The organism is Colwellia sp. BRX8-7, assembly GCF_014077275.1.
Classification (GTDB): Bacteria; Pseudomonadota; Gammaproteobacteria; order Enterobacterales; family Alteromonadaceae; genus Colwellia_A.
In genome coordinates this window covers 346,028-461,370 of record NZ_JACGVP010000001.1, presented here as the reverse complement: position 1 = coordinate 461,370, position 115,343 = coordinate 346,028, and the positions used below count along the sequence as shown (strand labels likewise).

The 115,343-nt window shown below is 38.3% G+C and carries 105 protein-coding genes, 1 tRNA gene, 2 pseudogenes and 1 riboswitch (1 of these 109 cut by a window edge); of the genes and pseudogenes, 60 read left to right on the top strand and 48 right to left on the bottom strand.

Going from position 1 to position 115,343, the window contains the following annotated elements; genetic code table 11:
• From thrB to moeA, 10 genes are all read right to left on the bottom strand, one after another.
• Positions 1–603 carry the 5' portion of a homoserine kinase gene (thrB, locus tag H4J57_RS02005; protein ID WP_259366768.1) on the bottom strand. 363 nt of this gene lie to the left of the window's left edge, so only the first 603 of its 966 coding nucleotides appear in the window; the start codon lies at positions 601–603; its stop codon lies off the left edge, out of view.
• On the bottom strand, positions 585–3,041 hold the full coding sequence (gene thrA, locus H4J57_RS02000; protein ID WP_182241777.1) for a bifunctional aspartate kinase/homoserine dehydrogenase I: 2,457 nt from the start codon (positions 3,039–3,041) through the stop codon (positions 585–587). The genes thrB and thrA overlap by 19 nt, the downstream gene beginning before the upstream one ends.
• A gap of 323 nt (positions 3,042–3,364) precedes the next feature.
• On the bottom strand, positions 3,365–4,312 hold the full coding sequence (locus H4J57_RS01995; RefSeq protein ID WP_182241776.1) for a sensor domain-containing diguanylate cyclase: 948 nt from the start codon (positions 4,310–4,312) through the stop codon (positions 3,365–3,367).
• Positions 4,313–4,921, bottom strand: a complete 609-nt coding sequence (locus H4J57_RS01990; RefSeq protein WP_070374833.1) for a chemotaxis protein — start codon at positions 4,919–4,921, stop codon at positions 4,313–4,315.
• A complete protein-coding gene (locus tag H4J57_RS01985) occupies positions 4,918–5,283 on the bottom strand; it encodes a response regulator (RefSeq protein ID WP_070374832.1) in 366 nt (121 codons plus the stop codon). The genes H4J57_RS01990 and H4J57_RS01985 overlap by 4 nt, the downstream gene beginning before the upstream one ends.
• A 527-nt stretch (positions 5,284–5,810) precedes the next feature.
• A complete protein-coding gene (locus H4J57_RS01980; protein WP_182241775.1) occupies positions 5,811–6,524 on the bottom strand; it encodes a M48 family metallopeptidase in 714 nt (237 codons plus the stop codon).
• Positions 6,525–6,579: 55 nt separating this feature from the next.
• Positions 6,580–6,945 carry a YebG family protein gene (locus H4J57_RS01975; RefSeq protein ID WP_182241774.1) on the bottom strand — a complete coding sequence of 122 codons (366 nt, stop codon included), beginning with the start codon at positions 6,943–6,945 and terminating at the stop codon, positions 6,580–6,582.
• A 176-nt stretch (positions 6,946–7,121) separates the two neighbouring features.
• The gene (gene dbpA / locus H4J57_RS01970; RefSeq protein ID WP_182241773.1) at positions 7,122–8,537 is read right to left on the bottom strand and encodes an ATP-dependent RNA helicase DbpA; all 1,416 of its coding nucleotides are present in this window, start codon (positions 8,535–8,537) and stop codon (positions 7,122–7,124) included.
• Positions 8,538–8,558: 21 nt separating this feature from the next.
• Positions 8,559–9,257 carry an alpha/beta fold hydrolase gene (locus H4J57_RS01965; protein WP_182241772.1) on the bottom strand — a complete coding sequence of 233 codons (699 nt, stop codon included), beginning with the start codon at positions 9,255–9,257 and terminating at the stop codon, positions 8,559–8,561.
• Positions 9,258–9,292: 35 nt separating this feature from the next.
• Entirely contained in the window at positions 9,293–10,528 is a 1,236-nt protein-coding gene (moeA, locus tag H4J57_RS01960; RefSeq protein WP_182241817.1) for a molybdopterin molybdotransferase MoeA, read from the bottom strand.
• Between the two features lie 229 nt (positions 10,529–10,757).
• A riboswitch (molybdenum cofactor riboswitch) is annotated at positions 10,758–10,908 on the top strand.
• Here moeA and moaA point away from each other — a divergent pair.
• The 10 genes from moaA (at position 10,895) to H4J57_RS01910 (ending at position 17,764) form a co-directional block, all read left to right on the top strand.
• Entirely contained in the window at positions 10,895–11,866 is a 972-nt protein-coding gene (gene moaA, locus H4J57_RS01955) for a GTP 3',8-cyclase MoaA (RefSeq protein WP_182213234.1), read from the top strand. It overlaps the preceding riboswitch by 14 nt.
• Before the next feature lies 1 nt (position 11,867).
• On the top strand, positions 11,868–12,521 hold the full coding sequence (locus tag H4J57_RS01950; RefSeq protein WP_182241771.1) for a molybdenum cofactor guanylyltransferase: 654 nt from the start codon (positions 11,868–11,870) through the stop codon (positions 12,519–12,521).
• Positions 12,522–12,578: 57 nt separating this feature from the next.
• Complete coding sequence (moaB, locus tag H4J57_RS01945) at positions 12,579–13,121, top strand: molybdenum cofactor biosynthesis protein B (RefSeq protein ID WP_182176323.1); 543 nt, start codon at positions 12,579–12,581, stop codon at positions 13,119–13,121.
• Positions 13,121–13,660, top strand: a complete 540-nt coding sequence (moaC, locus tag H4J57_RS01940) for a cyclic pyranopterin monophosphate synthase MoaC (RefSeq protein WP_070374824.1) — start codon at positions 13,121–13,123, stop codon at positions 13,658–13,660. The genes moaB and moaC overlap by 1 nt, the downstream gene beginning before the upstream one ends.
• Positions 13,661–13,663: 3 nt before the next feature.
• Positions 13,664–13,912 (top strand): molybdopterin converting factor subunit 1, encoded by a 249-nt coding sequence (gene moaD, locus H4J57_RS01935; protein WP_182241770.1) that lies wholly within the window; start codon positions 13,664–13,666, stop codon positions 13,910–13,912.
• A gap of 10 nt (positions 13,913–13,922) precedes the next feature.
• Positions 13,923–14,399 carry a molybdopterin synthase catalytic subunit MoaE gene (gene moaE / locus H4J57_RS01930; protein WP_070374822.1) on the top strand — a complete coding sequence of 159 codons (477 nt, stop codon included), beginning with the start codon at positions 13,923–13,925 and terminating at the stop codon, positions 14,397–14,399.
• A 56-nt stretch (positions 14,400–14,455) separates the two neighbouring features.
• Positions 14,456–15,208 carry a molybdate ABC transporter substrate-binding protein gene (gene modA / locus H4J57_RS01925; RefSeq protein WP_182241769.1) on the top strand — a complete coding sequence of 251 codons (753 nt, stop codon included), beginning with the start codon at positions 14,456–14,458 and terminating at the stop codon, positions 15,206–15,208.
• Positions 15,201–15,902, top strand: coding sequence for a molybdate ABC transporter permease subunit (gene modB, locus H4J57_RS01920; RefSeq protein ID WP_070374821.1), 702 nt, complete (start codon positions 15,201–15,203; stop codon positions 15,900–15,902). The genes modA and modB overlap by 8 nt, the downstream gene beginning before the upstream one ends.
• Positions 15,902–16,990 (top strand): molybdenum ABC transporter ATP-binding protein, encoded by a 1,089-nt coding sequence (modC, locus tag H4J57_RS01915; RefSeq protein WP_182241768.1) that lies wholly within the window; start codon positions 15,902–15,904, stop codon positions 16,988–16,990. The genes modB and modC overlap by 1 nt, the downstream gene beginning before the upstream one ends.
• A 24-nt stretch (positions 16,991–17,014) precedes the next feature.
• Complete coding sequence (locus H4J57_RS01910) at positions 17,015–17,764, top strand: HesA/MoeB/ThiF family protein (RefSeq protein ID WP_182241767.1); 750 nt, start codon at positions 17,015–17,017, stop codon at positions 17,762–17,764.
• 71 nt (positions 17,765–17,835) lie between these two features.
• On the opposite strand, the gene H4J57_RS01905 is transcribed toward H4J57_RS01910, so the two are convergent.
• Positions 17,836–19,656: a DUF885 family protein gene (locus H4J57_RS01905; protein ID WP_182241766.1), complete on the bottom strand. Its 1,821-nt coding sequence runs from the start codon at positions 19,654–19,656 to the stop codon at positions 17,836–17,838.
• A gap of 298 nt (positions 19,657–19,954) precedes the next feature.
• Here H4J57_RS01905 and H4J57_RS01900 point away from each other — a divergent pair, with 298 nt between their 5' ends.
• A complete protein-coding gene (locus H4J57_RS01900) occupies positions 19,955–21,526 on the top strand; it encodes an aminotransferase class V-fold PLP-dependent enzyme (RefSeq protein WP_182241765.1) in 1,572 nt (523 codons plus the stop codon).
• Positions 21,527–21,560: 34 nt separating this feature from the next.
• Here H4J57_RS01900 and H4J57_RS01895 read toward each other — a convergent pair whose 3' ends face one another.
• Positions 21,561–22,166, bottom strand: coding sequence for a GNAT family N-acetyltransferase (locus H4J57_RS01895; RefSeq protein WP_083277934.1), 606 nt, complete (start codon positions 22,164–22,166; stop codon positions 21,561–21,563).
• Between the two features lie 108 nt (positions 22,167–22,274).
• Here H4J57_RS01895 and H4J57_RS01890 point away from each other — a divergent pair, with 108 nt between their 5' ends.
• A complete protein-coding gene (locus tag H4J57_RS01890; RefSeq protein WP_182241764.1) occupies positions 22,275–23,645 on the top strand; it encodes an FAD-binding oxidoreductase in 1,371 nt (456 codons plus the stop codon).
• A gap of 101 nt (positions 23,646–23,746) precedes the next feature.
• Positions 23,747–24,541 (top strand): ABC transporter substrate-binding protein, encoded by a 795-nt coding sequence (locus H4J57_RS01885; RefSeq protein WP_182241763.1) that lies wholly within the window; start codon positions 23,747–23,749, stop codon positions 24,539–24,541.
• Positions 24,542–24,720: 179 nt separating this feature from the next.
• On the opposite strand, the gene tnpA is transcribed toward H4J57_RS01885, so the two are convergent.
• On the bottom strand, positions 24,721–25,116 hold the full coding sequence (gene tnpA, locus H4J57_RS01880) for an IS200/IS605 family transposase (protein ID WP_182241762.1): 396 nt from the start codon (positions 25,114–25,116) through the stop codon (positions 24,721–24,723).
• Positions 25,117–25,153: 37 nt separating this feature from the next.
• Between tnpA and H4J57_RS01875 the strand changes: the two genes are divergently transcribed.
• Positions 25,154–26,380, top strand: a complete 1,227-nt coding sequence (locus tag H4J57_RS01875) for an RNA-guided endonuclease TnpB family protein (protein WP_182241761.1) — start codon at positions 25,154–25,156, stop codon at positions 26,378–26,380.
• A 324-nt stretch (positions 26,381–26,704) separates the two neighbouring features.
• On the opposite strand, the gene H4J57_RS01870 is transcribed toward H4J57_RS01875, so the two are convergent.
• Positions 26,705–27,622 carry a hydrogen peroxide-inducible genes activator gene (locus H4J57_RS01870; protein WP_182213253.1) on the bottom strand — a complete coding sequence of 306 codons (918 nt, stop codon included), beginning with the start codon at positions 27,620–27,622 and terminating at the stop codon, positions 26,705–26,707.
• Positions 27,623–27,932: 310 nt separating this feature from the next.
• On the opposite strand from H4J57_RS01870, the gene ahpC reads away from it, so the two are divergent.
• Entirely contained in the window at positions 27,933–28,496 is a 564-nt protein-coding gene (gene ahpC, locus H4J57_RS01865) for an alkyl hydroperoxide reductase subunit C (RefSeq protein WP_070374813.1), read from the top strand.
• Between the two features lie 124 nt (positions 28,497–28,620).
• On the top strand, positions 28,621–30,186 hold the full coding sequence (gene ahpF / locus H4J57_RS01860) for an alkyl hydroperoxide reductase subunit F (RefSeq protein WP_182241760.1): 1,566 nt from the start codon (positions 28,621–28,623) through the stop codon (positions 30,184–30,186).
• A 79-nt stretch (positions 30,187–30,265) separates the two neighbouring features.
• Here the strand turns inward: ahpF and H4J57_RS01855 are convergent, their stop codons facing one another.
• The 3 genes from H4J57_RS01855 to H4J57_RS01845 form a co-directional block, all read right to left on the bottom strand.
• Complete coding sequence (locus H4J57_RS01855) at positions 30,266–31,210, bottom strand: D-2-hydroxyacid dehydrogenase (RefSeq protein ID WP_182241759.1); 945 nt, start codon at positions 31,208–31,210, stop codon at positions 30,266–30,268.
• 132 nt (positions 31,211–31,342) lie between these two features.
• Positions 31,343–32,545, bottom strand: a complete 1,203-nt coding sequence (locus H4J57_RS01850; RefSeq protein WP_182241758.1) for an NnrS family protein — start codon at positions 32,543–32,545, stop codon at positions 31,343–31,345.
• 184 nt (positions 32,546–32,729) lie between these two features.
• Positions 32,730–32,975 (bottom strand): DUF2164 domain-containing protein, encoded by a 246-nt coding sequence (locus H4J57_RS01845; RefSeq protein ID WP_182213260.1) that lies wholly within the window; start codon positions 32,973–32,975, stop codon positions 32,730–32,732.
• Positions 32,976–33,272: 297 nt separating this feature from the next.
• Between H4J57_RS01845 and iscX the strand changes: the two genes are divergently transcribed.
• The 13 genes from iscX to H4J57_RS01780 all read left to right on the top strand — a co-directional run bounded on the left by iscX (position 33,273) and on the right by H4J57_RS01780 (position 46,839).
• On the top strand, positions 33,273–33,473 hold the full coding sequence (gene iscX, locus H4J57_RS01840; protein ID WP_070374809.1) for a Fe-S cluster assembly protein IscX: 201 nt from the start codon (positions 33,273–33,275) through the stop codon (positions 33,471–33,473).
• A 143-nt stretch (positions 33,474–33,616) separates the two neighbouring features.
• Positions 33,617–35,326: an NAD-dependent malic enzyme gene (locus H4J57_RS01835; RefSeq protein ID WP_182241757.1), complete on the top strand. Its 1,710-nt coding sequence runs from the start codon at positions 33,617–33,619 to the stop codon at positions 35,324–35,326.
• A gap of 77 nt (positions 35,327–35,403) precedes the next feature.
• Positions 35,404–35,568 carry an invasion associated locus B family protein gene (locus H4J57_RS20240; protein WP_182229949.1) on the top strand — a complete coding sequence of 55 codons (165 nt, stop codon included), beginning with the start codon at positions 35,404–35,406 and terminating at the stop codon, positions 35,566–35,568.
• A gap of 84 nt (positions 35,569–35,652) precedes the next feature.
• The gene (gene ndk, locus H4J57_RS01825; RefSeq protein ID WP_070374808.1) at positions 35,653–36,084 is read left to right on the top strand and encodes a nucleoside-diphosphate kinase; all 432 of its coding nucleotides are present in this window, start codon (positions 35,653–35,655) and stop codon (positions 36,082–36,084) included.
• Between the two features lie 339 nt (positions 36,085–36,423).
• Entirely contained in the window at positions 36,424–37,596 is a 1,173-nt protein-coding gene (locus H4J57_RS01820; protein WP_070374807.1) for a bifunctional tRNA (adenosine(37)-C2)-methyltransferase TrmG/ribosomal RNA large subunit methyltransferase RlmN, read from the top strand.
• 122 nt (positions 37,597–37,718) lie between these two features.
• Complete coding sequence (pilW, locus tag H4J57_RS01815; protein ID WP_182241756.1) at positions 37,719–38,942, top strand: type IV pilus biogenesis/stability protein PilW; 1,224 nt, start codon at positions 37,719–37,721, stop codon at positions 38,940–38,942.
• Positions 38,939–39,937, top strand: a complete 999-nt coding sequence (locus tag H4J57_RS01810; RefSeq protein ID WP_182241755.1) for a RodZ domain-containing protein — start codon at positions 38,939–38,941, stop codon at positions 39,935–39,937. The genes pilW and H4J57_RS01810 overlap by 4 nt, the downstream gene beginning before the upstream one ends.
• Before the next feature lie 68 nt (positions 39,938–40,005).
• Complete coding sequence (gene ispG, locus H4J57_RS01805) at positions 40,006–41,124, top strand: flavodoxin-dependent (E)-4-hydroxy-3-methylbut-2-enyl-diphosphate synthase (protein ID WP_070374804.1); 1,119 nt, start codon at positions 40,006–40,008, stop codon at positions 41,122–41,124.
• 184 nt (positions 41,125–41,308) lie between these two features.
• Positions 41,309–42,583 carry a histidine--tRNA ligase gene (gene hisS / locus H4J57_RS01800; protein ID WP_182213268.1) on the top strand — a complete coding sequence of 425 codons (1,275 nt, stop codon included), beginning with the start codon at positions 41,309–41,311 and terminating at the stop codon, positions 42,581–42,583.
• A gap of 9 nt (positions 42,584–42,592) precedes the next feature.
• Positions 42,593–43,231 (top strand): tetratricopeptide repeat protein, encoded by a 639-nt coding sequence (locus tag H4J57_RS01795; RefSeq protein ID WP_182221153.1) that lies wholly within the window; start codon positions 42,593–42,595, stop codon positions 43,229–43,231.
• A gap of 17 nt (positions 43,232–43,248) precedes the next feature.
• Positions 43,249–44,454, top strand: coding sequence for an outer membrane protein assembly factor BamB (gene bamB / locus H4J57_RS01790; protein WP_182213272.1), 1,206 nt, complete (start codon positions 43,249–43,251; stop codon positions 44,452–44,454).
• A gap of 133 nt (positions 44,455–44,587) precedes the next feature.
• Positions 44,588–46,048, top strand: a complete 1,461-nt coding sequence (der, locus tag H4J57_RS01785) for a ribosome biogenesis GTPase Der (RefSeq protein WP_182213273.1) — start codon at positions 44,588–44,590, stop codon at positions 46,046–46,048.
• A gap of 107 nt (positions 46,049–46,155) precedes the next feature.
• Positions 46,156–46,839, top strand: coding sequence for a PilZ domain-containing protein (locus H4J57_RS01780; RefSeq protein ID WP_182241754.1), 684 nt, complete (start codon positions 46,156–46,158; stop codon positions 46,837–46,839).
• Here H4J57_RS01780 and xseA read toward each other — a convergent pair.
• Entirely contained in the window at positions 46,836–48,179 is a 1,344-nt protein-coding gene (gene xseA, locus H4J57_RS01775) for an exodeoxyribonuclease VII large subunit (RefSeq protein ID WP_182241753.1), read from the bottom strand. The genes H4J57_RS01780 and xseA overlap by 4 nt on opposite strands.
• Before the next feature lie 440 nt (positions 48,180–48,619).
• Between xseA and guaB the strand changes: the two genes are divergently transcribed.
• Both guaB and guaA read left to right on the top strand, forming a co-directional pair.
• Positions 48,620–50,092, top strand: a complete 1,473-nt coding sequence (gene guaB / locus H4J57_RS01770; protein ID WP_182213278.1) for an IMP dehydrogenase — start codon at positions 48,620–48,622, stop codon at positions 50,090–50,092.
• A 349-nt stretch (positions 50,093–50,441) separates the two neighbouring features.
• On the top strand, positions 50,442–52,019 hold the full coding sequence (gene guaA, locus H4J57_RS01765) for a glutamine-hydrolyzing GMP synthase (RefSeq protein ID WP_182241752.1): 1,578 nt from the start codon (positions 50,442–50,444) through the stop codon (positions 52,017–52,019).
• 197 nt (positions 52,020–52,216) lie between these two features.
• Here the strand turns inward: guaA and H4J57_RS01760 are convergent, their stop codons facing one another.
• The 6 genes from H4J57_RS01760 to tkt all read right to left on the bottom strand — a co-directional run bounded on the left by H4J57_RS01760 (position 52,217) and on the right by tkt (position 59,766).
• Positions 52,217–53,002 (bottom strand): YdiY family protein, encoded by a 786-nt coding sequence (locus H4J57_RS01760; RefSeq protein ID WP_182241751.1) that lies wholly within the window; start codon positions 53,000–53,002, stop codon positions 52,217–52,219.
• Positions 52,992–53,822 (bottom strand): mechanosensitive ion channel family protein, encoded by an 831-nt coding sequence (locus H4J57_RS01755; RefSeq protein ID WP_182241750.1) that lies wholly within the window; start codon positions 53,820–53,822, stop codon positions 52,992–52,994. The genes H4J57_RS01760 and H4J57_RS01755 overlap by 11 nt, the downstream gene beginning before the upstream one ends.
• A gap of 125 nt (positions 53,823–53,947) precedes the next feature.
• Positions 53,948–55,012, bottom strand: a complete 1,065-nt coding sequence (gene fba, locus H4J57_RS01750; RefSeq protein ID WP_182241749.1) for a class II fructose-bisphosphate aldolase — start codon at positions 55,010–55,012, stop codon at positions 53,948–53,950.
• A 394-nt stretch (positions 55,013–55,406) separates the two neighbouring features.
• On the bottom strand, positions 55,407–56,585 hold the full coding sequence (locus H4J57_RS01745; RefSeq protein WP_182241748.1) for a phosphoglycerate kinase: 1,179 nt from the start codon (positions 56,583–56,585) through the stop codon (positions 55,407–55,409).
• 52 nt (positions 56,586–56,637) lie between these two features.
• Positions 56,638–57,663 (bottom strand): erythrose-4-phosphate dehydrogenase, encoded by a 1,026-nt coding sequence (gene epd / locus H4J57_RS01740; protein ID WP_182241816.1) that lies wholly within the window; start codon positions 57,661–57,663, stop codon positions 56,638–56,640.
• A gap of 114 nt (positions 57,664–57,777) precedes the next feature.
• Positions 57,778–59,766, bottom strand: a complete 1,989-nt coding sequence (tkt, locus tag H4J57_RS01735; RefSeq protein WP_182221148.1) for a transketolase — start codon at positions 59,764–59,766, stop codon at positions 57,778–57,780.
• A 312-nt stretch (positions 59,767–60,078) separates the two neighbouring features.
• Here tkt and H4J57_RS01730 point away from each other — a divergent pair, with 312 nt between their 5' ends.
• Positions 60,079–60,219 (top strand): hypothetical protein, encoded by a 141-nt coding sequence (locus H4J57_RS01730; RefSeq protein WP_182213288.1) that lies wholly within the window; start codon positions 60,079–60,081, stop codon positions 60,217–60,219.
• 228 nt (positions 60,220–60,447) lie between these two features.
• Here H4J57_RS01730 and H4J57_RS01725 read toward each other — a convergent pair whose 3' ends face one another.
• The 3 genes from H4J57_RS01725 to H4J57_RS01715 form a co-directional block, all read right to left on the bottom strand.
• Entirely contained in the window at positions 60,448–60,831 is a 384-nt protein-coding gene (locus H4J57_RS01725) for a hypothetical protein (RefSeq protein WP_070374790.1), read from the bottom strand.
• 750 nt (positions 60,832–61,581) lie between these two features.
• Positions 61,582–62,196: a hypothetical protein gene (locus H4J57_RS01720; RefSeq protein WP_182241747.1), complete on the bottom strand. Its 615-nt coding sequence runs from the start codon at positions 62,194–62,196 to the stop codon at positions 61,582–61,584.
• A gap of 19 nt (positions 62,197–62,215) precedes the next feature.
• Positions 62,216–62,458, bottom strand: coding sequence for a hypothetical protein (locus H4J57_RS01715; protein WP_182241746.1), 243 nt, complete (start codon positions 62,456–62,458; stop codon positions 62,216–62,218).
• A gap of 371 nt (positions 62,459–62,829) precedes the next feature.
• Between H4J57_RS01715 and H4J57_RS01710 the strand changes: the two genes are divergently transcribed.
• Complete coding sequence (locus tag H4J57_RS01710; RefSeq protein WP_259366766.1) at positions 62,830–63,417, top strand: PEP-CTERM sorting domain-containing protein; 588 nt, start codon at positions 62,830–62,832, stop codon at positions 63,415–63,417.
• A 54-nt stretch (positions 63,418–63,471) separates the two neighbouring features.
• Here H4J57_RS01710 and H4J57_RS01705 read toward each other — a convergent pair whose 3' ends face one another.
• The 8 genes from H4J57_RS01705 to H4J57_RS01670 all read right to left on the bottom strand — a co-directional run bounded on the left by H4J57_RS01705 (position 63,472) and on the right by H4J57_RS01670 (position 69,082).
• Complete coding sequence (locus tag H4J57_RS01705) at positions 63,472–63,846, bottom strand: inovirus-type Gp2 protein (protein WP_310733691.1); 375 nt, start codon at positions 63,844–63,846, stop codon at positions 63,472–63,474.
• A gap of 300 nt (positions 63,847–64,146) precedes the next feature.
• Entirely contained in the window at positions 64,147–64,857 is a 711-nt protein-coding gene (locus H4J57_RS19910; protein ID WP_259366765.1) for a PEP-CTERM sorting domain-containing protein, read from the bottom strand.
• A gap of 215 nt (positions 64,858–65,072) precedes the next feature.
• Positions 65,073–65,645 (bottom strand): inovirus-type Gp2 protein, encoded by a 573-nt coding sequence (locus H4J57_RS01695; protein WP_182241744.1) that lies wholly within the window; start codon positions 65,643–65,645, stop codon positions 65,073–65,075.
• A gap of 301 nt (positions 65,646–65,946) precedes the next feature.
• Positions 65,947–66,381, bottom strand: coding sequence for a hypothetical protein (locus tag H4J57_RS01690; RefSeq protein ID WP_259366764.1), 435 nt, complete (start codon positions 66,379–66,381; stop codon positions 65,947–65,949).
• A gap of 8 nt (positions 66,382–66,389) precedes the next feature.
• Positions 66,390–66,641, bottom strand: a complete 252-nt coding sequence (locus H4J57_RS01685) for an AlpA family transcriptional regulator (RefSeq protein WP_182241743.1) — start codon at positions 66,639–66,641, stop codon at positions 66,390–66,392.
• 73 nt (positions 66,642–66,714) lie between these two features.
• Complete coding sequence (locus tag H4J57_RS01680) at positions 66,715–67,599, bottom strand: hypothetical protein (protein ID WP_182241742.1); 885 nt, start codon at positions 67,597–67,599, stop codon at positions 66,715–66,717.
• Between the two features lies 1 nt (position 67,600).
• On the bottom strand, positions 67,601–68,839 hold the full coding sequence (locus H4J57_RS01675; protein ID WP_182241741.1) for an integrase domain-containing protein: 1,239 nt from the start codon (positions 68,837–68,839) through the stop codon (positions 67,601–67,603).
• A gap of 166 nt (positions 68,840–69,005) precedes the next feature.
• Positions 69,006–69,082 (bottom strand) — tRNA-Arg (locus tag H4J57_RS01670).
• Positions 69,083–69,265: 183 nt separating this feature from the next.
• Here H4J57_RS01670 and H4J57_RS01665 point away from each other — a divergent pair.
• The 22 genes and pseudogenes from H4J57_RS01665 to lpxC all read left to right on the top strand — a co-directional run bounded on the left by H4J57_RS01665 (position 69,266) and on the right by lpxC (position 95,093).
• Entirely contained in the window at positions 69,266–71,173 is a 1,908-nt protein-coding gene (locus H4J57_RS01665) for a diguanylate cyclase (protein ID WP_182241740.1), read from the top strand.
• Positions 71,173–72,474, top strand: coding sequence for a GGDEF domain-containing protein (locus H4J57_RS01660; protein ID WP_182241739.1), 1,302 nt, complete (start codon positions 71,173–71,175; stop codon positions 72,472–72,474). Before H4J57_RS01665 ends, H4J57_RS01660 begins: the two co-directional genes overlap by 1 nt.
• Positions 72,475–72,673: 199 nt before the next feature.
• Positions 72,674–74,983, top strand: a complete 2,310-nt coding sequence (gene parC, locus H4J57_RS01655) for a DNA topoisomerase IV subunit A (protein WP_182241738.1) — start codon at positions 72,674–72,676, stop codon at positions 74,981–74,983.
• A 91-nt stretch (positions 74,984–75,074) separates the two neighbouring features.
• Positions 75,075–75,566 carry a YcxB family protein gene (locus H4J57_RS01650; RefSeq protein WP_182229967.1) on the top strand — a complete coding sequence of 164 codons (492 nt, stop codon included), beginning with the start codon at positions 75,075–75,077 and terminating at the stop codon, positions 75,564–75,566.
• Between the two features lie 78 nt (positions 75,567–75,644).
• The gene (locus H4J57_RS19905; protein WP_259366763.1) at positions 75,645–75,884 is read left to right on the top strand and encodes a sulfite exporter TauE/SafE family protein; all 240 of its coding nucleotides are present in this window, start codon (positions 75,645–75,647) and stop codon (positions 75,882–75,884) included.
• A gap of 21 nt (positions 75,885–75,905) precedes the next feature.
• A pseudogene (locus H4J57_RS01645) lies at positions 75,906–76,442 on the top strand (sulfite exporter TauE/SafE family protein); the annotation flags it as partial.
• Between the two features lie 256 nt (positions 76,443–76,698).
• Positions 76,699–77,157 carry a division/cell wall cluster transcriptional repressor MraZ gene (mraZ, locus tag H4J57_RS01640; protein ID WP_070374782.1) on the top strand — a complete coding sequence of 153 codons (459 nt, stop codon included), beginning with the start codon at positions 76,699–76,701 and terminating at the stop codon, positions 77,155–77,157.
• Between the two features lie 82 nt (positions 77,158–77,239).
• Positions 77,240–78,181 carry a 16S rRNA (cytosine(1402)-N(4))-methyltransferase RsmH gene (rsmH, locus tag H4J57_RS01635; RefSeq protein WP_070377051.1) on the top strand — a complete coding sequence of 314 codons (942 nt, stop codon included), beginning with the start codon at positions 77,240–77,242 and terminating at the stop codon, positions 78,179–78,181.
• Positions 78,182–78,197: 16 nt separating this feature from the next.
• A complete protein-coding gene (gene ftsL / locus H4J57_RS01630; RefSeq protein ID WP_182213312.1) occupies positions 78,198–78,512 on the top strand; it encodes a cell division protein FtsL in 315 nt (104 codons plus the stop codon).
• Positions 78,509–80,287, top strand: coding sequence for a penicillin-binding protein 2 (locus H4J57_RS01625; RefSeq protein WP_182213314.1), 1,779 nt, complete (start codon positions 78,509–78,511; stop codon positions 80,285–80,287). Before ftsL ends, H4J57_RS01625 begins: the two co-directional genes overlap by 4 nt.
• Complete coding sequence (locus H4J57_RS01620; RefSeq protein ID WP_182241737.1) at positions 80,280–81,863, top strand: UDP-N-acetylmuramoyl-L-alanyl-D-glutamate--2,6-diaminopimelate ligase; 1,584 nt, start codon at positions 80,280–80,282, stop codon at positions 81,861–81,863. The genes H4J57_RS01625 and H4J57_RS01620 overlap by 8 nt, the downstream gene beginning before the upstream one ends.
• The gene (gene murF, locus H4J57_RS01615) at positions 81,860–83,272 is read left to right on the top strand and encodes a UDP-N-acetylmuramoyl-tripeptide--D-alanyl-D-alanine ligase (RefSeq protein WP_182241736.1); all 1,413 of its coding nucleotides are present in this window, start codon (positions 81,860–81,862) and stop codon (positions 83,270–83,272) included. Before H4J57_RS01620 ends, murF begins: the two co-directional genes overlap by 4 nt.
• Complete coding sequence (gene mraY / locus H4J57_RS01610; RefSeq protein WP_182213320.1) at positions 83,266–84,348, top strand: phospho-N-acetylmuramoyl-pentapeptide-transferase; 1,083 nt, start codon at positions 83,266–83,268, stop codon at positions 84,346–84,348. The genes murF and mraY overlap by 7 nt, the downstream gene beginning before the upstream one ends.
• Positions 84,349–84,410: 62 nt before the next feature.
• Positions 84,411–85,832, top strand: coding sequence for a UDP-N-acetylmuramoyl-L-alanine--D-glutamate ligase (gene murD / locus H4J57_RS01605; protein ID WP_182241735.1), 1,422 nt, complete (start codon positions 84,411–84,413; stop codon positions 85,830–85,832).
• Positions 85,833–85,873: 41 nt separating this feature from the next.
• Positions 85,874–87,124 carry a cell division protein FtsW gene (gene ftsW, locus H4J57_RS01600; protein ID WP_259366772.1) on the top strand — a complete coding sequence of 417 codons (1,251 nt, stop codon included), beginning with the start codon at positions 85,874–85,876 and terminating at the stop codon, positions 87,122–87,124.
• Positions 87,111–88,217 carry an undecaprenyldiphospho-muramoylpentapeptide beta-N-acetylglucosaminyltransferase gene (gene murG, locus H4J57_RS01595; protein ID WP_070374775.1) on the top strand — a complete coding sequence of 369 codons (1,107 nt, stop codon included), beginning with the start codon at positions 87,111–87,113 and terminating at the stop codon, positions 88,215–88,217. The genes ftsW and murG overlap by 14 nt, the downstream gene beginning before the upstream one ends.
• 11 nt (positions 88,218–88,228) lie before the next feature.
• Positions 88,229–89,689 (top strand): UDP-N-acetylmuramate--L-alanine ligase, encoded by a 1,461-nt coding sequence (gene murC, locus H4J57_RS01590; RefSeq protein ID WP_182241734.1) that lies wholly within the window; start codon positions 88,229–88,231, stop codon positions 89,687–89,689.
• Complete coding sequence (locus H4J57_RS01585) at positions 89,686–90,627, top strand: D-alanine--D-alanine ligase (protein ID WP_070374774.1); 942 nt, start codon at positions 89,686–89,688, stop codon at positions 90,625–90,627. The genes murC and H4J57_RS01585 overlap by 4 nt, the downstream gene beginning before the upstream one ends.
• On the top strand, positions 90,627–91,418 hold the full coding sequence (locus tag H4J57_RS01580) for a cell division protein FtsQ/DivIB (RefSeq protein ID WP_259366762.1): 792 nt from the start codon (positions 90,627–90,629) through the stop codon (positions 91,416–91,418). The genes H4J57_RS01585 and H4J57_RS01580 overlap by 1 nt, the downstream gene beginning before the upstream one ends.
• Before the next feature lie 5 nt (positions 91,419–91,423).
• Complete coding sequence (gene ftsA, locus H4J57_RS01575; protein ID WP_070374773.1) at positions 91,424–92,659, top strand: cell division protein FtsA; 1,236 nt, start codon at positions 91,424–91,426, stop codon at positions 92,657–92,659.
• Positions 92,660–92,792: 133 nt separating this feature from the next.
• Positions 92,793–93,950: a cell division protein FtsZ gene (gene ftsZ, locus H4J57_RS01570; protein ID WP_070374772.1), complete on the top strand. Its 1,158-nt coding sequence runs from the start codon at positions 92,793–92,795 to the stop codon at positions 93,948–93,950.
• A 225-nt stretch (positions 93,951–94,175) separates the two neighbouring features.
• Positions 94,176–95,093 carry a UDP-3-O-acyl-N-acetylglucosamine deacetylase gene (lpxC, locus tag H4J57_RS01565; RefSeq protein WP_070374771.1) on the top strand — a complete coding sequence of 306 codons (918 nt, stop codon included), beginning with the start codon at positions 94,176–94,178 and terminating at the stop codon, positions 95,091–95,093.
• A 96-nt stretch (positions 95,094–95,189) separates the two neighbouring features.
• On the opposite strand, the gene H4J57_RS01560 is transcribed toward lpxC, so the two are convergent.
• Positions 95,190–95,660 carry a DUF721 domain-containing protein gene (locus tag H4J57_RS01560; RefSeq protein WP_070374770.1) on the bottom strand — a complete coding sequence of 157 codons (471 nt, stop codon included), beginning with the start codon at positions 95,658–95,660 and terminating at the stop codon, positions 95,190–95,192.
• A gap of 80 nt (positions 95,661–95,740) precedes the next feature.
• Here H4J57_RS01560 and H4J57_RS01555 point away from each other — a divergent pair, with 80 nt between their 5' ends.
• From H4J57_RS01555 to mutT, 3 genes are all read left to right on the top strand, one after another.
• Complete coding sequence (locus H4J57_RS01555) at positions 95,741–96,592, top strand: M23 family metallopeptidase (RefSeq protein WP_259366761.1); 852 nt, start codon at positions 95,741–95,743, stop codon at positions 96,590–96,592.
• A gap of 78 nt (positions 96,593–96,670) precedes the next feature.
• A complete protein-coding gene (gene secA, locus H4J57_RS01550) occupies positions 96,671–99,370 on the top strand; it encodes a preprotein translocase subunit SecA (protein WP_182202586.1) in 2,700 nt (899 codons plus the stop codon).
• A 286-nt stretch (positions 99,371–99,656) separates the two neighbouring features.
• Positions 99,657–100,049 carry an 8-oxo-dGTP diphosphatase MutT gene (mutT, locus tag H4J57_RS01545; RefSeq protein WP_182221129.1) on the top strand — a complete coding sequence of 131 codons (393 nt, stop codon included), beginning with the start codon at positions 99,657–99,659 and terminating at the stop codon, positions 100,047–100,049.
• 2 nt (positions 100,050–100,051) lie between these two features.
• Here mutT and yacG read toward each other — a convergent pair whose 3' ends face one another.
• From yacG to H4J57_RS01500, 9 genes are all read right to left on the bottom strand, one after another.
• Complete coding sequence (gene yacG / locus H4J57_RS01540; protein ID WP_070374766.1) at positions 100,052–100,288, bottom strand: DNA gyrase inhibitor YacG; 237 nt, start codon at positions 100,286–100,288, stop codon at positions 100,052–100,054.
• A gap of 112 nt (positions 100,289–100,400) precedes the next feature.
• A complete protein-coding gene (zapD, locus tag H4J57_RS01535; RefSeq protein WP_182213328.1) occupies positions 100,401–101,147 on the bottom strand; it encodes a cell division protein ZapD in 747 nt (248 codons plus the stop codon).
• A gap of 107 nt (positions 101,148–101,254) precedes the next feature.
• On the bottom strand, positions 101,255–101,869 hold the full coding sequence (coaE, locus tag H4J57_RS01530) for a dephospho-CoA kinase (protein ID WP_220470248.1): 615 nt from the start codon (positions 101,867–101,869) through the stop codon (positions 101,255–101,257).
• Positions 101,870–101,879: 10 nt separating this feature from the next.
• On the bottom strand, positions 101,880–102,761 hold the full coding sequence (locus H4J57_RS01525; RefSeq protein WP_259366316.1) for an A24 family peptidase: 882 nt from the start codon (positions 102,759–102,761) through the stop codon (positions 101,880–101,882).
• A 74-nt stretch (positions 102,762–102,835) separates the two neighbouring features.
• Entirely contained in the window at positions 102,836–104,086 is a 1,251-nt protein-coding gene (locus H4J57_RS01520) for a type II secretion system F family protein (RefSeq protein ID WP_182221127.1), read from the bottom strand.
• A gap of 84 nt (positions 104,087–104,170) precedes the next feature.
• Entirely contained in the window at positions 104,171–105,874 is a 1,704-nt protein-coding gene (gene pilB / locus H4J57_RS01515) for a type IV-A pilus assembly ATPase PilB (RefSeq protein WP_182221126.1), read from the bottom strand.
• 179 nt (positions 105,875–106,053) lie between these two features.
• The gene (locus H4J57_RS20235; RefSeq protein WP_182241731.1) at positions 106,054–106,500 is read right to left on the bottom strand and encodes a prepilin-type N-terminal cleavage/methylation domain-containing protein; all 447 of its coding nucleotides are present in this window, start codon (positions 106,498–106,500) and stop codon (positions 106,054–106,056) included.
• A 160-nt stretch (positions 106,501–106,660) separates the two neighbouring features.
• On the bottom strand, positions 106,661–107,539 hold the full coding sequence (gene nadC / locus H4J57_RS01505) for a carboxylating nicotinate-nucleotide diphosphorylase (protein ID WP_409049403.1): 879 nt from the start codon (positions 107,537–107,539) through the stop codon (positions 106,661–106,663).
• An 89-nt stretch (positions 107,540–107,628) separates the two neighbouring features.
• Positions 107,629–108,147 carry a TIGR02281 family clan AA aspartic protease gene (locus tag H4J57_RS01500; protein ID WP_182221124.1) on the bottom strand — a complete coding sequence of 173 codons (519 nt, stop codon included), beginning with the start codon at positions 108,145–108,147 and terminating at the stop codon, positions 107,629–107,631.
• A 42-nt stretch (positions 108,148–108,189) separates the two neighbouring features.
• Between H4J57_RS01500 and ampD the strand changes: the two genes are divergently transcribed.
• Positions 108,190–108,783: a 1,6-anhydro-N-acetylmuramyl-L-alanine amidase AmpD gene (ampD, locus tag H4J57_RS01495; protein WP_259366760.1), complete on the top strand. Its 594-nt coding sequence runs from the start codon at positions 108,190–108,192 to the stop codon at positions 108,781–108,783.
• Between the two features lie 113 nt (positions 108,784–108,896).
• Positions 108,897–109,820: a beta-lactamase regulator AmpE gene (ampE, locus tag H4J57_RS01490; RefSeq protein ID WP_182241729.1), complete on the top strand. Its 924-nt coding sequence runs from the start codon at positions 108,897–108,899 to the stop codon at positions 109,818–109,820.
• A gap of 269 nt (positions 109,821–110,089) precedes the next feature.
• Here ampE and H4J57_RS01485 read toward each other — a convergent pair whose 3' ends face one another.
• The 3 genes and pseudogenes from H4J57_RS01485 to H4J57_RS01480 form a co-directional block, all read right to left on the bottom strand.
• Positions 110,090–112,810, bottom strand: coding sequence for a TonB-dependent siderophore receptor (locus H4J57_RS01485; RefSeq protein ID WP_182241728.1), 2,721 nt, complete (start codon positions 112,808–112,810; stop codon positions 110,090–110,092).
• Between the two features lie 204 nt (positions 112,811–113,014).
• Positions 113,015–113,188, bottom strand: a pseudogene (locus H4J57_RS19895) (IS3 family transposase); the annotation flags it as partial.
• A gap of 171 nt (positions 113,189–113,359) precedes the next feature.
• Positions 113,360–115,276: a DNA topoisomerase III gene (locus H4J57_RS01480; protein ID WP_182241727.1), complete on the bottom strand. Its 1,917-nt coding sequence runs from the start codon at positions 115,274–115,276 to the stop codon at positions 113,360–113,362.
• Positions 115,277–115,343: the final 67 nt, after the last annotated feature.

Below are 115,343 nucleotides of genomic sequence, written 5' to 3'. Positions count from 1 at the left end.
AACATCGCGCGCAGCTTTTGTTGAGACATTAATACCTGGGTAAGCCATTACGTAGTAGCAATGATCAAATAGGGGCAAACTCTGGCTAATAAGCTGTTTGTCCGGCACCATTAATTGCAAACCACCTAAATAACATGGTGCGACATTGTCGTAATGCAAACTGCCACTTATTTTTGCCTCCATTTGACCCATCATAAATAACAGTGTTTTTTCATCAAAATATTGCTGATAGAATTCATTGAGTGCGACTAGAGCTGCGACTACAGAACAAGCACTTGAGCCCAAACCACTGCCAACCGGCATCTTTTTATCTAGTGTTAGTTGTACATTTTTAACCGCTTGTTGCGCTTTTTCAAGTGCTAGGTTGTATAGCTCTAGACAATGCCAAACAATATTGTCTGTGGCCTTACCCGGTAGTTTATTGGCAAATTCACCAATCACAATCAGCTTATTCTCTGTGGCTGACTCTATAGTAACTACATCACCTAATAAAGTACCATCAATGGGCTTAACCGCTAGACCTAAAACATCAAAGCCAACGTTTAGGTTGCCTATTGATGCGGGAGCAAAAACAGATATGGTCATTAGTGCTGTTGCTCCCATGCTAATGTTCTTAATAGATCACCAAACACACCAGCGGCGGTAACTGCAGCACCTGCGCCATAACCGCGTAATACAAACGGTAGTGGTTGGTAATAACGGCTATGTATTGCCAACGCATTTTCACCATCTTTAACACTATAAAGTGGATGATCATTGGCAACAGCTTCAATGGCAACTTTACATTTTCCATCAACTATATTGCCGATATAACGTAAAACTTTACCTTCAGCTTTTGCGACTTTTACTCGTTGAGAAAATTCATCATCTATTTTCGCTAAGTTCTTCATAAATTCACTGACATCACCACTCGCATCAAAGTTTGCAGGTAACACTGATTCTATAGAGATATCTGATAACTCAAGCGGTATTCCTGCTTCACGCGCCATGATTAACAATTTACGCGCTACGTCCATACCGCTTAAATCGTCACGAGGGTCAGGCTCGGTAAAGCCATTTTCTTTTGCGATAGCGGTGGCTTGAGAAACGGTCATACCTTCTTCTAGTTTTCCAAACATATAGGAAAGTGAACCAGACAATATCCCTTCAAAACGTACTAATTCATCACCCGCTTTTAGCAAGCTTTGTAAGGTATCAATTACGGGTAAGCCAGCACCAACTGTTGTTTCATATAAGAAACGACGGTTAGACTTCTGTGCTGCACTGCGCAACGCTTGATAGTATTGCCAAGAGTCAGTATTGGCTTTTTTATTTGGCGTTACAATATTAAAACCCTCTTCAAGGTACTCTACATAGCTCATCGCTAAAGACTCACTAGATGTTGAGTCGACTAACACCGGATTAATCAGATGATTCTCGCGGACAAAAGCCTTGATGTTTTCAACATTTACTGGAACAGCGTCACTTTTCATTTCTGCTTGCCAGTTATCTAAATCAATACCTTCAGTATTAAAAACCATACCTTTACTGTTAGCAATACCATACACCTTTAAAGAAATATTTTGCTTTTTAAGCTTAGGTTGTTGACGAGCAATTTGCGCAAGAAGCTCGCTACCAACGACACCACAGCCAACAAGGAATACATCAATAGTGGGTTTGTGGGTGAAGAAATTTTGATGACTGACTTTCATTGCATCAGTACATTTACGTTTTTCTACCACAACAGAAATACTACGCTCTGACGAATCTTGGGCAATAGCGATGACATTGACACGCGCTTGGGCTAATGAACTGAAAAACTTAGCAGCAACTCCTTGTTGATGATGCATACCGTCACCAACTAAAGAAATAATCGATAATTCATGTTGTAACTTCAACGGTTCAAGTAAACCATTGAGTAACTCTAGTTCGAACTCTTGTTGTAAGCTTAGTTCGGCTAATTCAGCATCACTGGTGTGAATACAAAAACTGATACAGTATTCGCTGGAAGACTGGCTAATTAAGACTAAAGAAATTTTTTCTTGACTCATAGTGGCAAATACACGACTGGCCATGCCAACCATGCCTTTCATGCCGGGTCCTGATACATTGACCATGGTTAAATCATCAAGATTAGATATCGCTTTAACTTTTTTGGTTTGATCATCCTCGTTAGATATTAAGGTTCCTGGCGCAGCAGGATTACCGGTATTTTTAATCAAACAAGGAATATGAAATTGAGCAATGGGGCCAATCGTTTTAGGGTGTAGCACGCTAGCACCAAAATATGAAAGCTCCATCGCTTCTTGATACGACAAGTAATCAAGTAATTTTGCTTCCTTTATTAGGCGAGGATCTGCGTTAAACACACCATCAACATCCGTCCATATTTCACAACACTCAGCTTGAGCACAAACCGCGAGAACAGCGGCAGAGTAATCAGAACCATTGCGGCCAAGCGTTGTTACTTGCCCTTGTTTGTTAACACCGATGAAACCCGGCATTAAGGCAACTTTATTGAGATTGTTGTAATGGTTTTCGAAGTTTTCTTTTGATAAGACTAAATCAGCGACTGCATTAAGAGACGCATCATTGGTGATTAAAAATTTTTCTGGTTCAATAACAGACGTTTTAATACTTTGTGCGTTCAACACTGATTCGAGCAAGGCAACACTTAAACGCTCACCTATGCTGATAATTATAGCGCGGATATGATCCGGGCAATAAGACAACATAGTCGCACCTTGTAGATAACGTGAAAGCTTATGCTCCCAGTTTATAAGGACTTGCTCTGCATGTAATGGGCTGAATTTTGGTAAGCTGGCACCAAGATCATCAATAATGGTTATAATAGCTTTTCTGAAGTGTTCTAAATCACTCTGTAATTTTATTTCATCACTAATATTCTCTGCCATAGCCACTAAATGGTTGGTTACGCCTTGTGGGGCGGAAACAACGACGGCAACGGCAGAATCGTTACTTTTGTCAGCTATAATTTTGGCAACTTGCACAAAACGTTCTGCTGACCCTAGAGATGAACCGCCAAACTTTAATACACGCATTTTACTTCCTTTTTATTGTAAATTCTTTGCGAGCCAAAGAACTTGCAATGATTAAAACCTTAAAACAAAAAAAAGCCCGGAACCTAAGGGGTCACGGGCTTTTATTTATGTGTTTTTTACACGTCAGCCGATGACAACCATCCCATTGAGGGTGGTAGTGATAATAATAATGGTAATACGACGGACAAATGTTTTCATGGTTATAAAATGCCTGAGCAGTGTTTTACTGTCAATAGTTATTTATGAATAAAAAGTTATATTTTATTCATAAATAAGCAGTAAGAGGGTTTTATTTGGATAATAAAGCGAATATATTCAGTTTTTTAGGCTGAAATAGTCTCTTTTGCAGCGCAAACTATGTTTCTTCCAGAAGCCTTAGCGTCATATAAGGCAAGGTCTGTATGGGATATTAAGTCTTCATAACGGGTGTCTGCTTCGGTGATGACTGCAACACCAACACTGGCAGTAACATTTATTTCGATTTCTTGAAAGTTAATGATATTTTTACTGATCGCAACACGGATCCGCTCAGCAACATCTAAAGCGCCAATAATATCGGTATTAGGCAGAATAATTGCAAACTCTTCACCGCCATAGCGACCGAATAAGTCACCTAAGCGCAGTAGTTCACTGATCACTTTAGCGGTTTCAATTAATACTATGTCGCCACCTAAATGTCCGTAAGTATCATTAAGTAATTTGAAATGATCTAAATCGAACATAATAAGCGCTAAACCATGCTGATAACGACGTGCGCGCGAAAATTCTTTTTCGAGACACTCTTCCCAATGCTTGCGGTTAAAGACTTGTGTTAAGCCATCGATACGATTGGCCTGTGCAAGCTCTTCAAGTGTTTTGTTTAGCTTACTTTGGTAATGGCATACATCGGTAACATCTTCGATAAGAATACAAACGTGTTCGTTAGCCTCTTTATTTTCAAGCGGCAAAAAGGTACAGTTTTGAGCCATAAAGTGACTGTCTGTCGTCATAGGGCGGGTATGAGGCAATTCAAATAGGTGATGTCTTTGTTCCCATGAGCAAAAAGACTGGGTTTTTAGTTGAAAGACACTTTCAATTTTTCTTTTGAACCACTTTTCTGGCAGCTCGGGAAAGACAATAAAAATATCTTGTCCGATAACATTTTCAGGCTTTTTGTTAGCATGAATTTGTAAATACCGATTCCAAAATACGATATTGTATTGACTATCTATGATGAGAATACCGGTATTTAATTTGTTGGCAATATCAGGACAAATATCATCAGCAAGCATTTAGAACTCTTCCAAAATTCTGTCAATAACTGTTTTTATATTAATAATTGCTGACTCAGGAATAAACAAAACCATATCGCAATTAAATGAATAATCAGTAACTTGATAAGTTATTTTAACTTTTAAAGCTAAGTCCCAATTAAATGATTGTTGGGCAAGATGATCGGATATTGCACTTTGTGAACCCGCTAATAAACGCGGCGCACTGTAAGACATTTGATTATCTATTTGTTTAGCAAAAACATTTAAGAAGGTGGTGGTTAAAATAGAGCTTAAGTCGATAATTTGTTCTTCAACAGATAATTCATCAGGCTCATAGCCCAGTAAATCTGCAAGTCGATCAGAATCTTTTGGCTTGTACATAAGCAGTGCTTCACCGCGAATGCCTTCGTAACCAAAGAAGCCTTGACTTACTACTGCAGCAGAGTTTTCATCACTGTTTAACGAGTTAAGTAGGCTTAGCGTACTGACTTGTTCAATACTAGGTACTTTTAAATAAACAAAGGTATTTAAGTATCGGGCAAGTTGATCACTTGCTTGACCCATAGCAACATTAATTATTTCTTGTAAACAATCTTGCTGATCTTCATTTAAGTTGAGGTCGCTCATAAAAAACCATGATTTCTTAGGTTAGTGTTAAGGACTTCTAATTCAACTGGTTTACGTAAAAAAGCTTTTGCACCGAGTTCAAGGACTTTACTTTGCATTTCTGGTTGTATATCAGCTGATATAACAAAAATTGCCGGTGTAATGTTTTCATCTTTTAAGGTTTGGAGTACACCTAAGCCATCTAGAACAGGCATGGTAAGGTCTAGAAATAGAATGTCAAATACTTGACTGCGTAAAAGTTCAACAGCTTCTTGACCATTTTTTGCTAATTGTGCATTAGCTGATAGTTGCTCTGGTAAGCTACGTAAAACTTGTTTACGGGCCATATTAGAGTCATCACAAACAAGAACTGAAAAGCTCATGTAATGGGTAATCCTTTATTTTTTTTATTTTATGGCGCTAATCTACCTTAAATAAGTGGTACTGTTAATTAATAAAGTACAAAAATGCTGATTTTTTATGCTTTTAATGAAGATCTCTCTAATAATTGCACAATATAACAACAAGCTAATAATAATACGGGCAAAAATTAGTGATAACTTTCCCTTGATACTTTTATTTTTTAACCTAATTAGAAGGTGATTATTAGGTTAATTAACACGATAGACATTATTGTCGAAAGGGTATAAATCGCAATAGCTTTCCAGCTGTATGTTTTGAATTTCATCATTTATCTCTTCATCTATTGATTATAACAATGGCTAATAAATTGTCATATCCTGTGAATTTAAATTAGTATTCAAATACTAAGCGATATTCGTGCCACAATACAATGTAAGTTGAAGAAATTGTTGATAATTTTATTAGTCTAATACGGAGTTGATTTTATCTTCTTTATAAAAAGATTTATTTGTTCGCTCATTTATCCCCTACGAGGATACTATGACTATTAAAGAGTCGGCCATTGTAATTGGTTTTGGTGGGATTTTAACCACGTTTTAGCTGAAGCGTAGTTAGGGTAGTTAAGCGCAACTAATTGCCAAAAATTAGTTGAATGATTCATGTGCCTAAGATGACAAAGCTCGTGAACTATTACATAATCGATAATCCATTTAGGCGTCATGGCTAATAAAGAACTGAAACTCAGTTCACTTCTACTATTACAGCTGCCCCATCTAGACTTATATAATCTGACTTTAAACGATTTGGGTAAAACACCAATTTTTTCCGCATAATGAGATAAGTTTTCATCAATATAAGCATAAGTTTGCTGCTTTAACCAAGCTTCAAGTTGTTGCTTTACATATTTATCTTGGTTTTTTATATCATCAGCTACTTTGATTTTTAATTTACTAGCAAGAGTCGCTATGATGATATCTTGATGAAGCGTTATTTCTGGAAATAGACCATAATGAATATCAAGTGTTTTAAGTTCGCCATTAATAAGCAATTGGCTATCTTTTTGATAATGATTATTTTGAGTGGCAGGTTGTGCGTTTTGCTCGGCAATTTTTCTGTGCAGCCAAAGGCTTTTTGATTTAACAATGTTCGCTATATCATCTTCAGAAACATATTTTGGCGCACGGATTATAATTTTTCCGTGCTTAACTTGTAAGCCAACCGTTTTTCTTTTAACGCTACGAATGAGCTGATATGACAACATAATTCAATATTATCTAGTGTTAAGTAAAGATAAATTCAAACCAGTACTGCGCACTTTATTTACTTGTGCTCGCTTTAGCCTTACGTGGCGCTTTTACTTTTGCTGTTGCTTCAATTTCTGGCGACGAGTCAGTGCTATTTGCTGTTTCAACTGGTGCTGTAACGTTCTTTTTAGCAGCAGTCTCTGGCTTAGCTTTCTTAGCTTGCAAAGCAACAAGCACATCTTCACGATTCTTAGCTAGATAAATACAGAGTTCTTCACGCACTTTTTCATCAATATTAAAGCTGCTGGCTTCAAACATCTCGGCTAAGCTGTCAGCCATATCAAGCATTTTGTCATACTCGTCTGCTGCTTTTTTATCCATGAATGTTTCTACCTCCACACCTTGTCTAATGACGACAAATCGACTTTCAACTGCCATTTTTTTTCCCTTATAGGATCAATATTACGCTTGATGGTTTTATCATATACGATTTAAAACCGCTTATACAATCAAAATTAACTGTACAAAACAACAGTATCATACGAGGTTTTCATTAAAATACAATCATTTTATAAAACCTCGTTATTGATAAATACTGTTTTAACCGATAGTAACTATAGTAATCTCACTCTAAATTTACGACCTTTTAACTTGCCATCACTGAGTTTTTTAAAGGCTTGCTTGGCAAACTTTCGACTTACAGCTACATAAGCCCAGTTATCTGATAATTGAATTTTTCCCACTTCGCTAGCTGAAATAGTTTTATCGCCAGTTAGAGCGCCAAGGATATCGCCCGCACGTACTTTTTGCTTTTTACCGCCATCTATTTGTATTGTTGCCATTTTCGGAGAATACACCGAGGCGTTTAATACACTAGCGTCTGGCAGTAATTCACCTTCGATAGTTCGGTCAAGGTAATCTTCTAATAAACCTATTTTGTAGCTTTCTTTTTCACTGAAAAAAGAACAAGCAATACCTGTGCTACCCGCTCGGCCTGTGCGGCCAATACGGTGTACATGAATTTCGCTATCACGAGCGATATGATAATTAAATACCGCATCTAGCGCATCAATGTCTAAACCACGCGCGGCAACATCGGTGGCGACTAAAATTGAAATACTCTTATTGGCAAAGCGAACTAATACTTCGGTACGATCTCTTTGCTCTAAATCGCCATGTAAATCTTGAACATTAAAACCGTAATTACGTAGTTCATTGACAACAATTTGTACGTCTTTTTTGGTGTTACAAAAAACGATGCTTGATTCGGGTTGATGCTTTAATAACAATAAGCGGATACCGTCGATACGCTCGCTGTCATTCTCTACCTTATAAAAATGCTGTGATATGGTGCTTTCTTCGTGATTCCCCTCAACGGTTACCTTGGTCGGTGATTGCATTATTTTTTTAGCAATATCGGCAATTTCTGCCGGGTAAGTTGCACTAAATAATAAGGTTTGTCGTTGTTGAGGAATTTGGCTAATAATAAAGTCAACGGAGGCTTGGAAGCCCATTTCTAGCATACGGTCGGCTTCATCGAGCACTAGCATATTCACATCGTCTAATTTCAATGTGCCTTTACCTAAATGATCTTCAATTCTTCCTGGCGTGCCAACAATGATATGAGCACCATGCTCTAAAGAACCGACTTGCGGGCCAAAAGGCATACCGCCACAAAGGGTCAATATTTTTATGTTATGGATGGCACGGGCCAATTTACGAATTTCTTTCGCAACTTGGTCGGCTAATTCACGTGTTGGACAAAGGATCAGTGTTTGAATACGAAAACGTTTTACGTCTAGTTTTTCTAAAACACCTAAGCCAAAGGCAGCGGTTTTACCAGAGCCTGTTTTACCTTGGGCAATAACGTCACCACCGGCAATAATAGTTGGCAAGCTTTGGGCTTGAATGTCGGTCATCTGTTGATAACCCATAGACTCTAAATTTTGAATTAACTCAGGTTTGAGTTGTAAGGTGGAAAAACTAAGCTGGCTCAACGGGAATTCCTTGGCATAAAAATAATACGCCATTTTACCTTGTTTAAATGCTTATTACTCGATAAAAAAACGAATCATATTGCCAGCACACTTTTCTGGTTGTTCAAGCGGTAACATATGGCCGGTGTCGGCAAGTGTTATTAAAGAAATCAGCGGCGATTGCGTTAAAATAGCGGTAATGCGCGTTAACTTAACCAGCGAGTCATTATCACCAATTAAGAACTGAATCGGGATGGCAAGCGTAGGAAGTTTTACTAATAAATTCTCGCGTTGGGTGGTCACTGTTAATTGATGGATAAGTGTATCCTTACCCAACTCAATATCCATTGCTCGAATACAGTTAATGATGCCTTGATTGTTGTGTTTGCTTGCATGCAGCAGGGCAGTTATACGTTTGCTGGTGATGCCTGAGTAACCATGCAATTTAACATAAGCAATCGTGCGGCTGCGCTCTTTTAATTGAGCGGGTGGCAACAAATAAGACATATTAGAAATAAGCAGTAGTTTGTTAATTTTATTAGGATATTTCAGCGCAAAAGCCGACGCGATATATCCCCCTAAAGAAAAACCCGCTAAATTTATTTTTCCTAATGGGAATTTTTGTTCAAGCGCAGTGATTATTTTATCAATACTATTTTCCATGGGGATGGCAATGTGGATAAGCTCCACATTTTCAGGTAAGTAAGTGATGCAAGCCTGCCACAGACGTTGATCGCACATGGTACCCGGTAGGCAATATATTTTAATCGTCATATTGTGTGTTCATAACAAGCTAAAAATAGATAATGCTACTGAATAACATCATCAAATAGTTGCACGTTAACCATTTCATTAGCGGGAACGTTGCCTTGGTTTGCCGGTAAAACAATATAACAGTTGGCCGTCGACATGCTGGTTAAAATTCCTGAGCCTTGACTACCTGTACTGGTAACTATCATCTCGCCTTGGTGATTGGTTGACAATATCGCCCGTTGAAAGTCCATGCGTCCGGCGCGTTTATTTAATTGGGTGGCTGTTTTTACTTTTAATAGCGGTAACTTTTTAGCTTGAGCATGCTGTAATTTTAATAATGCGGGTACTGCCAATTGATGTGCGGTGACCAAGGCTGAAACAGGGTTGCCGGGTAAGCCAAAAAAGTAACTATTAGGTAATTTTCCAAAAGCAAAAGGCTTACCGGGTTTCATGGCTATTTTCCAAAAACCAATTTCGCCTAATTGTTCAAGTATCAACTTAGTATAATCGGCGTCACCTACAGAAACACCTCCTGAGGAAATTACAACATCGGCTTGCTGATCGGCTTGTTCAAATGCAGTGCGTATTGCTTGTTCATCGTCAGCGATAATACCAAAATTAATCACCGTAACATTCAGTTTAGTCAACATCGCAATTAATGCATGGCTATTACTTTCATAAATATCACCGTCATTAAGGACTTCGCCCGGAGATTTTAATTCATCGCCGGTTGCTAATACAGCAACAGTAATTTTACGATAGACTTCTACTGTTGGTACACCTAAAGATGCCAGTACACCAATATCTATCGCCGAAAGTTTTTTACCTCGGCTAAAAACGGATTGGTCTATTGCGATATCTTCACCGGTAAAGCGAATGTTATCGTTAAATTCTCGGTTTTCTAGGAATGTAATGCCGGTATCTTTTGCTTGGCAGTTCTCTTGCATTTCAACGGTATCACAACAACTTGGTAATTTTGCACCTGTCATTATACGAATACATTCACCGATTTTACATTCACCTTGAAAAGGCGCGCCAGCCATTGACCGGCCAATCATAGTTAATGTATCGGTCGTTTGTAAACTTGCCCATTTAAAGGCATAACCGTCCATAGCTGAATTATGATGAGGAGGAACATTTAATGGGCTCGAAATGTTGCGAGCTAGCACACGATTTAAACCCAATGCCAAAGAAACCGACTCAGTTTTATCGATCGGCGTAATCGCCGACAACATTTTTTCCATCGCTTGTTCGAAAGGTAATAATCCAGGAGCAGAACAACAATCAACCATAAGTAACTCTTCTTTTATATTTATTTTTACACGGCAAATTAGCACCGCCTGCTTGTTATTCCCATTCGCGTCTATTGCAATTTACTTAACGGCATAGGAATACGTTATTATGACGTAAATTTGCTCATCAATAATACGTGTAAAGTGATGACTTTTTGATGCAAATCAAAATTACTTATCGTCTAGCCGTATTTTAATAGTGAAATAGTTTACTATACTTGTATTCATTAAATGAATTATTCGCCGAGCTTTTCTAGCTAAATCTTTTTTTAGAATGCTATTTAAGCCGTGGTTAATAGTAATTTTGCTATAACCACCAGGGTTAACAGGGAAACTTGTTAGCCTCCCTACATTTGGAAAGGTGAGATGTTAACAGACAACTTCGGTCGCAAGTTTTATTACTTGCGCCTCTCTATTACTGACGTTTGCAACTTCCGTTGCACCTATTGCTTGCCTGATGGTTATTCATGCGACCATGATCGTGATTTTCTATCCTTTGACGAAATTAAGCGTGTTGCTAACGCTTTTGCTCAAATGGGTACAGAGAAAATCCGTATTACCGGTGGCGAACCTTCATTGCGTAAAGACTTACCTGAAATTATTGCTGCTTGTAAGCAAACGCCCGGTATTAAAAAAGTCGCGATAACCACTAATGGTTATAAATTACCTGAACATCTGCAAGGCTGGCTAGATGCCGGAATTGACGCGATTAATATCAGTATTGATAGTCTTGACCCGCGCATGTTCCATTCAATCACCGGTCATAATAAGTTACCCCATATTTTAAAAGGCATAGATATGGCGTTGGCAGATGGTCGTGCAACAATTAAAATTAATACCGTATTAATGCGCGAATACAATGGTCACGACATTAAAACCTTTCTTGATTGGCTGAAAGTGACTCCGGTGACTTTGCGCTTTATTGAATTAATGCAAACGGGTGATAACCAAGAATTTTTTGATGCACAACATGTACAAGGTGCACGTATTAAGCAAAATTTAATATTAGATGGTTGGTTACCTGTAGTTAACGATAAAGCAGCAGGCCCAGCACAAGAGTTTTATCATCCTGATTATCAAGGTAAAATCGGTTTAATTATGCCGTACAGTAAAGACTTTTGTAATACTTGTAATCGTTTGCGGGTAAGTTCATTAGGTAAATTACATTTATGCTTATTTACCGAAGAAGGTTTACCGTTAAAAGAGTATTTACAGCAAGATGATATTGAGCCATTGAAAGCACAGATTCGCGCGATGATGACCGATAAAAAAGCCACACATTTTCTGCAAGATAAACTCACCGGTGCCACCAAAAACCTTGCGATGTTGGGTGGCTAAGATGAATGCAGCTTTGTTTAATCAAGGATGTCTAGGCGTAGTGCTAGCGGGTGGGAAATCTTCTCGTATGGGTAGCAATAAAGCTTTGTTAATGCGTAATAAAACTGCAGTAAATGGCAAAGAAAATATGCTCAGTTTTAGTAAGAACTTGCTGAAAAATATTGGTATAAATAGCATTGTCGTCAGTGGAAACATTGATGGGGCTGATGTTAACAGCGAAAATTTTGTTACTGACCAATTTGCAGAACTTGGCCCAATGGGGGGTATTTACAGTGTTATTAAAAAATACCAACCTAAATCATTATTGATATTACCGGTTGATTTACCTTTAATGACCAAGGAAACACTTGCGCAGTTAAAAATAAAAGGTGAGTTAGCTCAAAAAGCCTGCTTTTTTTCTGATCATTTTTTACCACTTTATTTACCTAACAATGCTTTTGTTGAGCAATTCTTTACCACGCATTTTCTTCAGTATTTGCAAGGTAATAAAGGTGCGTTAAGCGAAAAAAATAACCCTAAGAAAAATGGTCCTTCTATTCGTTCGATGTTTGCACAAGTGCCACATCAAGTTTTAGCTGTAAAGTCACCACAGTGTTTATTTAATACCAATACACCGCAAGAATGGCAACAAGCGCAGCAACGCTTTTCTGTGTGAATTTTTGCGTTTTTTATTTAACAATCAACAGAAAACTAATAAAATTTAGGAAAAATCATGAGCTCTTTACATAGCGGTAACGCTTTTATTCCCTTATCAATTGCGGTATTAACTGTTTCTGATACCCGTGATGAATCAAATGACACATCAGGGCAAGTACTTGTTGAACGCTTAACTGAAGCGGGTCATAAACTTGCCGATAAAGTGATTGTTAAAGATGATGTTTATCAACTACGCGCCATTGTTTCAAAATGGATTGCTGACGATAATGTCCAAGCTATAATTTCGACTGGCGGCACCGGATTTACTGCTCGTGATAATACTCCTGAAGCCTTAATGCCTTTATTTGATAAAAATGTCGAAGGTTTTGGTGAAGTTTTCCGGGCTATTTCGCTTGATGAAATTGGCACGTCGACAATTCAGTCGCGAGCGTTTGGCGGCATTGCTAATAGCACAGTTATTTTATGTGTACCGGGCTCAACTAATGCTTGTCGTACTGCTTGGGATAAACTCATTAGAGAGCAACTTGATGCGAGCCATCGCCCTTGTAATTTTGTACCTCATTTAAAAATGGCAGAAGTTTGTGAGACGCGCGACTAATGACTACTTTAGCAAATAATAACCATGTTAGCGCCTTAAGCCATGTCAACAAACGTGGTGAAGCAAATATGGTCGATGTCACCGATAAAGCGCTGACGTCAAGGTCTGCGACGGCCGAAGGTTATATCCAAATGTCGGCACATACCTTGTCGTTAATTACCCAAGGTGATAATAAAAAGGGTGATGTATTTTCTGTTGCTCGCATTGCAGGTATTCAAGCGGCAAAAAAATGTAGTGATTTAATTCCTCTTTGTCATCCGTTGATGTTAACTAAAGTAAATGTTGATTTCACCATCGATGAAGAACGTAGCCAAGTGCATGTGACAAGTTTATGCAAACTAACCGGACAAACGGGTGTCGAAATGGAAGCCTTAACAGCGGTTGCTGTTGCGTGTTTAACATTATTTGATATGTGTAAAGCCGCTGACCCTTTAATGGAAATTCACGGTATTCGTGTAATGACTAAGGAAGGGGGTAAATCAGGCTCTTGGCAAGCAAAAGCAGAGCAAGCTTTAGAAGATTCAAAGAATAAAGGATAAGCTATGATCAAAGTAATATTTTTTGCCGCGTTGCGAGAACAGCTCGGCTCTGAGGGTACTGAAATAAGTGCTGACCTTGCTACTACCGTTGCTGAAGTTAAAGTCGCGTTAGGTGAAAAAAATAATGATTGGCAACATTACCTCACCAATAATTCATTACTTTGTGCGGTTAATCATCAAATGGTTAATAATGATTTTTTGGTGAAAGCAGGAGACGAAGTGGCTTTCTTTCCACCCGTCACTGGAGGATAAAATAGTTAATATGGCGAGTCTCAATAATAAGTATCCAGAGATCAGTATTCAAACCGAAGACTTTGATCACGGTGTTGAAGTTAATCTGTTAGAGAATGATAATGTTGAAGATGGTGCCGTTGTTACCTTCAGCGGTCGAGTGCGCAATAATAACTTGGGTTTGAAAGTTAAAGGATTATTCCTTGAGCACTACCCTGATATGACTGAAAAGCTATTAGCTGAAATCATTGATACGGCAAAAAAACGCTGGGATATTGGCCGTGTAAAAGTCATTCACCGAATCGGCCAGTTAGCCATAGGTGAACAAATTGTTTTTGTTGGTGTGACTAGTAAACATCGTCAAGATGCATTTGCTGCTAATGAATTTATTATGGATTTTTTAAAAGTGGCCGCGCCATTTTGGAAAAAAGAACTCACTGAACTTGGTGAAACCTGGTTAGCAGCGAAAGCCAGTGATAAAGAAAAAGCACAGGCGTGGAGTAAATAGCTTTGGGATTAATGCTGGCGAGTATATCTACTCGTTTTTTATTGATAGCGCTACTTATGTTACCGATAACTTTAGTTGCGGCTAAAGACACGGCAAGTGAGAATGAAGCACCCTTGCGCATTGCCGTTGCTTCGAATTTTGCACCGACATTAAAACAGTTACTAGCTCGCTTTAATTCAAATCAAAAACAATTTTTATCACCAATTCTTATCGCGGCATCCAGTGGTACTTTATTTCTACAAATTGAACATGGCGCTACTTTTGATGTGTTTTTATCTGCTGACAGTGAACGACCACAATTATTATCAACAAGCGGCTTAGCGGTGAGTGGAAGTCTGCAAACCTATGCTTTTGGGCAGCTAGCTCTCTGGTCTGCAAAGGGTAATATTGACAGCGATCTCTTGGTAGCCCTTAATAATAATAAACATCGTCTTGCCATTGCTAACCCCAGGATTGCGCCCTACGGTAAGGCTGCTAAGCAAGTATTAGAAAATTTACAACGTTGGGATGATTATAAAGACCGATTAATTCAAGGAATTAATATTGGCCAAACGTTTCAGCAAACACGTTCGCAAGCGGTAAACTTAGGCATTGTCAGTAATAGTCAATTAGTGCTCAATAATTTTAAGGGAGTATTGATCCCCTCACATTTACATCAACCAATAAAACAGCAATTAGTTATTTTAAAGCACAGTAAAAAAATAGCCCAAGCCGAACGTTTTGTTACCTTGTTGATGAGTAAGCAAGCTCAACAGTTTATTACTGAATCAGGTTATGCATCGTCGAATGAGATCAATGCCAATGAGTAATACCCACCCAGATATGCTGGCGCTGATCACTACATTAAAAATGGCGGGCTTAACCACGGTTATTTTAATGTTAATTGGCACGCCACTCGCTTGGTATCTCGCTAAAATGCAAAGCCGATCGAAAGTTTTTATTGAAGCATTAGTGGCTTTACCTTTAGTACTACCACCGACAGTACTGGGATTTTATTTATTATTGTTGTTTTCTCCGCAATACCTTCCAGGACAAATTTGGCAACAGGCAACCGGTCAACAACTAGCGTTTAGCTTTTCTGCTATTGTTATTGGCTCTGTTTTATACTCTTTACCCTTTGTTGTGCAACCATTACAAAAGGCATTTGAGCAATTGGGCGATGACTTATTAGAAGCAGCAGCTATGCTTGGTGCTAGCGCTTTTGATCGATTTTTTACTGTTGTTATGCCAATGACTAAAGCCAGTTTTATTACCGCAGCCAGTTTAGGTTTTGCTCATACGGTTGGTGAATTTGGTGTGGTCTTAATGATTGGTGGTAATATTCCAGGTGAAACCCGTGTGCTGTCAATTGCCTTGTTCGATCATGTTGAAGCGTTCGATTATGCACAAGCACACCTTATTTCAATAAGTTTAGTTATCTCATCGCTTGTTCTATTATCTTTAATTTATTTACTGAATCGGCCTGCTAAAAATAAACGAGTTAAATCAAAGAGGTTTAATTAATGGCTGAGCTAGCACTAAATTTCACCGTTGAGCATGACGAGTTTTCATTAACAATTGATGACAAAATATCTTTAACCGGTATCACGGGGATTTTTGGTCATTCTGGCTCTGGAAAATCAACCTTATTGAAAGTGATCGCCGGATTAGAACAACAAGCACATGGCAAGGTATTACTTGATGATGAATACTTATTTAATAGCGAGGCAAAAACGTTTGTTGCGCCACATCAACGTCGCATAGGTTTAGTTTTTCAAAATAGTCGCTTGTTTCCTCATTTAAATGTCGAAGAAAACCTACGTTTTGGGCAAAAGCGACATAAGAATTGTCGGTTAAGTTTTGCAGAAATAGTTGAACTCACCCAGCTTGAAAGCTTGCTCGATAAAGCGGTTACTCAACTCTCTGGGGGCGAGCAACAGCGTGTTGCATTAGCGCGTGCCATATTAGCTGAGCCAAGATTGTTATTACTTGATGAGCCCTTGAGTGCACTTGACGATAAAAATAAAATTATCTTGTTAGCTTTACTCGACAGGGTCAAGAGACAGCTTGATTTACCAATGTTATATGTCAGCCATTCTTTAGATGAGCTTCAACAACTGGCCGATAAGCTATTGGTTATTTCTTCAGGAAAAGTGAGTCATCATGGTGATATTCACCACGTTATTCATCAACTAACCACCAATAACGAAATATTGCATCAAACCAGCTTATCATTGATGGTGAAAGAGCATTTACCCGAATACGGCTTAACAAGTTTACGTTTAGGCGAGCAACAAATATTTATTGCTTGTGACAGCCCATCAGACAAAAAGAAAAAAGTGCGCTGCATTATTGCCGCTAGTGATATTAGCATTACTTTACATGAACCTATCGAAAGCTCTATTGTTAATCACTTACATGGCGAAATAACAGCAATTAGTCATATCATATCGTCTGATGGCGCTAATGCTCAAATGCTAATAACGGTTAATTGCTCAGCACAACCCTTTTTTGTCACCATTACGACTTGGTCGGCTAAGCGCTTATCGTTAATGCTGGGTCAAAGTATATTTATTCAATTTAAAGCGAATGCAGTACGTTCACTGCATTAACTTTCTTTAGGAACTATTTAGCTGATGTTATCTCAACACGAACAACTACGTTACAGCCGTCAAATTATGCTCAATAAAATAGGTGAGCAAGGGCAGTTAGCCCTGCGTGAAGCCAAAGTACTAATCGTTGGTGTTGGTGGGCTAGGTAATCCGGCCAGTTTATATTTAGCGGCCGCCGGAGTAGGAACTTTATTTATCGCCGACGGTGATAAGGTTGAGATGACCAATTTACAGCGACAGATATTATTCACTGAAAATGATATCGGTAATAATAAAGCTGATGTTGGTGCTGAGAAATTGCAACAGCATAACAGTGACATTACTATTGAAGTAGTTGATGAGATGCTTGATGAAGAATTAGCAAACTATTACATTGAACAGGTCGATGTGGTCCTTGATTGCACCGACAATATCACCACACGTTATTTATTAAATAAAATATGTGTTGAGCAAAAAACACCATTAATCGTTGGGGCGGCTACGGGGTTTGACGGTCAGCAATTAGTCATTGATCCTCGAAATCCAGCAAGTGCTTGCTATCAGTGCTTATTTCCTGAAAGTGAAAAAGCGCCGACCCAAAATTGTCAAACCCTTGGTATTATCGGTCCGGTATTAGCGATTATAGCCGGTATGCAATCGTTACAGGCCATTAAATTATTAACAGGCAACACCATACATATTAATCAGTTAAATCTCTTTGATGGTTTATCAAATCAATGGCAACAATTTACCCTAAATAAACAGACCGATTGTCCTGTTTGTCGAACGAGTTAGATTATTCATGCTCATTAACGACACTGAGTTAAATGAACTAACTCAGTGTCGCTTCATGTGGCTATGAGTGTCTACTCACTTGCGATGCTTTTTTTCTTATCTTCTGCTGCGATTGTTAGTAACGTTGTGGCAATATAGGCGTTAATTTGGTCTTCAAGTACGTTTAGAGGGACGGAACCATTTTTCAAAATTTGATGATGAAATTCGCGAACATCAAAATTTTGTCCCAATTCAGCTGCTGTTTTTTTACGTAGATTTCTGATGGTTATCTCACCAATTTTGTAAGATAACGCTTGTCCAGGCCATGATATATAACGATCAATTTCTGTTTTCACATTGTGTGATGAAAGTGCGGTGTTATCGGTCATAAAGTTTATGGCACGCGCTCTTGACCAGTCCATAACATGCATGCCGGTATCAACAACAAGACGGGCTGCCCGCCACATTTCATAGGTCAGGCGACCAAAATTACTGTAGTGATTTTGGTATATGCCGGCTTCAATACCTAACCATTCAGCATACAAGCCCCAACCTTCACCAAAAGCTGAAATATAGGCATTTCTTCGGTATGAAGGTAGGTTATCTAATTCGCCATTTAATGATATTTGCAGATGATGCCCAGGGACACCCTCATGTAAGGTTAAAGCGGGTAATACATAAAGTGGACGTTTGTCTAACGCGTAGGTATTAACCCAATAATAACCGGGCTGAGTATCATTTTGCGCACGAATGTAGCGCCCAGTAGTATACTTAGGTGCGATGCTGTCTGGTACTGGTGCAACGCCATAAGGTGTGCGGGGTAAATGCTTAAAGAGTGCGGGTAATTTAGCATCCATTTGTTTGGCAATATACGCAGCTTCTTTAAGTAACGCTAACGGCGTTTTTGCATAAAACTGTTCATCAGTTCGTAAGAAATTGGTGAACTCAGAAAAAGTCCCTTTAAAACCAGTTTTTACAATGATCTCAGCCATTTCTTGACGAATACGTTTTACTTCACTCAAACCTAAGGTATGAATTTGCTCAGGTGTCATATCTGTTGTGGTGTAGTGTTTAACTCTATTGCGATAAAATTCATTACCGTTAGCTGTCGCCGAAACGCCAATAGTTTTACGGGCATTTGGAAAATACTCTTTGGTAAAAAATTGATAGTAGTGCTGATAAGCAGGAATAACTTTAGTTTTTAATAGCGCAATAAGCTGGCTTTTTTTATCAGAAAGCACGTCAGGTGCAATTAAATTTGACGCTGTGCTAAAAGGCTTAAGAAATTCAGAATTTTCAGCATGCTCAGGAATAAAGGCGAGTATTGACTGTTCATAGCCGATTAATACCGCTTGAGGTTGAGTGATCCCTGTCGATAATCCCTGCTGCATCCAATAAATGTTTTGATCAAAATATAGCGGAAGCGCCGATAATTTATTCAAATAGAAGTCGATATCTTTTTCTTTATTAAATGCTGTATTGTTGATGAAAAAACTTAAATTAGAGTGAAAGCCTGATTCAGCATTGAATGGCATGTAATGAGCTTTAAAATAATACTCAGCAATACTATTATCAAGTTGGGCTTTAATAATTGCATAATTAATTTTATTATCGTCTGATAGTGACGTTTGATTTATCTTTTCAAATGCTGCCGCGATAGTGAGACGTTGTTGGTATTTTTTTTCCAACATTTCTGGTGATAAATCAGGCCAATAGCTTTCTTCGTTTAGTGCTGCACTTTTTTGATAAATACCTTTACTGGCACGATGATCTAACAGTGCTTTAACCGTACTATCAAATTTTTCGTTAGCGGTGGTCTGTGACGAGTTTTTGCTATTCATGGTGAGTTGACAAGCGCTAAGTGAAACAAGAATAGCGGGCAAGACCAGAAACTTACACAAAGAAAAATTCATATTTTATTAAATTCCTACGGTTATAAACAGCTAATAAAGTAACGTAATTTTATCCAAGTAAATAGTATTGTACGACGAATTGTTCTTCTTATCCGATCAAGCACCTGACAAGTACAGCATTTGCGCGAAACTGAGTTTTCGTTATCTTAACGAAAAGCAGTTGAGTTTAGTGTATTTTTCTATAAATTGCTTTTATATGAATTTATTTTGCGTATTGGTTGTTTTAATTGGTTTTTGATTGCTCATTAGTGCGGTTTTGTTAGAATTATTTATCGAAACAACGTACGAGCCGTCAATCATGTCACTTGAAAATCACTTTCTTCCTTTTAGAAATAATATCATTGGTCAATCATTAAGCCATGAAATCAATGGTAAGCAATTAGATATTGTTTATGCTGATTGGACTGCAAGTGGTCGACTTTATGCGCCAATTGAACATTATATCAGCCATACCTTAGGACCTTTTGTCGCTAATACCCATACCGAAACTAATTTAACCGGGTGTGCGATGACGAATGCATATCACGATGCGCAAAAAATAATAAAACGCCATGTAAATGCCTGCGATAATGACGTATTAATCACGGCAGAAGCAGGAATGACCGGTGTTATTAATAAGTTTCAACGTATTCTAGGTCTACGTATTCCTGAGCGTATGCAAGAGCAAGTGAAGTTTGATGATTGTGATAAACCCGTTGTTTTCATTACCCATATGGAACACCATTCAAACCAAACTACTTGGTATGAGTGTGATATCACGTTAGAGATTATTGACCCTGACAGCCATGGTTTACCATCGCTTGAACATCTACAATTATTGTTAGAAAAGTACCAAGCTAGAAAAGTAAAAATAGGCTCGTTTTCTGCTTGTTCCAATGTCACTGGCATTAAAACCCCTTATCACTTGTTAGCAGAAAAAATGCACGAACACGGCGGCTTATGTTTTGTTGATTTTGCTTGTTCAGCACCTTATGTTGATATTGATATGCATCCAACAAACTCCAAGCAAAGTTTAGACGCCATTTATTTCTCTCCTCATAAATTTCTTGGTGGGCCTGGCAGTTCGGGAGTGCTTATCTTCAATAAAGCGCTCTATAAAAACAGAGTACCCGATCACCCCGGAGGTGGAACAGTAACTTGGACCAACCCATGGGGAGAGCACAGCTTTTTCAATAATATTGAAATGCGTGAAGATGGCGGAACTCCTGGATTTTTACAGTGTATTCGTACTGCCTTAGCGATAAAAGTAAAGAACGCTATGGGCGTTAACAACATCACCGCCCGTGAAAAAGAAATTACTGATTATGTAATGACTGAATTAGCCAAAAATGACAACGTAGTGATGCTAGAAAAGAATGTTAAAGACCGTTTAGCTATTGTTTCTTTTTACATACCTAATGTTCATTATAATTTAGTGGTACGATTGCTCAACGATAAGTTTGGTGTTCAAACGCGTGGTGGTTGTTCATGTGCGGGCACTTATGGTCATATATTATTGAATGTTGATCATGATACGTCTAACAAAATCACTGAAAAAATTAATAGGGGTGATTATGCTGAAAAACCTGGTTGGATACGTGCGTCATTTCATCCTACGACCTCTGATAAAGAAGTCAGGTATATTGTTGAAGCGATTAATCAAGTCACTGAAAATATTGTTGAATGGGCGAAAGAATACCGTTTTAACCCTGCTACAGGAGACTTTGAACATAAAAACTCTGCGGTTGAATATCCAAGTCTCAATAACTTTAATGCCTTAGTGCTACCCGATGTTGCAAGGATAGACACTCAATGTCAGGGGGATCTAGTACAAAATCACGTGGCTGAAATTAAAACACCAGCTTCATTATTTAAAAAAATATTTGGCTAGTTACTGAATGTCATCCGAATGAGTGGTGTAATGATTATTTTTCAAAGTGAATGATCATTTCCGCAGCCACACAATGACATTCGTCTGGGCATTCTGGGCATTCATAGCCTTGCTTACTGAGTTCATTCCAGCGTTCTGGATGTTCTTTAATTAACACGCCACCACATTTAGTGAAATATTTTACTGCGCTATTACCGGGGCTTTGTTTCCATAAATGACTAACACCCGCATTTGCACCTTGTTTAATTGCTGCTTGTGTTGATAATTTGAGTAGCTGACTGCCAACACCGTAACCACGATAATTCTCATCAACGGTATTACATTTGAAATAACAAACTTTTTCGCTGGGTTGTTGCCATAATTCAGGGCTGCACCAAGCATCAATTTCCCATTGATTAATCGCGTAAGTTAAGCGAAAACCTATCAGTACGTTATCTAGATAAGCGACAAAGTTTGCATTGATTTCGCTACTATCAGCTATTTTTAATATACCTTTTCTATACCAGACGCCCATGTTTGAGTCGTCAATATAACCAGCACCATGAACAGCTGTGCCTAAGGCAATTATTGCTGAAAAATCGCTGGGTAACATTTCACGATATAAGACTTGAGACTTTACTGAATTAAACTGTTTTTTCATTTTTTATATTTGTTTAAATAAAGTGATTTTTAGAAAATTGATCTTAGCAAATTTCCTATAAATACGGTAAAGTTTCTGTGGTTTTCTTTCTTAAAGTAGTTTTGAAAAATGTACGATCCTTTACACGATAAATCTCCTGGTTGTGGTGCCCCATACCCTAAAAGTTACTGGGCTGAAAATGCAGATATTGAAACAAATGCCCCAGCAAGTGACGGACAAATCAATCAAGACGTAGATGTTGATGTTGCTATTATAGGCGCTGGTTATACCGGGCTTTCTTGTGCGCTATATTTAGCGCGTGAACATGGTATTAAGGCGCATGTGTTAGAGGCAAATCAAACGGCTTGGGGTTGTAGTGGGAGAAATGCTGGCTTTATTCTCAAGTCTTCAGGACGTAAGTCTTATAGCGATATGGCGCAAAAATGGGGTGAAGAAGTGATGCGCGGCATTTATGATGAAATGTGCGCTGGCGTTGAAACGGTAAAATCACTGATCGCTGAAGGTATTGACTGCGACGTACAAACGCGTGGTTTTTTAAAAGTAGCGCATAAGCCGAGCAAATTAGCTGAGCTTATTAGCCAAGCAAAACTGCAACAAAAAACCTTTGCAGGTATTAAAAATAGTGATGTGGAGATTTTAACGAGAAACGAAGTTCGTCAACAATACATGGACGATAAAAATGCTTATGGCGCGATTCGCTATCAAGACGGTTTTGGTTTAAATCCGTTGAAACTGGCCTGGGGCTATCAGCGATTAGCACGTGAAGCCGGCGCTAAAGTTCATACCAGCTCTCCAGTGTTAGATATTTTAGATGAAGGGCACCAACAAAAATTGATAACACCTCAAGGTGTTGTTACGGCTAAAAAGATTGTTATTGCTACCAACGGATATACACCTAAAGGGTTTCATTCATTAACAACCGATCGAACGTTGCCGGTACTTTCACAAATTATTGTCACCGAACCTTTGTCAGAGCAGCAGTTAGCCGATTGTAACTTTTTAACGTCGAATGTAGTGATGGATACAAGAGCGCTAAAATACTATTACAGAAAGCTGCCCGACAACCGCATTCTATTTGGTGGGCGTGGCGCAATAACGGGCAAGTCTGCTGATGATCCTTATTACGCACAGCGTTTGTTGACAGTGTTAAAAACAAGTTTTCCACCGTTAGCTAAGTTAAACTACCAGTATGCTTGGTCAGGTTGGATCTGTATGTCGCTAGACGACTTACCTCATATTTATCAAAACCCTAAGAAAAATGTTTTTTATAGCATGGGTTACTGTGGCTCTGGCGTGTCATTTTCGGTGCAAGCAGGTAAGCGGTTGGCTGAAAAAGTCGCTGAAAAAGCTATTGATCCTAAAATAGAAAACTTGCCTCTTTATAATTGTCAGTTACCAAAATTTCCGTTTGCACCATTGCGACGAGTTGGCCAATGGGGATATTTTCATTATGGAAAGATTAAAGATGAGTGGCTCTAGCCATTTTTCTTTGCAAGGTACTCAACTATAATAACGGGTAGTTAGCCAATATTTATAATCCAGTCGCTGGAAACACAAAAAGAAACCGTATACTTTTACTTATGATGATACTTAAAAAACTACTATTTTTCTTTTACCTTTTTCCGTTCTTTATTTTAGCCGACAACCGTCTAAAGACAGACGGTAATCATCTAGGTAAAGCTAGAGTTACGCTGAAAGTCGCTATAGAGGAAATAGGTTATTCTCCCTATAATTATAAAGAAAATGGAGAAATAAAAGGTTTTACTATTGATGTTCTCGATTATATTAAAGCAAACTCAAAATATGATTTTGAGTTTGTCACTTTACCTTGGCCAAGAGCACTTTATCTCGTTGCAGAAGGTAAAGTTGATCTGATACTTACATTATTTAAAAATAAAAAGCGTGCAAAAACATATCACTTTATTGAACCCTCTTACGGTTATGAGATTAATCAATTATTTACGCTTGCCGATAATAATTTTCAATATAATGGGGGATTAAAGCAATTATTACCTTATTCAATTGGAACCAAAAGAGAGTTTTCCTATGGAAAAGCTTTTGATAGCGCTAACTATATCACCAAATTACCAGCATTAACTGAAGAAGTATTATTAAAGCTGTTACTGACCAGGCGCATCGATATGGCTATATCTAATCCATATGTTTTTAATCAATTGATTAAAAAAAATAATGTTATCTCTAAAGTTCAGGCGATGGAGCCTTATGTTGCGAAAACGCCAGTCTACCTAGGATTAACCAAAGCTAGGGCGGATTCGAAAGAAATAAAAGAAACACTAGGACAACTCATCAAAAAATTTAAAGCAGCACCTTATTATCAAGTCCTTTTAAATAAATACCAACTCAATTTTAAATAACATACGTTAATTCGGTGAAGTGGCTTACTGGCACAGTAATGTCATGCCGCTAATATATTTCTAACTGATTTATAATGTTTTTTACTCAATATTGGTGTACAAGGGCTAGTTTTTATCGAACCTGTCGAGAAAACCCCGTGATCCGAGCGAAGCGAAAGTCGCGGGGATGAATCGATAAACTATCCTTGTTCTTTAATGTATTTGCGAATTGTATCAGCGGAAGCATTGCCGACAGAACAAACAAAATATCCATCAGACCAGAAAGTATTCTCAATCCAAAACTGCTTTTTCAGGCTTGGATACCTCTTCCAAATCAACTTATTTGTCTGCTGCTTAATCCTTCTAACATGTTGCCCAATGGCATATCTTGGAGAAATCATCAGAAGTATATGGATGTGATTCTTGTCTACTTCAATCTCCTCAACTGAAAAGTCAGAACTATCTGATATGTCTAAAACAGCCTGCTTTACAAACTCTCCCATATCGCCAAAAAGTAGTTGCTTTCGATATTTAACCACGAGAATTAAATGCAGAGCAATTAGGTGCTTACAATGTGAATTCGTTTGATATTCCACTTGACAATCTCGGCTTGTACAGTAGTCTATACAGTATATGAAAAAGACGCTCAGATACAATTATCGGCTCAAGCCGACGGCAGAACAAGAAGTCAAACTCGTTGAGTTTGGAGCATACGCCCGTGGCGTATGGAACTTGTTGCTATCTGAAAATATGCGTCGATATCGGTACGATAAAACATTTCTTTTTTACAATGAAATGGCATCGCTGATAAAAGATTTAAAAATGTTCGATGAATTCTCATGGCTCAAAGATTTTGACTCTGCGGCTTCACAACAAGTGGCTCGTGACCTTGAAACAGCACTAAAGAATTCATTCAATAAAGGCAGGCTTCAAAAGTTTCCGACTTTCAAGGTCAGCTTTAAGCAGAAGAAACTTCACGATGATAGCTACCGCTCGGTCAATACCAATGCAAATATAAGACTGGAAAATAACGGCATCACTATTCCAAAAATTGGTACGGTTAAAATTGCACTTCATCGTAAACTTAAAAGTAAAATCAAGTCAGCAACCTTCAAGATGAGGCACGGGAAGTGGTACGTTTCACTGACTCAAAAAGTCGAGTGCAAGAGTAAAAAGCAAGTGCTATCAACACTTGTGGGCTATGACATCAACAGCCAATATACGGTTGTCGGCTCAAATGGTCTGTACGTTGAAAACCCGAAAGTTTTTAAGAAGTCATCAACGAAATTAAAACAAATTCAAGTCCAGTTGAGCCGTCGTAAGAAAGGTTCGAATCGCTGGCACAAAACAAAATCACGTTTAAACAAAATTCACGGGAAAATCTCTAGCCAACGCCTAGCGTTCGCTCACGAAGTATCATGCTCGATAGCCAAGAGTAGCGATATTATCGTGTTTGAGGATTTAAACGTGAAAGGAATGCAGCAATTTAATGGCCAGATGGTGAATGATAATGTGATGGGAATGATCACTGAATTAACCAGGTATAAGGCTGAATTAAATGGAGTTGTTTACCATGAAATTGGTCGGTTTGTGAAATCTTCCGGCATTTGCTATGGATGTAAGTATGAGCATAAATTCGATTTGAGTGTGCGAGAATTTTCCTGTGAGAGCTGTGGATTAGTACAGTGCAGAGATTTAGCAGCAGCTAAATCTGTTGCAGACACAGGCGAAAAAGAGTTAATAGCTAATGGGATATTAGCTAGGGCGTTGCCCAAATTTCAGCAGAAATCACCTTCTAAAATGAAAGTCTTTGAGCAATCAAAGTTTGGTGTGGGATCTGAGAAAAAAGAAGCAGCCTAGTTATCAAAAGCTAGATTGCAGAAGCCCCGTGATCAGAGCGAAACGAAGTCGCGGGGTAGTTCACAAACACTTACTAGCGCCCAACCTTATTCATGCTTTTAATTCTTCTGCGTCTGACAATACTGATCGCCATAGTAATTATTTGAGTAGTTACAATTAACCACAGCTTTTTTATCTGTTGGTGTATTAAAAATTGTCTTGATATTATTAATAATATTTTTCATCTTAGTTACCTGATTTATTTTCGATAAAACGATTGTCACCTAACATTATCATTCAGTAAATTTCATAAAATTAAATATATCATTCTATAAAATGAAACGATTATTTAAGATAATGATCACTGCACTTTTCAGTAAGTTGTGCGGTAAAAATATTTTTGAGGATAGTCAGCTCATCGGTCCTTACATAATTAGGTCTAATGATTAACGCGATTGTTCTGTGTGGCCCCGGTTCATTTAAATGAATAGCCCGAAGTTCAGATTCGTTATAAGTCAATTGATCTAAGGCCATTTGTGGTACGAGCGTTGTTCCTAGTTTACCGGCAACCATTTGGATCAGTGTATGCAAACTAGCAGAGCCAAAATCAGCGCTTTGTTTTGGGTTTTGTAATTGACAAGCTGCTAGTGCATGTTCCTTTAGGCAATGGCCATCTTTTAACAACATTAGTTTTTCTGTCGCTAACTCTTCACTGGTAATTTCTTGGGTTTTCTGTGGACATTCATCCTTATGGCAGACTAAATAGAAGTCTTCTTGCCAAAAACTGAAACTCATTAAACCCTCTATAGGATAGGGTAACGCCAATATAGCTGCATCAATCGCTCCGGTTCGCACCATATCAACTAAGGTATGTGATTGTTCTTCTAGTATCTTCAATTTGAAATTTGGATATTGATGCCTAACTTCGGGCAACACCTTAGGCAAAAGGTATGGACCTATAGTTGGGATGACACCTATCGACATCGAACTAGAAAAAGGTTGATTGTCGCTTTTCGCAATTTGCAATAATTCATCTAGTTCTAGTTTTACTTGGCGAGCCTTATTAAGGATCAGCTGCCCCTTTTGAGTGACTAAGACTTGTTTGTTATTGCGCTCAAATATCATCATTCCCAACTGCTTTTCAAGCTCATTAATGGCCGTACTTAGCGCTGATTGAGAAACATTACATGCCTCTGCAGCTTTTTTAAAGTGTAAAGTCTTTTCGATAGCGAGTGCGTAATGAAGCTGTTTTATTGAAATCATATTTATAACGATAATTTATATTGAACATAGATATCATCCTAATCGAATTTATTGAATTAGTCATCTTGTTCGCAGGTAACTTATTTTGATATTGATATTCTCGATGGATAACGTGAAATCGACGGTCGCATAATCTCTTGTTTAGTTATCATAATAAATATTTAGTAATTCTGTTTTTTAGAATATTAAAATCTATTTAATCAAATTTATTTATCGTTCAACAGAATCTACTATACCCACATCGAAAGCAAACATGCTTTTAAAACAAAACCATTTAACTAAACATTTTTAAATAACAGAGGTAATACCCATGGCTCAAATAGGCAAAACTATCCCAGAATTTAAAGCTCAAGCATTTCATAACGATGAGTTTGTTGAAGTAACATCTGAGAGTACTAAAGGCAAATGGTCAATCTTTTTGTTCTACCCTGCAGATTTTACATTCGTTTGTCCAACTGAATTAGAAGACATGGCAAACCAGTATGAAGAGTTGCAAGGTCTTGGTGTTGAAGTTTACTCGGTATCAACAGATACACATTTTTCACATAAAGCATGGCACGATTCTTCAGAAGCGATTGGTAAAATTAAATTTCCGATGATTGGTGACCAAACTGGCACAATTACTCGTGGTTTTGATGTGATGATTGAAGAAGATCATATGGCACACCGCGGAACATTTTTAGTCGACCCAGATGGTGTTATTCAAGTTGCCCATATTCATGCGGGTGGTATCGGTCGAAGTGCAAAAGATATGGTGCGTAATGTAAAAGCTGCACAATATGTGCGTGAAAATGACGGTGAAGTATGTCCAGCAGCTTGGGAACAAGGTGAAGCAACCTTAACACCAAGTTTAGACTTAGTTGGTAAAATCTAAGACAGCAGTCTCGTTATGGGTGGAAGTCGTTATTCTGGTTAACCAGACTTCTTCCACCTTATTTCAACCAACAAAATGACAGCTCTTATGTCAAATTCAACAAGATAAATAATGAGGTAGCCCCATGTTAAGTGAAGATATTTTAAATGCAGTAAAAGCTTATACCCAAAATATGACCAACAAAGTATCACTAGTTTTACAGACGGGTGAACATCAAAAACGCAATGAATTAAAAGAATTTTTAACACAGTTAACATCAGTATCAGACAATCTACTACTTGTTGAACGCGATGATGGTTTACGCAGCCCTATTACGTTCTACTTAGAAATTGACGGTAACAATAATGGCATCCACTTTTCTGGTATTCCCAGTGGACATGAATTTAATTCGTTGATATTAGCTATTTTACAGTCATCTGGTACCGAACTGAAATTAGACAGCACCTTGACTAAAATGGTGCAAAAAATCAAAGAAGATTTGCACTTTGAAGTATTTATTTCCTTAAGTTGCCATAACTGTCCTGATGTTGTGCAATCGTTGAATCAGTTTGCCTTATTAAACGAAGGTATCAGCAGTGAAATGATTGATGGTGGCTTATTTAAGAACTTAATAGACGAACGTAATATTCAAGGTGTACCTAGTGTTTACCTTAATGGCGAATTATTTGCGAATGGAAAAATAGACACAGGTCAATTAGTCGATAAACTTATCGAACGTTTCCCTTATATTGTCGGTGGCGATGACAACGAGCAGTTACCGTTACAAGATATTACCGTTATAGGCGCAGGTCCTGCCGGTGTTGCTGCTGCTATTTATGCCGCTCGTAAAGGTTTGAAAGTGACTATTATTGCTGACCGTTTTGGTGGTCAGGTCAAAGATACCGTAGGTATTGAGAACTTAATTTCAGTCTCTAAAACGACCGGCACACAACTAACGGGTAATATGCAAGCGCACTTAAATGATTACGAGATCACGACAAGAGAGTTTGTACGTGTTGAAAAAATAGATAAAGGTGAGTCTGAGAGCAAAGTACCGAAAAAGCTACATCTTTCTAGCGGCGAAGTTATCGAATCTAAAACGGTGATCATTGCTACTGGGGCTAAATGGCGTGAACTTGGTATACCAGGAGAAAAAGAAAATATTGGTTCTGGTGTCGCTTATTGTCCGCATTGTGATGGCCCATTTTTCAAAGGTAAAGATGTTGCTGTGGTTGGTGGTGGTAACTCAGGAATAGAAGCGGCATTAGATTTAGCAAGTATGGTTAATCATGTTACCGTCTTCGAATTCTTACCTGGCTTGAAAGCAGATAAAATATTGGTAGAAAAAGCAGAAGCGCATAAAAAGATCACCATCATTAAAAATGTTGCTACTAAAGAAGTGATTGCTGAAGGTGGTAAAGTTGTTGCTCTGGCTTATGAAGATAGAGCAACAGGGGAGATGAAGCAACAAAGCTTGTCGGGAATATTTATCCAAATAGGCTTATTACCCAACAGTGATTTTTTACAGGGTGTTGTTGAATGTACTAAATATGGCGAGGTCATCATTGACGAAAAATGTCAGACCTCTGAGCCGGGTATATTTGCTGCTGGAGATGTTTCTACCGTGCCTTATAAGCAAATTGTGATTGCGATGGGTGAGGGTTCAAAAGCATCCTTATCAGCATTCGATTATCTTATTAGAGAAAGTTAATCAACATCAACCACACATCTGAACTTATAGTATAGCTATTCGTTTAGATGTGTCTTATCAAAAGCCGTATAAATAAACCTTATACGGCTTTATAGTTTTTAATATTTAAAGCGACTAAATCAATTAATCGCTGCTGCGACTCGATACTGGCCCAAGCAATATGGGCAGTTATCGACAAGTTATCGATTTCTTTTTTTATTAAAGCACTAATTAACGGGTGACTCACTGTTGGCGGCTCATGTTCTAATACATCGAGCACGGCGTGAGATATGATTTTATTCTTTAATGCCTGCAGTAAATCTGTACTATTAACCAGTACACCTCGCGCCGTGTTAATCAGTAACGCCGAGGGTTTCATAAGCGCTAAAGTTTCACTATTTATTAAGTTTATCGTCTCCTCGGTTTGTGGGCAGTGTAAGCTGATAACATCGGCTTTATTTAATACTTCAGTAAAGCTATGACGGTTTTCTCTTATTTTTATCGCATTAGGACGTTCAGCAATCATGACGTGCATATCAAAAGCTTGAGCAATTTTCGCTACCGCTTTACCTAAGTTGCCAAAACCAATGATGCCGATGGTTTTTCCTGCTAATTCTTGACTTCCTTTGCCATGAAAACAAAAAGTAGCACTGTTTTGCCAATGTCCTTGTTGAGTATTGATGTTGTGGTGTGCGGTATTACTGAAATATTCAAGCATTTGCGCAAAGACATATTGACTGACTGAGGCTTGTGAGTAACCACTGACGTTTTTAACCGCAATGTTAAGTGCTTTAGCAGCAACTAGGTCAACATTATTCATACCTGTTGCGGCAATGCACACTAATTTTAGTTGGGGTAATTGCTCGAGTATATTTTTAGATAACAACACTTTGTTGGTGATAATAATCTCAGCCGTTTTACAACGTTCAATAATTTGACTGTCAGTGGTGGTGGCATAACAGCTTAATGTACTGACCTCAGACTTTATACGGGTCAAAGAAATGCTGGCACTAAAGGTTTGTTGATCTAAAAAAACGGTTTGCATAGCGAGTAGTCAAAAAGAAATTATGTTATTAGCTTAATAGAAATCAAGATAAAAAAAAACGGCAATCAGCGTATATTTCTGTTTACCGTTTTATCATGTGATATTTATTTTATGGCATGAGTGTTACTTAGTTTAACCAGGACGACCATCTTCTCGTGCTTTTAGCAACATTGGCCCGTAGTAAAAAGTAAAGAGTCCAAAAGCAACCAACCAGAAAAAACCACTTATATCGACAAAGAGTAAAGTTTTTTCTGGTACTAACCAAGGCCCAAATACCCGAACCATAGCCGAGAGGGTAATAGATGCAAAAGCGACCGACATCATTTTAGGTGGGGTTAATGGTCGACCAGAATGCCCTAAAGAAACACGAGAAATCATTGCTAAAATAATCCCCCCCATGCCACCAATGGTTAATAGATGCCAAACATGATTACTGGGGATTTCATCAATAATGTAGCTAAATCCTAATAAGATAAGACCAAACCAAATAAATTTAATGGCGAAATGTAATGACCATAAAAGTGGTACGCCCAGTGTTATCCAAGGTCGCCATCTCAACCAACGAATTAACTGAAATAAACCAGCAAAAATTAAGATAATGCCAAAAAACATCGGCACAAAACCCACCAATGGATGTAACAACAACATCAGCATAGCAAGCAGTAAACTGCCATTAGCAAGTTTATCAAGTAAAGGAGCAGGGGTTGTTTTTGTGGTTTGTGTTCCATTAGCGGTGAACATTGGCACAACACGTCCAGACATAACGGACATTAAAAATACCACTAATAAAACACCGGCATAACCTGAGTAGCTCAACGAAAAACTTTGTGGGTAAAGGGTTGCTAAGTGCATTTCTCCATTGGCGATGGTAAACATCACCAATAGTGGTACAAAAAATAAATTTCGATACTGCTTTATCGCTAATATAGGTTTGGCGAGTGTATAAGCGATAGCTAATAAGAAACTTAAATCTATCAAAGCGCTTAATGTTGCCCCTAATAAGTCGGGCATTAACATGACCACTCGGCCTAATAACCATAGAAAGAATAAAGCGGCGAGGGGTTTGCCTTTAACACTGGCAATACCTGTCCAATTTTGCACTGCGGTGAGTAAAAAACCAACAATGATGGCACTGCCGAAACCAAAAATCATTTCATGAATATGCCACCAATAGCCACCACCGTAAGGTGAAAAGCTAATGGTCCCTTTATAGATTAACAACCATAAAGTAATGGCAATTAAACTAAAAACAGCGCCACCTAAAAAAAAGGGTCGGAAGCCTAAGCGAAATATTGGCAGAATTTTCTGCTCTTCATTTAAATCAGTAATTTGCATTATAGTTTGTATTTCAAATAATCAGTAAAGCCATATTAGCGTATTTATCAGAATAATCGTTGTGATAAATCAACTCTTATTATAATTGCCGCTTGATAATACAATTTAAAATTAATCTTGCAGATAAAGGGTAGAGAATATTGCTAAGGCTCAAGTTAATTTATCTATTTTTGCTCAGTGGTCATTAGTTGGCTGGTTTTTCTAATTGATACATTTCATCAGAAATATAATCAAGTTTTTCTGTTAATAATTGCTGGGCATCATAAATACCTTGATTATAATAATGATTGCCCATTTCCTTAGTAAAAAAATCAAGCAAAAAGTCAGCGTCAAACTGAGCGAGCTCTTGATCAAGTTCGCTTGCAAAATAATGCTGTAGTTTTTGAACCAGTAACTCTTTTTGTGCGGATGAAAACTTAATTTCACTCATATTATTCTCTGCTCTTTTAATGAAAATTCTTGACGAGATTATAACCATAATATTTCAATCAATTCTATCTTAAGGGATTATATTTCCTGCTGAAGTAGCGCCTTTGATGTATCATAGGTATATACTTATGACCAAGCGTTAAGGTGGGTGGTTTAAGTGAAAGAGACATTGAAAAAATGGTGGCAAACTGATTGTCAATTTTGCCTTAAATACCGAAGAATGTTTATTTGGTTAATTATCATGATTACAATAGATGCATTGTGGTTTAATCTTTTATTTTAAAAGTTGGAGTTATATATGGGATATCGTTGGACAGACTCATTAGAGTTAGCATTAGACTTAATGGAAGAGCATCCGGATGCTGATCCACTTAAATTACATTTTCCAGAATTGATGCAATGGGTGATAGCCCTCGATAATTTTGATGATGATCCTAAGCATTGTGGTGAAAGAGTGCTTGAGGCCATTCAATTAGCGTGGATTTCTGAAGTCGATTAGCGGCAGATAAATTTAAGGGTGATTTTTAGTCTTGTTTAGGTAATTGATTGTTTTATAAACCTCATCTGGCTTATACTACCGCATATATCACTACCATGAATTTTGACTATTCATCAACCATATGGTCTACATCAAAAATTATTATGACAATAAATATTAAACGTCCGTTATATATCCACTATGCTGGTCCAAGTCTTTTAGAAACCCCCCTATTAAATAAAGGTAGCGCTTTTGACGAAGAGGAGCGCACTAATTTTAACTTAATGGGCTTATTGCCGCCCCGTTATGAAACAATAGACGAGCAAGTTGAACGTGCTTTTATGCAATATAATAAGTTTCGAACCAACTTAAATAAGCATATTTATTTACGTACAATTCATGATAACAACGAAACTTTATTTTTCAGGCTCGTTCAGGCGCACTTAGCTGAGATGATGCCGATTATTTATACGCCGACAGTAGGTGATGCCTGTGAGCAATTTTCAGATATTTATCGTAGCTCGCGTGGATTATTTATTTCTTATGAAGATAGACATCACATGGATGATATTCTTCGTAATGCGACAAAAAATAAAATAAAAGTCATTGTTGTTACCGATGGCGAGCGTATTCTTGGTCTGGGTGACCAAGGCATAGGTGGAATGGGTATTCCGATCGGCAAGCTTTCACTTTATACCGCTTGTGGCGGCATTAGCCCCGCGTATACTTTACCGGTAATGCTTGATGTTGGTACCAATAACGAAAAGTTATTGAATGACCCTATGTATATGGGGCGTCGTCATAAACGTATTAATCAAGAAGAATACAACGAGTTCGTTGACATGTTTATTCAAGCAGTGAAACGTCGTTGGCCACATGTATTATTGCAATTTGAAGATTTTGCTCAACCCAATGCCACACCATTACTTAATAAGTATCGTGATGAAATTTGTTGTTTCAATGATGATATTCAAGGAACCGCCTCAGTAACTGTCGGTACTTTACTAGCAGCATGCCGCATTAAAGGGCGTAAGCTTGCTAAAGAAACCACATTATCACAGCAAAAAGTTGTCTTTGTTGGCAGTGGCTCTGCCGGTTGCGGTATTGCCGAACAAATTATTGCGCAAATGGTCAGTGAAGGTATTTCTGCAAAACAAGCACGCAGTCAAATTTTTATGGTCGACCGTTTTGGTTTATTAACCGATGGTATGGCTGATTTACGAGACTTTCAGCAAAAACTGGTGCAATCACCTAGTACAATTTCTACGTGGGCTGTTTCAGGGCGATACGCGACATTATTAGAAGTGATGAATAATGCTCAGCCAGATATTTTAATCGGCGTGTCAGGTGTGCCGGGTTTATTTACCGAACCTGTGATTAGAGCAATGAAATCACACTGTCCAATGCCGATTATTTTCCCGCTTAGTAATCCTATTAAACAAGTAGAAGCTACGCCAACACAAGTCATTAATTGGACGCAAGGCGAGGTCATTGTTGCAACCGGCAGTCCATTTAAACCCGTTGAATATCAAGGTAAAACTTTTCCTATCGTGCAATGTAATAATAGTTATATTTTTCCTGGTTTAGGTTTGGGTATTGTTTCAGCCAATATTAACCGTGTTACCGATGAAATGTTAATGGTTGCCAGCGAAACTCTTGCTAAAGCTTCACCATTAGCCAACACCGGGCTGGGTGAACTCTTACCTCCACTCACTGAGATTGCCAGTTTAAGTCGAAAAATAGCCTTTGCTGTCGCGAAAGTAGCTTTTGATCAAAACTTAGCTTTACGCATCGATGATGAAAGTTTACTCGCAAAAATAGAACAGAACTTTTGGCAACCAGAATATCGACAGTATCGTCGAAGCAGTGTGTAGTTAGTATTTTGTTACTCATATAAAAAAACTGACTCAATGTCAGTTTTTTTATATCTGCTTATTTTACACCTTAAAGTATGATTAAAATCGATGATGTTTTACTCAAGGAGATGAAAAACGCTAAGGTCGGTATGATCGCTTTTGCTTTAGAGAGTAAAAAGCAACTTACGTTACCCATATCTCTAGAAGGATTCGAGGCTGGGTTCAAGACATTAAAATCAAAAAGAGTACTAAGTGAATAATATTAGTTTTTTTGTTCAAATTCGTCTATAATCGCGCCAAAATTTATACACCTATTTTATCTAAAATATATATAAGGGCTTATCATGGCTATCGAACGTACTTTTTCTATCGTAAAACCAGACGCAGTTGCTAAAAACTTCATTGGTCAAATTTATAACCGTTTTGAAACTGCTGGTTTAAAAATTGTTGCTTCTAAAATGATTCACTTAAGCCAAGAAAAAGCTGAAGGCTTTTACGCTGAACATAGCGAACGTCCTTTCTTTGGCGCTTTAGTTTCATTCATGACTTCTGGTCCGGTTATGGTTCAAGTTTTAGAAGGCGAAAACGCTGTTCTTAAAAACCGTGAAATCATGGGTGCTACTAACCCAGCTGAAGCACTTGCTGGTACTATCCGTGCTGATCTTGCTGATAGCATCGACGAAAATGCTGCTCACGGTTCTGACGCTTTAGAATCTGCTGCACGTGAAATTGCTTACTTCTTCTCAGATGACGAAATTTGCCCACGCACTCGTTAATCTGATATTAAACGTTGTTAATGGCGAAACTTCTGTAAGAAAAGTGCTCACTTACTAACGTAAGCTCCGCGCTATCCTTTTTGAATTTTCATCATTAACTTAGTTTAATCTAGAAATAGAATATTAAAGGGTTTTACTGTTTCCAGTAAAATCCTTTTGTTATTTTTAGAGTTATAATAAACCTTAAGTTTTTTAATTTACTAACCCTTTGTTTTACATAAAGAGAAATTTAATTAAAAACGTTAAGGTTTGATATAATTTGATCTGTAAATTGTCATGTTTTGTATGAAAGCTGTACAATTGTTTTTTGTAATTTTGTTGTTTGAGAAGTAGTGAATCATGAGTGAAGTGACTGAAGTTGTAAGCCCGACCGTATCTGCGGTAAAGAAGAAAGTAAATCTATTAAACTTGGACCATCAAGGGATGCGTGAATACTTTGCTTCAATTGGCGAAAAGCCATTTCGTGCCGATCAAATGATGAAATGGATATATCATTTTGGTTACTCTGATTTTGAATTAATGACTAATTTGAACAAAAAATTACGTGAAAAATTACAACGTGAAACAGAAATTAGCGCACCAGAAATATCTGAAAAGCAAGTATCAACTGACGGCACGATAAAATACTCTTTACGCCTCGAAGGTGGTCAAGAAGTTGAAACAGTGTGGATCCCTGAAAACGATCGCGCAACATTATGTGTATCCTCGCAAGTCGGTTGTGCACTTGAATGTACGTTTTGTGCCACGGCGCAACAAGGCTTTAATCGCAATTTGTCTATGAGCGAAATTATTGGTCAAGTATGGCGTGTTGCTAATGATATTGGCGCGACACGTATCGCTGGAAAACGTCCCATTACCAATATTGTTATGATGGGAATGGGCGAGCCGCTTTTAAATATGAAAAATTTAATTCCAGCGCTTGATACTATGTTAAATGATTTAGGCTACGGCCTCTCAAAACGTCGAGTAACAGTGAGTACTTCTGGTGTAGTACCGGCGCTTGATATGTTAAAAGAAAAAATAGATTGTGCATTAGCTATTTCAATTCACGCGGGTAACAACGAGCTTCGTGATGTATTGGTCCCAATAAACAAAAAGTATCCTTTAGAAGAGTTTATTGCGGCAGCTGGACGTTATATTGATGGTTCAAAAGCTAACAAGCAGGCAACGATTGAATATGTGATGTTAGATCATGTTAATGACAGTACTGACCAAGCACATGAACTTGCTATCGCTTTGAAAGATTTACCGAGTAAAATCAATCTGATCCCGTTTAATCCTTACCCTGGATCGCCTTATAAACGTTCAAGTAATTCACGTATTGACCGTTTTGATAAAGTACTGCAGTCATATGGTTTAACCGTTATTACTCGCCGTACCCGTGGTGATGATATTGATGCAGCTTGTGGCCAATTAGCCGGTGATGTTTTTGATAGAACAAAGCGAACAGCAATGAACTCTTCAAAAAATGACGAGTCTAAAGCCCAAGAGATTTCAGTTAAACTGGTCTAACACTTTATTCTCGAGGTATTTATACCCGTTCGACAGCATGCTAGTTCAACAAGCATCTTGAAGTAGATCGGGTATAGGTATAATCTGTAATTATTACATTACGATAAGTGACATTCTGCCATATGATTAAATTTCTGCCGCGGTTATTTATAACGAGCGTTATCGCTTTGTTAATTGTCCTTTCTGGGTGTGTAACACAAAATTATGAGAACGACAGTACAATACCTGTAGTAGAAAGTGACTCAAGTAATAATGAAATGGCGATGACTCGAATTTCATTAGGCCTTGGCTATTTAAAAATGGGAAATACTAGCCAAGCGAAATTAAACTTGGAGAAAGCAAAGCGCTTTTCACCGAACTTATCCCAAGTTTATACGGCCTTTGCTCATTATTATGATGTGGTTGGCGAATCACAGCTTGCTACCAATGCTTATGAACAAGCGTTATCAATCGATGAAAAAAATCCAGATACCTTAAATAATTATGGGGTTTTTCTTTGTCGACATGAAAAGTATGCTGACGCTGAAAAATACACTTTAAAAGCGATAGCAATCCCAACGTACTTAATGGTCTCGCAAAGCTACGAAAACCTGGCGCTTTGTCAACTAAAAGCCGGTGAATTTGTTAAGGCTGAAAAATACTTTACAAAATCTATTCAGCATAGTCCTAATCGTGCATCAGCTTTATTACAAATGGTTCGCTTACAGTACGCTATTGGCGATTATAAATCCGCGCAACGTTATTTGAAACGTTATGAAAAAGCAACTCGTCGCTTTAGTCCTGAAGCACTTTCATTGGCTTATAAGGTTTTTGAAAAGCAGCACAATTATCGTACAGCTAAAAATTATGCCAGTATGTTGGTAAAAATGTTCCCAACTTCTTACCAAGCTAAGCAATATATTTTAAATGCGCTTGAGCATACTGAAGCGGATGACTTAGCAAAGATTTATCAAGCATCGATATTAACAACTAGTGACGCTTTACCACCGAAACGTGTCGTTGTTTTGTCACCGAATAAGCCCCAAAAAAAACGGCTAAAACAGCAGACTAAAAAAGCAACAGTTGCTAAAGGTACTGACGTAGAGGCGATGAGTATCAAGGATACCCAAGAACAGTTAAAGGCTAACCTTGAAACAAAAATACATGTTATTGTCAAAGGTGACAGTTTATTTAGCCTCTCAAAAAAATACAATATTCATATGAAGACACTAGAGCGCTGGAATAATATTACTCGTAGCGATATTTTAAAGCTAGGCCAAACGCTCTATGTTTATTTACCAGAGCATACTGATACTATGCCAACCAACAATGCTACTAATAAAGTTGAACAAGAGAAAACCCAATGACCCATGTTGAAACGCCTAATAATATCAAAAAGGCACAAGCTACTACATCATCAGAACCCTTGCATAACAGTTCCGAAGACGACCTCTCTGACGATAGTAAAATCATTGGGCCGGGACAAATTCTTAGTGATGCTAGAAAAAAAGCAGGCTTAACTCAGCAAGAGGTTGCGAGTAAACTCAATTTTCGTCTTACTTTAGTTAATGAGATAGAAAGTGAGCTGTTTAATAGTAATTTGCCGGAAACTTATAATCGCGGCTATTTACGTAGCTATGCAAAATTAGTTAATGTTTCTCAAGATGATGTATTGGTAAGCTATGAACAATTAAATATAGCTAAAGCACAAGTTTCTAAACTACAAAGTTTTTCTAAAGGCACGGAAAAGTTAGCAGAAAGCAATCGTATTATGTGGATAAGCTATATCATTTTAGCCATTCTCATTGGTTCTACTATGATGTGGTGGTTGCAAAATAATAAAGAACAAGCTCAAACGTTGGCTGAAGATATTGAGATAAATACTCAAAGTGCTGACGATGTTAACGAAAATAAAACGAGTGATCTTTCGACAGTTAACATTGATAACGTGACTAAAACTATTACTGAGGCACCTTTAGCTACTGCCGTGTTAGAACAGCAAAGTAGTGATATTGCACCCGCAGCGGTTAATGTAGAAAATAGTCAAGTGAGCGAAGCTGACATCATTGCAGTTGAAAATACCCCAATAGCAGAGGAAGTATTGACTGAAGTGCCTTTAACTGAAGTCATTTTTACTTTTTCTGGTGACTGTTGGGTAAATATTTCAGATTCAACAGGTGAGCGCATTGCTTGGGGTGTGAAAAAATTGGGTTACGTTATGACAATATCTGGGCAAGCACCTTTTGATGTTACCCTAGGAAGACCTGAATTAGTGGCAATAAACTTTGCCGATGAAGTCATTGATATGAGTCAGTTTAACAGTGGTAATATCGCTAAATTTACTTTGCCTGTTACCAATTAGTCATTAGCATTTTGTATAAATAACGTTTGTTGCGCTTAAGTAACAAACCACCAAAGTTGTGAATTATTATGTTTAAAGAATCTCCAATCATCCGCCGTAAATCTCGTCAAATAATGGTGGGTAATGTTCCTGTTGGTGGCGATGCACCGATAACTGTGCAGTCAATGACCAATACGTTGACGACTGATGTGGCAGCAACCGTTGCACAAATTAAAGCATTAGAAGGTGTGGGTGCTGATATTGTTCGGGTGAGCGTACCGACGATGGATGCCGCCGAAGCCTTTCGCGAAATTAAAAAACTAGTGAAAGTTCCACTGGTTGCTGATATCCATTTTGATTATCGCATCGCCTTAAAAGTTGCTGAGTATGGCGCAGATTGTTTACGTATTAATCCTGGTAATATCGGCCGCGAAGACCGAGTGCGTAGTGTTGTTGAATGTGCTCGTGACTTAAATATTCCTATTCGTATTGGTGTAAATGGTGGTTCATTAGAAAAGGATATCCAAGAAAAATATACTGAACCAACGCCAGAAGCACTTTTTGAATCGGCAATGCGTCATGTTGATATTCTAGATAGGCTTAATTTCGATCAGTTTAAGGTTAGTGTTAAAGCCTCAGATGTATTTCTTGCGGTCGAATCTTACCGTTTATTAGCAAAACAGATTGATAACCCACTTCACCTTGGTATTACCGAAGCAGGTGGCTTGCGCTCTGGCTCAGTAAAGTCTTCTGTAGGTTTAGGCTTGTTATTAGCTGAAGGAATTGGCGACACGTTACGCATTTCTTTGGCAGCAGATCCCATAGAAGAAATTAAAGTCGGTTTTGATATTTTAAAGTCACTAAAATTACGTAGTCGAGGTATCAATCTTATTGCTTGTCCAAGCTGTTCTCGCCAAGAGTTTGATGTTATCGCCACCGTTAATGCGTTAGAACAACGTATTGAAGATATATTAACGCCAATGGATGTTTCTATTATTGGTTGTATTGTTAATGGTCCGGGTGAAGCGATTATTTCTGATTTGGGCTTAACGGGTAGTAGCCGAAAAAGTGGTTATTATTTAGATGGCATCCGCCAAAAAGACCGCTTTGATAATAATAACTTAGTAGACCAGCTCGAAGAGCGAATTCGTGCTAAAGCGAAACTTCTTGATGCGGCTTACAAAATAAAATTTAAAGAAATAGAGTAATAAAATAACTTTAAAAAGAGCGAAACGTTATAGCGGTGACAGCTCAGTTGAAACCTGCATTTTGAGGTATCACAGCTGTACTATTTACGTTTCGTCTCAAACTGCCTATAATGCGCGCTGCACTTAATTTTTCCCGTTTTATATAAATATCTATTTTATACAATAGATGAAAGAGAGCCTTACTTTGAGCAAAACATTACAAGCCGTCAGAGGGATGAACGACTGTTTACCCACTGAAACTCCTATTTGGCAAATGGTTGAATCAGTTTTACGCCGAGTTGCTAGTAGCTATGGTTTTGCTGAAATACGTATGCCGATTGTCGAGTCTACTGGACTTTTTAAACGATCTATTGGTGAAGTTACTGATATCGTTGAAAAAGAGATGTACACTTTTGATGACCGTAACGGTGATAGCTTAACATTGCGACCAGAAGGTACAGCATCTTGTGTGCGTGCAGGCAATCAGCATGGTTTATTATATAACCAAGAACAACGTTTATGGTACATGGGGCCGATGTTTAGGCATGAACGCCCACAAAAAGGTCGTTATCGTCAGTTCCACCAATTCGGCTTAGAAGCCTTTGGAATTGGAACACCTGACATAGACGCAGAAATTATTATGCTAACTTCTCGTCTTTGGCGGGAACTTGGCATCAATGAGTTTGTCACACTAGAGCTAAACTCGTTAGGTTCAAATGAAGAGCGTGCAAATTATCGCGATGCTTTAGTTGTTTTCTTAACAGAAAAAGAAGATCAGCTTGATGAAGACTCTAAACGCAGAATGCATACCAATCCATTACGCGTTTTAGACAGTAAAAATAAAGATGTACAAGCCGCTTTAGTGGGCGCACCAAAATTAAGTGATTATTTTGATGATGAATCTAAAGCTCACTTTGCGGGTGTTTGTCAGCGTTTAGATGCTGCGGGTATTAACTATGTGATTAATGACCGCTTAGTTCGCGGTTTAGATTATTACAATCGTACGGTATTTGAATGGGTGACTGACAGCTTAGGCGCACAAGGTACTATTTGTGCGGGTGGTCGTTATGATGGCTTAGTCGAACAACTTGGTGGCAAAGCAACACCAGCATTTGGTTTTGCCTTAGGCATTGAACGCTTGGTACTCATGTTAACGAGCTTAGAAAAAGCTAACAATATTCGTGCACAAGTTGATGTTTATGTTATTGGTTTAGGTGAGGGGGTTGATATTCAAGCAGCGCTACTCAGTGAACAATGGCGTGACCAGGTTAAAGATATTCGCATACAAAACCACTGCGGTGGTGGTAATATGAAAAAACAAATGAAACGGGCAGATAAATCGAGTGCGCAAGTAGCAATTATCATCGGTGAAGATGAACTTGCTGAGCAAAGCGTGACGATAAAATATTTGCGTGGACAACAAGAACAACAGAAGGTGTCGCTTGAACAAGTGCCAGCTTTATTAAACAGTTTAATTTAAGGTGAAGTAGTGGACGTTTATCAAACAGAAGAACAACAAGTCGAAGCCATCAAAGGTTTTTGGAAAGAAAATGGTACTGCAGTTATTGCCGGTTTAGTTTTAGGTTTTGCTGGTTTTATTGGCTTTAACGTATATAAAGATACCCAACTTGAGAATGAAGTTTTAACGTCTGATGCTTATCAAACAGTGATGGAAAGTGCTGGTGTAGACGGAAAGGCTTTTTCAGCAAGTGCAAGTAAATTTATTGCTGAAAATAAAGACTCTAGCTACGCTTCATTAACGGCGCTTGCGCTAGCAAAAGAAGCGGCTACTCATAAAGATTGGCCACAAGTTGCTATTCACTTGGCAAGTGCTATTGAAAGCTCTACCAATCAAGGTATTAAAGCTATCGCAAGTGTTCGATTAGCGCGTGTGCAAATTCAACTTGAGCAATACACTGAAGCATTGGCAACCCTATCGGTTACACTGCCAGAGTCATTTAAAAGTGCGATTGAAGAAACTAAAGGCGATGCATATTTCAAGCAAGGTAAAGTAGAACTTGCTCGTAATGCTTATCAAGCAGCACTTGACGTTGAAGGTCAAACAAATAATGGTGCCTTACAAATGAAATTAAATGATTTAGCCCAATTATCATCGATTGCTAAATAAAGAGGCTAATCATTCATATGTTAAAAAAATTACGCTTTAATAGAAAGTTATTAGTGATAGCGCTAGTGTCCTTAGGGCTTGTCGCTTGTTCTTCAACTGACGAAGAAGATGAAGCGACTAAAGTTGCTGAATTAACAGAAATCAAACAAGCTTTTGATGCTGATGTGCTCTGGGAAACCAGTGTCGGTAATGGTGTTAGCGATTATTTTTCACGTATTAAACCTAATGTTGCTTACGGCAAACTTTACAGTGCTAGTCGTTACGGTGATGTTGTTGCTTTGGAACTAGAAAATGGTGAAGAAATTTGGTCAACAGATTTAAGTGATGTAAAAGGCGAACGCGGCTTTTTTGAACGTCGACAATCTGCTTTATTAAATGGCGGCCCGATTTTAGGTATTCAAAAAGTCTTTATTGGCAGTGAAAATGGCGAAGTATTCGCATTAGATGCTGATACAGGTAAGCTTGATTGGCAAGGAAAAGTAAAAGGCGAAGTTATTGCAGCTCCCGCCATTGATGCTGGTATTTTAGTTGTCAATACTGCTTCAGGTGTCATCAAGGCTTTTAACGCTTCGAACGGTCAAGATGAATGGCAAATCGAACAAGAAGTACCAGCATTAACGTTACGTGGTGTTAGTTCGCCAGCGATTTCTTCTGGTGGTGTGATGGTTGGTTCCGCTAATGGAACCATGAGCGTCTATATTCTTGAAACTGGTCAACAAGGTTGGACAGTAGAAGTTGGTGAAGCCGGTGGCTCGACACAATTAGAGCGAGTCATAGATGTTGACTCTGCGCCACTTATTTATGGCGATAAAGTTTATAGTATTTCTGTAAAGGGTAATTTGACCGCTATAGATTTACGTACCGGTCGGATGATTTGGGAACGTCAGTATTCGTCATATCATGATATGGCTATTAGTGGTAACAGCCTATTTTTAACTGATATTAAAGGCCATATTTATGCGGTTGACCGTTTAAACGGTTTTGAAAAGTGGAGCCAACTTGCACTGACTAATCGTGGTGTTACCGGTCCTGCTATTATTGGTGATTATATTGTTGTTGGCGACTTTGAAGGCTATCTTCATTTTATCGACCAAACAACAGGTGACATCGTTGCACGTCATGAAGTTGACAGCAGCGGTTTAAATATAGCACCCACTGTACACGAAAATATTATTTACGCACAATCACGTAATGGTGATTTGCAAGCGATAAAAATTCCATAAGTCTTTTTATCAGCTAGAATTAAACGGCTCCATTGCAGAATGCATTGGAGCCGTTGTTTGTTATTAAATAGAGTAAAAGTTTTGCATTTTGCATGACGTTGTTTACTCTACAAATGAATTTATAGAGGTAAACATGCTTCCAGTTGTTGCACTTGTCGGACGTCCTAATGTTGGCAAATCGACGTTATTTAACCGATTAACCCGAAGCCGAGATGCTCTCGTAGCAGATTATCCTGGCTTAACGCGTGACCGTCAATATGGTCAAGCGAAAGTAGAAGATCACCCATTTATTGTTATTGATACCGGCGGTATTAATGGTAATGAACAAGGTATTGACGCATTAATGGCCGAACAGTCATTAATGGCGATAGCAGAAGCCGATGCTGTTTTATTTATGGTTGATGCTCGTGATGGTTTAACATCAGCGGATATCGGTATCGCTGACTACCTTCGTAAACAAAATAAGAAAATATTTTTGGTTGCGAATAAAGTTGATGGTATTGATGCTGATTCTGCCGTTGCTGAATTTTATGAATTATCACTGGGTGATACCGTTCATAAAATTGCCGCCGCGCATGGTCGTGGTGTTACACAATTATTAACACTGGCATTAACACCTCATATAGAAGCACTTGGTGAAGCACGTGAAAATGATGAGTTTGATGGTTCACAAGAATTTTCAGCTAAAACTGATGAAGAAAAAATTGCTGAAGCACCGTTTGAAAATGATAAAATCAAACTTGCTATCATTGGTAAGCCTAATGTGGGTAAGTCAACACTGACTAACCGTATCTTAGGTGAAGACCGCGTTGTTGTTTTTGATGCCCCAGGTACCACTCGCGATAGTGTCTATATCCCGATGGAACATGATGGCCGTGAATATACATTAATTGATACTGCAGGTATTCGTCGTCGTAAAAACGTGACTGATGTCGTAGAAAAGTATTCTGTTATTAAAACACTACGTGCCATAGAAGATGCCAATGTTTGTTTGTTAATTATTGATGCTCGTGAAGGTATTACCGATCAAGATTTAAGTTTACTGGGCTTTATTTTAGAAGCAGGTCGTTCTTTGGTACTTGCGGTTAATAAATGGGATGGTTTAGAAGAGCATGTTAAAGATCGTATTAAAACCGAATTAGATCGTCGTTTAGGTTTTATTGATTTTGCACGTATCCACTTTATCTCTGCTTTACACGGTACCGGTGTTGGCCATTTATATGAGTCAGTTGAAGAAGCTTTCATTTCAGCAACTAAACGTATATCTACCTCAATGGTTACCAAAATATTAGATATGGCCACGTTTGATCATCAACCACCGATGAGTCAAGGACGCCGCATTAAGCTTAAATATGCGCATGCCGGTGGTTATAATCCACCTATCATTGTTATTCATGGTAATTTAGCCAAAAAGCTTCCTGTTTCATATAAACGCTATTTAATGAATTATTACCGTAAATCATTAAAAATAATGGGTACGCCGATTAGAATTGAGTTTAGAGAAACAAGTAACCCGTTTGCTGGCAAGAAAAAGTTAACTTATACCGAGCAAAAGAAAATGGCCAGAGCTACTGAAGGTTATAAGAAAGACTAAAAACTTACGTTTTTTTTGATAATAATCTAACATTACTGAAGCCAATCATTTGATTGGCTTTTTGCTAAGTGCTACATTTAAAATACTTATTCTTAAATGTTAACATTATGGCAGCCACTCCTAAAAAAATTGCATTGGTTAACCGCTTAGACAGAAACCTTGGCTTATTGCAGTCAGGCTCAACGATTACTATCGATATAGCCACACCAGCCGGACAAAAAGCAAAGTTTCGTAGCACCTTCATTGGCTACCTCCCCAAGCATTATGTTTTAGTGCAATTTCCTGATGCAAATAAATTAGGGAATTTTTCCCAATATATTACCCAAGGTGCTGGTATTACGGTGCGAGGTTTAATTGAAGGGCATGAGGGCGCGGTGGTTGCTTTTATCAGTAATGTTAAACAAACCTTACAAATACCTTCGAGATTAATTGTCCTTGATTTTCCACGTTCTGTTAGCTTACAAAGCTTACGTTCAGCGATGCGCATTGATACCGATATTGTTGCTAAGATAAATATTGCTAAAGAATATTGGCAAGCGACCATTATAGATATTTCTGTTAATGGCTGCCAAGTATTGATCACTAACGGCGAGTCGTTAGTGATGGAAAAAAATAAATCTGTCGAATTAATTGTCGAAGACTTTCAAGGATTAGGAAATTTAAAGTTTTCTGCAGAAACCTGTAGCTACAAATCACAAGCTAATGGCCTTTGTATCGGTTTAAAGTTTGAAGAAAAAAGTAAAGCATCAGTGATAAAGTTACTTCAGCATGCCGTTATTGCTGAAAGTTAAACTTTATCAATAACTTGGCTTAAAATACGACCATCACTGACTTGAATAGATATTTCATCGCCAATACTCACTTGATCTTTAGTGCGAACAATTTGCTGATGACTATTTCGACTGACACTATAACCACGGGCAATAGTCGCGAGCGGACTGACAATATGGAGCTGCTCAATAATGCTAACAAAGTGCTCAGATTTATTTTTTACGCTAACGTCTAATGCCCGTTGTAATCTGTCATCTAAGTGGCGCAAGGTACTTTGATGTTGAATGATCACTTTTGTTGGATCTACGTGCTGTAAATCGCGTACTAACTTTTCGGGTTTTTGCTTGAAACGTGCCAATTCACGGTTTATAGCTTTATCTAAACGAATATTCAATTCATCTGATTTTTGTTGATGCTGCTGAAGTTTTCTTTCTGGATGCACTTGTGTTAAGCGATGATTAAGGTTTTGTAGGTCTGATTTTTCTTGTTTTACTTTTTGAGTAAATAACTGCTGAGCGCGCTTTGATAATTCTTGTAAGCGACTTTGTAACTCACTATTGTCTTGTGAAACCAGTTCTGCCGCTGCTGAAGGTGTTGGCGCTCTTAAATCAGCAACGAGATCACTTAATGTTGTGTCTATCTCATGACCGACAGCGCTGATAATTGGAATGCGGCTATGAAAAATAGCATTGACTACATCTTCTTCATTAAAACTCCATAAGTCTTCTAGAGAGCCTCCTCCACGACCGACAATCAATACTTGGCATTCTTCACGTTGATTAGCGATATCGATGGCATGAACAATGTCATTCTTAGCATGATCACCTTGCACAAGTGCAGGGTATATAACGATAGTAATTGCTGGATTACGTCTTTGCAAAACAGATATAATATCTTTAACTGCAGCACCCGTTGGCGAGGTAACTATGCCAACCGTGTTAATATTTTTAGGAATGGCTTGCTTGAACTGCTGAGCAAACAAACCTTGTGCATTGAGCTTACTCTTTAATTGCTCAAATTGTTGTCGCAATAAACCTTCACCCGCATCCTCCATCATTTCAATAATTAATTGAAAATCACCTCGTGGCTCATACAAAGAAACCTTGGCGCGTACTAAAACCTGTTGGCCGTTGCGAGGCGTTGAACCACCCACTAACCTTACTCGTCGATTGTTGCCTTTAAACATTGCGCAACGCACTTGCGATTTACTGTCTTTGAGTGACAAATACCAATGACCCGAGCTAGCAGCAATGAAATTTGAGATTTCACCACACAACCATACGGTATTAAGTTCACTTTCTAGCATGAACTTAACTTTTCTCGTCAGTTCACTTATCTGTAAAATGTGCTGCGTAGCCATAAAATACTTACTTTATCTAATGTTAAGGCGATTTGAGTCGATATATCCGCTCTGCTTAAATATGCGAGTTTCAGCAAACCTAAGCGAATCATAATCTAAGCACATATTTTTGTTAAAGGTTATTCCCTTAAATAAAATGTAACGACGCGTATTACTTGTTCCGATTCCCCGAAAGGGGCTTATTAACACTTTATTCTACGTTATTGATTTCAATAATAGAATAACTATTATTTTCAATCAATATCTTGCTTAAAGGCGTTTATAATTCCCTTTGGATCTTACCTATTAAAGTGGAACCAGTAAATTATATATTCCTTTAAACTCCCCAGAGATAATTATTTCAGTTTATCGTTAAATTTAAGTTGTTCTTAAACCACAAAACGGTTAAAATTCTGCCGCAATATTCACTCCCTAACCAACCTTTTTAGAGAGATGTTGCGATGCTAAGAATTGCCCAAGAAGCACTAACTTTTGATGATGTATTACTTGTACCTGCTCATTCAGAAGTACTCCCACATACGGCCGATTTAAAAACTAAATTAACCCGTAAAATTAATTTAAATATACCTATGGTATCTGCATCTATGGATACAGTTACTGAAGCACCTTTAGCTATTACATTAGCGCAAGAAGGTGGTTTAGGTTTTATTCATAAAAACATGACCATCGCTGAGCAAGCGGCTAACGTATTAAAAGTTAAAAAATACGAAAGTGGTATTGTTTCCGATCCCGTGACCGTCAATGCTAACTTTACCATTGAAGAAGTCATGCATAAAGCTGATGATCTTGGCTTTTCAGGTTTCCCTGTTGTTGATGAAAATGGCAATCTTACCGGTATAATTACTGGCCGTGATTTACGCTTTGAAACAGACCTAACTAAGCCTGTCTCAGCGTTAATGACTACTAAAGAAAAATTAGTTACGGTTAAAGAAGGTGCCGCGCGTGAAGAAATACTTGGCTTAATGCACAGTAACCGTATTGAGAAAATTTTAGTGGTTGATGATGCCTTTAAATTAGTGGGTTTGATCACCGCTAAAGATTATCAAAAAGCTGAAAGTAAACCTAATGCTTGTAAAGATAAATTAGGTCGTTTACGAGTGGGCGCCGCTGTCGGTGTTGGCGCGGGTACTGATGAACGTATTGACGCGTTAGTTGCCGCAGGTGTTGATGTCTTATTAATTGATACTTCACATGGCCATTCGCAAGGTGTTCTTGATCGAGTAAAAGAAACTCGTCAAAAATATCCTGATTTACAAATTGTTGCTGGCAATGTGGCGACAGGGGCTGGTGCAAAAGCATTAGCCGATGTTGGCGTAGATGCGGTTAAAGTTGGTATAGGCCCAGGTTCAATATGTACTACGCGTATTGTAACTGGCGTTGGAGTACCACAATTAACGGCTATCTCAAATGCAGTAGAAGCGCTTAAAGGTACTGGTATTCCTGTTATTGCCGATGGTGGTATTCGATTCTCTGGCGATATTGCGAAAGCACTGGTTGCTGGCGCGCATTGTGTGATGGTTGGTAGTATGTTTGCTGGAACCGAAGAAGCACCTGGCGAAGTAGAACTTTATCAAGGTCGCTATTACAAATCATATCGCGGTATGGGCTCTCTAGGCGCAATGAGTCAGAAAGAAGGTTCAAGTGATCGTTATTTCCAAAAATCTGATGGCGAAGCTGACAAGTTGGTACCGGAAGGTATTGAAGGTCGTGTCGCTTATAAAGGACCTGTTTCTGCAATTATCCACCAGCAGATGGGCGGATTACGCTCATCAATGGGTTTAACCGGCAGTAAAGATATTGAGACCATGCGAACTAAACCCGAATTTATGAAAATTACCTCGGCAGGTATGGGTGAGTCGCATGTACATGACGTAACCATCACCAAAGAAGCACCAAACTATCGTATGGGGTAGTAATTCGGTTGAGTTATTTAAGCTCGATTTCTGCGTTGCAAGTGCTCATTGACTATCGTCAACTCCGCGCTAGCGCCTTGAACTAGAGCTAAAATACTCTCAACTTGATGCACTGAAAATATTCTTAGTTACTTTTAGGTAACTGGAAAACAAAAGATTCTATAGGCTGAGTTATCAATAAATAACTCAGCCTGTTCATTTTATAAATCCGCTCTAAATGAATGAACTTTAGGCAAGGCTGTTGAGTAATTAAACAAATGACTTATCTTATTATAAATGATTTTGTTTCATTACGAATATAACGCAGTATAAAGTTTAGACATAACGAGCGTTAAAGTAGGAAAACAACATGAGTAAAGACATTCATGATCACCGAATACTAATTTTAGATTTTGGTTCACAATATACTCAGCTAATTGCTCGTCGCGTACGTGAAATAGGTGTTTATTGTGAACTTTGGTCTTGGGATGTAACCGAAGAGCAAATTAAAGGTTTTAACCCGACAGGTATCATTCTAGCTGGCGGCCCTGAGTCGGTCACAGCAGAAAATTCACCTCGAGCACCTGAATATGTTTATAACGCTGGTGTTCCTGTTCTAGGTATTTGCTATGGCATGCAAACAATGGCTGAACAACTTGGCGGTGGTGTTGAAAGTTCAACACACAAAGAGTTTGGTTATGCCGCGGTTGAACTTATTGCTAAATCTGCGTTATTCAACAATGTTGAAGACAGTATTGGTACTAACGGTAATGCTTTACTTGATGTTTGGATGAGCCACGGCGACAAAGTGTCAGCTATACCATCAGGCTTTGTTACTGTTGCACAAACAGCAAGTTGTGCTTATGCAGCAATGGCAAACGAAGAAAAGCAATTCTATGGTGTGCAGTTTCACCCTGAAGTGACCCACACTAAACAAGGTTTACGCATTTTAGAAAACTTTGTTGTTGAAATTTGTCAGTGTGAAAAACTATGGACTTCATCATCAATCATTGATGATGCTATTGCAAAAATGAAAGCTCAAGTCGGTGACGACGAAGTTATCTTAGGTCTTTCAGGCGGTGTTGATTCATCAGTCGTTGCTATGTTATTACATCGAGCGATTGGTGATAAATTGACCTGTGTATTTGTTGATAATGGTTTACTTCGTTTAGATGAAGGCCAGCAAGTCATGGATATGTTTGGCGATCACTTTGGTTTAAATATTATAAAAATTGAAGCTGAAGATAGATTTTTAGACCGCTTAGCGGGTGAAAGTGAGCCAGAAGCAAAACGTAAAATTATTGGTAATGTTTTTATTGATGTTTTCGAAGAAGAGTCGAATAAGTTAGATAATGCCAAATGGTTAGCACAGGGCACTATTTACCCTGACGTCATTGAATCTGCGGCCTCAGCGACCGGTAAAGCGCATGTTATTAAATCACATCATAATGTTGGTGGCTTACCTGATTACATGAAACTAGGCTTAGTTGAACCATTACGTGAGTTATTTAAAGATGAAGTACGTAAAATAGGTTTAGAGCTTGGCTTACCGTACGATATGCTTTACCGTCATCCGTTTCCTGGCCCTGGGTTGGGTGTACGTATTTTAGGTGAAGTTAAAAAAGAATATGCTGATTTATTACGTCGTGCCGATGCTATTTTCATTGAAGAATTACACAAGCATGATTTATACACCAAAGTAAGCCAAGCGTTTACCGTATTTTTACCCGTAAAATCAGTAGGAGTTATGGGCGATGCCCGCAAATATGATTGGGTTGTATCATTACGTTGTGTTGAAACCATCGACTTTATGACAGCACGTTGGTCACATTTGCCTTATGATTTCTTAGGTTTAGTGTCTAATCGGATCATTAACGAAATTGATGGTATTTCACGTGTCGTTTATGATATTTCAGGTAAACCACCCGCGACGATTGAGTGGGAATAAACAGCACTTTTATTACCTATAAATAATAATAGCCTTAGCATTTAAATGTTAGGGCTTTTTTTTATTATTTTTTTTATAGATGGTTCTAACAAGTAATAATAAAATAGGTGATGATGAGAGATATTAGGGATGAAAAAGAAATATATTTAGCCTTCAAAAGAGTTGAAGGCTAAATAAAGCATCTTAGTTTAGGTCAACTAGAAGCTATAAACGAGCGTTAACGCCGTTTGAGTATTGGTGTTTTCTTTGCCTTCTTCAACATCAGTATTATAATCAATCTTAAAACTAACCTTTAATTGTAACGTTGAAATAAGCTTAGTAGTTATTGAGCTTTCTGCTTGATAATTACTGTTTTCACCGCTTTTAGTCGCATACTTAGCAACAAATCGCTGCTTAAATTTAACATGTTCGTTTAAATTACGCGTATACAAAGCTTGTGCTTGTATAATAAAAGCAGACTTGTTTTCAGTATACTCATTACCATTTTCATCTTCTAAACGTACAACGTCTTTTTTATAACCTGGTCCAATATCTGCATCAAATGTGCCTGTTTTACTTTCAAACCAACGACGACCCCAACCAGCTGAGATGGAGCTTTGAGTCTCAAATCCACCAAAACGATTATCGTCGTGAGATACATTACCATAGACGTAGTTAGTTTTTTTAGCGCCAATGGTATAGTTAGTTTGACCCACTATTTTCCATTGCTGATCTGTTGTTTGAGTCTGTTGAACACCCTCTTCATCTTCAATGTCTGCTTTACTTGCAAGCAAGTCAAAGCGAACAGTACTTCGCCATAAACCTAATTCATGATCTAAATCGAAGCCAGCTTTTATATCCGTGCTTTTATTATCACCAGTTTTAAATAGTGCGCCTAATTCAGCAGACATACTTAATGGATCTTTTGGAGCGACTGCTTCTTCGGCAAAAGCATTAAGTGATAAGCTGCTACATAAAGCAACAATTGCTAATTTATTGTTCATTTTTGGTCTCTTGATTAACATGTACAGAAAGTTGTGGAAAAGGTATTTCGATACCAGCTTTGTCTAATTCTATTTTAATTGCTTCTAGCAAATCAAAATGCACAGGCCAATAGTCTGCTGTTTTTACCCATGGACGAACGACAAAGTTCACTGAACTATCAGCTAAGGCACTAACACCAACAGTAATAGCTTGGTCTTTTAATACTAAATCATGATTACTCACAACATCTTTTAGTATTTGCTTTGTTTGTTTTAAGTCTGCGCTATAACCAACACCAATGACTAAATCTATTCTTCTGGTTGCTTTAGCGGAATAATTTGTAATGGTGCCACTTGTAATGCCACCATTAGGAATAATAACAGTTTTGTTATCACCGGTTCTTAACTGTGTTGAAAATACATGCACTTCTTCAACAATACCTGCGGTACCTGAAATTTCAACAAAATCACCTGCTTTAAAAGGCTTTAATGAAATTAACAAAATACCTGAGGCAAAGTTTGATAATGAACCTTGTAATGCTAAGCCTATTGCAAGACCTGCAGCACCAACAATGGCCACTAATGAGGTGGTATTAAAACCTAAGTGAGAAATTGCAGCAATAAAGGCAACCATCACAACTAAGCCATAAATTAAACTAGCGATAAAAGAAGTTACGGTATTATCAAATTTTTTGTGGGTAAGGATTTTTTTTGTTGCAGAACTGATCAGTTTTGCGACAAATTTACCAATTACAAAGATAGCAATCGCGATGATAAATTTTATTAGACCTTCTTGTAACATAGCCTGGTTTTCAACTAACCAATTAGTAACATTGTCCATTTTTTGTACTCCGTTTAAAAATAGTCGGGTATTATAGTGAATTTGACAACATATTTCTAATAATATTACGAAAAATGTTACAAAAAAAGGAGCCGAAGCTCCTTAATGTTAATGGCTAGCGGCTGTTATTTTATAATAGCGTTAAGTTTGCCAGCATCATATAAATCAAACATAGTATCTAATGAAATGGGTTTAATTTTATCTGCATTACCCGATGCGCCAAATGAATCATAGCGAGCTATACAAATATCAGTCATGGCTTTAGTGGTTTCAGCTAAAAATTTACGTGGGTCAAATTCGCTTGGGTTGTGCGCTAAGAAGCGACGAGTTGCCCCCGTTGATGCTAAACGTAAATCAGTATCAATATTAATTTTACGAACACCATTTTTAATGCCTTCTTGAATTTGCTCTACCGGCACGCCGTAAGTTTCAGGAATATTACCACCATATTCATTGATGATAGCAAGCCACTCTTGCGGCACTGATGATGAACCGTGCATAACTAAATGGGTATTTGGGATGCGGTTATGTATCGCTTTAATACGGTCAATCGCTAAGATGTCACCTGTTGGTGGACGCGTAAATTTGTAAGCACCATGAGAAGTACCACAAGCAATCGCTAAAGCATCAACTTGAGTTTTCTTAACAAAGTCAGCCGCTTCTTCTGGGTCAGTTAACATTTGTTCTTTTGTTAATATCCCTACTGCACCAATACCGTCTTCTTCACCTGCTTCACCTGTCTCTAATGAACCAAGACAACCTAATTCACCTTCCACAGAAACACCACAAGCATGTGCCATATCAACTGTTCTGCGTGTTACATCAACGTTGTATTCATAGCTTGAAGGCGTTTTACCATCAGACATTAAAGAACCATCCATCATAACCGATGAAAAACCCATTTGAATTGAACGCTGACAAACACTTGGCGAAGTGCCGTGATCTTGATGCATTACTACGGGGATATGAGGGAATTCCTCAATTGCTGCAAGAATTAAATGACGAAGAAAAGGAGCGCCAGCATACTTACGAGCACCTGCAGAGCCTTGTAAAATAACCGGGCTATTGGTTTTGTCTGCAGCTATCATTATTGCTCTAACTTGCTCTAAGTTGTTAACGTTAAAAGCGGGAATACCGTATCCGTATTCTGCAGCGTGATCTAACATTTGGCGCATAGAAATTAAAGCCATTGAATTACTCCTAAGTGTTTAAGATGTCATATATTATTTGCCCAATCTCAAAAAAAACAAGTTTCATTGTGAAATTTAAGCTTTCGTAACGTAAGTATATCAGATAAGAAATTGACATGGCAAAAGAAAAAATAATGCCATTCATGGTTTTTATCTGTTTATTTATAACGGTTTTAAATAATGTTCTATAATTACTGTCAAGAAGCTCGCTAAACTCAATTTATAGCGAATATTTGTGCTTTTGTTTTGTAAGTTTACAACGAAAGAATGAAATATAATGAAAGCGCCGTTGATGGTTTTATGAAGTTTTTTAGAAATAATAAAGAAAGCTAAAAAAAAACCGCCTTTTATAAAATAAAGAGCGGTTTGACGTTTATGATTTAATTAACGTGTTTTACGTTTTAGCGCGTTCTTCTAAGATAGCGACAGCGGGTAACACTTTCCCTTCTAAAAACTCTAAGAAAGCACCACCACCTGTTGAAATATAGGAGATTTTATCGGCTATATCATATTTATCAACAGCAGCTAAGGTATCGCCACCACCGGCAATTGAAAAGGCTGAGCTTTCGGCAATTGCTTTTGCAATAGTTTCTGTACCACTACCAAATTGATCAAATTCAAAAACGCCAACAGGTCCATTCCAAACAATAGTGCCAGCATTTTTAATAATTTCTACGAGTGCCTGCGCTGAATCTGGTCCAATATCAAAAATCATATCTTCATCGCTAACATCGTTAACTGACTTTAACGTTGCGACAGCCGTTTCTGAAAACTCTGTACCAGTAATAACATCTGTTGGCACCGGAATATCGCCATCATTTTCTCTTGCCTGCTGCGTTAAACGGTTAGCTTCATCAAGTAAATCGGCTTCGTATAATGATTTACCAACATTATGACCGCTTGCTGCTATAAAAGTATTTGCAATGCCGCCGCCAACCACTAATTGGTCAACAATTTTCGCTAATGACTCTAATACGGTTAATTTTGTAGAAACTTTAGAACCACCAACAATCGCCACTAATGGGCGTGCAGGATTGTCTAGTGCTTTACCAAGTGCTGCTAATTCACCGGACAATAGTGGACCCGCACAAGCAATAGGGGCAAACTTTGCTACGCCATGTGTACTAGCTTGCGCGCGGTGCGCGGTACCAAAGGCATCCATGACAAAAACATCACATAATGCTGCTAATTTTTTTGATAAAATATCATCATTATTTTTTTCGCCAACATTAAAGCGAATGTTTTCAAACACAACTAATTCACCTACTTTTGCATCAACGCCATCTAAGTAATCTTTTGCTAGATGCACTGGGGCATTTAATGCGGCAGCTAAATAGTCAGCGACAGGTTTTAATGAAAATTCTTCGTTGTACTCACCTTCAGTTGGACGACCAAGGTGAGACATTATCATCACTTTTGCGCCCGCTTCTAAAGCAAGTTTAAGGGTAGGTAAAGCCGCTCTTAATCGAGCATCAGAGGTTATTTTTCCGTCTTTAAGAGGTACATTGAGATCTTCTCGGATCAAAACTCTTTGATTGGCTAGCGCCAAGTCGGTCATTTTAATTACTGACATTTGCTGTTTCCTATTCGATAAATTTTAAAGTTATGGGTGTTTTTTATTGTTACTATTTTTTAAGCTGAATATCTTTTGCCATGGCTTTTGCTGTATCTATCATACGATTTGCAAAGCCCCACTCGTTATCACACCAGACCAGCATTTTCACTAAACGCTTGTGGCTAACACGCGTTTGGTTGCCGTCAACAATACAAGAATGTGGGTCATGATTAAAATCTACAGAAACCAGTGGTTCTTCTGTGTAGCCTAAAATCCCCTGTAATCCATTGTTTTGTGCACGAATAATGGCTTGGTTAATCGCGTTAATATCAACATCTGTCGACAAGGTTAGGCTTAAATCCATCGCGGTGACATTAATCGTTGGTACTCGCACAGCAATTGCTTCGAAGCGTCCAGCAAATTTAGGCAGTATTCTTTCAATACCTGCTGCTAATTTGGTGTCAACCGGGATGATAGATTGGCTTGCTGCTCTACTAAGACGAAGATCTGGATGGTAAGCGTCGATAACTTGTTGATCATGCATAGAGGAATGAATAGTGGTAATACTGCCACTTTCAACGCCAAAAGCTTCATCAATTACTTTTATGACAGGCACAACGCAATTCGTAGTGCATGAGCCGTTCGAGACTATTTTATCTTTTTCACTGAGTTGCTGATGATTAATACCATAAATAATGGTGGCATCAACGTCTTGTTCGCCAGGATAAGAGTAAAGTACTTTAGTGGCTCCTTGGCTCAAGTGAATATTTCCATCGCGTTGATTAGCAAATTTACCGGTGCAATCAAGAACGATATCTATGTTATTTTTTTTCCATGGCATGTCTTCGAGGGACTTTTCATGGCTAAGTTGTATGACATCGCCAGCGATAACTAACTGATTGTTAGCTAACTCAACTGAAAAAGGGAAACGACCATGGGTAGTGTCATATTTTAATAAATGCGCAATACCTTTAGGCTCGGCAAGCTCATTAATTGCGATAAGCTTTAAATATTGGTTATCAGCATTCTCATAGAGGGCACGAGCAACACTTCGACCAACTCGGCCAAAGCCATTAATAGCAATGTTTACAGACATAAGTTTATCGGCATAGGTTGATGATATTAATTTAGGGTGTTTATAAAAGTCAAAGTCCTTCAAACGAGTATCCCTTTCGTTTGAAGGCTTTAACTTACAGGCTTTAGTTAATGACTAAAGCTGGTTTACAGTCTTAACAACATTTGCCACGGTGAAACCAAAATGTTCAAGTAACACGTTACCTGGTGCAGATTCACCAAAAGTTGTCATACCGACAACAGCACCAGAAAAACCAACATACTTGTACCAAAAGTCAGTGTGAGCAGCCTCAATAGCGACACGTTTTATCACTGATGAAGGTAATACTGATTCTTTGTATTCGCTTGATTGCACATCAAAAGTATTGGTTGACGGCATAGAAACTACGCGTACTTTTTTACCATCAGCGGTTAATTGTTTTGCAGAATCAAGGGCTAATGATACTTCAGAACCCGTTGCAATGAGTATAACGTCAGCAGTACCCTCACAGTCTTGCAATACATAAGCGCCTTTGGCGATGTTTGTAACTTGTGAACTGTTACGCGCTACTGCCGGTAAACCTTGGCGAGAAAATATTAATGACGTAGGGCCATTTTTACGTTCAATCGCTGATTTCCAAGCAACAACAGATTCTGTTGCATCACATGGGCGCCAAGTATCCATATTTGGGGTAGTACGTAAATTCGTTAACTGTTCGATTGGCTGATGTGTTGGACCATCTTCACCTTGGCCAATAGAATCGTGAGTGTAAACAAATATATTTTGAATACCCATTAAAGCCGACATACGAACTGCGTTACGCGCATACTCCATAAACATCATGAACGTTGCACCGTAATTAATGAAACCACCGTGCAATGAAACGCCATTCATAATGCCGCTCATACCAAATTCACGTACGCCGTAATAAATGTAGTTACCGGCAGCGTCTTTTTCAATACCTTTAGAACCTGACCATAACGTTAAGTTAGAACCCGCTAAATCAGCAGAACCACCCAATAACTCAGGTAATATAGCGCCAAAAGCTTCAATAGTATTTTGTGAGGCTTTACGCGAAGCAATATTCTCGCCTTTATCTTGGCAAGCTTGCACTAAGGCATTGGCTTTCTCTTCGAAGTCGCTCGGTAAATCACCTTTAATAACTCGACGCTCGTATTCGGCAGCAAGTGCCGGGTGAGCTTGTTGGTATGCTGAAAATTGGTCATTCCAAGAAACTTGGCTCGATTGGCCTTTTTCTTTTTGATCCCATTCAGCATAAACATCGCTTGGAATTTCAAAAGGGGCATGTGGCCAGTTTAACGCTTTACGTGTCGCTGCAATCTCATCATCACCTAATGGTGCGCCATGACAATCATGTGTGCCTTCTTTATTCGGTGAACCAAAACCAATAATTGTTTTACAACAAATCATTGATGGTTTATCCGTTACTGCTTTAGCTGCAGTAATTGCCGCCGCTATAGCTGCTGAATCGTGACCGTCAACGCTTATAACGTGCCAGCCATAAGCTTCAAAGCGAGCAGGTGTATCATCTGTAAACCAACCTTCAACTTTACCATCAATTGAAATACCGTTGTCATCCCAAAAAGCGACTAATTTACCTAATCCTAAAGTGCCGGCTAATGAACATACTTCGTGAGAAATGCCCTCCATCAAACAACCATCACCTAAGAAACAATAAGTAAAGTGATCAACGATGTCGTGACCTGGACGGTTAAATTGTGCAGCAAGTGTTCTTTCAGCAATGGCCATACCAACGGCATTAGAAATACCAGCACCTAATGGTCCTGTCGTTGTTTCTACACCTGGGGTGTAACCGTATTCTGGGTGACCTGGTGTTTTAGAATGTAATTGACGGAAATTCTTTAATTCTTCAATCGGTAATTCATAACCGGTTAAATGTAATAAAGAATATATAAGCATTGAGCCATGACCGTTCGACAAAACAAAACGATCGCGGTCGGTCCAATTTGGATCTGTTGGATTATGTTTTAGAAAATCGCGCCATAGTACTTCGGCAATATCTGCCATGCCCATAGGGGCTCCAGGGTGTCCGGATTTCGCTTTCTGTACGGCATCCATACTTAAAGCTCTAATTGCATTGGCCAGTTCTTGACGAGACGGCATATTGACTCCAAATCTTTATTATATTTATACTTAAAATGAACTAAGTATATGAGGGGTGAAAGTGCCACCATTTTCACCTAGACCACCACTAAACTGCAAACGATATTATGCAAATAAGTGTTTTTTTTGGTATTAGTTAGACCAAATGGCTAAAAAGACCATTAATATAACATTATCTCACCGGTCGATTGTTTATAATTTATCTGTTTTATTAATTTTAAATGGTTGAATTACCAATGTTAATCGTATAGATTGGTTGAGTTTTGTACAGATGTCAAAATAACAACTATAAAACCTGACACAGGAACATTTATGAACAGGTCATCTTCACGAGGATTTAAGCTGACAACAGTGATTTTTGCGGTAATCGTATTGGCTGTTTCAGCGGCATTGAGTAATATCTCAATCGTAGGTGACAAGGAAGTTACAATAGAAAAATCTACCAGTGAGTAATCGTTGGTAATAAATTATATGAATTTTAAAGGCCTCGTTTACGGGGCTTTTTTATCTCTACGCTGCATTAGTGCATTCTGCACGTTATTTTTGTTTACGACAAATCATAGACCCTTATCCATGGGGGCAATAGTACGGTGCTGTGACCGTATGGAAGCAGGAAGTAGAGTAACACAGGAGCAGTTACCGAGGTGGCAAGGAGTGTCTATGTTCCGAATCAACCAGCGATCAAGCTAGTTCTTTCTGTAGCCATTTAAGTGCTTGCTGGCGACCGAGCTCTAAACCATTAAACTGCTTAACGTTTAACTTATCATTACTACGTTTATTGATAATATCTTCAGTGTTAGCAACACCTTCTTTAGAATAGTTGATTGAGGCTATTGATTTCATATGAATTAGAGAACCCATCGTTAACTGCGCCTCAAGTGAATAGGTGTAAGGATAAATTTTATTGACGATAACACCAAAATCAGTTTTAAAAAAAGTACAAAAAAAAGTTTCAATTTCTTCCATCATTTCAATTGAGATATAAACGCCTTTATCAAAAATCACTTCGGCAATTTTTTCATTTAAAAGGTTTATTTGAACAAAACTTAATCTGTGTTTTTCCATTTGGGGACTCATAGTGAAATGTATTTGATGAAGCAACAATTGTAGTCTGTTTTTGGAATTACTAGTAGGCTGATCTACGGATAAATTTATCGAGGGGCTAGTTAATAATAAAATAGCGGGTTTTAGGTTAATAGCTGATGTTTAAAGATAAAATTACTTATTGGACATGGACTATTAAAAGTGGGGCGCAATCCTATGATGTTATCTATAAAGTAGATTATGTGATGGTAGAGCAATACAGAGTATTCCCTATATTATATGCTTTATATGCTTTATATGCTTTATAGGTTCTTATGTGCTTGCTATAGAGGCCAATTACGAGCTTTGGCTAATAATTAAAGATGCTGTTTTTCAGGTTTTTCTTTAATCTTATCTCTTTTAAAAGATCTATAAATGGTATTGTTAACTAAAGAAAAATTAACCAAACAGGTGAATATTTCATTTAATGCCAGGTTGATTTTTATTAACCAAGAGCTATTTCTTTGATTGTGACTTTATTATAGCAATGATAAGTGTGAGGGCTGTTATAAGCGGGTTACTTAGCGGTAAAAGGCTAGTTGTCTGTTTTTAAATTATGACTTAGTTTAGTGATTTTGGTGTCCCTGAGAGACGTCGCTTTCAACGCTTAACTATTTGTTAAATATCTTGTTTGTGCTTTACCTTTGTCTCTGGTGTTACTTGGAGTGTTACTATAATCAAAAGTCACTTTAAATGATTCTATTTATGACCGAGGAAAAACCTTAGCAAATTTTAACAGTCAGGCATGAAATTATGACCAAACATAGCTTTCATTTGAACATCAACCATAGGCCAGTATTTATTTTCTAACTCGGTAATCTTATCTCGTTTTAGATTAAAAGTTTTCCAGCGCATCCATTTAGGTTTAGGCCAATAAGCGATTGGTTCAAACATATTGTTTACATTAGGCCAATCATAACCCCATAGTTCTTTTCTAAGCTTTCTAATGCGCCTCATTAGCCGTTCGTTCGGTCGTTCACTTTGGCAGGCATAATGTAATCCGATACATTGCCGACAACCATAAGCGTATTTGATCGCGTAAAGGCTTTGTCGCTGTTTTTGGCAGTAAGGGCACGTTATGTATAGTTTATTGCTGGCGCTTCGATTATCTCGCTTTAAGGCTATTTTGTGAGGTTTATCGTTTATGGTGAATGTCATCAAACGAACACCACATTCTAATGCTGTTAATTTAAATTTTTGATGTTCATTACTAAGAAAGTCAGCATTAAGTGAGTAGTTACCGAATGGGACAGTTAATAAGTTTTTAAATGTCTTAGCAGATATACGATGATACTCACCAGTGTAAGCCCTTTTTTGTGTTCTCCCGTAATGATGACCTTTAGGCATAGCTATTTACTCCGAAAAACTAAAGTGAAAAAACATCATCTTCACCTGCTTCTCTACGAGCAGTCATAACGCCAACTTGCTTAATGGGGGCGCATACAAAAGGCATAAGTTTTGTTAAAAAGTTCAATCTTTGGATAGGGTCTTTAATCTCTGAAAGTGTCGCTGGCAACTTGGTTAATTCATTTTGAATGGCTTGATTGATTAAATGTCTTATACCGCCAGCCATGTATTTATTGGTAGATGTTTTGTTGTCTGCCGCCATTTTAAAAACCTAGTTTGTAATAATATTATTACAGTATATCATTTTTATCTTGTACGAAAAATAGGCTTTACTTTTTCTTTTATACGCATAGATTATCTAGTGCTGCCCAATAATAACGATACATAGTGCGTTGTTTTATTCGTATGTTAATTAAGTTATTGTTATCCATTACATATATCTATATATATTTTAAATTAGCAACGAAAATAATAACTTACAGAATTTATGTGTCAGTAAACTTTACACAACAACAACTTTAGATCATCAGGTGGCTGTCAAAGCGTTGATTTTAAAGCTGAAATAAAACATGGTTTATTTTTTGCTTTATGAATGAAACTTAGCTTTAATCCAATAATATGGAAAATAATAATATGTTTAAAAATAGCCTTAATCTTATATTAGTTTTATTAACACTTTCGGTAACTAATGTATCAGCAACTTTAATTACAAGTGAAGACTTTACTAGCGGAGCAACAGGGTGGTCGAATAATAGTACCAGCTTAATTAATGGGGATAGAGTTTTAGGTGGTTTTAACCTATTTGGTGCGGGGGCATTTGCTCAAAAAACGTTTACTCTTTCTGGCAACCAAACCTCAGTAAATGTTAATTTAGATTTTTGGAAAGGTGATTCATGGGATGGTGAGAGTTTTTTTGTCTATGTAAATGGTAACCTGCTTTTTAGTCAATCTTATGTTTATCATCAAGGCACGCAAGTTGCTGGGCAGCAACATGCCAGTTGGAATGAATTATTAGTACCAATTAGCCTTAACTACAACACAACAGCAACAAGCTTAACAGTGAGATTTAGTTCAAGCTTAAATCAAAACCCGACTGATGAATGGTGGGCGGTAGATAATGTTGTAATTAATGATAATGTATCTGTACCAGAACCAACTACACTTGCCATCTTCGCATTAGGTATTATGGGTTTAGCTTCACGTAGATTCAAAAAACAGTAACCTAATTTGTTACGCTAAATTTAAGTAAAAAAAGCACCATTCACTGGTGCTTTTTTATTGCCTGTCATTTAGCTTAATCCTACTTGTACCATAGTTTTTAGTCTGCTCAGGCTTGTATCCTTTCCCTCTAGCTTTAGCCAAGTAAGATATACGCCAGATAGCGTCCTGTATCGACTCGTGATCATCTCTTTTAACATTGTAATAGCAGTTGTCAGGAAAATATTCAGAGCCGTCTAATTGCCGCCATAGCTCTTTCACTTTGTTGGTTACTTCATAAGGAAAGTTAACCTTGTGACCGTCTATTATTAACGCATAGTGATAGTGTTGTTTCTTGGCTGTTTCTAGTTCTCTACACCACATAAAGCCGACACGTTTAAAGTTGTATTTACGCTTAAGCCATTTATGTAATCTACGATTGAATGCCGTAATAATGCCGTTATTTTCAGTATATTCATAAACTCGGTGATCAAATTTGGTTATGAAATATACTGTAATCAGAAATGTAAAATAATTGAACTCACTGTAAAAAAAATTCTTACTTAACAGTAATGCTACTCCTTTAGCGTTATGTTTTTAGTGTTTATATAATATGTTACGCGTTTCCTAGTGATAGATAAGCGCGGCTATTAGGTTAATAGTTTACGGATGAACATAACTAATCGTTAAAAACAAAAAAACACCAATCATTACAATTGATGTTTTTTATAGTATAAGAAATTTAAATCGCTATTAAGAGCGTTTCTTAAATCTACGTGATGCTAAACCCATTAGTCCTAATGCTAGAATAGCAAGGGTAGAAGGTTCTGGTACTGATTGACTTACTTCTTCAGTAAACCCAGTGTAACGAACTTGCGATTGAGAATAGTTATAAAAACCAAATTTCCCTGAATTAAAGCTCCCTGCCACATCAAAAATATTTGTACCATCAATGTCAATTTTAATTCCTGTTGTTGTAAAATCTAGGCTAAAACCGTAAACAGTATTATCTGCCCAACCGTTATTTCCAACATAGTCAGTTGCTAGTACAGTTATATCGGCACCACTATGATTCCAATAGTTTACATTTGAACCGCTAATTTTAGATAATGTGAAACCAGATGGGGCATATCCCGAATAGCTTTGGTTACCTTGCTTCCAATCAAAAAGTAAAAAATCATTACTATTATTGTAGCCAAAAGTAAAACCTATAAAATCATCGTCGCTTGTCGTTTCCACTCCAAAAGAGCCATCAAACTGAGTGTTTATATAGTTTGTATCACTTAAGAAATATGTTGGACTGCCATTTGTAGTTTGTAAAACACTTGTACCACTGTTTTGTACATTCCAAGTTCCTCCTGCGGTGGGAGACCACGTACTCAAGTCAATTAAACCCGCATGAGTATAACTACTAGCAGATAAAATTAAACTTGCGATTACCGTTTTAAACATTTTTTTATTCATTTTTAGTCCTTTTAAAAGAAATAGGTTAATTGGATTAGATAATTTTACAATTCGCAATACCTAGGTAACGCAAGAATTAAGCCAGGTCAAAATACTAAAGAATTATCAATGGTATAATACTGGGTTGTTATTACGTGGTAAGAATGTTGTAAAATAATCCGACACAATAAAATGATTATTGATTGTAAAATCACTGAATTTTAAGAGAATATTAGCTAAAAAGATTTGTTAAATTTAATCCTACTAGTTCCATAATTCTTCGTTTGTTCTGGCTTGTATCCTTTTCCCCTAGTTTTAGCCAAGTAGGATATGCGCCAGATAGCGTCCTGTATCGACTCGTAATCATCTCTTTTAACATTGTAATAGCAGTTGTCAGGAAAGTATTCAGAGCCGTATAATTGCCGCCATAGCTCTTTAACTTTGTTGGTTACTTCATAAGGAAAGTTAACCTTGTGACCGTCAACTATTAACGCATAGTGATAATGTTGCTTCTTGGCTGTTTCTAGTTCTCTACACCAAATAAAGCCGACACGTTTAAAGTTGTATTTACGTTTAAGCCATTTATGTAACCTGCGATTAAATGCCGTAATAATGCCGTTGTTTTCTGTATATTCATAAACCCTTAGATCAAACCGTATGATGTGAATTTTGCTATGGTGACTTAACATCACATCAATCTGGTTAATCATCGCTTTAATGGAGTGCGCAATTAACCCACTTCCTTTCGAGTTTACCCACCAAGTTTGATCGTTTACTTTTATTGCTTTGTCTTTGGTTATATATGCCATTAGATAGTTTACTAACTAAGATAACGCTAAAGGATATTATTAATTACCTAGCTCAATGTTAGTTATTACTTACCTGTCTAAACAGCGTGGTTATAGTTGGTTTATTACAATCACCATAAATATAGGGGTAACAAACCTATAAATAGTGGTTAATAACAATCAACATAAACAGGGGAGTACTTAACAGGTTTGTAACTACTAACTATTGAAAAGCTGTTAACTTGGTTATACTCTAGTTGTTGGCTAGTGGCTTTGTCGCTAAACTTATTCCACTAGCCAGTTTAAAAGAAAGCCTACTTTGTTAATCCTCAGTGGGCTTTTTACTTTCTATACGCTTTTCATACTCCTTATCTGCTTCAGCTTTTTCTTGCTCCGCTTGTTTAAGGCGTTTAACGGCATTTTTACTGCCATAGTATGATCGGTCTTTGTATTGCTTTCGGGCAATAGTTCGTGCGTCTTTGTCTTGCTCCCAATCATAAGAAAAGTGCCGTTCATCTAACCAGTAGTATGCTTGTTTCTTGCCTTCATATTCGCTTTGCTCAGAGTGAATAAGCCAGTGTTGATAATATCCACTCATTAGTTGTTGTAGGTTAGCCCTAAATCCTCCACCTAATTCATTACACAAGTAATCTCTAGCGTGTTTGTTGCCGTCAGACAGAATTAAAAGTAAATCATAAGCTGGGCTATTCGTTTCAGGTAATGCGCCATCAGGGGCGGTAAATATTAAATTATTCATATTGCCCCCTATGCTACTTTGCGTTGTTTGATTAGCTCAGAAACAAGCTGTTTGATTTGCTCAGGTGTTTTTTCTTCAATACGAGCTTGAATGATGGCTTCTACCTCATGCTTGATATAAGCAACGGCACGATCACCGATAGAGATAGGAGGGCAAAAAAGTCCTGCTTTTTCGTCTAGTTGTAATGCGGATTTTGATCTAGCTGTTTGAGATAAAACAGAAGGTCTGCGGATTAGTTGAAAGTTTTTGTTAATAGTCATGTCAGTTCCTTATTGGTTAACTGACTACCTATTATTCACATATAAATTATGATCGCAAAAACAAATATTGTAGTTATTTGTCCATTACTAGTTGTAAAATATTTACTAAGTTTGATTCTACATTTATTTTACTATCAAAGTGGGCAGTAATTAATTTTGTAATTTCTTCAGGCTTGTAACCTAAACTTGTTAAGCAATTTTTGGTGGCTTCTCTATCTTCTATTGTTTTTGTGATTAATTTTTCATCGTTTATTTTACTCTTCCAACGATCATAACCTTTTAAAAAACTATTTATATTCTCTTCGTGGAAGTAACTTAAAGAGGGTATTTCTTCGTGGTTATTATCTATGTATCTGAGAGCAAAATTTTTTAAATCGAAGTCACTCTTATAATCTTCTCGTATTACGCTAAAATGAAATTCAGAATAAACCTGCTTTGAAGTCTTTCTTTGCGCATAATTACCAGCACGTTTTATAAGTTTTCCAAAAAACACATCCTCTAAAGTTAAAGTGCCATTTGACAAATAATATAGATTAAAGCATTTATATAATGAAGATAAAGTTTCAGGTGTCGGAATTTGACCATAAAGAATGTCGTTCATAAATAAATCGACTGGATTATCAATAATATAATTTGATTCATTAACCTCTGATAAACGTCCTCCTACTTTCAAAAATTTACTTTCAAGCAAATTTAATTCAAAAGAACCAAATGATCTAAAATTATTTAAATCATTTAAATTTGATGTAAACGATGGGATTAAATCATTTTCAAATAAAGCATCACTGGTAATTAATGGAAATGTTTCATTATTTTTTATTCTCTCATAGCAATTATTACTCCATTCAAATGAATTAAAATAATTACTTTCTAATAACCCATGATTTACCAGATCTAGGATATTTGATTCTTCATATAAAATTTCATCATTTAAATCATCTATGAGTTCATCGTCCATGTTAGCCCCTTAAATAAGTTATTACTTTACTCGTATTTGGAAGACCTGATTTAGCCTGCTCTATATGTTCAGACCACCAAGCCATCATTACTCGTCTACGCTCTAAATATTCAGCATGGTTATAAGCGCGTCTAACTTCGTTTTTATCAACGTGTGCTAATGCCGATTCAATAACATCAGCATCAAAACCTTGTTCGTTTAATGTGGTGCTGGCGAGAGAACGTAAGCCATGCGCCACTAATTTGTTTTTATAACCAATACGCTTTAATGCCATGTTTGCTGACTCGCGGTTAGCGTGGCCTTTAAGGTTTCTATCGGCAGGGAATATATAGTCATTGCCAGCACTAACAGGCTTTATACGCTCTAATATTGCTAGGGTTTGTGGCGTTAAAGGTACTACGTGTGGCTTGTTCATTTTCATTACATCGCCAGGAATTCGCCAGCATGTGTTTTCAACATCAATATCAGCCCACTTTGCGGTCGCTGCTTCGTTTGAGCGAACCATGGTATGAAGTTGCCATTCAATTAATAAGCGTGTTACTAGCCTTAGGGTTGAATAGCTTAGGTCTGCCATTAGCTTTGGTAATTCTTCAGGCTTTATAGTCGGGTAATGTTGTTTCTTTGGTGCTTCAAAAGCTTTTAAAATACCGGTTAATGGGTTGCTTTCAATTAAACCCACATTGGCAGAGTAGGTCATTATTTCATTTAACCGTTGGCAAAGTCTTTTAATAACAAACAAACTGCCTTTGTTCGCGATTGGTTTCATCGCATCTATCACAATAACAGCTGTTAAAGCGGTAATAGGGTGCTTACCTAGTTTTGGGAATATATGATTGTTAAGCGAGTTCCATGTGTCGTTAGCGGTATTTTTGGCAATGGTTTTCTTCTTTAATTCAAACCAATCTTCAGCAACCTTGAACAGGGTATTGTTTAACTCTGCTTTTTTGCCTTCGGTAATTTCTTCTTTATGGGTTTTTGGATCAATATCTTTAGCCAATAACTTTCTCGCATTGGCGCGCTTTTCTCTAGCATCAGCTAATGACACATCAGGATAATTGCCAAAACTAATATTTGCCCGTTTTTTGGTAAAAGGGCGGGAATAGTTAAAGATCCATAATTTAGAGCCTTGAGGTTTAACTCTAAGCGCTAAACCGTCACCGTCAGCAAGGTTGTATTCTTTGCTTTTAGGCTTGGCTTTGTTTACTTCTGTATTGGTTAAAGACTTAGTTGTTTTTGCCATAATTGTAACACTGGAAACTCAAAGTAAGGGCTGGTGTTACAATGAGTGTTACAATAAAACGTGATTATTACAAGTTCTCTTTAAGCGTTAATAATCGCTAAATGCTCTGATGGTATTGTTTTTAATGGGATTTGTGAGGTTTGTTAAGCGTTATGAATAGTGATTATGGTGTCCCTGAGACGATTCGAACGTCCGACCTAGCGCTTAGGAGGCGCTTGCTCTATCCAACTGAGCTACAAGGACATTATAACGCAAAAAGCGTTGTTAATTTATCTTAAAAGTTGTTGTTGTTCTAGTTTTATTTTCTCTGTATGTGGATGAAAAATAATTAATTAGAAATAACGGTTTATCATTCGCTTTAAATCGTTTTATACTGCAACTGAAGTTGATTAAACTATGGCTAAAACTATAAATAAGAGGTTGAATTTGTTAAAAAAACGTTACAAACAAGTTACCTTGGTTTTTTGGTCTCTGTTAAGCGCTTTGTTGATAACTACGCAAACATTTGCAGATGATGGCACAACCAATCGTGACTTTATCTTTTTTGTTGAACGCGTTGAAAAATTACAAAATACCAATGTTACCGATGCACTTGCACTGTTAGATTCTTATCAAACCAACATCAATGCGTTAACCGTTGGGAACCAGGTAAAGTATTACCAAGTACTGTCAGAAGTTTATATTGAAGCCTCTCAATATAAATCGGCGTTTAGCGCCGCATCGCAAGGGTTAAAAATAGCACAACATTTAACTAGTCCTACAATATTGATTTCACAACTTTCATACTTACGTGGCTTTTCTTTAGAAAGTTTAGGTGATGCTAGTGGCGCGGTTGAGAATTATTTGAATGGCTTAGAAGTTGCTGAATCCTTAGATGCTAAAAAATTTATTGCCGATGGCTTTATCAACTTAGGTGCTATTTATTACCTAACTGAACAATATGAAAAGTCGTTGACTATGCTCAATAACGCGCTGGTTATTGCCAATACTCTAGATAATGAAGAACTTAAAGGTTCCGTTAACAGCGAGTTGGGTATTTTATACTCTTATATGTATAACCCTAAAAAATCGATAAAATTTTACCAAGCGTCTTACGAACATTATAAAAAAGCGGGTATGGCACTCTATGCGTTAAATAGTTTACAAAATATTGCAGTGAACTACATGGATCAAAGCCGATATGAACAAGCTATCGAGCTATTTGAAGAAGTCATAGCCAGTGCTAATAAATTTAGTAACAATGAAGTCATAGGTGGAGCTTATACTCGTTTGTCTATATCGCACGCTAAGAAGAAAGATCCTGATTTAGATGTTGCTTATCAATATATTACCCTTGCTGAACAATACCTAAAAGGTGTGCAGCAACATAATGCCTTATTATTTTTTAACGTTAATAAGGCATACGTACTTGAAGCCATGGAACGATATGATGAGGCGCTTGAAAACTTAGCTGTCGCTGAAAAAATATTAGCAAAAAATAGTCAAACAAAAAATACTTTTTCAAATTATCACTTGATGTATTTGCAGTCTGAAATTTATTATAAAACACAAAGATATCAGCAAGCTTATGAAAAACAATCTCAATTTTTAACGCGTTTATTTAAAGATCAAGAAAACATAAACATGGAACAAATTGAAGAGTTACGATTAAGTTTTGAAAGCAAACAAGCAGACTTAAAAAACAAAATACTCGAACAGGAGAAGTCTGTACAAATAATAGAACTTAACGATGTGACCTACCACGAAGAAAATTTACATTTGTTGATTATTTTTGTCGGTACGGTGCTCGTCATACTCGCTTGGTTTTTGCTTAAAATGTTACAAAGTCAAAAACATTTTGTTCGAATTAGCCAAGTTGATGATTTGACCGGTGTTGCTAACCGCCGGCGTTTAATCGAATTGGGTGAGCAAATGTTTACGCGAGCAGAAGAAGAACAGGCACATTTTAGTATATTAATGCTCGATGTTGATAATTTCAAAGCGATAAATGATAGCTTTGGTCATAATACCGGTGACAAAATACTCAAAGATATTGCTGACTTGGCTAACCATATTATGCGTCAAAGTGATTGTTTTGGCCGTTTCGGTGGCGAGGAATTTATTGCTTTATTAGCGAACACTTCACCCGAAAATGCTTATGATTTGGCTGAGAGATTACGCTTGAGTATTCAAAATAAAGTTTGGTCATATAAAAAACTCACTGGGGTTACGGTCAGTATTGGTATATCTTCTTACCAAAAAGGAAGTAATACAAGTTTTGCTCAACTGATAAAAGACGCGGATATTAATATGTATCAAGCAAAAAATTTAGGTAGAAATAAGGTGTGTTTTTAATGAAGCATTACTCTTTTTCTAATATATTACTGTGTGTCTTATTGAGCTTCTACTTGGCAAATGCAGCATTTTCTTCAGTAGCGCAAGCTTATTCAGTTGGCGAAGCGTCAGCCGCAGAAGAAAATAAGAGTGACAATGCGCCTGCTGAGCCTGAAAATATTTTGAACAATAAAGAGCCGTTACCAATTAATGCTCGTATTTTGTCTTTGTTATCACTGGTTCAACAAAATGATCAAAAAGATGCTGTGCAAGTTACCGGTGTTTTATTACAACTAGAAGAAATCAACTCAACTTTTAACGCCGCAGAACAGTATTTAATATTTTTGATACACGCTTTAATCGAACACCATGCACAACAGGATAAACAGGCTATTGCTTGGCTTGAGAAGACATTAAACTTACGAGATGAAATCCCTGAAAAGCAGCTTTATTTACCTGAATTCTCTGAAGTGAATCTGATTTTTGCTCGCTCATTTTCTGCTTTGGGTGACTTTAAGCAAGCGTTCGATTATAAGAAAAAATATATAAGAAATGGTTACCAATACTTTGATGGAACCCGAGCTGATAAAATTAAAGATCTTAATAAAACCTATGCAACTGATGAAAAAATCAAGCAAAATGAATTACTAGCCAATCAAAATAAAATTAAACGTTTAAAAATTATTGCTGCAGAGAATAAAAAGTTTGCTCAACAACGTAATATTCTAATACTAGTTGTCACTGTTATTGTTTTCTTTGTACTTCTGTTGAGACAAATAAAAGTCAGAAAAAAATTAAAATATTTAGCAAAAGTAGATAGTCTAACTAACTTATATAATCGACGTACTTTGTTTGAAAAAGGCGCTGAAGCAGTTGGCACAGCGGTCAATGAAAAACAGAGTTTAAGTGTCATTCTATTAGATATAGATCACTTCAAGAATATAAATGATACTTACGGTCACGATATTGGTGATGAAGTTATTAAAATAATTGCCGAACTAGGCAGTGAAACTATGCGCTCTCGCGATCTTTTTGCCCGATTAGGTGGTGAAGAGTTTGCCGGTATATTACCAGAGGTAGGCTGTGCTGAAGCTAAGGCAATAGCCGAGCGTTTACGTGAGAAAGTGGCAAGTAAAGACTGGTCTGAATTTAATATTAACGAACAAGTATCGGTATGTATTGGCGTTGCTTGTTTAGAGCAAGTCGAGTTAAATTTTGATGACTTACTTAATGCAGCTGATATAGCGATGTATTATGCTAAAGCTAACGGACGCAACCGCGTCTGTCAGTTTAATGATGAAGGCCAAAATAATAACGATTAATTTACAGGTTTTGATAAAGAAGTGTTTTCCTGCCTTGTCTCCCTATTGTCATTCAAAATGTACTCTCAAAGGCGCATCTTGATTGGCAACAGCTATATAATCATATAAGCTAGAGTCTAGCTAAATGTAATCTAAAAATAATAACCAAAGTCACGGGTAGGGCTACTCCCTAACAGGTTGACAATTCAGGAATTAATTCATGTCAGACGCGCTTAATTTTAGCCTCGAAGGTATTGAACAGCGACCACTTCGACAATTTACCGAAGAGTCTTATTTAAACTATTCGATGTACGTGATCATGGATCGAGCTTTACCACATATTGGTGATGGCTTGAAGCCAGTTCAAAGACGTATTGTCTATGCGATGTCTGAATTAGGTTTGTCTGCCAACGCAAAATATAAAAAATCAGCGCGTACTGTTGGTGATGTGTTGGGTAAATTTCACCCACATGGCGACTCTGCTTGCTATGAAGCTATGGTATTAATGGCTCAGCCATTTTCATATCGATATCCGCTGGTTGACGGGCAAGGAAACTGGGGCGCGCCAGACGATCCGAAATCTTTCGCTGCTATGCGTTATACCGAATCACGTTTATCACGTTTTAGCGAAATATTACTCGCCGAATTAGGTCAAGGCACCGTTGATTGGACACCAAACTTTGACGGTACCATGAATGAACCTAAAACCTTGCCTGCTCGTTTACCTCATATACTCTTAAATGGTATTACCGGCATCGCTGTTGGTATGGCTACCGATATTCCGCCCCATAACGTTCGTGAAGTGGCTAATGCATGTGTGCATTTAATTGAACAACCTAAAGCGGAAATTAGTGATTTACTTGAGTATGTCAAAGGTCCTGATTACCCTACCGATGCTGAAATAATTACACCTAAAGCCGATATTGAAAAAATATATAGAACCGGTAAAGGTAGTATTAAGATGCGCGCCATCTTTGAGGTTGTGCAGGGTGATATTGTTATTACAGCTTTACCTCATCAAGCTTCTGGCGGCAAAATACTTGAACAAATTGCTGGGCAAATGAATGCGAAAAAACTACCTATGGTGGTTGATTTGCGTGACGAGTCTGATCATGAGAATCCAACCCGTTTAGTGGTGATCCCTCGTTCTAATCGAGTTGATATAGAACAATTAATGAATCACTTGTTTGCCAGTACCGATTTAGAAAAAAGTTATCGTGTTAATCTAAACATGATTGGCTTGAATAATAAACCTGCAGTAAAAGACTTGCGGGTTATTTTATCAGAATGGCTGGTATATCGTCGCGAAACTGTGCGTCGTCGCTTGCAGTATCGTCTCGACAAAGTGTTAGCTCGTTTACATTTATTAGACGGTTTATTGATCGCCTATTTAAATATTGATGAAGTTATCGAAATTATTCGAAATTTTGATAAACCCAAAGAAGAACTGATTTCTCGTTTTGATTTATCAGAACGTCAAGCAGAATCAATTTTAGAAATTAAGCTTCGCCAACTTGCTAAACTTGAAGAAATTAAAATAAGAGCAGAGCAAGCAGAGCTTAATATAGAACGTGAATATCTTGAAAAAATATTAAACTCAACAGCGCGAATGAATACGCTAATGAAAAAAGAAATTCAAGAAGCGGCTGAAAAATATGGTGATGACCGTCGTTCTGTTCTTATTGAGCGCAGCGAAGCAAAAGCACTATCTGAAAAAGATTTAGTCCCCAGTGAAGCCGTTACCGTTGTCGTTTCTCACAAGGGTTGGGCGCGTTGTGCCAAAGGTCATGATATTGAACCCGAAGCGCTGAGTTATAAATCAGGCGACAGCTACTTATGTTCTTCAAAAGGGCGCAGCAATAATCCTGTGGTCTTTATTGACTCAACGGGGCGTGCTTACACCACCGACGCTCATACATTGCCAACGGCAAGAAGCCAAGGTGAGCCGTTAAGTGGCCGTTTTAGCCTATCGACAGGAGAAACGTTTGTCACGAGTTTAATGGCAAGTGATGAAAGTAAATATTTACTCAGCAGTGATGCTGGCTATGGTTTTGTTGGTAAATTTTCTGACATGATCAGCCGCAATAAGAATGGTAAAGCATTATTAAGCGTGCCAGCAAATGCCAAAGTGAATACACCATTGCCAATTGCTAATATTGATAATATGTTAGTGCTTGCCATTACGTCTGAAGGTCGAATGCTGGTATTTCCAGTCAAAGACTTACCGATACTTAGTAAAGGTAAAGGTAACAAAATTATTAATATTTCTGCAGCAAGAGCGAAAAGCCGTGAAGAATTTGTTTCGATACTAAACGTTATTTCAGCAGAGAGTTCGGTAACATTGCACGCGGGTAAACGTAAGTTAACCTTAAAAGCCAGCGATGTTGAACACTATCGTGGTGAGCGTGGTCGCCGTGGCAATAAGTTACCAAGAGGTCTACAACGCGTTGACCGTGTCGAAGTGGGTATGATCGCCGAAGAAATTAACATTGAAGACGTGATAATTCCAACAGCCAATGATGAGATATAAGTAACCGTAACTTTTAATCACTATTTACTTCATCATTTATTAAAAACTCAGGTAAAATAACATTATTATTTTACCTGAGTTTTTTATCTTTATGTCACAGCCTTTTACCTACTCAACAACCTACGAACTAGACAAAGCCCATTTTCAAGAATGTTTTAGCGAATCTGTTGTCATCGTTACTTCAATAAGCGCCTATAAAAAATCAATTGCCTTAACCGTTGCTGGAATGTTGTTAGTACTGTTTACCGAAATGAATCCCTATGCAGCTTGGTTTGTTTTTGCTTTAGGTATTCTTGAAGCCGTCAGTACCTATTATCAAAAACCGTGGTGGGTGATGCGACAAATGCTCAGTAAAGCCGCCAAAGGTAATGTTGATTTAACGATTGATGAACAGGGCATTGTGAGTAAATCATTTTACGCTAGCTTGACATTATTGTGGTCAGACGTGCAATTAATACAAAACACCCAGCTAGGTTGGTTAATAAGACACGCTCAGGGGCGTAGTTACATTTCTAATAAAAATTTATCGGCAGCAGCGATAACATTCCTTACCGATAAACAGGCTCAGCAAAGTAAGCGTTAATATTCAGTGAATTTTTTTCGCTTAAATAACCCTAAATTTATTTTATTATTCATTTCGATTTGGTTTGGCATGCTAGTAATGTCTCCTATAGCTATCGAAGACATTCGTGAGTATGGGGTTTTTAGTTTTATTGGCTTACTTGGCGGTATTTTTGCCAATTCAACGGGAGCAGGTGGCGGGGTTGTCTTTATCCCATTGTTTAATCAACTCAATTTTACTGAACAACAATCTATAGCGACCAGCTTTGCTATTCAATGTTTTGGTATGACTGCCGGCGCTTTTACTTGGTGGTTTCATTACCATAGTAAAAAAACATAATTACATTTATGGCAAGGGTTTAAACGTATTATCAGTGTGACCACAATAAGCTCAATTATGGGTATTTGGTTTGTTTATGGTAATCAACTTAGCTCACCCACTTCTTTGCATCACAGCTTTAGCTGGTTCTCTTTAGTGCTTGGCCTATTTATAATTGGCACTATCTTCTTTATTAAGCCACATCGCGAGCGTAGCCAACTCTACCTTTTTGATTGGCTCGCTTTAACCACCATAGGACTATTTGGTGGTGCGCTTACCGCTTGGCTATCGGTAGGTGTTGGTGAGTTATTGGCCATTTATTTAATTCTTCGACGTTTTGACATTAGTATGGCGGTGGCCGCAGCCGTGATTGTTTCAGCTTTTACTGTTTGGTCTGCCATCTGGCAGCATACCTTGATTCAATTTGAAATTTATTGGCAAGTGGTGCTATTCGCAGGTCCAGGTGCCTTGCTTGGCGGTATTTTTGCTAAGACCTTAGTGACGCACCTCTCAGCAACTAAGTTGAAATTATTTTTTGCTTTTTGGTTGTTAATAATAGGACTCATTGGTATCAAGTAAGTAGTCGCTAACCGCTCATCTTTTCTTCGAAATTAGCTAAAAAGTTAATTGTATTACATATTTTGGGGCAAGGATCCACAAAACCCCACAAATTCATCAACTTTGCTCAAAGCCTTAATTTTATTGGCGTTCGGCCAGATCATTTATACCAATCTTTGCTTGACATGACTTCACTTTTCTCACTAAACTGTATCAATGTGGGAATAAGTGGGAATTAGTGGATCTTAAAGGATTACTAAAATAATAAAGCAGGATTATGTTTAGAGGCACCAGCGCAATTACGCTCGACAGTAAAAATAGAATCACGGTACCGACCAAGTACCGCGAAGAGCTATTTGCCGATTGCCAAGGAAAAATGGTTTGTACCGTTGATATTCAACATCCCTGCCTACTACTTTACCCGCTTCCTGAATGGGAAGAAATAGAATTAAAATTGTGTAGTTTATCGAGTATGAACCCACAAGAACGATTGTTACAGCAAGTACTTTTAGGCAATGCTTCTGATTGTGAAATTGATAAGAGTGGTCGCTTATTGATTAATGGTCCGTTGCGTTTACATGCCAATTTAGAAAAAGGTGTGATGCTGGTAGGACAATTAAAGAAATTTGAAATTTGGAGTGAAAATGCCTGGCAAGCGCAAATGCAAAAAGGCATTAGCCAAATTCAGTCGGGTGAAATTGAACTGACTGACCGCTTGTTAGACTTATCACTGTAAATAGCAAAAATAAGACTAAAAATAGTTAATAACCCGATACCGAATTGATCACTTGGTATTCAGTAACATGGTGTTACCCAAAATGAAATTAGATAATTCACATATCTCGGTATTGCTTGACGAAGCAGTGACCGGACTCGCAATCAACCCCGATGGTACCTATATCGACTGTACGTTTGGTCGAGGCGGGCACTCAGCCCTTATACTTTCTCAACTCTCTGAAAATGGTCGACTTATTGCCATTGACCGAGATCTTACGGCAATTAAAGCGGCAGAAAAATTTGCTGACGATGCTCGATTCACTATTGAGCACGAAGGCTTTGCCGACTTACAAAACATTGCTGAAAAGCATCAATTACTTGGTAAAGTTGACGGTATTCTCCTTGACCTTGGCGTGTCTTCGCCGCAGCTTGATGAAGCCGAACGTGGCTTTAGCTTTATGAATGATGGCCCATTAGACATGCGTATGGATACTTCGCGTGGACAAACCGCAGCAGAATGGATTGCTGTGGCTGATGTTGAAGATATTACTTGGGTACTACGTACTTTCGGCGAAGAAAAACACGCTTGGCGAATTGCTAACGCCATTGTTGATACACGTGAAGAAACCCCTTATACCCGTACTAGTCAATTAGCCAAAATAATTCAAACGACAGCACCACAACGTGAAATTAAAAAGCACCCAGCGACACGAAGCTTTCAAGCGATCCGTATTTACATTAATAGTGAGTTAGAGCAAATTGAAAAAGTACTTGCGGCATCATTATCAGTACTTGCTGAAAATGGTCGTTTAGTGGTTATTAGCTTTCATTCATTAGAAGACCGTCTTGTTAAGCAGTTTATGAAAAAACACTCGCAAGGCAAAAAAGTGCCTCGTGGTTTACCGATCAGTGAAGCAGAATTGAATAAAGGTAAAAAATTAGAACTTGTTGGTCGAAGACTAAAACCCAGTGAAAGTGAAGTTGAAGAAAATAAACGTTCACGAAGTTCAGTCATGCGGGTTGCAATGAGATTACCGCTTTAATGCGGCTGATATAGTTATGGCAAACTCAAAAATGGCATTGCCATTAGAAGTTTGGTACGACATTCAGCGACATATATTTATATATCTGTTGTTAGTTATGGTGGTTATTTCGGCATTTTCGGTGATTTACTTCACCCATTTAAACCGTCAAACCACCAGTGGTTTAGAAATATTATTAACAGAAAGAGATGAGTTAGATATTGAGTGGCGTAATTTATTGTTAGAGCAAAACAGCCTCGCTGAGCACAGTACGATAGAAAGCAAAGCTAGAAAATTATTACAGATGAAAAGACCGAATATAAATTCGGAAATTATCATTCAACAACAATGAGCAAGTTAGTGAAGAAACAAGTAGATAAACAGCAAATTTCGGTGGCATGGCGTTTTTACGTTGTGGTCGGCCTAATAGTGTTTGTTTATGCAGGTTTGTTGGCTCGCAGTGCATATATTCAAATCATTGAACCCGACATGTTGAAAAAACAGGGAGATATGCGCTCATTACGTACCGCTGCTCATACAGTACAACGTGGTTCAATTGTCGATCGTAACGGCCGTGAACTGGCGATCAGTGTCCCGGTTGAAACCGTGTGGGCAGATCCTAAAATTATCATGGACAACAATGCGCTAGCAATGAAAGAGCATTGGCAAGCACTTGCCGATGTTTTAGGGCGTAATGTTAACAAACTAACTTCACGTATTGTTAAAAACCCAACTAAACGTTTTGTTTATGTTGAACGTAAAGTATCGCCAGCAATGGCTAAATACATTAAAGAATTAAAAATACCGGGTATTCATTTACGAAAAGAATCAAAACGGTTTTATCCGTCAGGAGAAATAAGCGCTCATGTTGTTGGCTTTACCAATGTAGATGACAAAGGTATCGAGGGTGTTGAACGCGTTTACGATCAATTACTGACGGGAACTGACGGCGAAAAACAATACCGTAAAGATGCTAAGGGCCGTAAAATAGAAATACTGTCTGAGCAAGAATCTACTCAGCCCAAAGATATCGTTTTGAGTATTGATCAGCGTATTCAAGCCATCGCTTATAAAGAATTAAAAGGTGCGGTAAAAGCATTTAAAGCGACATCAGGCTCAGTCGTTGTTACTAATGTTCATACAGGCGAAATTTTAGCGCTGGTAAATAGCCCATCTTATAATCCTAATAATCGTCGAAACACAGCGATCCATCGTTTTCGAAATCGAGCGATCACCGATTTTTATGAACCGGGTTCAACCTTAAAACCTTTAACTGCATTAACCGCCTTAGAGTTTGGTTCGGTAAAAGCCGACAGCATTATTGATACCAGTCCAGGTTGGATGCGTTTAGGTGGCCGCAGAGTTGGCGACCCAATTAACCGTGGCAAATTAAGTATTACTGATATTTTGGTCCATTCATCAAATATGGGCACGACAAAACTAGCACTTTCAGTACCGAAAGAATTTTTACTGAATAAATTTTTTGATGCTGGCTTTGGCGAAGAAACGGGTGTTGGCTTAGTTGGCGAAAGTTCAGGTATTATGCATGATCGCCAACGTTGGTCGAAATTTGAATTAGCGACCTTATCTTGGGGACATGGTGTTGCGGCAACCCCGCTTCAACTAGCACGTTTTTATTCAACCTTAGCTAATGGCGGCATTAAAAAGCCGCTCACTATTATCAAAAAAGATACCTTGGATACTATTCCACTTCGAGATGTACGGATTTTTTCAGAGCAATCGAGTGAACAAGTTGTTGGCATGTTAGAAAATGTGGTTAATGAGCATACCCCAAATGCTAAGGTAGAAGGTTACCGTGTTGGTGGCAAAACGGGCACTGCAATTAAAGCTTTCGCTGGTGGCTATGGCAATGAATACGTTGGCTTGTTTGCTGGCATGGCACCAATTTCTGATCCTGAGATTGTGGTTGTTGTTGTTATTAATGAACCTGGCGGCGATTTATACCATGGTGGCGAAGTTGCTGCGCCTGTCTTTTCAAGAGTAATGAAAGGCGCATTGCGGGTATTAAATATTGCCCCAGATGCAAAGCGTGTTGCTGATATAAGACCTGTGGTCAGTGAAGACAAGCCAACAATGAAAGTAAAACAGGAGCATGCCGATGCCTAAGTTTACTTTTTCATTGAGCCAAGCACAATTATTTGACGTTTTTAAACGGTTTAATTTACCGTTACCTGCATTGGCTGAACGGGCTTATTTCCCAATGAATTGTGGAGATTTGATTAATGATACTCGTAAATTAAAAGCGGGCGGTGTCTTTTGTGCGATTATCGGCCATCAGCAAAATGGTAATGATTTTATTAACCAAGCCGTATCATTAGAGTGTGGGTTAATCATTGCTGAATGCAGCCATGCCAGCCAACATGGTGAAATTGTTTATTTAACGACAGAAAATTCAGATAAAAAAATAGCACAAGTCTATTTCTATCAACTCAATGAAAAGTTATTTTCATTTGCTAAGGGGTATTATCAAAGTCCACAAGATAATATGACGATTATAGGTATTACTGGCACCAATGGTAAAACCAGCACCAGTCAAATAATCTCAAAATTATTAGCTAGTTGCCAACAAAGAACAGCGGTTATAGGCACCAATGGCGCTGGACAAATTGAATCGCTACAAACCGTTGAAAACACGACACCGGCAGCAACACAGTTGCATCAGTTAATGGCTGAGTTCTCTGCAGATCATTGTAAAAATGTTGCTATGGAAATATCTTCTCATGCACTTGAGCAGCGGCGTGTTATAGCAAATTTACTTGATATTGCCGTGTTCACCAATTTGACACGCGATCATCTTGATTATCATAAAACCATGACAAACTATGCTGACGCCAAATATCAAATTTTTAGTCATGATGCCAAACAAATAGCCATTATTAATGGTGATGACCAGCAAGGTAAACAATGGTTAGCGCATTGGCCAAATAAGCAAAGTCTTATTGTTTATGGTAAATCGGCCGCAGTTACTCAATTTTCAGCTTATGCCCAAGCCAGTGAGATTAAAACCCATGCTAATGGTGTTCAATTCATCTTGAATACCCATCTTGGTCAACAAGAAATTGACAGCGTGCTAATGGGCGATTTCAATATTGAAAATTTATTAGCGGGTATTGCTGTATTGATGAGCAAAAATATTTCATTACATGATATCGCGTTAGCGGTTAAAGCATTAACACCGATTGTTGGCCGCATGGAAACATTTAAAGCTAATAATAAAGCGACCACTATTGTTGACTATGCACATACTCCCGATGCATTAGTCAGTGCACTGCATGCTTGTCGCCACCATTGTAAAGGTGAGTTATGGGTGGTGTTTGGTTGTGGAGGAGACAGAGACAAAGGTAAGCGACCACTAATGGCGCTAGCAGCCGAGAATGGTGCTGATCATCTGGTGTTTACCACAGATAATCCAAGAACAGAAAAAGCTGAAGATATCGTTGCCGATATGCTCGCGGGGTGTCTTTTTCCTGAAAAAATCACCGTTTTACTTGACCGCGAAGCCGCGATCAAAGCTACCTTGGCAAAAGCAAAGGCTGATGACATGGTTTTACTTGCGGGTAAAGGCCATGAAGACTACATCATAGTAGCTAATGAAAAAATTAATTATAACGAACGTGAATTGGTTAAAGCCATTTATGACGTTTATCAACAACAAAGTAACACTGCAGGAGCAATCTCATGATCCCATTATGCTTAGCTGAAATTGCTTTAGCCGTTGATGGTAAGCTCGTTGGAGAAAACATCACTATTGATAGCATTAATACCGATAGTCGAGCATTAGCAAAGGGTGAATTATTTCTTGCGCTCAAGGGGCCAAATTTTGATGCACACCGTTTTTTGAATCAGGTGATTGAATTAGGTTGTGCAGCCGTGATTGTTCAAGATGATTGCCAACTGAGTATTCCTCAAATTATTGTTGAAGATACACATAAAGCCTTAGGCAGGATAGCTGCTTATGTGAAAGAAAAAGTTGCCCCTAAAACGGTTGCTATTACCGGAAGTAGTGGTAAAACCACAGTAAAAGAAATGGTAGCGGCAATTTTATCACGCTTGGGCAAGGTATTAGCAACAAAAGGGAATTTTAATAACGATATTGGTGTGCCACTAACCTTATTGCGCCTTGAGTCACAGCACGAATTTGCTGTGGTTGAGTTGGGTGCAAATCATATGGGTGAAATAGCTTACACCTCAGCATTAGTGAAGCCTGATGTTGCTATTATTAATAATATTGCCGCGGCTCATTTAGAGGGATTTGGCGATTTATGCGGTGTTGCACGTGCAAAAGGTGAAATTTTTGAAGGCCTAAGCAGTGGCGGCATTGCTCTATATAACCAAGATTGTAAATTTGCCAATAAATGGCAATGGCGTTTGGTTGACAAAAAAGTAAGAACGTTCTCATGTGAACAAGCTGCTGACTGTTTCTCAAGTGATGTAATACTTGATGATACAGGTTGTGCTGGCTTTAAGCTTAATACTCACTCTGGCAATACGTTCATTGAATTAACGGTGCCGGGGAAACACAATGTTTGTAATGCGGTTGCTGCAGCTGCGATTGCTTTAGAATTTGGTGCTAGCCTTGACGATATTCGTTTAGGCTTGGCTGAAATGTCACCGGTGAAAGGCCGATTAAATTTACATCAGTTAACACCCACGTTTAAATTAATTGATGATACTTACAACGCAAATGTTGAATCAATAAAAGCGGCTAGCGATTTATTGGCTAGCTACTCAGGCCGACGCATCCTTATCCTTGGTGATATGGGCGAATTGGGCGCACAAGCTCGAGGTTATCATCATGAAGTTGGCGATTATGCTAAACAATGCAAAATTGATGATTTACTGACGCTGGGCGTGCTGAGTCAAAGTTCAGCTGATGCTTTTAATGGCCAACATTTTAGTGACAGAGTGTCGTTAATGCGTTGTTTAATTTCTTTATTGGAAAATGAGCAGCAAGCGATCTCTATCTTAGTCAAAGGATCACGTAGTGCCCGTATGGAAAATGTAGTGCAAGATATTATTAACTGGCGTAAAAATTTAGAACTCTCTTCGTCAACTTCAGAACATAAATCATCGGAGATAAGTTCATGCTAGTTTGGCTAAGTGAATATTTAACACAGTATTACAGTTTTTTTAATGTTTTTTCTTATCTAACATTTCGCGCCATTGTAAGTACATTAACCGCCTTAACTATATCTTTGTACTTTGGTCCTAAGCTGATCCGTTTCTTGCAAAATATGCAAGTGGGTCAGGTTGTTCGCGATGATGGCCCTGAAAGCCATTTGGTGAAAACCGGCACGCCGACTATGGGTGGGCTGTTAATTTTAGCCGCTATTGTGGTCAGTGTTTTACTCTGGGCCGATTTAAGTAATACCTATGTTTGGGTCGTGCTTTTTGTTATCACCAGTTTTGGCCTAATAGGCTTTGTTGATGATTATCGAAAAGTTATTCGCAAAGACCCTAATGGTTTAATTGCGCGTTGGAAATACTTTTGGCAAACCGTTGCGGGTTTAGCGACAGCCTTGTTTTTATATTCTCTTGCTCAAAGTCCCGAAGAAACAAGTTTACTTATTCCGTTCGTTAAAGACGTATTACCTCAACTGGGTATTTTTTACGTTGGTATGACCTACTTTGTGATTGTTGGGACCAGTAACGCAGTTAATTTAACTGATGGTTTAGATGGCTTAGCAATAGTGCCAACGATAATGGTCGCCGGCGCTTTTGCTATTTTTGCCTACATGACAGGACACGCAAACTTCTCTGAATATTTAAATATTCCCCACATTGCGATGGCGAGTGAGTTAGTGGTTGTTTGTACGGCTATTGTTGGCGCAGGTTTAGGATTTCTCTGGTTTAACACTTACCCTGCACAAGTATTTATGGGCGATGTTGGTTCTTTAGCACTTGGTGCAGCCTTGGGTGTTATCGCGGTTTTAGTTCGACAAGAATTAGTGTTGTTCATTATGGGCGGTGTTTTTGTTATGGAAACGGTGTCAGTTATTTTACAAGTTGGCTCTTATAAATTACGTGGCCAACGTATTTTCCGTATGGCGCCTATTCACCATCATTACGAATTAAAAGGCTGGCCTGAGCCAAGAGTTATTGTCCGTTTTTGGATTATCTCATTAGTACTGGTATTGATTGGTTTAGCGACATTAAAACTACGCTAACAATGATTGATTAATAAATCATTTAATAAAAAATAGTATTTAAAGTAGGTATAAAGCATAAAATGACGCAAAAGACATCACAAGCTCCGCTAGCGATAGCGCAGTTAACAACCCAAAAAATTGTTGTCCTCGGTGCAGGATTAACAGGGTTGTCTTGTGTGCGTTATTTAGCAAAAAATGGCTTAACTTGCTCGGTAAATGACAGTCGTGATAATGCCATTAATATTGACGTTTTTAAGCAAGAGTTTCCACATACATCGTTAACGTTAGGTGGCTGGGATAAAACACTGATCGCTTCAGCCGATGTTTTACTGGTCAGCCCAGGTGTAGATACCAGTGTTGCTGACATTGCTAAGCAGATAAGCAAAAATTGTATTGTTGCTGGAGACGTTGAGCTTTATTGTCAAAATAATAACACCGCTATTCTTGCTGTTACCGGTTCAAATGGTAAATCAACGGTGGTGTCTTTATTGGCTTTTCTCGGACAAAGGCTGGGTAAAAAAGTTGAACTAGGCGGTAATATTGGAGTACCGGTACTAGAACAATCGCAAAAATCACTCGACTGCTTAGTCTTAGAACTTTCTAGTTTTCAATTAGAAACATTACGCAGTATGAAGGCGATTGCTGCAACTGTTTTAAATGTGAGTGATGATCATTTAGATCGTCATAAAACCTTAGAAAACTATGCCGCGATTAAACGAGGTATTTATCAACAGTGTCAAACGGCTATTACTAATCGTGATGATGTTAATACTCAACTTGTTGGTAAGGCGCAAAAGTCACTTTCGTTTGGTAGCGATGTTGCACTTGACGGTCATTTTGGCATGTCGGTGATTGATGGACAAAGACAATTAATGTTTGGCTCAAAGCCGCTTATTGGTGTTAATCAACTACCTATTGCCGGTTTACACAATGCCTTGAACTGTTTAGCGGTATTGGCACTAGGTCATAGTGCTGGTTGGCCACTTGACGAGATGTTAGTACATTTAGTTGAATTTAAAGGCTTGGAACATCGTTGTCAGCTGATATCAACGTATAAAAATGTGCAATGGATTAACGACTCTAAAGCAACCAATGTTGGCGCAACCCTAGCAGCGATTGAAGGCTTAGCCGCTATGATGTCAGTAGATAACAACTTATATGTTATTGCGGGTGGCGATGGCAAAGGAGCAGACTTTTCTCCATTAACTAACGTTTTTTCTAAAGATGTTAGCCATGTTTTTACCTTAGGTAAAGACGGCGATGAAGTGGCTGCTGTCGCTAATAAAGCAAAGATAAAAAATAGTAAAGTTACCCGTATTGAACAAGCGATTAATATCCTTGGCAATATCGTTAAATCAGGTGATGTAGTGTTACTTTCACCGGCTTGTGCCAGCATTGATATGTTCAAGAACTTTGCTGAACGTGGCGAAGTCTTTGTCAATGCGGTTAACAAGTTGAGCGGAGAAAATAAAACACCAAGCTTGCCAGAGGAGAACTCATGACAACATCAGTTCTCTCTAAACTCGATAATATAAAACTACCCATGTGGTTATCGGCAGAGCAAGGTTCTAGCAGCGCTACATTTGATCGTACGTACTTATTACTCGCTATTAGTATGTATATGATTGGTCTCATTATGGTCGCCAGTTCGTCTATGCCTGTAGCAGAAAGATTGTTCAATGACCCGTTTCATTTTGTCGAGCGTCACTTTATTTATATTTGTATAAGTTTGTTGGTGGCCGTTGTCACGATGAGCGTACCGATGAGTCTTTGGCAAAAACACAGTGGGCATTTACTGCTATTGGGGATTTTGCTGTTAGTTGTGGTGTTAGTGATTGGCCGAACGGTTAATGGTTCGACACGGTGGATTGTTGTGGGTCCAATAACGTTACAAGCGGCAGAGCCTGCGAAATTGTTTTTCTTTTGTTATTTATCGTCTTATCTTGTTCGACGTCGTGATGAAGTGATGGAAAACGTTAAAGGGTTTGCTAAACCACTCGTTGTCTTTACTGTACTTGGTGGTTTGTTATTAATGCAACCAGATTTAGGTACCATTGTTGTGATGTTTGTGACCACTTTTGGTCTGTTATTTTTAGCTGGCGCTAAACTTTGGCAATTTGCTTGTGTATCTGGCGTTGGCATTAGTTTATTATCCGCGCTCGCTTATTTTTCTCCTTATCGTTGGGCGCGAGTTACCGGCTTTTTAGACCCTTGGGAAGATCCATTTGGCAGTGGTTATCAATTAACACAATCATTGATGGCATATGGCCGTGGTGAGATTTTTGGACAAGGGTTAGGAAATAGTATTCAAAAGCTAGAATATTTACCCGAAGCGCATACCGATTTTGTTATGGCGGTTGTTGCAGAAGAACTTGGCTTTATTGGCATAAGCGTGATCTTAATGCTGAGTATGTTTTTAGTGCTCAAGGCACTGTTACTTGGTAGAGCCGCTTTACAAAAAGAAAAATATTTCGAAGGCTTTTTTGCTTACGCTATTGGTATTTGGATAAGCTTTCAAGCTGCGGTCAATGTTGGTGCTAGTGCAGGTGTAGTGCCCACTAAAGGGTTAACGATGCCGTTATTAAGTTATGGCGGTAGCTCGATGATCATTATGACCATGGCGGTGTTTATCTTGATGAGAATAGATCATGAGATACGTTTGCAAAGTATTCAGGCGACCACTAAGAAAAAATCAAAGAAAAACAAAATAAAAAAAAGTAATGCAATGAATAAAATAGTAGTAAAACCCAAAACTAAAGATGATAAGGAGGGTGAACAATATGACTGGATTTGAAAATACAACTAGCAAAAAAGCACCCACTTTATTAGTGATGGCTGGTGGCACAGGTGGTCATATTTTCCCAGGTATAGCTGTGGCAGAAATGCTCAAAGCTCAAGGCTGGAAGATACATTGGCTTGGCACTGAAAAACGTATGGAAGCAAAAATTGTTCCTGAGCATGGGTTTGATATTTCATTTATCAATATTGCCGGTGTACGTAATAAAAGCTTGTTAGAGCGTGTTAAAATACCGTTTCAATTATTACAGTCGGTTTTACAATCAATTGCGATATTACGCAAAGTAAAACCCGATGTTGTCTTAGGCATGGGCGGTTATGCAAGTGCTCCTGGTGGCTTTGCTGCTTGGTTAATGCGGATCCCTTTAGTTTTACATGAACAAAATGCGGTTGCTGGCATGACAAACCGTTATTTAGCGAAAATTGCCACTAAAGTGTTGAGTGCATTCCCAAACGCTTTTACCGCTAATATTGACTTTCAGGTGGTTGGAAACCCGTTGCGTAAAGAAATAACCGCGTTAACGCCAGTGATCCCCGAGAATCCAAGTAGTAGTAAAAAAGTACTAGTGGTTGGTGGAAGTCTTGGCGCTAAAATTTTGAATGAAACCGTGCCACAAGCGCTAAAACAAATACAACTGCAAAATATTGACGTTTGGCATCAAACGGGTCGTGATAATCAAACAGCAGTACTGGCCAGCTATAAAAAGTTTGGCTTGTCAGAAGATAAAGTTAAAGTGACTGAATTTATTGAAGATATGGCGGCCGCTTATCAATGGGCAGACATTGTTGTTTGCCGAGCAGGTGCCTTAACCGTTTCAGAACTCGCTATGGCAGCCAAACCTGCTATTTTTGTGCCTTTACCTCATGCCGTTGATGACCATCAAACCAAAAATGCGATGTATTTAGTTTCACGTGGTGCTGCAAAATTATTACCACAAAAAGAATTTAACGGTACGACTTTAGCGCAAATGCTTAACAGCCTTTTTATTTCCGACAGCGTAGTAAGGTCGATGGTGAAAGCGGCGCACGATGCTGCTCACGTTGATGCAACTCTCCGTGTTGCTAATACTTGCGCGGAGTTAGTTAACTAATGAGTAAGATAATGAGAAATAAAATAGCCAATAACACCGCACCTATTAAATTACCAGAAATGCGCCGGGTAAAAAGCATTCACTTTGTCGGTATTGGCGGTGCAGGTATGGGGGGTATTGCTGAAGTATTGTTAAATGAAGGCTACCAAATTACTGGCTCTGATATTGGCGAAAATCAAGTTGTTACTCGCTTAATGGCGTTAGGTGCAAATATTACTATAGGTCATGCGGCAGATAACATTGTTGGTGCGAGTGTTATTGTTGTTTCAACGGCAATTAAAGCAGATAACCCAGAATTGGTGAATGCGCAAACGTTACGTATTCCTGTGGTACGTCGTGCTGAAATGTTAGCTGAATTAATGCGTTTTCGCCATGGTGTTGCGATTGCGGGGACTCATGGCAAAACAACAACGACCAGTTTGATTGCAAGTATTTTTGCTGAAGGTGACCTAGACCCAACATTTGTGATTGGTGGCTTATTAAATAGCGCTGGCACCAATGCGCGTTTGGGTAAAAGTCGTTACCTTATTGCAGAAGCCGATGAGAGTGACGCGTCATTCTTGCATCTGCAGCCTATGGTTTCAGTGATCACTAATATCGACGAAGATCACATGGAGACTTACCAAGGTGATTTTGAAAAACTTAAAGATACCTACATCGAATTTTTACATAACTTACCGTTTTATGGTTTAGCGGTTGTTTGTATTGATAACGATGTTGTGCGTGAACTCATTCCAAGAATGGGTCGTCAAGTGATCACCTATGGTTTTAGTGAAGATGCTGATGTACGAGCGACAAACTTTCAACAAAATGGTGGCGTTAGTCATTTTACCATACAGCGTGAAGGTTTTGCTGATATCAATATGTCAGTAAACTTACCCGGTGAACATAATGTGCTGAACGCTTTGGCGAGTATCGCTGTTGCAACTGATGAAGGCGTAGACGACGCGGCCATTGTCAGTGCTCTAGAGAAATTTGCGGGTATCGGTAGACGTTTTGAACAATTGGCTAATTTAGCGACAGAAAAAGGTGAGATGATCTTAGTCGATGATTATGGACATCACCCTCGTGAAGTTAAAGCAACAATTAAAGCAATGAGAAATGGCTGGCCTGAAAAACGCTTAGTGATGATTTTTGAGCCACACCGTTATTCTCGTACACGCGATTTATACGAAGACTTTGTTGAAGTGTTATCTGAAGTCGATTGCTTATTTTTACTCGATGTTTATGCGGCGGGCGAAGCGCCTATCAACAGTGCTGACAGTAAAAGCCTAGCGCGAAGTATTCGCCAGCGTGGTCAAATTGAACCTATCTATGTTAGTAGCGCTGAAATATTAGCAGAATTGTTGCAAGCGCAATTACAAGACGGCGATATGGTTATTACACAAGGCGCAGGTACTATTGGCGTTATAGCTCGTGAAATTATGATAAACCCGTTACTAAATGTTGACCTTAAAGGGGCTAAAAAGTGAAAGCACTGAAAGACCAAAGGTTAGCTGTTTTATATGGCGGCGACTCAGCAGAACGCGAAGTATCACTTAATTCTGGAAAAGCGATTACCAAGGGTTTACAACAAGCTGGTTTTGACGTTGAACTCATCGACACTCGAGGATTTTGTTTAGCTGACTTAACTAAACGAAATATCGATCGTGTTTTTATCGCTTTGCATGGTCGAGGCGGTGAAGATGGTTGTGTGCAGGGGGCTTTACAATATATGGGCATCCCCTATACCGGTTCTGATGTCTTAGGATCTGCGTTGTCCATGGACAAAATTCGTAGCAAGCAAGTGTTTCAAGCACAAGGATTACCGACTGCGCCTTTTGCTATTGTCGAAAAAGAGGCTTACCAAGAAACTCAAGCAGAAAAAATACTGGCGACACTCGGTGGTATGGTCATGGTTAAGCCAGCCAATGAAGGCTCAAGTATTGGTATGGCCAAAGCCAAAACAGCCAATGAATTACACCAAGCATTAACGACTGCCTTTGAATATGATGACCAAATTTTAGTAGAAGCATGGATTAATGGCCCTGAATATACGGTGGCTATTTTAGGCGAAGAAGCGTTACCCGCCATTCATATGGAAACGCCTCGTGAGTTCTATGACTACGAAGCTAAATATCAATCAACGACAACACAATATCATTGTCCTGCTGGTTTGAGTGATGAAGATGAACAAGCGCTTAAAGCATTAGCGCTTAAAGCTTTTAAAGCAACCGGTGCAAAAGGATGGGGGCGCGTAGATGTTATGCGTAACAATGAAAATAAATGGCAGCTACTGGAAGTCAATACTGTTCCAGGTATGACTGAAACGTCATTGGTACCTAAAGCAGCAAAGGTACACGGCTTAAGTTTTAGTGAGCTGGTAACAAAAATAGTTGCCATTAGCACAGGACAATTAGCAGATAAATAATGACAATAACTAGTAGAAATCAACCGTCATTATCACCATTAATGACGGAGCAACAAGAAAAATTACACTGGTCTTTTTGGCTCGGTGTGACTTTTTTTGTGCTGGTGATTGTTACTATTATTTCATTCAGTTGGTTTTTAAATAATAAAATGTCATCTGAAGAGTCAATGCCTGTTACGTCGATTGTTATTGGCGGTGAAATGCCGTTTACCAATAGACAAGATATAGAAAATGCGATTGAAGATGTTAACTTAGGAAACTTTTTTAATGTTGATGTCAATCACGTACAACAGAAAGTGGCTGAATTGCCTTGGGTATACTCGGTATCGGTACGAAAAAAGTGGCCAAATGAACTGAAAATTTATGTTGTTGATCAAACGCCGATTGCTTTATGGAATGGTGACTTTTTAATTAATCAATACGGTAAAGCATTTCAAGCAGACACCACACGTTTACAGTCTGCATTACCGGCATTTTTTGGTCCTGAAGGCAGTGAAGATCTTGCCTTAAGTAACTTTGTTAATTTAAGTAAGTTGCTGAAGTTTAGTGAGTTGTCAATTGATGAATTGTTACTTACCGAACGTCATTCTTGGCAGTTAACGCTGAAGAACGGCATAACGCTTAATTTAGGTAGAGAAAACAAAATTGAGCGTGTACAAAGATTTATGAATGTCTACCCGCAAATAATGAAAACAAAAGAAGAAAATCAGCAAGTGGATTATGTTGATTTACGTTATGACACTGGACTCGCTGTTGGTTGGAAAACCGCAGAGAATAAACAAAGAGCTTAACTTTAATGTCAAAAGTAAACGAAAGAAACTTGGTAGTAGGTTTAGACATAGGAACGTCGAAAATATCTGTTGCTGTTGGTGAAATAACACCGGACAATCAATTAAGTATTGTTGGTGTTGGAAATCAACCTGCACGAGGTATGGATAAAGGTGGCGTTAATGATTTGAATTTGGTTATTCAATCAATTCAGCGTGCTATCAACGAAGCTGAATTAATGGCCGATTGCCAAATTAGCTCGGTTTACTTAGGTATTTCAGGTAAGCATATTAGTTGTCAAAATGAAAATGGCATGGTGCCAATCAATGACAAAGAAGTCATTCAAGAAGATGTTGATAACGTAATACATACCGCGCGTTCAGTACCGATTTCCGCGGAACGACGCATGTTACATGTACTACCACAAGAATTTAGTATTGACTGCCAAGATGGCATAAAAAGCCCGATTGGTATGTCAGGTGTCCGAATGGAGGCCAAAGTTCATATTGTTACTTGTGCTAACGACATGGCTAAAAATATTGTTAAATGTGTTGAGCGCTGTGAAGTAAAAGCCGATCAACTTATTTTTTCAGCATTAGCATCTAGTTATGCTGTGCTAACAGATGATGAGAAAGAACTCGGTATTTGTGTGGTAGACATGGGCGCAGGTACGATGGATATTGCGGTATTTGCTGGCGGTGCTTTAAGACACACTGCGGTTATACCTGTGGCCGGTAATCAGGTCACCAGTGATATTGCGAAAATTTTTAGAACGCCGTTAAGCCACGCAGAAGACATTAAAGTGCAATATGCTTGTGCGCTTCGACAAATGGTGAGTATGGAAGAGAACATTGAAGTACCGAGTGTTGGTGGTCGTCCTGCACGCTCAATGTCTCGTCACACTTTAGCGGAAGTCGTTGAGCCACGTTACCAAGAGCTTTTTGAACTTATTCAAGAAGCAGTTCGCGAAGCGGGCTTAGAAGATCAAATTGCCGCAGGTTATGTGTTAACCGGTGGTACAGCGAAAATGGAAGGTGTTGTTGAGTTTGCTGAAGAAGTTTTTCAAATGCCAGTACGTGTCGCTAAGCCAAAAGGTATGAGTGGTTTAAAAGAGTATGTTGATGATTCAACTTACTCAACGGTTGTTGGTTTATTACATTACGGTATGCAAGCCAATGAACAACAAAGTATAGAGAGTAAGAAAAGTGAAGGTATTGCTAGTATTACTTCGCGTATCTTAGCTTGGTTTAAAGGTGAGTTTTAACCCTCACTAAAACCTTTGTTATAAGAAGAGTAAATAAATTTTTATAATCTACCTCAATCATGGTGGGTAAGTAAAAAGTAAGAGTTAAATCGCGTTTTGGTGGAACAAAACATAAAAATCGGAGAGAGTAAAAATGTTTGAATTAATGGAAGATCATAACGAAGAAGCAGTAATCAAAGTCATTGGTGTTGGTGGCGGTGGCGGTAATGCAGTTGAGCACATGGTTTGTCAAACCATTGAAGGTGTTGAATTTATTACGGCAAATACCGATTCACAAGCATTACGTAATTCAGCAGCCAATGTTACTTTACAACTTGGTGCAGATGTTACTAAAGGTTTAGGTGCCGGCGCTAACCCTGAAATAGGTCGTCGCAGCGCTGAAGAAGACAGAGAAACGATTAGAGAAACGCTACAAGGGGCTGATATGATCTTTATCGCCGCAGGTATGGGTGGTGGTACAGGTACGGGTGCTGCTCCAGTTGTTGCTGAAATTGCAAAAGAAATGGGCATATTAACGGTTGCTGTTGTTACCAAACCCTTCCCATTTGAAGGCAAGAAACGCATGAACTATGCAGATCAAGGTATTGAGTTATTATCAAAAAGTGTCGACTCATTAATTACTATACCTAATGAAAAATTATTAAAAGTTTTAGGCCCAGGTACGTCGTTACTTGACGCTTTTAAAGCCGCAAATAATGTATTGTTAGGTGCTGTGCAGGGTATTGCAGAGCTAATTACTCGTCCAGGTTTGATTAACGTCGATTTCGCCGATGTGCGTACCGTTATGTCAGAAATGGGCACAGCAATGATGGGTTCTGGTATTGCATCGGGTCCTGATCGTGCAGAAGAAGCTGCAGAAGCTGCAATTTCGAGTCCATTACTTGAAGATGTTGACCTAGCCGGTGCTCGCGGTATTTTGGTAAACATTACTGCTGGCATGGATATTAGTATCGATGAATTTGAAACAGTGGGTAATGCAGTAAAGGCCTTTGCTTCTGAAAATGCAACGGTTGTTGTTGGTGCGGTTATCGACCCTGAAATGACTAATGAATTACGTGTAACTGTAGTTGCAACCGGTATTGGTGCTGATCGCAAGCCAGATATAACATTAGTAAATCCAGCTCCTACTGTTGCACCTATTGCCGTTGGCCAAGAATTTATTGCTAGCCCACAGGCAGAAGTAAATACAGCGCCGATAACAATGCAAGACAGCAATGCTCAAGTACAAACTGCAGCAGATATCGAGAACTATTTAGATATCCCGGCATTTTTACGTAAACAAGCTGACTAATTTGAACGGTTAATTTTGTCATCAGAGAATAAAAATAGTGTATATAATCGCTAATATTATTCGAATTAATATGTGACTAGTATACGGCTGGTTGAACAGTTGTGTGTAAAATAATGTGAAGCTAAAAGCTGATATTTTGATTTTGTTATGTTTTTCTGCTATATTGTGCGCCCGTCGAAAGAGGACGGTGCATTTCAAGGTTAGTAAAAGCTTAATAAGGCATTTATGATTAAACAACGTACATTAAAAGACAGTGTAACCGCCGTTGGTGTTGGTTTACACAAAGGTGAAAAGGTGCAGTTGACTCTCCGTCCTGCGCCAGCCAATACTGGTATTGTTTTTCGCCGCATAGATTTAGATCCGATTGTTGAAATTTCAGCAACGCCTGAAGCTGTGGGCGAGACAACTTTGTGTACGTGCTTAGTCAATGAACAAGGTGTGAAGATTTCCACCGTCGAGCACTTGTTATCAGCTGCCGCAGGTTTAGGTATTGACAACTTAATTGTTGAAATAGATTCTCCTGAAATCCCGATTATGGACGGTAGCGCATTGCCGTTCGTTTATTTAATACAGTCGGTTGGCATCAAAACATTAGCAGCAGCAAAACGTTTTATTCGCATAAAGAAAACTGTTCGTGTTGAAGAAGGTGACAAATGGGCAGAATTAAAGCCTTACCATGGTTTTAAAATTAATTTTGCTATTGAATTTGAACATCCTGTTATTTCTAAAACATGTCAGACGATGAGCATGGACTTATCTAGCTGTTCTTTTATTAAAGAAATTAGTCGAGCACGTACTTTTGGCTTTATGAGTGATATCGAATTTCTTCGCTCTCACGATTTAGCTTTAGGTGGCAGTTTAGAAAATGCCATTGTACTTGACGAATACCGCATGCTTAATAAAGATGAATTACGCTATGACGATGAATTTGTTAAACACAAAATACTCGATGCGATTGGCGACTTGTACATGTGTGGTCACAGCATTTTAGGTGAGTTAAATGCCTTTAAATCCGGACATGGCTTAAATAATATCTTGTTAAGAGAAGTCTTTAAGCAAAAAGAAAGTTGGGAATGGGTGACTTACGAAGATGAAACACCGTCTCCTATCCAATATCAAGAAGTAACTGCTGCAGCATTTTAATTAAGATACTGCTAATGTTACTCAATAAAAAAACCAGTCAAATGACTGGTTTTTTATTTTAAGATAAAGGGTATAAATCATATCTAGGCAAAATTATCATATGGCGTTTTTATCAGCGTGTTTTGCCAATTTTTCTAATTTTTTACGTAAACTCTCTGGCGCGTTTTTAGCAATAGCCAATAATTGGTTAGCGGTGTTTTGTGAGATATGTAATGGCTCCGCGGGTTTTTCTTCAGATTGATAAACGACTTTATTGCGATAAGGCGATACCTTAATTTCAATTTGATCAAAAGCCTTGTCGGTAGCAATGGCCAGTTCACGGCAAATATTCATCCGTTCAAACTGAAGTCTTTGGCTCCAAACAGCAGATGTGACCTCAATTACTAAAGAATTTTGCTTAAAATTGGCAATATGCCAGACATCTGCTGGCAGGTCAGGGCAAGTTTGGCGTACAATGTCAGACAAGATAGTTAAAGAGTTGGTTTTTGCTGCTATTTGTGCCAAAGTGCCTTTCGATGATTGAAAGAGCTCTGACATATCTGAAGGTTTTCTTGTTTTGCGTGCCATTAACCACTCTACTTTGGAATAGTATTTAAGTAATTATGAGTTTAACACTACTATATCGTGGAAAGAACGTTAGATTTTCAATGACGCTGAATAAGTTGCATTGGTTGTCTGCGATCACTGTATTTGCGCTAATATCAGGCTTTGTTGTTCATTTGATTTTTTCTGCTGATGACGTGCCACAAGCTGTACCCTATGCTTTGAATTCACCCGCTAAGATAGATCTTCAGCAATTAACTGAACCACAATTAACCGCACTAACGATGAAACTCGCTGAGTTGCAAAGCCAAGTGCTACGACTGAATGCTTTAGGTGACCGTTTAGCAAGTGAAGCATCAATTCCAGAAAATGAATTTAATTTTCAACAATTACCGCCATCAGGTGGTCCTATGCTGCAGAGTGAAAACCATTATAAAAAGCCACTGGCAGAGTTGTTAACTGAAATATCAACACTAGAAGAAAGTTTGCACCACGAAGAAAATCAACTGACTACGCTTGAATCTTTGACTTTGGGTCACCATATAGAAAGTAGCAGCTATTTGTCTGGTCGACCAATGATTGGTGGTTGGCTCTCTTCATATTACGGTGTACGAAAAGACCCATTTAGTGGTAAAGCAGCGATACATAAAGGTGTAGACTTCGCAGGTAAAGAAGGTGCTGCGATAATTGCAACGGCTTCAGGTGTTGTTTCTTGGGCAAGTGACCGGTACGGCTACGGGCAACTTATCGAGATTAATCACGGTAGAGGATTAAAAACTCGTTATGGTCATAATAAAAATTTACTCGTTAAAGTAGGAGATGTGGTTAGCAAAGGACAAATTATTGCACGTATGGGTAGCACGGGGCGCTCGACTGGACCTCATGTTCATTACGAAATTTTACGCAATAATGCACAAATAGATCCAATTAAGTTCGTATATAGAAAAGCAAAATAAAAACAATTTATGTGACCCTTGTTGGTCACGTTATTTTCAGCGGAAGTATTTCTTCTAATATCAATATGGTTTAACAAGATGTTTGTAAAGTTAATGACGAAAATGTTTGGTAGTCGTAATGATCGATTAATTAAACAAATGAATAAAGAAGTTTTAAAAATAAACGCCTTAGAGCCCGTTATGGAAGCTCTTTCTGACGAAGAACTAAAAGCAAAAACCGCAGAATTTAAAGAGCGTTTAGCCAAAGAAGAATCTCTATCAAGTATCCTACCAGAAGCATTTGCTGTTGTACGTGAAGCCAGTAAACGTGTCTTTGGTATGCGCCACTTTGATGTACAAATGATCGGCGGCATGGTCTTAAACGATGGTAAAATTGCGGAGATGCGCACTGGTGAAGGTAAAACGTTAACCGCGACACTTCCTTCTTACCTCAACGCATTAACAGGTAAGGGTGTTCACGTTATAACGGTGAATGATTACCTAGCAACACGTGATGCTGACTGGTGTCGACCATTATTTGATTTTCTAGATATGACGGTAGGTTGTAATATTGCCGGATTAGCATCAGCTGAAAAGCAAGCGGCTTATAATTCAGATATTACCTATGGTACTAACAACGAATTTGGTTTTGATTACTTACGTGACAATATGGCCTTTTCGCCAGAAGAACGTACGCAAAAGCCATTGAATTTTGCTGTTATTGATGAAGTCGATTCAATTTTAATCGATGAAGCTAGAACTCCCTTGATTATTTCGGGTCAAGCCGAAGATAGCTCTGAACTTTATCGTCAAATTAACCTTGTTGTGCCGACGTTGGTACTACAAAACGAAGAAGACAAAGATAAAGATACCGGTCAATCTAAAGATTTTGTTGAAGGTGATTTCACCATTGATGAAAAGTCTAAGCAAATCTATCTAACAGAGCATGGCCAAATAAGAATTGAAGAAATCATGAATGAGAAAGGTCTCATTCAAGACGGCGATTCTTTGTTTTCAGCAACCAATATTACCTTATTGCATCATGTTATGGCGGCATTACGTGCCCATAAGCTTTTCCAAAAAGATGTCGATTATATTGTTAAAGATGACGAAATCGTTATTGTTGATGAACATACCGGTCGTACGATGGAAGGTCGTCGTTGGTCAGAAGGGTTACATCAAGCCGTTGAAGCAAAAGAAGGGGTGAATATTCAAAACGAAAATCAAACCTTAGCTTCGATAACGTTCCAGAATTTTTTCCGTATCTACGAAAAATTATCAGGAATGACAGGTACTGCTGACACAGAAGCATTTGAGTTTAATCATATTTATGGTTTAGAAACCGTAGTTATTCCAACCAATCAACCGATGATCCGTAAAGATCTTGCTGATCTAATCTATTTAACCGCTGATGAAAAGTTTGAAGCGATTTTAGAAGATATTAAAGATTGTGTTGAACGCGGACAACCTGTGCTTGTTGGTACGATCAGTATAGAAACCTCTGAGTTTTTATCTGACTTCTTAAAGAAAGCAAAAATTAAGCACAAAGTATTGAATGCTAAGTTTCACCAGCAAGAAGCTGAAATTGTTGCTGATGCGGGTAAAGTTGGCGCAGTAACTATCGCAACTAACATGGCAGGCCGTGGTACCGATATCGTATTAGGCGGAAACTTTGATGCGATTGTTGCTAAATTAAAAGACCAAAGCAAAGAAAGCATCGCTAAAGCGAAAGAAGAATGGATAATACAGCACAATAAAGTCTTAGAACTAGGTGGCTTACACATAGTTGCCACTGAACGCCATGAGTCTCGTCGTATTGATAATCAATTACGCGGCCGTTCAGGACGTCAAGGTGATGCAGGTTCAACTCGCTTCTACTTATCGATGGAAGATGCACTGATGCGAATTTTTGCTTCAGAACGTATTTCAAACATGATGCGCAAGTTAGGCATGGAGCACGGCGAAGCCATTGAACATCCATGGGTAACTCGCAGCATCGAAAATGCTCAGCGTAAAGTTGAAGGTCGTAACTTCGATATTCGTAAACAACTTCTTGAGTTCGATGATGTTTCTAATGATCAACGCCAAGTTATTTATGAACAACGTAACGAGTTAATGGACGAAGCTGATATTGCTGATGTTATTAAAAATATTCGTACAGATGTAGTAACTGGTATTATAAATCAGCATATTCCTCAGCAATCTATGGAAGAAATGTGGGATATCTCTGGTTTAGAAGAGCGCTTTAAGGGCGAACTATCTTTAGAGTTCCCTATTGCAAAGTGGCTTGAAGAAGATACTAAATTGCATGAAGAAACTTTACGCGAAAAACTACTAGCAGAAGTTGAAGCTAACTATACCGAGAAAGAAGAGCAAGCTGGTGCCGATGTTATTCGTCAATTTGAAAAAGCGGTTATGTTACAAAGCTTAGATTCTCATTGGAAAGAACATTTAGCAGCGATGGATCATCTACGTCAAGGTATACATTTACGTGGCTATGCTCAGAAAAACCCTAAGCAAGAGTTTAAACGTGAATCTTTTGAGTTATTTGGTGAATTACTTGAGACCCTGAAATATGACGTTATCAGTATTCTTAGCAAAGTAAAAATTCGCGCTGAGTCTGATGTTGAAGCTGTTGAAGAGCAACATCGTAAAGCTGAAGATATTCCAAAAGAATATACCCACGAATCTGCTAGCAGTACAGAGACAAAGCCAGAAATACAACGAGTAGGTCGTAATGAAGCTTGTCCATGTGGTTCAGGTAAGAAATATAAGCAATGTCATGGTAAATTAACCTAATCGTTATTTATTAATATGTTTGAAAAAACGCCAGTTATTGACTGGCGTTTTTTATATGCGCAATGCTAATGACGATTATTATTGCAGTGTTCAGTTATAATTTTTGTTACAGACGAATCATCATTAACTAAATTCATTTGGACAATGTCGTTTTCACAGACATGGCAAAGCATGGTTATGTAAAATTATGCGTAGGGTATGATTAGACGCTTTGTTGTTTAAGCTAGGTTCGTCTTCTGCGTTAACAACGAAATCATTGATTAATTTAAAGCTTTAGGAAAGAGTTATGCAAAAAGTAGTACATGTAGCTGTCGGTGTTATCATGCGAGAAGAGCAGTACTTTCTTACCAAGCGCCTCGCTAATGCTCATCAAGGCGGGAAATGGGAGTTTCCTGGTGGTAAGGTGGAAAAAGATGAAACAGTTGCTCAGGCTTTACACAGAGAGCTTCAAGAAGAAGTAGCAATAGATGTCCTCTCTTGCTACCCGCTCATTGAAGTTAGCCATGATTATGGCGATAAAAAGGTGCTATTAGATGTTTATGTGGTTGATAACTTCCAACATGAACCTATTGCCCAAGAAGGACAGCAATCAGCTTGGTTCACATTAGCGCAATTAAGCCAATGTGACTTTCCCGCCGCTAATGTTGCGATTGTTGAAAAACTGCTGATGAACAAATAATACTATTCTGGTTCAACAAAAAACTTATTACTTTGTAAAAACTCACCTTCAAGTGCGTCAAGCATCTCTTCGGTTAACTGAATATCACCTTGTAATGGCTGGCTGATTTTATGTCCTTCATCAGCCCATTCACCAATATCAATTAACTGGCAACGTTTGCAGCAAAAAGGGCGAAACTGACTCTCTGGTTGCCAAATAACTTCTTTTTGACACGTTGGACAAGATACTTTTAAGGTCATAGTTGGTGCTTGTAATTAAATACTTAGTGGTGGGATTATACCCTTCCTACTCCAAGATGAAACCTGCATATTGAATGGATAAAGGGTATTTGTGAAATTAATTAAGCCAATGCTAACAGCGAGCTAATTGAAATGAAGTGGCCTTATTTGAATACTTACGTCCGGTTTCATCACAAAGAGACATAAAGCGAATAGAATAACGCAGACGATTGCCACTTACCGTTGGGTAATAAGGTGATTTTTGGTCGACTTTAATACGAAGTAATAAAATACCTTCACCATTATCTTGGTAAAAACCACTCTCGGTATCTATCTGTTTGAATTCAGCCCGTTGGCGAATAAACTTTAATATCATATCTAAAGCGCTTTTAACTTGTTCAAGTAGGGCAAGCCAGCCTTGGACATCTTTAGCAAGAATCTCACTGTCTTGATGTAACCAAAACTGTAATTGTGGTAAATCGAAACTTGAGCTGCCACCCTGCATGGCAAAGCGTTGTTTTAAGGTCGCCAGAAACTTGTCGTGTTTGAGTTGTGCCCACACAGGAGTATTTGGTTTTAATTGACAAATAAGCTCTACAGTTTGTTGTAGATTTTCAGCTAAGATACTGTCATCTATTTCAGGCGCTTGTGACCATATCACTAAATTTTGTTCTAGTTTTTCAAGATCTTTAATTAAGTCACCGCGAACATCATTTCGTTCTAAGGTATCAATAATGGCAAATAAGGCGTTAAAGAAAACTTGATGGCTGACTGAAATTTTACGCTGCAGACAATCTTGTGCCTGAGCAAATAAATGTTCAAGTTTAAGGTAGTTACGGATCCGTTCGTTAAGCGGATGTTCATATAAAATTTTAGTCATTAACCTAATGTCATCAATAAAGCTGAGTGTTTAGCTTTCCATACTAACGACACCCAACAGAAATGGCGAATTTTTTTGCTAAAAATAGTAAAATTTGTACAATTTTACTAACTCGTTGCTAAATTTCGATATTTTTGGTCTAGCTTAATGACACTCGCTTTTATTAGGCTCAAGTCAGAACTGGAGTTATCAATAATATCATCGGCATGTTTTAAGCGATCTTCCCTTGATATTTGACTGGCAATAATACGCTTTATTTCATCTGATGAGCTAGGATCACGCAATACCGCACGCTTAACTTGTGCTGATTCACTGATATCAATTACTAAAATACGTGCAACTAAACTCTGTAAGTTGTTCTCGATAAGTAAAGGTGCGACAAGCAAGCAATATGGTGACTGACTTTGCTGGATCTCTTCGAGCATGGTTTGTCTTATTAACGGGTGAAGTAAGTTATTAAGCCATTGTTTATCTGATTCATTACTGAATATTTGACTGCGTAATAAGGCCCGATTAAGGGTGCCGTCTGGCATAATAAACGTCTTGCCAAAATGCTGAGATATTTGCAGTAATGCGCCGCTGTTAGGTGCGACAACTTTTCTTGCCGCGATATCGGCATCAATAATATCGATGTCTAAGTCGGCAAAAAAATTAGCAACGGTTGTTTTGCCACAACCAATACCGCCGGTTAAACCAATAACGATCTTTTTTGCTATAGTCATTTTCATTCGGCTAAAGCACTTGGACTAAATACCAAGACCATATATTTTCACCCCATAAAAATGTGATCCAACCTGCGATCGCAAGATAAGGGCCAAAAGGAATCGCCTGATCTTTTTGATGATTTTTAAAAAGCATTAAACTAATGCCGATAATGGCACCGACTACTGATGCCATTAAAATAAGTAAGGGTAATAATTGCCAACCAAGCCAAGCACCAAAGAGTGCAAACAGCTTAAAATCACCAAAGCCCATGCCTTCTTTGCCCGTCGCTAATTTGAACAGCCAAAAAACGGTAAAAAGGCTGGTGTAGCCGGCAATAGCGCCGATAACAGCATCTTCTAAAGGCACAATTCCATTTGATAGATTTACGATTAAGCCTAACCACATTAATGGCAGAACAATTTGGTCGGGGAGCAGCATATGATCAAAGTCGATCATCGTTAAGGCAATTAGGCCCCACGTCAATATTAAGGCGTAACAAGTGATAACAGTGACACCAAAATGTTGAGCAATAACTAAACTCAATAAAGCGGTACTTAATTCAACTAATGGATAACGCGCAGAAATTTTATTTTTACATTGGCTACATTTTCCTTTCAACACTAACCAGCTAACCACAGGAATGTTTTCATAAAAACGTATGCTATGTTGGCAATGTGGACAGGTAGAATCGGGCGTTGATAAAGTAAGGGGTTCTACTTGCTTTGTCGATGATGGCTTGAGCTCATCGGCAAGAAATTCTCGACACTCTTGATACCAACCTTGTTCTAACATTTTTGGAAAACGATAAATAACTACGTTTAAAAAGCTACCTATCATTAACGAGAAAACAAAAACAAAGCCATAAAAAAACAGCGAGTTACTTTCTAACAGATGAATAAATTCAGACAAGATAAAACCTTTTATTATTTATTAATTATTATTTAACTATGTTGAAAACTAGTATAAAAATATTAGCGTGCGCACTAAACAACTTTACCTATTTCGAAAATAGGTAAGTACATAGCGATAATTAACCCGCCAATCACTACACCGAGCACTGCCATTATCATCGGCTCTAATAAACTGGTCAGTGAGTCTACTGCGTCATCAACTTGTTGCTCATATATTGTGGCAACTTTGGCAAGCATATCATCTACAGCGCCTGATTCTTCACCAATTGCGACCATTTGTATAACCATGTCAGGAAAGATATTACAGTTACGCATTGCTAAATTCATTTGCATACCCGATGACACTTCGGCGCGAATTTCAAGGATCGCTATACGAAAAACCGCATTACCAGACGCACCCGCAGCCGACTCTAATGCGTCAGGTAAGGGAACACCGGCGGCAAAGGTGGTAGATAAAGTTCTCGCGTAGCGGGCAACGGCTGCCTTTTCGAGTAAGGCACCAATAACCGGAATTTTTAATATTATTCTATCAACTCGGTCTCTAAAACTTTGGCTGTTAAGATGAGCTTTTTTAAAAAAGAAACTGGCAATAAATAGCCCCGCTAAGCCTAAATACCAATAAGCTTGCATAAATTCTGATATGGCAATAACAAATAAAGTAAACGCAGGTAACTCAGCGCCAAAGCTGGCAAAAATATCTTGAAATACCGGCACGACAAAAATTAATAATATTGAGGTAACAATAAATGCTATCACTAATACAGAAATAGGATAAGTCATCGCTTTTTTAATTTTAGACTTTAATGCTTCGGCTTTTTCTTTGTAAGTCGCAATACGATCATAAATGGTCTCAAGTGCGCCCGATTGTTCGCCAGAACTGACTAAATCACAATATAAGTCATCAAAGTATTTAGGATGGTCGCGTAAACACTCTGATAAAGGAATACCCGATTGCAGTTTATTATTGATATCACCTAACAATCTTTGCATATTGCCATTGCTATGACCTTTACCAATCATTTCAACGGTTTGTACTAAGGGGACACCAGCGCCAAGCATGGTCGCAATTTGCCGTGTAACAATGGCGATATCTGCAGGTATTATTTTTTTATCATTGGCATTCCCAAAAATTGATTTGGCTTTCTTTTTTACTTTCCCTGGGGTAATGCCTTGTTTGCGTAGCTGAGATTTTAGCTCTAGCATGCTGGTCGCGGGTAGCTCACCATTAACTTTTTTACCCTTACGGTTTACCCCTTGCCAAACAAACGTATCAAGAGCTTTAGCTTGTGGTAATTTTCTTTTTTGAGCCCCTGAAGTTGCCATATAGTGTTTACCTGTAAAGTTAAAATATTAATCATTGTTAATACTAGTCAAGATCACTAAAAATAAAAAGTGAGTGGTTTATTGTTATGCAGACGTTATTCGGTTTATTTCTGCCAAACTTGTTACCCCTTGATGGGCTTTTTCTAAACCCGATTGGCGTAAGTTATTGTAACCTTCTTTTTGACACTGCTGAGCGATATCCATAGAATTTCCGCCTTCCATAATGATAGAAGACATTTTTTCACTGATTTTTATCACTTCATAAACACCAACACGACCTTTATAGCCCCCCGTACATTGATCGCAACCTACGGGTTTAAATAATTTTATTTCGCTAAGTTGTTCAGGGGTAAAACCTTGCTTTTCTAGTTCAGGTCTAGGTATAACATCCTCAACTTTACAGCGATTACATAAGCGTCTGGCTAAACGCTGAGCAATAATAATACTGACTGAACTGGCAACGTTATATGAAGGAACACCCATATTTAATAATCGAGTCAGGGTCTCTGATGCCGAGTTTGTGTGTAATGTGGACAACACTAAGTGACCGGTTTGTGCGGCTTTAATCGCTATTTCTGCAGTTTCAAGATCACGAATTTCCCCTACCATAACAATATCGGGATCTTGACGAAGAAAAGAGCGCAGCGCATTAGGAAAGGTTAAGCCGGCACGCACATTAATTTGTACTTGATTAACGCCATCTAAATTTATTTCTACCGGATCTTCTGCTGTTGATATATTACGTTCTTCGGTGTTAAGAATATTTAACCCGGTGTAAAGAGACACTGTTTTACCTGAACCGGTCGGTCCCGTGACTAATATCATTCCTTGTGGTTGCGCTAAAGCGTCCATGTAAATTTGCTTTTGCGCCGGCTCATAGCCGAGCATTTCAATACCTAACATCGCGCTAGAAGAGTCAAGAATACGCATTACCACTTTTTCGCCCCACATTGTCGGTAACGTTGAGACTCGAAAATCAATTGATTTTTTCTTGGACAAGGCTAATTTTATCCGTCCATCTTGTGGGACTCGCCGTTCAGCGATATCGAGTTTTGACATTACTTTTAAACGTGCCGCCATACGAGAGGCAAGTGATACGGGCGGCTTTGCCATCTCAGTTAAAATGCCATCAACACGAAAGCGTATACGGTAAGATTTTTCGTAAGGTTCAAAGTGTAAATCTGAGGCGCCTTTGCGAATAGCATCGAGTAATATCTTATTGATATAAACAACAATCGGTGCATCTTCTTTATCACCGGTAGCGCTATCATCTTCTTGGCGCTCCTCTTGAACGTCAATACCGGCAAGTTCAGCAGCATCAATATCGGTAATATCTAAAGCATCACTTTCTTCTTCCAGAATTTTATCAATAAATATTTGTAAATCTTTATCGTTAGTCAACACTAATTCGGTAGGAAAACCGGTGTTGAACTGAATATCTTCTAATGCATCTAAATCAGTGGGATCAGACATCGCTACGAATAATACTTTACCTCTAAGAAATAGCGGCAATGCATTATGTTTGCGGATCAATTTTTCGTTACGGATACCTTCGGGGATCATAGCCGTGTCAAAAGCGTTTAAATCTATGAGAGGATAGCCAAAACTGCGAGAGAGTATTTTGGCAATATTTTCAGCGTCTAAACTCTTATCTTCAATAAGAAAACGAATGAAAGGTTTTGATTGTTTAAGGAAGTCAGCACTTATAATGTCAACCTTATTTTCGGCGACAATATTATGTTTTAAAAGTGTAGATAACACACTTAATTGTCTGTGATGTCCTTTCATGGCAACCTTTTATTGTGAACTTTTAGATATATGCAAGTCATTATGTATTTACTCATAATGTTTACAATAAGTATAGCTTAACCCGTGATTGATTTAAGTAATAACAACGAGTTAATAAAGTTTAGACAATAAAAAAGCTCCCAAAGGAGCCTTTTTTTATAAATATTTACTAACTTATATTATTTTGCCTTACACCAGCCGCTAGTTAAACAACTAGCGGTTGTTGAAGTTATCGTCCAAGTTAAAGGGCTTCCTGTAGGAGTAGCAATCATATTGGAAGAATCAGTCGCTGCTGTTGACGCTGCTGTTATAACACCGTCCACAATAGTCATAGTGTCAAGGTTTGCATAAGTACCAGTAGCTACTGTAGCTGGAATACCTCCGACGCCTGCATCACATGAAGCTAATGAACCTTCAGTTTGGAAGCAAAGTTCCACTGCAGTTCTCGCTGCACCAACCATTGAAACTACTTCAGCAAACTTCGCTTTTTTTGTATAATCTTGATAAGCAGGTAGTGCAACTGCCGCTAAAATACCGATGATCGCAACAACGATCATTAATTCAATAAGGGTAAAACCCTTTGCTTTATTTAAAGATTTATTTCTTAAAGATTTAACATTGTTCATAATAGGTATATCCATACATGATTACGGGGGCTGAATTTATATTGCGACAAAAATCAGGAAATGTAAAATTTTGTGACACTTTTTTTATCATTTTTTTGATATTAGTTAAAAAAATATCAATAAGTAACATTTTTTTAACTAATTGTGACACGTTAAAATGTTAAACAAAGCGCATAGAAAGGTCAATAGCATTGATGTTTTTAGTTAATGCGCCCACTGAAATAAAATCGACACCTGCTTTTGCATAGCTTTTTAGTGATTCTATGTTCATATTGCCAGAAACTTCTAATTTGGTTTTACCTTGTGAAATTTCAGCGGTTGCTATAACCGCTTGCTCAATCATTTCATGACTAAAGTTATCAAGCATAATAATATCGCTGCCAGCCTTTAATGCTTGAGTGAGTTCTTCGATATTTTCAACTTCAACTTCAACCGTTTTATTTGGATGGTTTTTTCGAGCCGTTTGAATCGACTTCTCGATGCCACCACAGGCGGCAATATGATTTTCTTTAATTAAAAAAGCATCAAATAAACCAATACGATGATTAACACCGCCGCCACATGTTACCGCATATTTTTGCGCGCTACGTAAGCCAGGCACTGTTTTTCGGGTATCAAGTAACTTAGTGTTACTCGCCGATAATTCTTTAACATAGCGACTGGTTAATGTAGCGGTTCCTGAAAGGGATTGTAAAAAATTTAAAGCACATCGTTCGCCAGTAAGAAGAACACGTGCGTTTCCAGATAATTCAAATAAAGTGCTATTGGCTTTGACACTTTCGCCGTCGTTAACAAACCAAGTAATATCCGTTTTTGTCTTATGTATCACATCGAGCTGGGCAAAAACTTCGTTAACCCAAGCCACACCACAAATAATACAATCTTCACGGGTAATGATATTAGCAACCGCTATATTTTCCAGTGGAATTAACTCAGCTGTAATATCTTGGCTATTTTTTAATGCGTCGGCGTTATCAACACCTAAATCTTCACATAATGCCCAAGTTACTGTTTTTTTAATATCGTGTTGTAGTTGCACAGAAAGCATTGAATTTTATTCTCTTGTTGGTAAATAATTAAGTGAGTTTTTAGTGGGGCGTTTATCGCCAGTAAATCACAGCAGGTAGATCATTGCTCGCGTAAAATAAGTTTCTTACCTATCTGGCTGAATTCTACCCTTTTTAATGCACTCATGCCCAATAGAATTTCATTAGACTGCATGCTGGGATTGATGTGGGCGCTAACATCATACAAATAAATATTACCAATACTGAGCTGTTGTAATTCAGTTTGATAAACAGTGGTAGTGCCATTGGCCGTATTAACGAGTGACGGTCTGTTTCCCTTGAGCTGCAATTGCTCTGCTATATGAGCGGGAATCGACACTTGTGTTGCTCCAGTGTCGAGTAAAAAAACCACGGGCATCTCATTTATTTCACCATGTACTACATAATGACCTTGGCGGTTTTGTTGTAATGTTACTTCCGCTTTACCCTGTGTATTTAAACTCATCTGTGGATCTTTGTTAGGATCCCATTGCTTATCAAGTACATCTTGAAAAAAAAACACCATTAACGCCAACGCAATTAACCACGCTAACCAAATAAATATTTTTCCCATTTTGTTTGTCGAATCAAATTCAGTCATACTCTGTTCACAAATCTTGAAATTAAATATTAACGCTATTGTATGACGAAAGACTTAAAAAATAAATTGTCCACCAAGCAAAATAATAATATGCCTATTATCAGTGGCTGGCTTGTTAATGAAGAACAACAAAAATCACCACATTTTAGTGTGCGAGATAAAAATGATACGGTTCATTTATTGGTTGTACATAATATCTCATTACCGCCAAATCAATTTGGTGGTTGCTATATTACTGATTTTTTCTTAGGAAAGTTAGATAGCAAAGCACATTGCTATTTTGAAGAAATTGCTCAGCTAAAAGTTTCTGCTCATTGTCTGATAACCAGAGTAGGGCATATTATTCAATACGTTTCATTCAATGATAAAGCTTGGCATGCTGGTGTATCCTCTTATCAGGGACTTGATAAATGTAATGATTTTTCTATTGGTATTGAGCTTGAAGGCGCTGATGATATTCCTTATGAAGCGGCGCAATATCATACTTTGGCGCAATTAACCCAAGCATTGCAGCAATGTTATCCCGACATAAAAAGTAATATAGCCGGGCATAGTGATATTGCGCCAGGGAGAAAGACAGATCCGGGTGATGCTTTTAATTGGCAACATTTTCATGATTGTTTAAAGTCTAGTTAATTCAATAGCAAAGGGTATATACTCGTTACCAATGAAAATGCAGATATCAGAGTGTTTGAATGGCCACGGCGATATACTCATTTTACAAGTGGATAATAAATTAGGAAAACTATATGAGTCTTATTAGCTTACTTATTGCCTTGGCGGCAGAGCGTTACTTGTCGACGACAGCGTGGCAATTTCAAACCTATTTTCATGCTTATGTTGATCTATTTAAACGCACTAAATTAATGCATTTAGCCAAACCGTCAATTGTCTCACAGCTTATCTTTATTGCCATCCCCGTTGTTGTTTGTGACTTATTGCTCGAGCTTGTTGATGATGGCTTACTCTATTTAATTTTTTCAACCTTGATTTTGATTGTTTGTTTTGGTTGTACGAAAACGCGGCAGAGCTACAAAGCTTATTTATTGTCGGCTTTTCGAGGCGAGCCGACAACATGTGAATTGCATCATAGCCAACTGCAACAAGATACCTGCAGCGCACCAATGAGTTTTGGTCAATTATTGGTATGGTTAAATTACCGATATTTTATTGCCATTATGATTTTATTCGTTGTCTTTGGACCCGCTGGTGCATTATTTTATCGTCTACTAGTGACCATGAATGAATGTCCTGAAGTGCTTGCAGAAGAATGTTCAGACAAGCAAGAAAAAGCTAACGCTGAGGTTGATGAAGCCGATGTTAAAGTAAATAATGAGGCTAAAACAACAGATTCTATGGAAAAAAATGAATCTCAGTTATTGAAAAATATGCTCTTTTGGGTCGACTGGTTGCCAGTACGCATGGTTGCTTTTGGTTATATGCTGGTAGGACACTTCTCAAAAGCCATGCCGGTATGGTTAGAAAATTTATTTGATATCAACAAGCAGCCCAACCAAATATTGATTAGCGTTGCGCAAAAGTCTGAAGACTTTATGGTTGACCCTGATGACTGTACTGCGGAACCTTGTTTATTAGTGAGGTTGGCAAAGCGGACTCTGTTGTTGTGTCTAGCTGTTATAGCGGTATTAATATTAACAGGTATCCTTAACTAACCTCTTCTTTATACTTTTTGGATGGCACCTCGTGACATCCTTTTTCAAGTACTGAATCGAGTCAACCACATAGTGATATTTTTGCATAAGCGATAGTATCACTATTAATTTGAACGTGTTCAATCACCAGTAAAATATTACCCTGCCTTTTTAAAGCGCGTCTTTCTTTTTTATTTTCGCTTAAAAGGCACTTTGGGTAATTGCTCAAAAGACTGTTGCCCCAAGCCTACCTTTAATCCTGCAGTTGGCATACTTGTCCTTTGACTCTGCTAAAACTCGTAATTCACCGATAAACGTACTGTTCTTGGTGTTTGCCAACTAGTTGGTAAACCGTAACTCGCGCTCTTTAATGGCGAAGTTACCGCTATGGTATTATCTTCATCGTCCCACATTTCATCCACTTGGGTAACACTGGCTGAATTTAACAGGTTGAATACTTCGACACGTAAATTAACAGTAGAGTCGTCTAAGTCAAACTGATAGCTAGCAGACACATCAAGGGTCATCACACTGTCGGTCCGACCTTTTGAGCCGCGGGGTACTAATTGTCCTTGGGCGTAAAACGATTCAGCGTCATAGGCTTGTGCACTTTCATCTGTTGGGTGATAACCAAATGCGTTGACTGGACGGCCCGTTTGATAACTGAAATTAGCCGCTAAGCTTATTTGTTCAGTGATTTGATACGCCCCGTATATTTTGACTTGATGACGGCGGTCGTTGGGTAAATCACCGTAGGAGCCATCCATTAGACCCGGCAGGTCATATTGTGTCGTTATCCCAGTATTGATGCCAGTGTTGTCTTGGCGGTTGTCTGAGCGAACTAAGCCTTCATAATTACCTTTTGACTTCGACCAAGTATACGTGGCATTTAACATCCACAGACCGTCCCATGCATGTTCAACTGAAAAACTCATCGCCGTATATGTGCGCTCGGGCTTTGCGTGGCCTAAGTCGGCGGCTGGAATCGTATATTCTTGATATTGGAGTGGCCCGTCATAGTCTGGGTTCGCCTTGATGGTCACATCTTGTCCTGGGTTGGCCAATACATAGTAACGAGAACCTGAGCACCGTGTACAACTGGCATTAAATTCTCGCTCAAGATAACGATTAAAGCTCGCGTCTACGTTTATATCTTCAACCGCCATAGCTAAATTACGGTAAGTACCTTCAATAGTCAGCAGCCAGTTGTCCGTGACGGGCATTTGAAAACCAATATTGACGTTGTCAGACGTCATTGGTTTTAAATCTTTATCGGCAATGTCGTAGTTTTCAGGAGGAGACCCATTATTATAATGGTCAAAGTAATAGATTGGAGTGCCGCTAATATTGGGGATTTGTAAAATCGGATCGGCGAAGCCATCAAAGGCATAATAATCTTGCCTGTAGGTTTCATTCCCTGCGAGTCGCAAGTTTGCATTCATTGGAATAGGTGAGTAAAAGCGACCGGCATTTAGCCAAAGTCGCGTTCGGCCATCTGCTGATAAGTCATAAGTTAGGCCCAAACGTGGCGCCCAATGGTTATCCATGGTTGAGAAGTTTTCTCCGACTCCATCAGCATTTTTGAAGGAGTCGCTGCGCAAGCCAAAGTTTACTGTTAACAGGTCGGTGGCTTGCCATTTGTCTTCAAGGTAGTAGGCGATATTTTCCGACTCATAGCTACCGCCCGATTCATATTGGCGGTGACGGACTTGCCTGAATTGGGGGGTGTCGGGATCGGTATAATCGTCGACGTAAAGTAAGTAATAAGCGCCACCCGAGTTGATGGTACGCTGGTTTGCTGTTAATTTCTCGGCGTCGAGTCCAAAACTTAACTCGTGACTACCGAGCGTCCAATTAATATCAACACGAATAGTCTGGCGTTCATCGTCTCCTTCATCAATTAGAAAATTAAGAAATTGGCCCTGTTTAACAAACTCTCCAGCACTTTCATAAAGGTAATACACCACAGGGTTGTCATCCAGTTCATTTTTACTGGTACGTTCAGCTTCATGGACACCATACTGCACGCTTAACGCTAAATCATCGGTGATAATCGAGGTATATTTTAGCGTCCAATTTGTGCCTCCCGTGTAGTCAACCCCATTGCGCGACTCTATCGTGTCGCCATGGGGGCTGACGATTTGGGTGGCGTTATTACTGCTATCGGAAAACAGCGTGAATTCGAGTAGATTGTTATCGGTAATATAGCCGTCGAGCTTCATTCCCCAATACGGATCTTCTTCCGTGACTTGATATCGGGCTTTATTATTCGGCCCCGGATTAATCGGATCGCTCACAAAATTACTATACTCCACTTTTCTAGGGTTGAATAAAACATAGAAAAATAGCTGATCTTCAATCAATGCCCCCGACGCCCAAAGATTAGTGTCGATATTTGAGTATTCACTGGCCCGATTGTCAATAAAATATGAGCCATCCGCTAACGTAACTGATGGGGACGACTCTCGAAGAAAATCAGGTTCATAATTCAGGTTTATACCCGCCTTAAATTCGTTACTCCCCGATTTTGTTTGAGCATTGATCATGCCACCGTGATAACGGCCGTATTGAGCGGAATAACCATCGGTTATAACCTCGACAGACTCGAACATATCAAAAGGTACAGTCGAAAAACCGGTATTATTTCTAACATTAGTGATATTAAGGCCATTGACATAAAACACATTTTCAGCGACAGAGGCGCCATTAATAGCGGGTAAATTTCCAAACGCGGTGTCGCCTTTTACGGTACCTGGTGTGAGCATTATCACGTCGGTGAGTGAACGACCTATTGGAATTTTATTGTTGACCAAGTTATTTGTTGATTGGTCTGATGCATCGACTACCTTATTACTAGAACCGTCTTTTGTGACCGAAGAGAGAGTCTGTTTTGCATGTTTGTTGATCATTTTGCTGGCGATGATATTATTTGCGAATGCAGAACTATGACAGACTATTGTAAAGGCCATTGTAACGGCCACCGTAACTAGGTTTTTATTAAACTCTTTCATTTACGATCCCTATAATTTGAGCTTATTTGTCTTTGATTTGTACTTACTTACGGAGCTTGAGAAAGTACTAAGACTATTATTATTAACTATTAACTCTAGTTTGCATTATGGGTGTTTATTGTGCAAGTCTCTATTTTTTAATCAATATTTGACTAACCCTTTTACTGTTTTTGTAGTATTAAAATTTCCCTAGTATGATCTTCCATTATAACGGTGAGGCCTAACTTTGCTGTAATATCCAATAATATAGTTAACTACTGAGTTTTCAGCTTCAATAAATGAGCGATAACCCGTTGTTGGTATCCATTGTTTTTTTTAAACGTCTAAAAACCGTTACATTGGGCTATTATCGCAACAGTTTCCACGACGACTCATTGCTCATTTTATCAGCTCTCCATGAGTGTCAAATTAATATTCGCACTTCATTTCATTGCTTTAGTCAGTAATGATATTATTGATATAGTCATAGCAAGATAGGGTTAAAATTAAATACAGATACTTAATAAACTAACGAGTCTACTCTAGACAATTAGCTTTAATAGATGATTTTTATGTTGCTCGCTTTCTATTTCTTTTTTTAGTAAATCTTCTTGGGGTATTGGATTGGGGCAAATCAGTAAATGCAATATCTTTAACTTCAAGGATGAGTTGTTGTAAGTTTTTTTCAACTCCTTTAATAAAGAATTGGTAGTTGAGTGTTTTATTACTTATTGATTCTAACTGTGACTCCCATAGTGCTGTCATGTCAGGCTGGGAGATTTGAACGGGTAAAGAGGTAATGAGTTTTTTCCCAATCTCTGTTGCTCTTATATCTTTTCCTTTTCTCACTAAAAATTGACGCTTAAACAGGAGTTCTATAATACCAGCACGTGTTGCCTCCGTACCTAGTCCATCAGTATCTCTTAGTAATTTTTTTATTTCAGCATTCGTCACATAACGAGCTATGCCGGTAAGGGCACCCAATATCGTTGCATCAGTAAAGTATTTAGGTGGGCTAGTATTTTTTTCTACAAGCTCGCCATGTAAACAATGCACGCAATCACCCGCTATAACATTGGGTAACTTAATCGCTGAAAATCCGGAATTATCTTTACTTTTATTAGAGCTAGGAAATAAATCTTTCCAGCCGTTTTTAATGATATCTTTTTGCTTACTGATAAATAAACCACCATCAATAATAGTGTCTATTTGCTTGTCCATATATTCAAAATTTGGATAAAATTGTGCAATATACTGCCGAGATATTATTTCATAAATTTTAGCTTCATCATTTGATAGTGCGCCAGTTGGGTTATTTTTAGCTGTGGGTATAATAGCATGATGAGCACTGACTTTTTTATTGTTCCAAGCTCTACTTCTTTTCTTTAAATCTGCATTTTTTAACATATCGGCTAATTTCTCAGATACGTTACTCATAGCGTTGGTTACGGCAGGTACATCATTGAGGTGTTCCGTCGGTAAGTATTGGCAATCAGATCTAGGGTAAGTTATTAATTTGTGCTTTTCATAAAGTTGCTGACAGATATCTAATACTTGCTTTGCACTCATACCAAAAGCTTTAGCGGCTGATATTTGTAAGCCAGATAAACTGAAAGGTAATGGTGCTACTTGCTGTTTTTTATCCTGTGTAACCTTTTCAATTTTTGCCGGTTTGTCATTAATACGATTGACTACATTTTCAGCTAGCTTTTTTGATAATATGCGTTTCTCTTCATCCATGAAAGGCTCACAAGCCTTACTTGGCTTCCACTTACCCTGATACTTTTCACCGTTTTTTGTCGTGATATGAGCAAGTACTTCATAAAAAGGCTTTGAGATGAAATTTTCTATTTCAATATCTCGGTTTACCACTAAACCTAATATCGGAGTCTGTACCCGACCAATTGATAATACGCCTTGATAGCCTGATTTCTGCCCTTGTAAAGTACAAAGACGAGTCATATTTAAGCCATAAAGCCAATCAGCTCTAGCTCTTGATAATGCTGAAACAGCAAGAGGGATATAATTTTTATTAGGTTTTAAGTTATCTACCGCTTTTTTAACCGCATTAAAATTCATATCGGTTATTAGACACCTCAAAGCATTATCTATTTTGGATTTAGATGCTCCGCTAAAGCTAATCGCTTCATCAACTAATATTTGACCTTCACGATCCACATCACCAGAATTTACGATGGTATCAGCTTGTTTTATTAGCCTTTTTATAACGGTCAGTTGTTTTCGAGTTTTTGGTTTTGGTTTTAACTTCCATTGCTCAGGAATTATGGGTAAATGTTCAACTACCCATTTTTTATATTTAATATCGTAATCTTCAGGTGGAGCTTGTTCTAATAAATGTCCTATGCACCAGGTAACGACATCGCCATTACCTGCTTCTATATAACCATCATTTTTTTTATGAGGTTTAGGTAGTACGTCTACAATTGCTCTTGCTAAGCTAGGTTTTTCTGCAATAAATAATTTCATAAATATTAAGCCTGGACTAACAGAGGGTTGTGATTGTCAAACAGAGTCAAGAACAAGCTCTTTTTTT

What these genes read in the sequence shown, in the direction of transcription:
- thrA (WP_182241777.1), bottom strand. Translation starts at nt 3,041, where the DNA reads ATGCGTGTATTAAAGTTTGGCGGTTCATCTCTAGGGTCAGCAGAACGT.
- H4J57_RS01995 (WP_182241776.1), bottom strand. Translation starts at nt 4,312, where the DNA reads ATGCTTGCTGATGATATTTGTCCTGATATTGCCAACAAATTAAATACC.
- H4J57_RS01990 (WP_070374833.1), bottom strand. Translation starts at nt 4,921, where the DNA reads ATGAGCGACCTCAACTTAAATGAAGATCAGCAAGATTGTTTACAAGAA.
- H4J57_RS01985 (WP_070374832.1), bottom strand. Translation starts at nt 5,283, where the DNA reads ATGAGCTTTTCAGTTCTTGTTTGTGATGACTCTAATATGGCCCGTAAA.
- H4J57_RS01980 (WP_182241775.1), bottom strand. Translation starts at nt 6,524, where the DNA reads ATGTTGTCATATCAGCTCATTCGTAGCGTTAAAAGAAAAACGGTTGGC.
- H4J57_RS01975 (WP_182241774.1), bottom strand. Translation starts at nt 6,945, where the DNA reads ATGGCAGTTGAAAGTCGATTTGTCGTCATTAGACAAGGTGTGGAGGTA.
- dbpA (WP_182241773.1), bottom strand. Translation starts at nt 8,537, where the DNA reads ATGGCGTATTATTTTTATGCCAAGGAATTCCCGTTGAGCCAGCTTAGT.
- H4J57_RS01965 (WP_182241772.1), bottom strand. Translation starts at nt 9,257, where the DNA reads ATGACGATTAAAATATATTGCCTACCGGGTACCATGTGCGATCAACGT.
- moeA (WP_182241817.1), bottom strand. Translation starts at nt 10,528, where the DNA reads ATGGTTGATTGTTGTTCTGCTCCTGGATTATTACCTTTCGAACAAGCG.
- moaA (WP_182213234.1), top strand. Translation starts at nt 10,895, where the DNA reads ATGTTAACAGACAACTTCGGTCGCAAGTTTTATTACTTGCGCCTCTCT.
- H4J57_RS01950 (WP_182241771.1), top strand. Translation starts at nt 11,868, where the DNA reads ATGAATGCAGCTTTGTTTAATCAAGGATGTCTAGGCGTAGTGCTAGCG.
- moaB (WP_182176323.1), top strand. Translation starts at nt 12,579, where the DNA reads ATGAGCTCTTTACATAGCGGTAACGCTTTTATTCCCTTATCAATTGCG.
- moaC (WP_070374824.1), top strand. Translation starts at nt 13,121, where the DNA reads ATGACTACTTTAGCAAATAATAACCATGTTAGCGCCTTAAGCCATGTC.
- moaD (WP_182241770.1), top strand. Translation starts at nt 13,664, where the DNA reads ATGATCAAAGTAATATTTTTTGCCGCGTTGCGAGAACAGCTCGGCTCT.
- moaE (WP_070374822.1), top strand. Translation starts at nt 13,923, where the DNA reads ATGGCGAGTCTCAATAATAAGTATCCAGAGATCAGTATTCAAACCGAA.
- modA (WP_182241769.1), top strand. Translation starts at nt 14,456, where the DNA reads ATGTTACCGATAACTTTAGTTGCGGCTAAAGACACGGCAAGTGAGAAT.
- modB (WP_070374821.1), top strand. Translation starts at nt 15,201, where the DNA reads ATGAGTAATACCCACCCAGATATGCTGGCGCTGATCACTACATTAAAA.
- modC (WP_182241768.1), top strand. Translation starts at nt 15,902, where the DNA reads ATGGCTGAGCTAGCACTAAATTTCACCGTTGAGCATGACGAGTTTTCA.
- H4J57_RS01910 (WP_182241767.1), top strand. Translation starts at nt 17,015, where the DNA reads ATGTTATCTCAACACGAACAACTACGTTACAGCCGTCAAATTATGCTC.
- H4J57_RS01905 (WP_182241766.1), bottom strand. Translation starts at nt 19,656, where the DNA reads ATGAATTTTTCTTTGTGTAAGTTTCTGGTCTTGCCCGCTATTCTTGTT.
- H4J57_RS01900 (WP_182241765.1), top strand. Translation starts at nt 19,955, where the DNA reads ATGTCACTTGAAAATCACTTTCTTCCTTTTAGAAATAATATCATTGGT.
- H4J57_RS01895 (WP_083277934.1), bottom strand. Translation starts at nt 22,166, where the DNA reads ATGAAAAAACAGTTTAATTCAGTAAAGTCTCAAGTCTTATATCGTGAA.
- H4J57_RS01890 (WP_182241764.1), top strand. Translation starts at nt 22,275, where the DNA reads ATGTACGATCCTTTACACGATAAATCTCCTGGTTGTGGTGCCCCATAC.
- H4J57_RS01885 (WP_182241763.1), top strand. Translation starts at nt 23,747, where the DNA reads ATGATGATACTTAAAAAACTACTATTTTTCTTTTACCTTTTTCCGTTC.
- H4J57_RS01875 (WP_182241761.1), top strand. Translation starts at nt 25,154, where the DNA reads ATGAAAAAGACGCTCAGATACAATTATCGGCTCAAGCCGACGGCAGAA.
- H4J57_RS01870 (WP_182213253.1), bottom strand. Translation starts at nt 27,622, where the DNA reads ATGATTTCAATAAAACAGCTTCATTACGCACTCGCTATCGAAAAGACT.
- ahpC (WP_070374813.1), top strand. Translation starts at nt 27,933, where the DNA reads ATGGCTCAAATAGGCAAAACTATCCCAGAATTTAAAGCTCAAGCATTT.
- ahpF (WP_182241760.1), top strand. Translation starts at nt 28,621, where the DNA reads ATGTTAAGTGAAGATATTTTAAATGCAGTAAAAGCTTATACCCAAAAT.
- H4J57_RS01855 (WP_182241759.1), bottom strand. Translation starts at nt 31,210, where the DNA reads ATGCAAACCGTTTTTTTAGATCAACAAACCTTTAGTGCCAGCATTTCT.
- H4J57_RS01850 (WP_182241758.1), bottom strand. Translation starts at nt 32,545, where the DNA reads ATGCAAATTACTGATTTAAATGAAGAGCAGAAAATTCTGCCAATATTT.
- H4J57_RS01845 (WP_182213260.1), bottom strand. Translation starts at nt 32,975, where the DNA reads ATGAGTGAAATTAAGTTTTCATCCGCACAAAAAGAGTTACTGGTTCAA.
- iscX (WP_070374809.1), top strand. Translation starts at nt 33,273, where the DNA reads ATGGGATATCGTTGGACAGACTCATTAGAGTTAGCATTAGACTTAATG.
- H4J57_RS01835 (WP_182241757.1), top strand. Translation starts at nt 33,617, where the DNA reads ATGACAATAAATATTAAACGTCCGTTATATATCCACTATGCTGGTCCA.
- H4J57_RS20240 (WP_182229949.1), top strand. Translation starts at nt 35,404, where the DNA reads ATGATTAAAATCGATGATGTTTTACTCAAGGAGATGAAAAACGCTAAG.
- ndk (WP_070374808.1), top strand. Translation starts at nt 35,653, where the DNA reads ATGGCTATCGAACGTACTTTTTCTATCGTAAAACCAGACGCAGTTGCT.
- H4J57_RS01820 (WP_070374807.1), top strand. Translation starts at nt 36,424, where the DNA reads ATGAGTGAAGTGACTGAAGTTGTAAGCCCGACCGTATCTGCGGTAAAG.
- pilW (WP_182241756.1), top strand. Translation starts at nt 37,719, where the DNA reads ATGATTAAATTTCTGCCGCGGTTATTTATAACGAGCGTTATCGCTTTG.
- H4J57_RS01810 (WP_182241755.1), top strand. Translation starts at nt 38,939, where the DNA reads ATGACCCATGTTGAAACGCCTAATAATATCAAAAAGGCACAAGCTACT.
- ispG (WP_070374804.1), top strand. Translation starts at nt 40,006, where the DNA reads ATGTTTAAAGAATCTCCAATCATCCGCCGTAAATCTCGTCAAATAATG.
- bamB (WP_182213272.1), top strand. Translation starts at nt 43,249, where the DNA reads ATGTTAAAAAAATTACGCTTTAATAGAAAGTTATTAGTGATAGCGCTA.
- der (WP_182213273.1), top strand. Translation starts at nt 44,588, where the DNA reads ATGCTTCCAGTTGTTGCACTTGTCGGACGTCCTAATGTTGGCAAATCG.
- H4J57_RS01780 (WP_182241754.1), top strand. Translation starts at nt 46,156, where the DNA reads ATGGCAGCCACTCCTAAAAAAATTGCATTGGTTAACCGCTTAGACAGA.
- xseA (WP_182241753.1), bottom strand. Translation starts at nt 48,179, where the DNA reads ATGGCTACGCAGCACATTTTACAGATAAGTGAACTGACGAGAAAAGTT.
- guaB (WP_182213278.1), top strand. Translation starts at nt 48,620, where the DNA reads ATGCTAAGAATTGCCCAAGAAGCACTAACTTTTGATGATGTATTACTT.
- guaA (WP_182241752.1), top strand. Translation starts at nt 50,442, where the DNA reads ATGAGTAAAGACATTCATGATCACCGAATACTAATTTTAGATTTTGGT.
- H4J57_RS01760 (WP_182241751.1), bottom strand. Translation starts at nt 53,002, where the DNA reads ATGAACAATAAATTAGCAATTGTTGCTTTATGTAGCAGCTTATCACTT.
- H4J57_RS01755 (WP_182241750.1), bottom strand. Translation starts at nt 53,822, where the DNA reads ATGGACAATGTTACTAATTGGTTAGTTGAAAACCAGGCTATGTTACAA.
- fba (WP_182241749.1), bottom strand. Translation starts at nt 55,012, where the DNA reads ATGGCTTTAATTTCTATGCGCCAAATGTTAGATCACGCTGCAGAATAC.
- H4J57_RS01745 (WP_182241748.1), bottom strand. Translation starts at nt 56,585, where the DNA reads ATGTCAGTAATTAAAATGACCGACTTGGCGCTAGCCAATCAAAGAGTT.
- epd (WP_182241816.1), bottom strand. Translation starts at nt 57,663, where the DNA reads ATGTCTGTAAACATTGCTATTAATGGCTTTGGCCGAGTTGGTCGAAGT.
- tkt (WP_182221148.1), bottom strand. Translation starts at nt 59,766, where the DNA reads ATGCCGTCTCGTCAAGAACTGGCCAATGCAATTAGAGCTTTAAGTATG.
- H4J57_RS01730 (WP_182213288.1), top strand. Translation starts at nt 60,079, where the DNA reads ATGAACAGGTCATCTTCACGAGGATTTAAGCTGACAACAGTGATTTTT.
- H4J57_RS01725 (WP_070374790.1), bottom strand. Translation starts at nt 60,831, where the DNA reads ATGGAAAAACACAGATTAAGTTTTGTTCAAATAAACCTTTTAAATGAA.
- H4J57_RS01720 (WP_182241747.1), bottom strand. Translation starts at nt 62,196, where the DNA reads ATGCCTAAAGGTCATCATTACGGGAGAACACAAAAAAGGGCTTACACT.
- H4J57_RS01715 (WP_182241746.1), bottom strand. Translation starts at nt 62,458, where the DNA reads ATGGCGGCAGACAACAAAACATCTACCAATAAATACATGGCTGGCGGT.
- H4J57_RS01710 (WP_259366766.1), top strand. Translation starts at nt 62,830, where the DNA reads ATGTTTAAAAATAGCCTTAATCTTATATTAGTTTTATTAACACTTTCG.
- H4J57_RS19910 (WP_259366765.1), bottom strand. Translation starts at nt 64,857, where the DNA reads ATGAATAAAAAAATGTTTAAAACGGTAATCGCAAGTTTAATTTTATCT.
- H4J57_RS01695 (WP_182241744.1), bottom strand. Translation starts at nt 65,645, where the DNA reads ATGGCATATATAACCAAAGACAAAGCAATAAAAGTAAACGATCAAACT.
- H4J57_RS01690 (WP_259366764.1), bottom strand. Translation starts at nt 66,381, where the DNA reads ATGAATAATTTAATATTTACCGCCCCTGATGGCGCATTACCTGAAACG.
- H4J57_RS01685 (WP_182241743.1), bottom strand. Translation starts at nt 66,641, where the DNA reads ATGACTATTAACAAAAACTTTCAACTAATCCGCAGACCTTCTGTTTTA.
- H4J57_RS01680 (WP_182241742.1), bottom strand. Translation starts at nt 67,599, where the DNA reads ATGGACGATGAACTCATAGATGATTTAAATGATGAAATTTTATATGAA.
- H4J57_RS01675 (WP_182241741.1), bottom strand. Translation starts at nt 68,839, where the DNA reads ATGGCAAAAACAACTAAGTCTTTAACCAATACAGAAGTAAACAAAGCC.
- H4J57_RS01660 (WP_182241739.1), top strand. Translation starts at nt 71,173, where the DNA reads ATGAAGCATTACTCTTTTTCTAATATATTACTGTGTGTCTTATTGAGC.
- parC (WP_182241738.1), top strand. Translation starts at nt 72,674, where the DNA reads ATGTCAGACGCGCTTAATTTTAGCCTCGAAGGTATTGAACAGCGACCA.
- H4J57_RS01650 (WP_182229967.1), top strand. Translation starts at nt 75,075, where the DNA reads ATGTCACAGCCTTTTACCTACTCAACAACCTACGAACTAGACAAAGCC.
- H4J57_RS19905 (WP_259366763.1), top strand. Translation starts at nt 75,645, where the DNA reads ATGTCTCCTATAGCTATCGAAGACATTCGTGAGTATGGGGTTTTTAGT.
- mraZ (WP_070374782.1), top strand. Translation starts at nt 76,699, where the DNA reads ATGTTTAGAGGCACCAGCGCAATTACGCTCGACAGTAAAAATAGAATC.
- rsmH (WP_070377051.1), top strand. Translation starts at nt 77,240, where the DNA reads ATGAAATTAGATAATTCACATATCTCGGTATTGCTTGACGAAGCAGTG.
- ftsL (WP_182213312.1), top strand. Translation starts at nt 78,198, where the DNA reads ATGGCAAACTCAAAAATGGCATTGCCATTAGAAGTTTGGTACGACATT.
- H4J57_RS01625 (WP_182213314.1), top strand. Translation starts at nt 78,509, where the DNA reads ATGAGCAAGTTAGTGAAGAAACAAGTAGATAAACAGCAAATTTCGGTG.
- H4J57_RS01620 (WP_182241737.1), top strand. Translation starts at nt 80,280, where the DNA reads ATGCCTAAGTTTACTTTTTCATTGAGCCAAGCACAATTATTTGACGTT.
- murF (WP_182241736.1), top strand. Translation starts at nt 81,860, where the DNA reads ATGATCCCATTATGCTTAGCTGAAATTGCTTTAGCCGTTGATGGTAAG.
- mraY (WP_182213320.1), top strand. Translation starts at nt 83,266, where the DNA reads ATGCTAGTTTGGCTAAGTGAATATTTAACACAGTATTACAGTTTTTTT.
- murD (WP_182241735.1), top strand. Translation starts at nt 84,411, where the DNA reads ATGACGCAAAAGACATCACAAGCTCCGCTAGCGATAGCGCAGTTAACA.
- ftsW (WP_259366772.1), top strand. Translation starts at nt 85,874, where the DNA reads ATGTGGTTATCGGCAGAGCAAGGTTCTAGCAGCGCTACATTTGATCGT.
- murG (WP_070374775.1), top strand. Translation starts at nt 87,111, where the DNA reads ATGACTGGATTTGAAAATACAACTAGCAAAAAAGCACCCACTTTATTA.
- murC (WP_182241734.1), top strand. Translation starts at nt 88,229, where the DNA reads ATGAGAAATAAAATAGCCAATAACACCGCACCTATTAAATTACCAGAA.
- H4J57_RS01580 (WP_259366762.1), top strand. Translation starts at nt 90,627, where the DNA reads ATGACAATAACTAGTAGAAATCAACCGTCATTATCACCATTAATGACG.
- ftsA (WP_070374773.1), top strand. Translation starts at nt 91,424, where the DNA reads ATGTCAAAAGTAAACGAAAGAAACTTGGTAGTAGGTTTAGACATAGGA.
- ftsZ (WP_070374772.1), top strand. Translation starts at nt 92,793, where the DNA reads ATGTTTGAATTAATGGAAGATCATAACGAAGAAGCAGTAATCAAAGTC.
- lpxC (WP_070374771.1), top strand. Translation starts at nt 94,176, where the DNA reads ATGATTAAACAACGTACATTAAAAGACAGTGTAACCGCCGTTGGTGTT.
- H4J57_RS01560 (WP_070374770.1), bottom strand. Translation starts at nt 95,660, where the DNA reads ATGGCACGCAAAACAAGAAAACCTTCAGATATGTCAGAGCTCTTTCAA.
- H4J57_RS01555 (WP_259366761.1), top strand. Translation starts at nt 95,741, where the DNA reads ATGACGCTGAATAAGTTGCATTGGTTGTCTGCGATCACTGTATTTGCG.
- secA (WP_182202586.1), top strand. Translation starts at nt 96,671, where the DNA reads ATGTTTGTAAAGTTAATGACGAAAATGTTTGGTAGTCGTAATGATCGA.
- mutT (WP_182221129.1), top strand. Translation starts at nt 99,657, where the DNA reads ATGCAAAAAGTAGTACATGTAGCTGTCGGTGTTATCATGCGAGAAGAG.
- yacG (WP_070374766.1), bottom strand. Translation starts at nt 100,288, where the DNA reads ATGACCTTAAAAGTATCTTGTCCAACGTGTCAAAAAGAAGTTATTTGG.
- zapD (WP_182213328.1), bottom strand. Translation starts at nt 101,147, where the DNA reads ATGACTAAAATTTTATATGAACATCCGCTTAACGAACGGATCCGTAAC.
- coaE (WP_220470248.1), bottom strand. Translation starts at nt 101,869, where the DNA reads ATGACTATAGCAAAAAAGATCGTTATTGGTTTAACCGGCGGTATTGGT.
- H4J57_RS01520 (WP_182221127.1), bottom strand. Translation starts at nt 104,086, where the DNA reads ATGGCAACTTCAGGGGCTCAAAAAAGAAAATTACCACAAGCTAAAGCT.
- pilB (WP_182221126.1), bottom strand. Translation starts at nt 105,874, where the DNA reads ATGAAAGGACATCACAGACAATTAAGTGTGTTATCTACACTTTTAAAA.
- H4J57_RS20235 (WP_182241731.1), bottom strand. Translation starts at nt 106,500, where the DNA reads ATGAACAATGTTAAATCTTTAAGAAATAAATCTTTAAATAAAGCAAAG.
- H4J57_RS01500 (WP_182221124.1), bottom strand. Translation starts at nt 108,147, where the DNA reads ATGACTGAATTTGATTCGACAAACAAAATGGGAAAAATATTTATTTGG.
- ampD (WP_259366760.1), top strand. Translation starts at nt 108,190, where the DNA reads ATGACGAAAGACTTAAAAAATAAATTGTCCACCAAGCAAAATAATAAT.
- ampE (WP_182241729.1), top strand. Translation starts at nt 108,897, where the DNA reads ATGAGTCTTATTAGCTTACTTATTGCCTTGGCGGCAGAGCGTTACTTG.
- H4J57_RS01485 (WP_182241728.1), bottom strand. Translation starts at nt 112,810, where the DNA reads ATGAAAGAGTTTAATAAAAACCTAGTTACGGTGGCCGTTACAATGGCC.
- H4J57_RS01480 (WP_182241727.1), bottom strand. Translation starts at nt 115,276, where the DNA reads ATGAAATTATTTATTGCAGAAAAACCTAGCTTAGCAAGAGCAATTGTA.